Annotated in this window: 94 protein-coding genes; 59 read left to right on the top strand and 35 right to left on the bottom strand. The window is 67.1% G+C overall.

The features are described 5' to 3' along the window. Positions 1–206 precede the first annotated feature (206 nt). From Q0309_RS12870 to Q0309_RS12850, 5 genes are all read right to left on the bottom strand, one after another. A complete protein-coding gene (locus Q0309_RS12870; protein ID WP_299441611.1) occupies positions 207–1,340 on the bottom strand; it encodes an amino acid ABC transporter permease in 1,134 nt (377 codons plus the stop codon). Positions 1,341–1,343: 3 nt separating this feature from the next. Continuing rightward, entirely contained in the window at positions 1,344–2,531 is a 1,188-nt protein-coding gene (locus Q0309_RS12865) for an amino acid ABC transporter permease (RefSeq protein WP_299441608.1), read from the bottom strand. A gap of 96 nt (positions 2,532–2,627) precedes the next feature. Continuing rightward, positions 2,628–3,650, bottom strand: a complete 1,023-nt coding sequence (locus Q0309_RS12860) for an amino acid ABC transporter substrate-binding protein (protein WP_299441605.1) — start codon at positions 3,648–3,650, stop codon at positions 2,628–2,630. 76 nt (positions 3,651–3,726) lie between these two features. Further along, positions 3,727–4,749, bottom strand: coding sequence for an amino acid ABC transporter substrate-binding protein (locus Q0309_RS12855; protein WP_299441602.1), 1,023 nt, complete (start codon positions 4,747–4,749; stop codon positions 3,727–3,729). 429 nt (positions 4,750–5,178) lie between these two features. Then, a complete protein-coding gene (locus Q0309_RS12850; RefSeq protein ID WP_299441599.1) occupies positions 5,179–5,703 on the bottom strand; it encodes a YdcF family protein in 525 nt (174 codons plus the stop codon). Between the two features lie 150 nt (positions 5,704–5,853). Here Q0309_RS12850 and Q0309_RS12845 point away from each other — a divergent pair, with 150 nt between their 5' ends. Then, positions 5,854–6,705, top strand: a complete 852-nt coding sequence (locus Q0309_RS12845) for a hypothetical protein (RefSeq protein ID WP_299441596.1) — start codon at positions 5,854–5,856, stop codon at positions 6,703–6,705. Positions 6,706–6,709: 4 nt separating this feature from the next. Then, positions 6,710–7,450, top strand: a complete 741-nt coding sequence (locus Q0309_RS12840) for a class I SAM-dependent methyltransferase (RefSeq protein WP_299441593.1) — start codon at positions 6,710–6,712, stop codon at positions 7,448–7,450. Positions 7,451–7,531: 81 nt separating this feature from the next. On the opposite strand, the gene Q0309_RS12835 is transcribed toward Q0309_RS12840, so the two are convergent. Beyond that, complete coding sequence (locus tag Q0309_RS12835) at positions 7,532–8,797, bottom strand: CAP domain-containing protein (RefSeq protein ID WP_299441590.1); 1,266 nt, start codon at positions 8,795–8,797, stop codon at positions 7,532–7,534. 222 nt (positions 8,798–9,019) lie between these two features. Further along, complete coding sequence (locus tag Q0309_RS12830) at positions 9,020–11,053, bottom strand: elongation factor G (RefSeq protein ID WP_299441587.1); 2,034 nt, start codon at positions 11,051–11,053, stop codon at positions 9,020–9,022. A gap of 410 nt (positions 11,054–11,463) precedes the next feature. Between Q0309_RS12830 and Q0309_RS12825 the strand changes: the two genes are divergently transcribed. Beyond that, on the top strand, positions 11,464–12,291 hold the full coding sequence (locus Q0309_RS12825) for an alpha/beta hydrolase (RefSeq protein ID WP_299441584.1): 828 nt from the start codon (positions 11,464–11,466) through the stop codon (positions 12,289–12,291). A gap of 15 nt (positions 12,292–12,306) precedes the next feature. Here the strand turns inward: Q0309_RS12825 and Q0309_RS12820 are convergent, their stop codons facing one another. Continuing rightward, on the bottom strand, positions 12,307–13,050 hold the full coding sequence (locus Q0309_RS12820) for a helix-turn-helix transcriptional regulator (protein ID WP_299441580.1): 744 nt from the start codon (positions 13,048–13,050) through the stop codon (positions 12,307–12,309). A 450-nt stretch (positions 13,051–13,500) separates the two neighbouring features. Here Q0309_RS12820 and purH point away from each other — a divergent pair, with 450 nt between their 5' ends. Both purH and Q0309_RS12810 read left to right on the top strand, forming a co-directional pair. Then, positions 13,501–15,069: a bifunctional phosphoribosylaminoimidazolecarboxamide formyltransferase/IMP cyclohydrolase gene (gene purH / locus Q0309_RS12815; protein ID WP_299441618.1), complete on the top strand. Its 1,569-nt coding sequence runs from the start codon at positions 13,501–13,503 to the stop codon at positions 15,067–15,069. A gap of 190 nt (positions 15,070–15,259) precedes the next feature. After that, positions 15,260–15,796: an O-acetyl-ADP-ribose deacetylase gene (locus Q0309_RS12810; protein ID WP_299441577.1), complete on the top strand. Its 537-nt coding sequence runs from the start codon at positions 15,260–15,262 to the stop codon at positions 15,794–15,796. Between the two features lie 221 nt (positions 15,797–16,017). Here Q0309_RS12810 and Q0309_RS12805 read toward each other — a convergent pair whose 3' ends face one another. Next, complete coding sequence (locus tag Q0309_RS12805) at positions 16,018–16,398, bottom strand: hypothetical protein (protein WP_299441574.1); 381 nt, start codon at positions 16,396–16,398, stop codon at positions 16,018–16,020. 100 nt (positions 16,399–16,498) lie between these two features. Then, entirely contained in the window at positions 16,499–17,221 is a 723-nt protein-coding gene (locus Q0309_RS12800) for a hypothetical protein (protein ID WP_299441571.1), read from the bottom strand. Positions 17,222–17,804: 583 nt separating this feature from the next. Here Q0309_RS12800 and Q0309_RS12795 point away from each other — a divergent pair. Continuing rightward, the gene (locus tag Q0309_RS12795; protein ID WP_299441568.1) at positions 17,805–18,998 is read left to right on the top strand and encodes a GSCFA domain-containing protein; all 1,194 of its coding nucleotides are present in this window, start codon (positions 17,805–17,807) and stop codon (positions 18,996–18,998) included. An 89-nt stretch (positions 18,999–19,087) separates the two neighbouring features. Here the strand turns inward: Q0309_RS12795 and Q0309_RS12790 are convergent, their stop codons facing one another. Beyond that, positions 19,088–19,876 (bottom strand): methyltransferase domain-containing protein, encoded by a 789-nt coding sequence (locus Q0309_RS12790; protein ID WP_299441565.1) that lies wholly within the window; start codon positions 19,874–19,876, stop codon positions 19,088–19,090. Between the two features lie 138 nt (positions 19,877–20,014). On the opposite strand from Q0309_RS12790, the gene gloB reads away from it, so the two are divergent. From gloB to sseA, 3 genes are read left to right on the top strand one after another with little or no spacing between them, the layout of a single operon-like run. After that, entirely contained in the window at positions 20,015–20,785 is a 771-nt protein-coding gene (gene gloB / locus Q0309_RS12785) for a hydroxyacylglutathione hydrolase (RefSeq protein ID WP_299441561.1), read from the top strand. A gap of 41 nt (positions 20,786–20,826) precedes the next feature. Beyond that, positions 20,827–21,819 (top strand): cysteine synthase A, encoded by a 993-nt coding sequence (locus tag Q0309_RS12780; RefSeq protein WP_299441558.1) that lies wholly within the window; start codon positions 20,827–20,829, stop codon positions 21,817–21,819. Between the two features lie 38 nt (positions 21,820–21,857). Beyond that, positions 21,858–22,712, top strand: coding sequence for a 3-mercaptopyruvate sulfurtransferase (gene sseA / locus Q0309_RS12775; RefSeq protein WP_299441555.1), 855 nt, complete (start codon positions 21,858–21,860; stop codon positions 22,710–22,712). Positions 22,713–22,851: 139 nt separating this feature from the next. On the opposite strand, the gene Q0309_RS12770 is transcribed toward sseA, so the two are convergent. Further along, on the bottom strand, positions 22,852–23,136 hold the full coding sequence (locus Q0309_RS12770) for a hypothetical protein (protein ID WP_299441552.1): 285 nt from the start codon (positions 23,134–23,136) through the stop codon (positions 22,852–22,854). Between the two features lie 507 nt (positions 23,137–23,643). Here Q0309_RS12770 and metC point away from each other — a divergent pair. After that, positions 23,644–24,843, top strand: a complete 1,200-nt coding sequence (metC, locus tag Q0309_RS12765; protein ID WP_299441549.1) for a cystathionine beta-lyase — start codon at positions 23,644–23,646, stop codon at positions 24,841–24,843. Between the two features lie 427 nt (positions 24,844–25,270). Here metC and Q0309_RS12760 read toward each other — a convergent pair whose 3' ends face one another. Continuing rightward, on the bottom strand, positions 25,271–25,771 hold the full coding sequence (locus Q0309_RS12760) for a GNAT family N-acetyltransferase (RefSeq protein ID WP_299441546.1): 501 nt from the start codon (positions 25,769–25,771) through the stop codon (positions 25,271–25,273). Positions 25,772–25,945: 174 nt separating this feature from the next. On the opposite strand from Q0309_RS12760, the gene hisI reads away from it, so the two are divergent. From hisI to Q0309_RS12740, 4 genes are all read left to right on the top strand, one after another. Then, positions 25,946–26,386, top strand: coding sequence for a phosphoribosyl-AMP cyclohydrolase (gene hisI / locus Q0309_RS12755; RefSeq protein ID WP_299441543.1), 441 nt, complete (start codon positions 25,946–25,948; stop codon positions 26,384–26,386). Beyond that, positions 26,383–27,441, top strand: a complete 1,059-nt coding sequence (locus Q0309_RS12750) for a GTP-binding protein (protein ID WP_299441539.1) — start codon at positions 26,383–26,385, stop codon at positions 27,439–27,441. Before hisI ends, Q0309_RS12750 begins: the two co-directional genes overlap by 4 nt. A gap of 80 nt (positions 27,442–27,521) precedes the next feature. Then, complete coding sequence (locus Q0309_RS12745; RefSeq protein WP_299441535.1) at positions 27,522–28,982, top strand: TrkH family potassium uptake protein; 1,461 nt, start codon at positions 27,522–27,524, stop codon at positions 28,980–28,982. A 135-nt stretch (positions 28,983–29,117) separates the two neighbouring features. Then, complete coding sequence (locus tag Q0309_RS12740; protein ID WP_299441531.1) at positions 29,118–29,867, top strand: Bax inhibitor-1/YccA family protein; 750 nt, start codon at positions 29,118–29,120, stop codon at positions 29,865–29,867. A 95-nt stretch (positions 29,868–29,962) separates the two neighbouring features. Here the strand turns inward: Q0309_RS12740 and ptsN are convergent, their stop codons facing one another. After that, positions 29,963–30,427, bottom strand: a complete 465-nt coding sequence (ptsN, locus tag Q0309_RS12735; protein ID WP_299441527.1) for a PTS IIA-like nitrogen regulatory protein PtsN — start codon at positions 30,425–30,427, stop codon at positions 29,963–29,965. A 519-nt stretch (positions 30,428–30,946) separates the two neighbouring features. Further along, positions 30,947–31,594 (bottom strand): OmpA family protein, encoded by a 648-nt coding sequence (locus Q0309_RS12730; protein ID WP_299441524.1) that lies wholly within the window; start codon positions 31,592–31,594, stop codon positions 30,947–30,949. A gap of 186 nt (positions 31,595–31,780) precedes the next feature. Here Q0309_RS12730 and Q0309_RS12725 point away from each other — a divergent pair, with 186 nt between their 5' ends. Both Q0309_RS12725 and Q0309_RS12720 read left to right on the top strand, forming a co-directional pair. Then, positions 31,781–33,340 (top strand): alpha/beta fold hydrolase, encoded by a 1,560-nt coding sequence (locus Q0309_RS12725; RefSeq protein WP_299441520.1) that lies wholly within the window; start codon positions 31,781–31,783, stop codon positions 33,338–33,340. 50 nt (positions 33,341–33,390) lie between these two features. Beyond that, entirely contained in the window at positions 33,391–34,509 is a 1,119-nt protein-coding gene (locus tag Q0309_RS12720; protein WP_299441517.1) for a hypothetical protein, read from the top strand. 468 nt (positions 34,510–34,977) lie between these two features. Here the strand turns inward: Q0309_RS12720 and Q0309_RS12715 are convergent, their stop codons facing one another. The 3 genes from Q0309_RS12715 to Q0309_RS12705 all read right to left on the bottom strand — a co-directional run bounded on the left by Q0309_RS12715 (position 34,978) and on the right by Q0309_RS12705 (position 38,449). Further along, the gene (locus tag Q0309_RS12715) at positions 34,978–36,438 is read right to left on the bottom strand and encodes an NAD-dependent succinate-semialdehyde dehydrogenase (RefSeq protein WP_299441514.1); all 1,461 of its coding nucleotides are present in this window, start codon (positions 36,436–36,438) and stop codon (positions 34,978–34,980) included. A gap of 269 nt (positions 36,439–36,707) precedes the next feature. Next, the gene (locus tag Q0309_RS12710; protein WP_299441511.1) at positions 36,708–36,923 is read right to left on the bottom strand and encodes a hypothetical protein; all 216 of its coding nucleotides are present in this window, start codon (positions 36,921–36,923) and stop codon (positions 36,708–36,710) included. Between the two features lie 164 nt (positions 36,924–37,087). Then, positions 37,088–38,449, bottom strand: coding sequence for a YihY family inner membrane protein (locus tag Q0309_RS12705; protein WP_299441508.1), 1,362 nt, complete (start codon positions 38,447–38,449; stop codon positions 37,088–37,090). A gap of 193 nt (positions 38,450–38,642) precedes the next feature. Here Q0309_RS12705 and fabI point away from each other — a divergent pair, with 193 nt between their 5' ends. From fabI to Q0309_RS12690, 3 genes are read left to right on the top strand one after another with little or no spacing between them, the layout of a single operon-like run. Continuing rightward, on the top strand, positions 38,643–39,491 hold the full coding sequence (fabI, locus tag Q0309_RS12700) for an enoyl-ACP reductase FabI (protein WP_299441505.1): 849 nt from the start codon (positions 38,643–38,645) through the stop codon (positions 39,489–39,491). A 6-nt stretch (positions 39,492–39,497) separates the two neighbouring features. Next, positions 39,498–40,589, top strand: coding sequence for a chorismate synthase (gene aroC / locus Q0309_RS12695; RefSeq protein WP_299441502.1), 1,092 nt, complete (start codon positions 39,498–39,500; stop codon positions 40,587–40,589). Positions 40,590–40,623: 34 nt separating this feature from the next. After that, on the top strand, positions 40,624–40,866 hold the full coding sequence (locus tag Q0309_RS12690; RefSeq protein ID WP_299441499.1) for an Lrp/AsnC ligand binding domain-containing protein: 243 nt from the start codon (positions 40,624–40,626) through the stop codon (positions 40,864–40,866). Here the strand turns inward: Q0309_RS12690 and Q0309_RS12685 are convergent. Then, positions 40,859–41,713 carry a metallophosphoesterase gene (locus Q0309_RS12685; RefSeq protein ID WP_299441496.1) on the bottom strand — a complete coding sequence of 285 codons (855 nt, stop codon included), beginning with the start codon at positions 41,711–41,713 and terminating at the stop codon, positions 40,859–40,861. The genes Q0309_RS12690 and Q0309_RS12685 overlap by 8 nt on opposite strands. A gap of 62 nt (positions 41,714–41,775) precedes the next feature. After that, positions 41,776–43,218, bottom strand: coding sequence for a mannose-1-phosphate guanylyltransferase/mannose-6-phosphate isomerase (locus tag Q0309_RS12680; protein WP_299441493.1), 1,443 nt, complete (start codon positions 43,216–43,218; stop codon positions 41,776–41,778). Between the two features lie 120 nt (positions 43,219–43,338). Here Q0309_RS12680 and cobA point away from each other — a divergent pair, with 120 nt between their 5' ends. From cobA to mobA, 17 genes are all read left to right on the top strand, one after another. After that, positions 43,339–44,196, top strand: coding sequence for a uroporphyrinogen-III C-methyltransferase (cobA, locus tag Q0309_RS12675; RefSeq protein ID WP_299441490.1), 858 nt, complete (start codon positions 43,339–43,341; stop codon positions 44,194–44,196). 3 nt (positions 44,197–44,199) lie between these two features. Beyond that, positions 44,200–44,505, top strand: coding sequence for a BrnA antitoxin family protein (locus Q0309_RS12670; protein ID WP_299441487.1), 306 nt, complete (start codon positions 44,200–44,202; stop codon positions 44,503–44,505). A 112-nt stretch (positions 44,506–44,617) separates the two neighbouring features. After that, positions 44,618–44,866, top strand: a complete 249-nt coding sequence (locus tag Q0309_RS12665; protein ID WP_299441484.1) for a plasmid stabilization protein — start codon at positions 44,618–44,620, stop codon at positions 44,864–44,866. Next, on the top strand, positions 44,863–45,288 hold the full coding sequence (locus tag Q0309_RS12660; RefSeq protein ID WP_299441481.1) for a type II toxin-antitoxin system VapC family toxin: 426 nt from the start codon (positions 44,863–44,865) through the stop codon (positions 45,286–45,288). The genes Q0309_RS12665 and Q0309_RS12660 overlap by 4 nt, the downstream gene beginning before the upstream one ends. Positions 45,289–45,355: 67 nt before the next feature. Continuing rightward, positions 45,356–45,631: a BrnT family toxin gene (locus tag Q0309_RS12655; protein WP_299441478.1), complete on the top strand. Its 276-nt coding sequence runs from the start codon at positions 45,356–45,358 to the stop codon at positions 45,629–45,631. After that, the gene (locus tag Q0309_RS12650; RefSeq protein WP_299441475.1) at positions 45,585–45,878 is read left to right on the top strand and encodes a BrnA antitoxin family protein; all 294 of its coding nucleotides are present in this window, start codon (positions 45,585–45,587) and stop codon (positions 45,876–45,878) included. The genes Q0309_RS12655 and Q0309_RS12650 overlap by 47 nt, the downstream gene beginning before the upstream one ends. A 9-nt stretch (positions 45,879–45,887) precedes the next feature. Beyond that, positions 45,888–46,655 (top strand): sulfite exporter TauE/SafE family protein, encoded by a 768-nt coding sequence (locus tag Q0309_RS12645; protein WP_299441472.1) that lies wholly within the window; start codon positions 45,888–45,890, stop codon positions 46,653–46,655. A gap of 19 nt (positions 46,656–46,674) precedes the next feature. Next, positions 46,675–47,325, top strand: coding sequence for an SCO family protein (locus tag Q0309_RS12640; protein ID WP_299441469.1), 651 nt, complete (start codon positions 46,675–46,677; stop codon positions 47,323–47,325). Positions 47,326–47,416: 91 nt separating this feature from the next. Further along, on the top strand, positions 47,417–48,142 hold the full coding sequence (locus Q0309_RS12635; protein ID WP_299441466.1) for a heme ABC transporter permease: 726 nt from the start codon (positions 47,417–47,419) through the stop codon (positions 48,140–48,142). Between the two features lie 21 nt (positions 48,143–48,163). Further along, the gene (gene ccmD, locus Q0309_RS12630; protein ID WP_299441463.1) at positions 48,164–48,481 is read left to right on the top strand and encodes a heme exporter protein CcmD; all 318 of its coding nucleotides are present in this window, start codon (positions 48,164–48,166) and stop codon (positions 48,479–48,481) included. Further along, complete coding sequence (gene ccmE, locus Q0309_RS12625) at positions 48,471–48,959, top strand: cytochrome c maturation protein CcmE (RefSeq protein ID WP_299441460.1); 489 nt, start codon at positions 48,471–48,473, stop codon at positions 48,957–48,959. Before ccmD ends, ccmE begins: the two co-directional genes overlap by 11 nt. 24 nt (positions 48,960–48,983) lie before the next feature. Continuing rightward, positions 48,984–51,014 (top strand): heme lyase CcmF/NrfE family subunit, encoded by a 2,031-nt coding sequence (locus Q0309_RS12620; protein ID WP_299441457.1) that lies wholly within the window; start codon positions 48,984–48,986, stop codon positions 51,012–51,014. 33 nt (positions 51,015–51,047) lie between these two features. Next, positions 51,048–51,587 (top strand): DsbE family thiol:disulfide interchange protein, encoded by a 540-nt coding sequence (locus Q0309_RS12615; RefSeq protein WP_299441454.1) that lies wholly within the window; start codon positions 51,048–51,050, stop codon positions 51,585–51,587. Further along, the gene (locus tag Q0309_RS12610; protein WP_366940617.1) at positions 51,584–52,186 is read left to right on the top strand and encodes a cytochrome c-type biogenesis protein; all 603 of its coding nucleotides are present in this window, start codon (positions 51,584–51,586) and stop codon (positions 52,184–52,186) included. The genes Q0309_RS12615 and Q0309_RS12610 overlap by 4 nt, the downstream gene beginning before the upstream one ends. After that, positions 52,183–53,709 carry a c-type cytochrome biogenesis protein CcmI gene (gene ccmI / locus Q0309_RS12605; RefSeq protein ID WP_299441451.1) on the top strand — a complete coding sequence of 509 codons (1,527 nt, stop codon included), beginning with the start codon at positions 52,183–52,185 and terminating at the stop codon, positions 53,707–53,709. The genes Q0309_RS12610 and ccmI overlap by 4 nt, the downstream gene beginning before the upstream one ends. 30 nt (positions 53,710–53,739) lie before the next feature. After that, positions 53,740–54,543, top strand: coding sequence for a molybdopterin-synthase adenylyltransferase MoeB (gene moeB, locus Q0309_RS12600; protein WP_299441448.1), 804 nt, complete (start codon positions 53,740–53,742; stop codon positions 54,541–54,543). Further along, the gene (gene mobA, locus Q0309_RS12595) at positions 54,540–55,175 is read left to right on the top strand and encodes a molybdenum cofactor guanylyltransferase MobA (RefSeq protein ID WP_299441445.1); all 636 of its coding nucleotides are present in this window, start codon (positions 54,540–54,542) and stop codon (positions 55,173–55,175) included. Before moeB ends, mobA begins: the two co-directional genes overlap by 4 nt. Here the strand turns inward: mobA and Q0309_RS12590 are convergent. The 3 genes from Q0309_RS12590 to Q0309_RS12580 form a co-directional block, all read right to left on the bottom strand. Next, complete coding sequence (locus Q0309_RS12590; RefSeq protein ID WP_299441442.1) at positions 55,123–56,367, bottom strand: nitrate/nitrite transporter; 1,245 nt, start codon at positions 56,365–56,367, stop codon at positions 55,123–55,125. The two genes, mobA and Q0309_RS12590, sit on opposite strands and share 53 nt — an antisense overlap. A gap of 16 nt (positions 56,368–56,383) precedes the next feature. Further along, entirely contained in the window at positions 56,384–56,932 is a 549-nt protein-coding gene (locus Q0309_RS12585) for a NifU family protein (RefSeq protein WP_299441439.1), read from the bottom strand. 199 nt (positions 56,933–57,131) lie between these two features. Then, positions 57,132–57,605 carry a flagellar assembly protein FliX gene (locus tag Q0309_RS12580; RefSeq protein WP_299441436.1) on the bottom strand — a complete coding sequence of 158 codons (474 nt, stop codon included), beginning with the start codon at positions 57,603–57,605 and terminating at the stop codon, positions 57,132–57,134. Positions 57,606–58,201: 596 nt separating this feature from the next. Between Q0309_RS12580 and Q0309_RS12575 the strand changes: the two genes are divergently transcribed. From Q0309_RS12575 to Q0309_RS12555, 5 genes are all read left to right on the top strand, one after another. After that, positions 58,202–59,278 (top strand): flagellar basal body P-ring protein FlgI, encoded by a 1,077-nt coding sequence (locus tag Q0309_RS12575; protein WP_366940621.1) that lies wholly within the window; start codon positions 58,202–58,204, stop codon positions 59,276–59,278. A gap of 11 nt (positions 59,279–59,289) precedes the next feature. After that, complete coding sequence (locus Q0309_RS12570) at positions 59,290–59,634, top strand: rod-binding protein (RefSeq protein WP_299441433.1); 345 nt, start codon at positions 59,290–59,292, stop codon at positions 59,632–59,634. Positions 59,635–59,663: 29 nt separating this feature from the next. Continuing rightward, positions 59,664–60,506, top strand: a complete 843-nt coding sequence (locus Q0309_RS12565) for a hypothetical protein (RefSeq protein WP_299441430.1) — start codon at positions 59,664–59,666, stop codon at positions 60,504–60,506. Positions 60,507–60,548: 42 nt separating this feature from the next. After that, a complete protein-coding gene (gene flgK / locus Q0309_RS12560; RefSeq protein WP_299441427.1) occupies positions 60,549–62,729 on the top strand; it encodes a flagellar hook-associated protein FlgK in 2,181 nt (726 codons plus the stop codon). Between the two features lie 73 nt (positions 62,730–62,802). Next, positions 62,803–64,368, top strand: a complete 1,566-nt coding sequence (locus Q0309_RS12555) for a flagellin (protein ID WP_299441424.1) — start codon at positions 62,803–62,805, stop codon at positions 64,366–64,368. 253 nt (positions 64,369–64,621) lie between these two features. Here Q0309_RS12555 and guaA read toward each other — a convergent pair whose 3' ends face one another. Beyond that, positions 64,622–66,172, bottom strand: a complete 1,551-nt coding sequence (gene guaA, locus Q0309_RS12550) for a glutamine-hydrolyzing GMP synthase (protein ID WP_299441420.1) — start codon at positions 66,170–66,172, stop codon at positions 64,622–64,624. Positions 66,173–66,314: 142 nt separating this feature from the next. Here guaA and Q0309_RS12545 point away from each other — a divergent pair, with 142 nt between their 5' ends. Both Q0309_RS12545 and Q0309_RS12540 read left to right on the top strand, forming a co-directional pair. Next, on the top strand, positions 66,315–66,578 hold the full coding sequence (locus tag Q0309_RS12545) for a type II toxin-antitoxin system RelE/ParE family toxin (protein ID WP_299441417.1): 264 nt from the start codon (positions 66,315–66,317) through the stop codon (positions 66,576–66,578). Further along, positions 66,571–66,909: a helix-turn-helix transcriptional regulator gene (locus Q0309_RS12540; RefSeq protein WP_299441414.1), complete on the top strand. Its 339-nt coding sequence runs from the start codon at positions 66,571–66,573 to the stop codon at positions 66,907–66,909. The genes Q0309_RS12545 and Q0309_RS12540 overlap by 8 nt, the downstream gene beginning before the upstream one ends. A gap of 371 nt (positions 66,910–67,280) precedes the next feature. Here Q0309_RS12540 and Q0309_RS12535 read toward each other — a convergent pair whose 3' ends face one another. Genes Q0309_RS12535 through Q0309_RS12525 form a run of 3 tightly spaced genes read right to left on the bottom strand, consistent with a single transcriptional unit; the run spans position 67,281 to position 69,892 of the window. Next, on the bottom strand, positions 67,281–68,153 hold the full coding sequence (locus Q0309_RS12535; protein WP_299441411.1) for a 3-hydroxybutyryl-CoA dehydrogenase: 873 nt from the start codon (positions 68,151–68,153) through the stop codon (positions 67,281–67,283). A gap of 51 nt (positions 68,154–68,204) precedes the next feature. Then, entirely contained in the window at positions 68,205–69,140 is a 936-nt protein-coding gene (locus tag Q0309_RS12530) for an FAD-binding protein (protein WP_299441409.1), read from the bottom strand. 2 nt (positions 69,141–69,142) lie between these two features. Then, positions 69,143–69,892: an electron transfer flavoprotein subunit beta/FixA family protein gene (locus Q0309_RS12525; RefSeq protein ID WP_299441406.1), complete on the bottom strand. Its 750-nt coding sequence runs from the start codon at positions 69,890–69,892 to the stop codon at positions 69,143–69,145. A gap of 965 nt (positions 69,893–70,857) precedes the next feature. On the opposite strand from Q0309_RS12525, the gene Q0309_RS12520 reads away from it, so the two are divergent. Further along, positions 70,858–71,583, top strand: coding sequence for a tyrosine-type recombinase/integrase (locus Q0309_RS12520; RefSeq protein ID WP_299441403.1), 726 nt, complete (start codon positions 70,858–70,860; stop codon positions 71,581–71,583). A gap of 46 nt (positions 71,584–71,629) precedes the next feature. Here the strand turns inward: Q0309_RS12520 and Q0309_RS12515 are convergent, their stop codons facing one another. Next, entirely contained in the window at positions 71,630–72,373 is a 744-nt protein-coding gene (locus tag Q0309_RS12515; RefSeq protein ID WP_299441400.1) for a transporter substrate-binding domain-containing protein, read from the bottom strand. A gap of 359 nt (positions 72,374–72,732) precedes the next feature. Between Q0309_RS12515 and Q0309_RS12510 the strand changes: the two genes are divergently transcribed. The 4 genes from Q0309_RS12510 (at position 72,733) to Q0309_RS12495 (ending at position 85,267) form a co-directional block, all read left to right on the top strand. Continuing rightward, on the top strand, positions 72,733–74,565 hold the full coding sequence (locus Q0309_RS12510) for a methyl-accepting chemotaxis protein (protein ID WP_299441397.1): 1,833 nt from the start codon (positions 72,733–72,735) through the stop codon (positions 74,563–74,565). Between the two features lie 204 nt (positions 74,566–74,769). Further along, positions 74,770–75,840, top strand: coding sequence for a BMP family ABC transporter substrate-binding protein (locus Q0309_RS12505; RefSeq protein ID WP_299441394.1), 1,071 nt, complete (start codon positions 74,770–74,772; stop codon positions 75,838–75,840). After that, positions 75,837–78,680, top strand: a complete 2,844-nt coding sequence (locus Q0309_RS12500; protein ID WP_299441391.1) for a PAS domain S-box protein — start codon at positions 75,837–75,839, stop codon at positions 78,678–78,680. The genes Q0309_RS12505 and Q0309_RS12500 overlap by 4 nt, the downstream gene beginning before the upstream one ends. Positions 78,681–78,691: 11 nt before the next feature. After that, entirely contained in the window at positions 78,692–85,267 is a 6,576-nt protein-coding gene (locus Q0309_RS12495) for an EAL domain-containing protein (protein WP_299441388.1), read from the top strand. A 612-nt stretch (positions 85,268–85,879) separates the two neighbouring features. On the opposite strand, the gene Q0309_RS12490 is transcribed toward Q0309_RS12495, so the two are convergent. Genes Q0309_RS12490 through Q0309_RS12470 form a run of 5 tightly spaced genes read right to left on the bottom strand, consistent with a single transcriptional unit; the run spans position 85,880 to position 92,003 of the window. Then, the gene (locus Q0309_RS12490; protein WP_299441385.1) at positions 85,880–86,305 is read right to left on the bottom strand and encodes a hypothetical protein; all 426 of its coding nucleotides are present in this window, start codon (positions 86,303–86,305) and stop codon (positions 85,880–85,882) included. Positions 86,306–86,358: 53 nt separating this feature from the next. After that, on the bottom strand, positions 86,359–87,915 hold the full coding sequence (locus Q0309_RS12485; RefSeq protein WP_299441382.1) for a hypothetical protein: 1,557 nt from the start codon (positions 87,913–87,915) through the stop codon (positions 86,359–86,361). Next, entirely contained in the window at positions 87,912–89,261 is a 1,350-nt protein-coding gene (locus tag Q0309_RS12480) for an NADH:flavin oxidoreductase (protein WP_299441379.1), read from the bottom strand. The genes Q0309_RS12485 and Q0309_RS12480 overlap by 4 nt, the downstream gene beginning before the upstream one ends. Further along, positions 89,258–90,154 (bottom strand): hypothetical protein, encoded by an 897-nt coding sequence (locus Q0309_RS12475; RefSeq protein WP_299441376.1) that lies wholly within the window; start codon positions 90,152–90,154, stop codon positions 89,258–89,260. The genes Q0309_RS12480 and Q0309_RS12475 overlap by 4 nt, the downstream gene beginning before the upstream one ends. Positions 90,155–90,158: 4 nt before the next feature. Next, the gene (locus Q0309_RS12470) at positions 90,159–92,003 is read right to left on the bottom strand and encodes a peroxidase family protein (RefSeq protein ID WP_299441373.1); all 1,845 of its coding nucleotides are present in this window, start codon (positions 92,001–92,003) and stop codon (positions 90,159–90,161) included. A 373-nt stretch (positions 92,004–92,376) separates the two neighbouring features. Between Q0309_RS12470 and Q0309_RS12465 the strand changes: the two genes are divergently transcribed. Both Q0309_RS12465 and Q0309_RS12460 read left to right on the top strand, forming a co-directional pair. Next, positions 92,377–93,378, top strand: a complete 1,002-nt coding sequence (locus Q0309_RS12465) for a hypothetical protein (RefSeq protein ID WP_299441370.1) — start codon at positions 92,377–92,379, stop codon at positions 93,376–93,378. Positions 93,379–93,842: 464 nt separating this feature from the next. Beyond that, positions 93,843–95,471 (top strand): ATP-binding protein, encoded by a 1,629-nt coding sequence (locus tag Q0309_RS12460; RefSeq protein ID WP_299441367.1) that lies wholly within the window; start codon positions 93,843–93,845, stop codon positions 95,469–95,471. Between the two features lie 141 nt (positions 95,472–95,612). Here the strand turns inward: Q0309_RS12460 and Q0309_RS12455 are convergent, their stop codons facing one another. Next, complete coding sequence (locus Q0309_RS12455; protein WP_299441364.1) at positions 95,613–96,239, bottom strand: response regulator transcription factor; 627 nt, start codon at positions 96,237–96,239, stop codon at positions 95,613–95,615. 248 nt (positions 96,240–96,487) lie between these two features. On the opposite strand from Q0309_RS12455, the gene Q0309_RS12450 reads away from it, so the two are divergent. The 9 genes from Q0309_RS12450 (at position 96,488) to Q0309_RS12410 (ending at position 108,412) form a co-directional block, all read left to right on the top strand. Then, positions 96,488–97,408: an ABC transporter permease gene (locus Q0309_RS12450; protein ID WP_299441361.1), complete on the top strand. Its 921-nt coding sequence runs from the start codon at positions 96,488–96,490 to the stop codon at positions 97,406–97,408. 2 nt (positions 97,409–97,410) lie between these two features. Continuing rightward, the gene (locus Q0309_RS12445; RefSeq protein WP_299441358.1) at positions 97,411–98,343 is read left to right on the top strand and encodes an ABC transporter permease; all 933 of its coding nucleotides are present in this window, start codon (positions 97,411–97,413) and stop codon (positions 98,341–98,343) included. A 106-nt stretch (positions 98,344–98,449) separates the two neighbouring features. After that, positions 98,450–100,006, top strand: coding sequence for an ABC transporter substrate-binding protein (locus Q0309_RS12440; RefSeq protein WP_299441355.1), 1,557 nt, complete (start codon positions 98,450–98,452; stop codon positions 100,004–100,006). A 103-nt stretch (positions 100,007–100,109) separates the two neighbouring features. Next, the gene (locus Q0309_RS12435; RefSeq protein ID WP_299441352.1) at positions 100,110–101,792 is read left to right on the top strand and encodes an HAD-IIA family hydrolase; all 1,683 of its coding nucleotides are present in this window, start codon (positions 100,110–100,112) and stop codon (positions 101,790–101,792) included. Beyond that, positions 101,789–102,841, top strand: a complete 1,053-nt coding sequence (locus tag Q0309_RS12430) for an ABC transporter ATP-binding protein (protein ID WP_299441349.1) — start codon at positions 101,789–101,791, stop codon at positions 102,839–102,841. Before Q0309_RS12435 ends, Q0309_RS12430 begins: the two co-directional genes overlap by 4 nt. Next, positions 102,838–103,815: an oligopeptide/dipeptide ABC transporter ATP-binding protein gene (locus Q0309_RS12425; protein WP_299441346.1), complete on the top strand. Its 978-nt coding sequence runs from the start codon at positions 102,838–102,840 to the stop codon at positions 103,813–103,815. Before Q0309_RS12430 ends, Q0309_RS12425 begins: the two co-directional genes overlap by 4 nt. A 301-nt stretch (positions 103,816–104,116) precedes the next feature. Then, positions 104,117–107,305, top strand: a complete 3,189-nt coding sequence (locus tag Q0309_RS12420) for a DNA methyltransferase (protein ID WP_299441343.1) — start codon at positions 104,117–104,119, stop codon at positions 107,303–107,305. 1 nt (position 107,306) lies between these two features. After that, a complete protein-coding gene (locus Q0309_RS12415) occupies positions 107,307–107,591 on the top strand; it encodes a TOBE domain-containing protein (RefSeq protein WP_299441340.1) in 285 nt (94 codons plus the stop codon). Further along, on the top strand, positions 107,588–108,412 hold the full coding sequence (locus Q0309_RS12410; protein ID WP_299441337.1) for a phosphodiesterase: 825 nt from the start codon (positions 107,588–107,590) through the stop codon (positions 108,410–108,412). The genes Q0309_RS12415 and Q0309_RS12410 overlap by 4 nt, the downstream gene beginning before the upstream one ends. An 11-nt stretch (positions 108,413–108,423) precedes the next feature. On the opposite strand, the gene Q0309_RS12405 is transcribed toward Q0309_RS12410, so the two are convergent. Beyond that, entirely contained in the window at positions 108,424–108,789 is a 366-nt protein-coding gene (locus Q0309_RS12405; protein ID WP_366940620.1) for a hypothetical protein, read from the bottom strand. Positions 108,790–108,928 lie beyond the last annotated feature (139 nt).

Here is a 108,928-nt window from a genome sequence, read left to right as displayed (position 1 = left end):
GACGGTCAGGGTGATGTCGCGCAGCACGTGGAAGCTGCCGAACCACTTGTTCATGCCGGTCATCTGGATCATCGCCTCGGCACCGACCTGATGCTCGACGTGGTGGCCGTCCTCCAACCCGTTGGGGTCCTGCTGGGAGACGATGTCGGTCATGGGCGTCGGTCCTTGGCGAGCGGTCTTGGGAAAGGGAACAATCCGGTCGGCGGTCATCGTTGATGGCCCGTGTGCAGCTTGCGCTCCAGACCCTGGCTGTAGCGCGACATGCCGAAGCAGAAGATCCAGAAACAGAAGGCGGCGAAGACATAGCCCTCGACGGCCACCCGCCCCCAGGCCGGATCGACGATGGCGGCCTGCACCGTGCCGAGGATGTCGAACAGGCCGATGATCAAGACCAGTGTCGTGTCCTTGAACAGGGCGATGAAGGTGTTGACGATCCCCGGGATCACCATCTTCAGCGCCTGCGGCAGGATGATCAGCGCGGTGGAGCGCCAGTAGCCCAGCCCCAGCGCGGAGGCGGCCTCGTACTGGCCCTTGGGAATGCCCTGCAGGCCGCCGCGAATGACCTCGGCCATGTAGGCCGACTGGAACATGACGATGCCGATCAGCGCCCTGAGCAGCTTGTCGAAGTTCACCCCCTCGGGCAGGAACAGCGGCAGCATCACCGAGGCCATGAACAGCACCGAGATCAGCGGCACGCCACGCCACAGCTCGATGAACGTCACGCAGATGGTGCGGATCACCGGCATGGACGAGCGCCGCCCCAGTGCCAAAAGGGTGCCGATGGGCAGGGCGGCGACGATGCCCACATAGGACAGCACCAGGGTCAGCATCAGGCCGCCCCACTTGCCGGTCTCGATGAACGGCAGGCCGAACACGCCGCCCAGCAATAGTGCGCCGGCGATGACCGGAAACAGCGTCAGTCCGAAAATACCCAGCCATTTGCGGCCCTGGGCGGGAAAGCCGGGGATGAACTGGGGCACCAGGAACGCCGCCAGCATCACGAACATGATGTCGACGCGCCAGCGCTCGGCGTCCGGATAGAACCCGTAGATGAAGAAATCGAACCGCCGGCCGATGAACACCCAGCAGGCGCCGTCACTGGCGCAGTCGTCCGCCGACGTGCCGGTGAAGTCCGCCGACAGCAGAGCCCAGTCGATGAACGGCGGCACGATCAACCAGATCAGATAGACGCCGATCAGGGTCAGGATCACGTTCAGCGGCGACGAGAACAGGTTCTCGCGCATCCAGCGCAACGGGCCGACGGCGTTGCGCGGCGGCGGGCGCGGCGCGATGGGCTTGAAGGTCTCGCTGGGCGCGCCTTGGGTCGGGGTTTCCGCCATGGCCTAGCGCTCCTTCAGGGCCACGGCCCGGTTATAGAGGTTCATGAACAGCGAGATGGACAGGCTGATCGTCATGTACACGGCCATGGTCATGGCCACGATCTCCACCGCCTGGCCGGTCTGGTTCAGGGTGGTGCCCATGAACACGCTCACCAGGTCCGGATAGCCGATCGCCGTGGCCAGCGACGAGTTCTTGGTCAGGTTCAGGTACTGGCTGGTCAGGGGCGGGATGATGACGCGCAGCGCCTGCGGGATGACGATCAGCCGCAGCGTCTGCCCGCGCTTCAGGCCCAGCGCCTGCGACGCCTCGGTCTGACCGTGGCTGACGGCCTGGATGCCGGAACGCACGATCTCACCGATGAAGGCGGCGGTGTACAGCGTCAGGGCCAGCCACAGGGCGATGAACTCGGGGATCAGCCGCATCCCCCCCTTGAAGTTGAAGCCCTTCAGCTCCGGCATGTCCCACAGAACGGGCGCGCCGATGATCCAGAACAGGGCCAGCGGCAGGCCCACGACCATGGCCAGCGACACGGGCCAGGCGGGGAAGCGCTGACCGGTCGCATCCTGGCGCTTCTTCGCCCACCGCAGCAGGGCAACGGCCCCGGCGATGGCCGCGAAAAAGGTGAGCACCACCGCCCAGAACGACGGCTCGACCAGCGGCGCGGGCGCGTACAGGCCCCGGTTGTTCAAGAAACTGCCGAGCGGAAACTCCAGGCTCTGGCGCGGCCCCGGCAGCGTGCGCAGGACGGCGAAGTACCAGAAAAAGATCTGCAGCAGCAGCGGGATGTTGCGCGTGATCTCGATATAGACCAGCGCCATCTTGGCGATCAGCCAGTTGGGCGACAGACGCGCAACGCCCAGAATGAAGCCGATGATGGTGGCGAACAGGATGCCCAGGCCGGAGACCAGGAGGGTATTCAGCAGGCCGACGATGAAGGTCCGCCCATACGTGTTCGTCTCGTCATAGGGGATCAGCGAGAACAGAATGCCGAACCCGGCGGTGTTGTCGAGGAACCCGAAGCCGGTGGTGATGCCCCGGCTTTCCATGTTGGTCATGGTGTTGTCGAAGATGGTCCAGAAGAACCACAGCACCAGGACCAGGGCCACCACCTGAAAGGCGACGGCGCGCACACGCGGGTTTCTCCAGAACGCGGGGCCACGCGGCGGAACGAAAGCGGCCGGCTCGGCCATGGACGGACTCTCCGGAACACCAGGGGAACGAGGGGGAGCGGTGAAGCACCGGGAGACCGGCCACGCGCGGCGGGCCTGTCTCCCGGCACTCTTGGATCAGCGGATCGGCGGCGCGTACTGGATGCCGCCGTCGGTCCACAGCGCGTTCAGGCCGCGCGCGATCTCCAGCGGGCTGTCCTCGCCGACGTTGCGCTCGAACATCTCGCCGTAGTTGCCCACCTGGGCGATGATTTGCGCCGCCCAATCGGCCGACAGGCCCAGCTTCTCGCCCATGTCGCCCTCGGTGCCGACCAGACGCTTGATGGACGGATTGTCCGAGCCCTTCATCTCCTCGATGTTGTCGCTGGTGACGCCCAGTTCCTCGGCGTTGAGCTGGGCGAACAGCACCCACTTGACGATGTTGAACCATTCATCATCGCCCTGGCGCACCACGGGACCCAACGGCTCCTTGGAGATCACCTCGGGCAGAACGACGGCGCTGGACGGGTCCTCCAGCTTGCTGCGGATGGCGTAGAGCTGCGACTGGTCGGAGGTCAGCACGTCACAGCGGCCGGACTCGAACCCCTGCGCGGTCTCGCTGATGGCGGCGAAGACGACCGGGTTGTAGTCCATGCCCTGAATGCGGAAGTAGTCGGCCAGGTTCAGTTCCGTGGTGGTGCCGGCACCGACGCAGATCGAGGCGCCGTCCAGTTCCGTGGCGCTGGACACACCCAGGTCCTTGTTCACCATGAAGCCCTGGCCGTCATAGAACGTCGTGCCGACGAAATTGAGGCCCAGCGACGTATCGCGCGTGAAGGTCCAGGTCGTGACGCGGGACAGCACATCGATCTCGCCGGACTGCAGGGCGGTGAAACGCTCCTTGGCGGTCAGCGGCACGAAGCGGACTTTGCTCGCGTCCCCCAGCACGGCGGCGGCGACGGCGCGGCAGAAGTCCGCGTCCAGGCCCGACCACGCCCCCGACTGGTCCGGGATGGAGAACCCGGCCAGCCCGGTGGTGACACCGCACGACAGCTCACCGCGCTCCTTGACGGTGTCCAGGGTCTCGGCGGCCTGAGCACCGGCGGCGCCCACGGCGAGAGTGGCCAGGCCGGCCACCAAGGCGGAAACGAAACGCGTCATGAAAGACCTCAACACAACTTGAGGAAGGCGGAACGGGCCGCTCCCGGTGGGGCGGCCCGTTCACGACTCGGGGGACTTAGCGGATCGGCGGGGCGTACTGGATGCCGCCGTCGGTCCACAGGGCGTTCAGGCCCCGCGAGATCTGCAGCGGCGTGTCCTCGCCGACGTTGCGCTCGAACATCTCGCCGTAGTTGCCCACCTGGGCGATGATGTTGGCGGCCCAGTCGGCCGTCAGGCCCAGCTTTTCGCCCATGTCGCCCTCGGTGCCGACCAGGCGCTTGATGGACGGATTGTCCGAGCCCTTCATCTCCTCGATGTTGTCGCTGGTCACGCCCAGTTCCTCGGCGTTGATCTGCGCGAACAGCGACCACTTGACGATGTTGAACCACTGGTCATCGCCCTGGCGCACGACCGGGCCGAGCGGCTCCTTGGAGATGACCTCGGGCAGCACCATGGCGCTGTCGGGGTCGTCCAGCTTGGTGCGCAGGGCATACAGCTGCGACTGGTCGGAGGTCAGCACGTCACAGCGGCCGGAGGCGAAGCCCTGCACCGTCTGGTCGGAGGTGTCGAACACCACCGGGCTGTACTCCATGCCCTGGAAGCGGAAGTAGTCGGCCAGGTTCAGTTCCGTGGTGGTGCCGGACTGAATGCAGACCGAGGCGCCGTCCAGTTCGGTGGCGCTGGAGACACCCAGGTCCTTCTTCACCAGGAAGCCCTGGCCGTCGTAGTAGTTGGTGCCGGTGAAGTTCAGGCCCAGCGACGAGTCGCGAGTCAGGGTCCAGGTGGTGTTGCGCGACAGCACGTCGATTTCGCCGGACTGCAGGGCGGTGAACCGCTCCTTGGCGGTCAGCGGGATGAACTTGACGGCGTCGGCATCGCCCAGAACGGCGGCGGCCACGGCGCGGCAGACGTCGACGTCAATGCCGGTCCAGTTGCCGTCCTCGTCCGGATTTGAGAAGCCGGGCAGGCCGGTGGAAACGCCGCACACAAGCTCACCGCGCTCCTTGACGGCGTCGAGCGTCTCGTCGGCGACGGCGGCGGTCGCCGTCAAGCCGATCGTGGCCACACCCGCCACCAGGGCGGAAGCAATACGCTTCATGAGTGCCTCTCTTGGTTTTTTCGTCGATGATGGATCGGACGGTCCGCGTGCAGCATGGCCCGCCCCACGCCCACGGTCGCCTTTGTCGCAAGCCCTGGCGTGGGCCGGTTCCGTCACCGAAGCGCCTGGTGCCCGTAACGAGCCGCCCCCAGCGATATTCCGCAGCAACAGATGTGCCATGCATGTGACACGCAGCTTAACGGCCCGCCGACGCCTGGAAAAGCCATCATTTAGGGGTTTTTTGTCATCCTGTAACAATTATCGCCCTGGGCCTCCGGCTGCCCGCCAGTCAGGCACGCTGCCTACCCAATGGGCACGCAGCCGCCGCGCCGGGCGCGGGCCGAGGCCACAAGGCCCCTGCCGAGCGCCTGTTGCACGCCCCGCCCGACCGCTCCCACCTCCAGGGGGTTCACCGAGATCACAGGCGCGTCATGGGCGTCTCTCCACGCCACGGGAGTTCCCCGCGCGCCACAGCCGGGGCGCGTATACCACCAGCGCCAGCGCCTCTCGAACGCCGGCGGCCAGGGCGACACGGCGGTCCGGGATGGGCACGCCGGCCCCCTCAATCACAACGGCCAGGCCGCGCCGGCGCGCCGCCCAGCGGAAACACCACAGCGCGCGCGTCAGATGAGGACGGTCCGTAACCACGATCACCCGCGCCACCGCGTGGCCCTCCAGCAGCGCCAGCGAATGCCAGGCGTTGCCCAGCGTATCGGAGGACCGTTCCTCCATCAGGAGAGGTATGTCGGAAGGCACGCTCTCGCGCGCCACCAGCGCCGCCATGAGCCGGGCTTCCGACATCGCACCCGGCGGATGGCGCTTGCCGTACCCACCGGACAACACCAGAACGGCGGCGACGGTTTCATGCGCGAAGGCCACGGCGTGGCTCACCCGACGCCGCATCGCGACGCTGGCCGTGCCATCCGGACGCACCGCCGCACCGAGGACGATCACCGCCAGGCCGGCTCGATTCCCGGTTCCACCGGGTCCGGAGTCCCTTCCCAACACCGCCATGCTCCTGTACAGAAAGAGGGTTGAACCGCCCACGAATTCCCGGCGGACGCCTCGCACGACCCACCCGACGCAACGAAAAAGCCAGGTTCCATGGCCTCTGTTGGCCCCATCACACTCTACCGCGAAAAGTCCGTGATTCACCGGTTCGCCAACCAGGCGCTGCACGGCGCGGAAGCCCCCGCGTTCGTGCTGAGGAGCAACCGGCTGACCATGGAAATCTCGGCGCAGTCGCATTCCGACACCGTCGTCGTGCGGGGGCACACGATTGCCAGCACGATGCGCATGGCGGGCCTCGTCGCCGAGCGGTTCACACGCGATCCCGAGTTGTTTCGGCCTGACAATCCGTACCCGCCGGACTGGGATGCCCTGTGGACCCGGATGCTCTCCGCCTACGAACGCACGTTCAACAGCAACATCTGGGTCTCGGTGCACGTGGGCGGGGACACGGTCTTCACCACCAAGGACTCGCCGCCCATTCTGGCCATCGAGCGGATGGCGCAGGGCGCCGACCTGGACGAACGTACCGTCCGCGACGCCACCCGCGACCTGTTCGGCACCGCGACGGACACCGACATCGTCGCCCAGCACGACAGCCAGACCGCCGTGGTCGTGACGCCCTTCTCGAACTATCTGCGCGCGGCGATCCTGGAGCGCAAGGAAGGCCGGACCGGGTCCTTCTCCATTTCGGTCCACCACACACCGACCCGCAAGGTCACCCCGCACGAGGTGCTGTTTTTCGCCGCCGACCTGATTGAAAGCTACAACCTGCGCCAGTTCCTGGATCGTGTTCCGGGTAAAGAGACGACGTACGCAACGGCGCCCGAGCACCTGCAGGAGCACATCGCCGCGGCCGTCAGCCGGCGGAACGAACTGGTCCAGTTCATCGACGGGTTCGAGACCGCCAACAAGGTCCAGTACCGGCCCGAACGCCCGGTGCTATAGTCCCATGACGGGCCCAAGCCTGCCAGAGACCATGACCCATGGCCTGCCGGTGCGCGGCAGCCGCTCCATGCTGCTGGAGACGCTGGCGCCGCTGGCGGGCCTGCAGGTGGCCGATATCGGATGCGGCGACGGGACGTGGACGCGCTTGCTCAGCGAGGCGGGCGCGCGCGTGGTCGGCCTCGATCCCAATGACCGGCAGTTGGAGGCGGCGCGGTGCGCACCCCCGGTGGCCGGCGAAACCTATGTCAAGGCAGGGGCCGAAGCCCTGCCGCTGGCCGACGCCAGCCAGGACGTCGCCCTGTTCTTCAACGCTTTGCATCATGTACCGGCCGACCTGATGGCCGCCGCGTTGGCCGAGGCCGCGCGCGTCACGCGCGCCGGCGGCATGGTGGTGGCGTTCGAGCCGGTGGCGCGCGGGACCAACTTCGCCCTGAACCAGCCGGTCGACGACGAAACCGAAATCCGCACCCTGGCCCACCGGCGCCTGCACGAGGCGGCGGACGGCCACCTGCCGCTCGCCCTGGACCGCGAGTTCGAGTACGTAACGGTCTCGAAAAAGCGCGACTACGCCGCCTGGAAAGAGGGGCAGGTGCGCATCAGTCCATCCCGCGCCGCCCGCTTCGCCGCCGACGAGGCCGGCCTGCGCGCGCATTTCGACCGGATGCTGGCCGACCTTCCCCGCGACGACGGGGGCAACGCCCTGCTCGACCAGCCCATGCGGGCGACGGTGTTGCGGCGGACGTGATCCCGCGCCAGCGTCCGACGCGCCACGCACCGATCCACAGGCCGCATGGACGGCCGTCCGCGACTCAAAGCCCTCTTCCGCTCACACAATGTCCCAGGCGTGGAAACCGACACCCTCGTAGATGTACTGGGGCAGATTGGCGAGGACGTTGTCCCGTTCCTCCTCCGACTGCGTGAAGAAGTGCCCGCCCGCGTCCGTGTTGAAGAACCGATAGACCGGGCTGGTGTCGCCGCCGCCGTCGGGGTCGGCATAGAACCCCACACCCTCGTACCTGTACTGGGGCAGGTTGGCGAGGACGTTGTCCCGTTCCTCCTCCGACTGCGTGAAGAAGTGCCCGCCGGCGTCGTGGTTGAAGAACCGGTAGACCGGATCAACCTCACTGTCATCCGCATCGCGAACGGCGAAGTCCACGCTCTCGTAGGTGAACCCGTCCAGGGTCTGGATGACCGTGTCCCGCTCTTCCTGCAACGCGGTGAAGAAGTGGCCGCCAGCCTTTGTGTTGAAGAACCGGTACAGGGCGACCGTTCCATCGGGAACCACGGGATCGGCCGGGACGGCGTCAGAGCTGTCCAACACGTCGACCTTGACGTTACGGTCGCTCAGAGTGACCGTTTCGGTACGGTCCGCGTCCAGGCCGCCGCCCGAAAACGTGACGGTATAGGTCCCGGGTGACAACGCGACGCTATAGCCTCCCGCGCCCTGGCTTGTGGCCGTCACCGCCCCGTCGATGCTGATCGAAACGCTGCCCAGGCCCTCGCCGGGGTTGTAGAACGCGTTCTGGTTCTGATCGTCGTAAATCACACCGGTCAGAAACAAGGACTCGCCGGTGCGTCCGAAGTTCTGCGTCAACAGCGATGACGTGTAGTCGATGCCGTTGCTCGTAAAAATTCCCTCCTGCTGGCCGATTCCCACCTCGCGGAACCCGTCATACAGGATGTTCGTGCGATGCCCGCTGCTGAGGAACAGACCCTCGTGCTGTTCCACGATCGCGGCTTCCAGGTCGATCGTTCCGCCGGGATTTCCGATCCAGGCGATGTTTTCGCCCGCCGTCGCGTTGGGGCCGTTGAGGATGTAGCCGGCGTCGGCGATCCGATCCGCGAGTGTGCTGCCGCCCTGACCGGTGTGGGAAAACGTGTCGGCCGCGATCATCCAGGCGCTGTGGCCAAGCGCGGCGTCAGTGAGCAACGTGTTGGGGGCCAGTGGCGCCTTGGCGTCGGCGGTAATTGTGCCCGGCTGCAGATCCTGGTTCAGATCGATGCCAAACAGCGCCGCCTCGGCCGCCGGATTCTGGCGAGCCCGGTTCACCAACTCCAGCATGTACTGTTCGTTTGCGGTCAGTTCGGCCATGCCCCCCTCCTTGCGTCTCTATGGCTTAGACCGGCCCATCGGTGCGGGCTCGGTCACGACCCTGCACTGGGGGGGTCACGTGGTGAGACTGTCTCGCAAGTCAAGCGTCGACTCGGGTCCGCAGGGAGGGTCGAACTCGGTCGGGCGGCACGCCCTGATCGCAACGGCGGATGAGCGTGACTCATCCGCCGTGCCGCATTGGTCCGGGCCTGGTCCTGGGGATCACGCGTTTTCCAGCATCTCCCGGCGGCGTTCCACCACTTGGTCGGCCTCGCGGCCGCTGAGTTCCTGCAGGTGGTCGAAGGTCCACGAGAAGGTGCCGACACCCATGGTGGTCGAGCGGATCTCGACGATCAGGTCGTGCATCTCCGACTGCGGCAACATGCCGTGCACGACATCCCAGCCGTCCCAGCCGTCCTTGCGGTCGAAGCCCAGGATCTGGCCGCGCCGGGTGGACAGGGCCCGTTGCGCCTTGCTGGTGGCGTCGCTGGGCACGCTGATCTCGACCTTCAGGATCGGTTCCAGCAGCACCGGCGCGCAGGCCGAAATGCCCTCGCGCATGGCCAGTTGGGCGGCGGTCTTGAACGCCTGTTCCGAGCTGTCCACGGTGTGGAACGAGCCGTCATACAGCGTCACTTCGAAGTCCACCACCGGGAAGCCCAGCGGCCCCTGCCGCGACCATTCGCGCACGCCCTGCTCGACGGCGGGAATGTACTGACGCGGCACCACGCCACCGGTGATCTTGTCGTGGAAGGCAAAGCCGGCGCCGCGCGCCAGCGGGCCGATCTCCAGGTGGACATCGCCGAACTGACCATGACCGCCGGTCTGGCGCTTGAAGCGACCCTGCTTCTTGGTGCTCTTCTTGATGGTCTCCTGATAGGGCACCAGCGGCTTCTCGGAGTTCACCTCGACGTTGTACTGACGCGCCAGCCGAGCCATGGCGACCTGAAGGTGGATGTCTCCCTGGCCCCACAGCAGCAGTTCGTTGGTCTCGGCGCTCTGCTCGACCTTCAGGCCCCGATCCTCCTCGCACAGGCGAGCCAGCGCGCCGGACAGCTTGACGTCATCGCCGTGCTTGGCCGGACGCACCGACATCGCCGCCAGCGGCGGCAGCGGCACCGGCCAATCGGCCTCGCGCGTCCCTTTCGGGTCCAGCAGATCGCCGGTGTTCACGCCCTCCAACTTGCCCATGCCGACGACCGCTCCGGCGGTGGCCTCGCCGATCTTGGTCGGCTGCCCGGGGTTGGTGAAGGCGTACAGGCCGTTGATCTTCTCACCGCCGGCTTGGCTGCCGTCCTTGACCGGGCCGCGCCAGACCCGCACCAGCGACATCTTGCCGGTGTGCGCGGCGTGCACGGTCTTGAACACCTGCACCAGGGGCTCACCGTTACCGGTGTCGACCAGGCGCCGCTCCATGGTGTCGCCCACCGATGGCGTCTCGTGGCGCAGCGCCTTCAGCAGGCGCACCACGCCGTTGTCCTCCAGCGCGCCGCCGAAGAACACCGGCACCACGCGGTCCTCGGCGAGGTCCTTGGCCAGGGTCTCGTAGATCTCCTCCTTGGGCGGAACGATGTCCTCCAGGAGTTCCTCGAGCATGGTGTCGTTGGTGTCGGCCAGGCTTTCCAGCAGCTCCTGGCGGGCCTCCATCTCCCGGTCCCGGACCTGCTCCGGCATTTTGATCAGGTCGGACCGCTCACCCGGCTTGTAGCGGTAAGCCCGCTCGCTGACCAGATCGACGTAGCCGGTGACCTTGCCGTCCTCGCGGATCGGGATCTCACGCAGAACCAGCGGGCGGTCGGACACGCCCTGCATCGCGTCCATCAGGTCGCGCAGGGTGACCTGGGCGGTCTCGATCTTGTTGATGAAGATCATGTGCGGGATCGAGCGCTGGTCCAGGAACTTCAACAGCGGCATGGCCATGCGCACGCGCGCCGGGTCGGGGTCGCACACCACCACGGCGACGTCCGAGACCATCAGCGCGTTCAATGCGTCCATCTGGAATTCGACCGAGCCGGGGCAGTCGAGGAAAGTCCAGCGGTCGCCCAGGTACTCGGCCTCGACGACGTTGACCTCGGTCGACATGGCACGATCACGCGCCTCGGGGCTGGCATCGCCGACCGTGTTGTGGTCCTCCACGCGCCCCTTGCGATGGATTGCCCCGCTGGCCATCAACAGGCTTTCGAGCAGGCTGGTCTTGCCGGACAGATAGGGGCCGACAAGGGCGGCCACCCGCGGCGATGCGGCGCGTTCGGGCATGGGTTCAGGTCCTCTTTGATCTTGGTTCGGTGAGGGACGACGCGGACGGGACGCGGCCGCGCCCACCCGGCGGCGGATGGGCGCACGCCACGAGTTGGCGGCGCCCAACGACGCGCGAGAGCGGGCGGATCCAGCCGCGCATGGTCACCAGGGGGCAAAAGCGATTCAAGGGCAAAGCGACCCAGAACTGAAAAGAACCGCGTGGAGGACAGCGGTTAGCACAGGCGAACCGTGCGCCTCAAGCCTTCCGGACGGACGCCTGTCGGAATCCTGCAAAAGATAGGGTTTACCCGAACGGGGGGCGGAGGCGAGAAACGATGACGGATCCGGGTCGGATCTGATAAGGCCATGTGACAAGGGCTGAGATCGGCGTGTCATCAAGGGGCCGCCCCGAGTCGGGAGAAGAAGCCATGAACGCTCTGCGCCAGGCCGCGCCGGACCTCGAAATCCATCTGACGCCTCCAACCAACCCAGACCACGAGACCCGGGAACGCCCGCCCTTGGTGTTCGTGCACGGGGCGTTCGCCGGCGCGTGGTGCTGGCAGGAGTATTTCGTCCCCTACTTTTCGCATAAGGGCTACACGACCGTCGCCTTCAGCCTGCGCGGCCACGGCGCCAGTGGGGGCGGCGCGTGCCTGGATCTGGCCAGCCTGGCCGACTATGCCGACGACCTGCGGTTCGTGCTCGGCACGCTGGATCGGCCGGCGGTCCTGATCGGCCATTCGATGGGCGGGATGGTGGTGCAGAAGTACCTGGAGACCGGCACCGCCGCCGCCACCGTACTGATGGCCTCGGTCGGACCCTGGGGCCTTCTGGAAAGCTCCTGGCACATGATGCTGGCCAACCCCGGCCTGATGCAGGGCGTTTCGTTCATGCAGGCCGTGGGCAAGCCGTTCATCAACGCGGACGTCTTCCACGACGCCCTGTTCGCCAGCGACGTGCCGCCGGACCGCGCCGACCGGTACTATCGCCAGTTCCAGCGCGAATCCCAACGCGTGATCATGGACATGACGTTCTGGGACGTGCCCCGCCTGCCGCCCCGCGAGGAGCTGCCAACGCTGGTCATGGGCGCGGCCGAGGATGCGTTCATTCCGCGTTCGATGGTACGGCGCACGGCGCGGTATTTCGGCGCCGATCCGGTGATCGTTCCCGACATGGCGCACGCGATGATGCTGGAGGAAAACTGGCGCCACGCGGCCGAGCCCATCCTTCACTGGCTGGTCGAGAACGGGTTTTGAGGGGCGCCGGGCAGACTATACCCTGATCAGGCCGAGAGAAAGAGCCAGGCTGGTGGCGTGGGTGCGGTTGTTCGCCCCCAGCTTGCGGGATGCGTTGGCGATGTGGAAGTTGACGCCTGAGATGGAAATCCCCAGAGCGGCGCCCACATCGCGGGTGGTCAGGCCCCGGGCGCTCAGGGTCAGCACCTCGCGTTCACGGTTGGTCAACAGCGGCTGGCCCTGGTCATCGCGCTCCAGCAGTTGCCGGATGCGCAGGTACGCCTGAACGCCCGCATGGGCCAAATCGAGCCCGCGTTGCGTCGCGTGTTCGCGCAACCACGCGCCGTCACGGCGGGAGAACAGGATCACCCCCCCAGCGCACCGAAACGATCCGCACCGCGCCGGGATCAGCAGCAGGCCGCCGTACCCCGCCGTTTGCGCCGCGCTGGCGAGGGGCGAGGCGGCCAGGTCGGCCGCCGTCCCTTCGGTCAGCCGGAAGAACGGGCGGAACGCCTGTGCCATCTCTGTCATGATGGGATCGGCCAGATCGATCGCGTCATCGCCGAACGCGTGCAGGACCGACGACGCCACGGACCCCAGGACCCGGCGGGCCACCCGTCCGCCGTCCGCCAGGCGCGGGAAGCATGTCAAACAGACGACACCGTCAAATCCGGCACCGCTGAAGTGCTCGACCGTGGCGTCCCACGCTTCTTCACGAGAGCCAGCCTCCCCCAACCGAGCCAAAAAAAAATCCAGACTGGATTCCATTGTCATGAGCATGTTCTGGACAATCCTTTGGCCTGATCTTGGAAACCGTCAGACACGCCAGCGCTCCCTCTGAGACCATCAATAGACATTTTGATGCCGGAAACAACGCCGCTTGGTTCGAATTTTAGGTCAATGCCGCACACCGCCACAACTCGTCCGGAAGTCATACCCACACCACCTCCACCACTTTGATATGTCGATCGGCCATGTGCCTGTGTCCCCCGTCACGCCACGCGACACCGTCGGCGCGAAAAACAGAAAACAGTGACAATTTTTATGCGAGTTTTCCGCCTGGTCAAGGGGGCCATGACGCCAACCTGTCCGCCTCGCTCGCGGTTCCGCCGCGCGGGTCCCCATGCTATGAGGGCACCCAGCCTTGGCGATGCGACCGCGCCTCGCCGCCCACAGCCGGAGACTTCGCCCGTGACCGCGCCCGTTCCTATTCCGCCCCCCACCGATCTGATGCCGGTTCGCCGCGCCTTGATCTCGGTGTCCGACAAGAGCGGGCTTGAGCCCCTGGCGCGGGCCTTGCACAGCCACGGCGTGGCCATCCTCTCGACCGGCGGCACCGCCCGCGCCATTGAGTCCGCCGGCGTGCCGGTCACCGAGGTCTCGGAGCACACCGGCTTCCCGGAGATGCTGGACGGCCGCGTCAAGACCCTGCACCCGACCATCCACGGGGGCATCCTGGGCGTGCGCGGCCATCCGGCGCACGAGGCGGCCATGCGCGACCATGGCATCGCGCCCATCGATCTGGTTGTGGTCTCGCTCTATCCGTTCGAATCGACCGTGGCCAAGGGCGCCGACTACGCGACCTGCGTCGAAAACGTCGACATCGGCGGGCCGGCTTTGATCCGGGCGGCGGCCAAGAATCACGCCGCCGTGACCGTGATCACCGATCCCGAGGACTACACACCCCTGATCGCCGACCTGAAGACCCACGACGGGCATGTCACGCTGGGCTTGCGCCGCCACCTCGCCGGGCTGGCGTTCGCCCGCACCGCCGCCTATGACGCGGCCATCGCCCGCTGGTTCTCGGAACAGAGCGGTGAGACCTTCCCGCGCCACCTGACCGCCGCCGGGCGTCTAAAACAGACGCTGCGATACGGCGAGAACCCGCACCAGAAGGCGGCGTTCTATGTCCAGGGGCTGGCCCGTCCCGGGGTCGCCAGCGCCCGGCAGGTGCAGGGCAAGGAGCTGTCGTTCAACAACCTGAACGACACCGACGCGGCGTTCGAGCTGGTCAGTGAGTTTTCGCAGCCGGCGGTGGCCATCATCAAGCACGCCAACCCCTGCGGTGTCGCCGTGGGCGAGACGATCCACGGCGCCTACGAACGCGCGCTCGCCTGCGACCCGGTCAGCGCCTTTGGCGGCATCGTCGCCGTCAATCGGGCGCTCGACCGCGACAGCGCCGAGGCCATCACCCGCATCTTCACCGAGGTCGTCATCGCCCCCGACGCCGATGATCAGGCGCGCGCTGTGTTCACCGCCAAGAAGAACCTGCGCCTGCTCATCACCGGTGTGATGCCCGATCCGGAGGCGCCGGACCTGACCGTGCGCTCGGTCGCCGGTGGGCTGCTGGTGCAGACCCGCGACACCGCGCGCGTGTCGGCGCCCGACCTGAAGGTCGTGACCCAGCGGGTGCCGACCGACGCCGAGATCGCCGACATGCTGCTGGCCTTCCGGGTCTGCAAGCACGTCAAATCCAACGCCATCGTCTATGCCAAGGACGGGGCCACGGTGGGCATCGGCGCCGGCCAGATGAGCCGCGTCGACAGCGCCCGCATCGCCGCCCGCAAGGCGGCCGACGCCGCCGAGGCCGCAGGCCTGGACGCGCCCCTGACGCAAGGGTCGGTGGTCGCCTCTGACGCCTTCTTCCCCTTTTCCGACGGCCTGATGGTGGCGGTCGAAGCCGGCGCGACGGCCGTCATCCAGCCCGGCGGATCGGTGCGCGACGAGGAGGTCATCGCCGCTGCCGACGCCGCCGGCATCGCCATGGTGTTCACCGGCGTTCGCCATTTCCGGCACTGATCGCCGTCCCGCGCCTCCCTGCTGGCCGGCCCTGGACCGGCCACCCCGCGCCGCCGAGGCTCCAGCCCCCCTTGCGCCAAGAGCCATGGCCGTTATGGTTCGATGGCATCTTGCGGTCAGCCGTGTGACGCTGAGCGGCCGACACCAAATCAAATCCGGCGCGCGACCGGAGCAGGGAGGGCTCAAGAACATGGCGGTCTTCGATCGGATGGAAGTCGTCGAGGGCGACATCACGACCGAGACGGTGGACGCGATTGTCAACGCGGCCAACGAGACGTTGATGGGCGGCGGCGGCGTCGACGGCGCCATCCACCGCGCGGCCGGCCCCGGCTTGCGCGAGGAATGCGAGACGCTGGGCGGATGCCTGCCCGGGCAGGCCAAGGTGACCGGCGCTTATGACCTAGCGGCGCGCTGGGTGGTCCACACGGTCGGCCCCGTCTACGAGGGCCTGCCGCCGGACGACGCCGACAAGCTGCTCGGGGCCGCGTACGTCAATGCGCTGCGGGCCGCCGCCGAGGTCGGCGCCCGGTCGGTGGCGTTCCCGGCCATCTCGACCGGCGCCTACGGCTTTCCGACCGATCAGGCCGCGCGGGTCGCCATTCTTTCCGTCGCGCGCGCCCTGGAAACCGACGACCGGATCGAGACAGTGCGGTTCGTCTGCTTCTCGGAAGACCAAGCCCGCCTGCACCGCGCCGCCATCGCGGCGCTGCGCCAGTTGTCGGCGTAAGACCGCCCTGCTAACACCGTCGTCTCGTCGTGATGGTGAGTCGCCTGCCAACTCATGGCGGGCGAGCGCCGCTCCAAACGCGTGGCCATGGATGGCGCGCTCACGACCACCTGCACACCCTCTCGATCTCCCCCACAAACGGGGAACGCGCCCGGATGCGCCGTGAAAACCGCTACGAAATTGAAACCGACGGAGCACCTAAACACATCGCTCGGCCTGCCTTACGACTCACAGCGAAACGCTCCAAGCCAATCCTCGAGCTGGCTATCCGAAAGGCCGGCAGGCAAAGGTACTACACAAATACAGATCCCTTCCCCAATCAATCCCAGGCCTACTCTGTCTCCTTCCGAGATATCTGGGATCTCAAATCCCGGCATCCGAAGAGAGACCGACCTTCCGACATGGTCCCCCAGAACAACGACGCCCGTCAAGATGTGACCATCGGGCACGTTTTCGATGATGGAGGGCGACTTTTTCAGACCAAACAGCCCGCCTCCTTCCTTGCGGATCTGAGAGACCTCCACGAGAATTCGGGATGTCGGCGTCCGTTCGGCGGCCCATTCCCAGGTTAACGGCATCGACTTAATCGAGGAAATGGACATGGCGGATCCTCCGACGAACGAGAAGAACAAAACGGACAACGCAACAAAAAACCCAATGGGCCCTCGAGCCCAACACCGCCCTATCCTATCGTTCATGACATCAACTCGATGACGATTTTGAGTTGCGGTTTGGCGTGTTGACATCAGCCGTATGAGTATAGGGCTTATACTCGATATAGTATTTGGCTTTGCTGTCGCCAACGCTCGCCGCCTTCTTGAAGCCGACGTACCCGGTGTAGGATGTTGTCTGCGCTTTCGAATCCACAAGCTGCTCATAGAGGTTGTCCGGTGTATCCAGGCCGGGAATTTTCCGGGACAGAATACCGCTGTAGATAAACGAATCGGAGGCTCGCGTTGAGCAATTGCCTCCAAGTATATTGAACGTTGGCGGAGCCTTGTCCGTCATCATCCAGTATTTCTTAAACTTATCTGCCTGCTCTCTAGTCACATTTACGACCAAAACAGTGGTTATAGTGCCACTTTCAACAGCGGTTTCAATGTCGACGTAGTTTTTTCTCTTCGTTTTTAACTCCGCATAGTCATAAACTTGGCCGTCCAACCCCATTCCGGTGCTTCTGAAAAAGCTTGAAGCCGATCCGGAAGATTGTGACGATCCTGATGACTCTCCTGAGCCGATTGATGATCGTCCACGGCTCCCCGACGAATCGCCAGACCCTTCACCGAAGAATCCCATCGGTGTTCCATCCGGCAAAGCAACGTCCGCGTGCTGCTCCAGGACTCCGGGAGAATGGTCAGGGCCGAGCTTCCCGCGCACCAACAGGGCGACCGTTTTGCCGTCGAAAGAAATCCGCTTCTTGTTCATAAGCGCCACCTTCCATTAGAAACAGTTTAATAGCTCACCATTAGGATGCAAGCCAAGAAAAGCCAGCCGGCGGGGCGTTTTGATGGTGACTCGCCTGCCACCTCATGGCGGGCGACCGCCGCTCCAAACGCGTGGCCGTAGGAGGCGCATCCTTTTCCCGTTCCCGCGGCGTTCCGGTCCCGCCTTGTGAAAAGCGGGAGCGGTCCCGAGGCATTGATTGCGCCACCCTTCATTACTTACGTTTGCATTGTCCCTGGTCAAACCGCTCTAAGGTAGTATTGGTTTGCGGCAGTGGGGCGCTGATGGTACGATCAGATCGCTGTTTCGGGTTGTCCTGTCATTGCCCATAGGTCGGGCGACGGTTTCGTGTGCCTGGGGTGCGAAAACACGGGGCGACGAAGTGGCGCATTCGGCCATTCTTCGGTTGGTGTTGACGCCCCAAGCCCTGATCCCTTTGCGGAGCCGGCTTGTTCACTTGGCTCCGGCAAACCCAAGAATGTTCTCCCAGAGCACTGTCCCAGCCTACCAGACCGCGCCTCTCCCGAAGGCAAGTGAAAAAGCCTTTCTCTGCAAGGGGGTCATCATGCCCTATGTCGGCAAAACATTTATCTCCCAAATGCTGTCTGGGGACTGTTTTCCATTGAAGTTGGATTCATTGTCTGCTGAGCATGGCGAGAACCCTCTTTCAATTGAAACTCTGAATTCTGGTTTTATTAAGTCTGCCAAGGCCGGCGTCAGAGAGGCCTACAACAAAGATTTTCTTGTATTGAACCTCCTGATAAACAAGTATGATGAAAATAGCCTTGTGTATAATTGGGCGGTTGCGCACCTTCTGATCCTCCTCACGGATGTTTGTGACCCACGCCTGGGCTTAATGGAGGCCCTCGCCGAACATTGGTCTTATTGTCTGCGGGACGGGGAAGATGCCGGAACCTCTGGTGGCCGCCTTAAGTCGCAAATGGAAGGACTCGGATTGGGGGAAGAGGTTCTAAAGAACTACGATAAAAAGATCCGACTCCTAAAAAGAACAAAGAACAGTTGGTATCCCAGAGCCCGACAGCAACTCAACTCACGTGAGTACCTACGGACTCAACTCCACCTGAATGTCAACGCTGAGAATTTTCTTTCGCGGGACACACAGTTTGTCGTCATGGGCACGTGTTTTGCGCAGAATATTCATAACACTTTGAATGGCCTAGGGCTTCCAAGCGCGCATTTGAGTTTGGGCGAGGAAAACCCGGCTGACGTACAGTTTTCAATTTGGATGCAACGCAAAGAGTTCGCGAAATACATAAGTGAAAACAAGATTTGCTTCATACTGACACTCGGCTTCGCGGAAATAAAGATTCTAAAAAAGGAGATTGGGGAAAACAAAAAATCGGGGAAACTGTCCAACTTTGCGACACCCGATTCGATAGCAAATACCGTAGTTGATGGGGTTAGGAGAATGAAAGAAACAAACCCCGATACACGGATGTTTATCACTCTTTCTCCGGTGCCGCTCGAGGGAACGGCGTCAGAGTACACTGTTTTCGAGGCGAACGCCATATCCAAAGCTATTGTTCGGTATGCGATCGCCCTGGCTGCCGAAAAAAATCCAGATATTGAGTACTTTCCGAGCTATGAGATTGTGACACAGATTGCTGCTGCCATGGGAGAAGGCAGCTTTGCCAATGACGACGGCCATCCGCGCCATGTGAACAAGAGCGTCGTCGAACTTATTTGCTCTCTTTTTATCGAGTCTTACTGTCCGTGGGCTTTAGAGGGAATCGGGTAGTCCCGCTTGGTTTTTTGATCAACTCCGCAAAACTTGAAGACCGGTTCCGCGCACCGCTCACCGAAACGCGCCCAAAGCGGGACGATGTCTCACCGCACCGGGCGGCGGTGTTCGGTCAGGTCCACCACCCGCCGTTCCGCCGCCACAGCGCCGGGGCGCAGGCCGGGCAACGCCACCTCGGGCGCCCGCAGTCGGGCGCGGCGCGCCTCCCGCGTCAGCGGCAGGGCGTGGATCTGCTTGCTGGCCTCGACCAGCAGCACGCCCGAGACCCCCGCGAACCAACGCGTGCCCAGGCGTTCGATCATCGGCCCGGCGGACTTCAGCATGGCCGCCCGCGTCGGCGGAGTGAACAGGGCGGTGGTGCGCGCCCCCGGAGTAAACAGGTTGGCCCGCAACAGCGTGTCGAGCTGGCCGCTGGAATAGGGCCGGCCGTTGGCGAACGGGCTGCGTTCCATGCGCGCCCACAGCCCGCGCCGGTTGGGCACGACAATGAGCAGCCGGCCGGCCTCGGTCAGCACCCGCCAGAGCTCGCGCAGGGCGGCATTGGTCTGGTCCAGCCCCTCCAGGCCGTGCACCAGCAGGATGCGGTCAATGGATTGATCGGGCAGCGGCAGTTCGGTCTCGTCGGCGAGCACGGTCAGATTGCGCCCGCCGGACGGCCAGCGCAGAACCCCCTGCGACGGCGGCATGGCGGCGATCACCCGCTCCGCCTCGTCGAGGAACGGGTCAAGGTAGGGCACGGCATAGCCCAGCCCCAGCACCCGCTCGCCCCGGGTATCGGGCCAGATCTCGCGCACCCGCCGGCTGATCTGGAGACGGGCGGCCTCGCCCAGCGGGCTGTCGTAGAAATCGCGCAGGTCGATAACGTCGGCTCGCATGGCGCGGTTCCTCGCCGTGACGGGCGCGCCACCCGACGGGTGGCGACCGATGGCTTTGGAGTCTATATGGAAACGACATCCGTCGTCACCAGGGAACACCACACAACGCATTGCCCGACGCATTGGAGGACCCCGACCATGGCCGCCCTGATCATCGACCTGGTGCCCGTCCTGAACGACAACTACGTCCACCTGCTGCACGAGCCCGACAGCGGCGAGACGGCGGCGGTCGATCCGGCCGTGGCGGGACCGGTGCTGGACGCCGTCGAGCAGCGCGGCTGGCGCCTGACGCATGTGCTCGTTACCCACCACCACCACGACCACACCGGCGGCATTCCAGAGGTCAAGCGCGCCACCGGCTGCACCGTGATCGGCAATCGCAATGACGCCCGGCGCATTCCCGGCCTGGACGTGGGCGTCGTGGACGGCGATTCGGTGCGGTTGGGCGACCAGGAGGCGCGCGTGTTCGATACCCCGGGCCACACGGTCGGCCACATCGCCTATTGGTTTAAGGACTCCAAGGCATTGTTCTGCGGCGACACACTGTTCTCGATCGGCTGCGGGCGGCTGTTCGAGGGCTCGCCGGCACAGATGTGGCGCGCCCTGTCGACCCTGCGGGACCTGCCGGCGGATACGCGCGTCTATTGCGCGCACGAATACACCCAGTCCAACATCCGCTTCGCCCTGTCCGTGGACCCGGACAATGCCGCCTTGAAGGCCCGCGCCGAGGACGTCGAGGGTCTGCGGGCGACGAGACGGCCGAGCGTGCCGTCGGTGCTGGGCGACGAGATCGCCGCCAATCCCTTCCTGCGCGCCGACGACCCGGCCCTGGCGGATCGCCTGGGCCTGGCCGGCGCCGATCCGGTGACCGTGCTGGCCGACATCCGGGGCCGCAAGGACCGATTCTGACCGCCCTCCCCTCTCGCCCTCCATACACCGAGGCCCACGCCATGGACATCCGAGACGGCTTCCTGTCCGCCATCGGCAATACCCCCCTGATCCGCCTGTCCTGGCCCTCGGCGCAAACGGGCTGCACCATCCTCGGCAAGGCCGAGTTCCTCAACCCGGGCGGATCGGTCAAGGACCGCGCCGCCCTGGCTCTGGTGCGCGATGGCGAGGCCAAGGGGCTGCTCAAACCCGGCGGCACGATCGTCGAAGGCACGGCGGGCAACACGGGCATCGGCCTGACCCTGGTGGGCAACGCGCTTGGCTACCGCACGGTCATTGTCATGCCGGAGACGCAGAGCCAGGAGAAGAAGGACACCTTGCGCCTGTGCGGCGCCGACCTGCGGCTGGTGCCGGCGAAACCCTACAAGGACCCGGGGAACTACATCCATGTCTCGCGCCGGCTGGCGGAGGAGATCGGCGGCTTTTGGGCCAACCAGTTCGACAACCCCGCCAACCGCGAGGCGCACCGGCGCACCACCGGCCCCGAGATCCTGCGCCAGACCGGCGGCCGAATCGACGCCTTCACCTGCGCCGTCGGCACCGGCGGCACTTTGGCCGGCGTCGCCCTGGCGCTGAAGGCGCACGATCCGGCCATCCGCACGGTGCTGGCCGATCCGCACGGCTCCGGCCTGTTCGCCTGGATCACCGAAGGCACGCCGCGCGCCGAGGGCAGTTCCATCACCGAGGGCATCGGCCAGGGCCGGGTGACCGCCAATCTGGAGGGCGCCCCCCTCGACAACGCCGTGCGAATCTCTGACACCGAGGCCCTGGGCGCGCTGTTCGAGATGGTCCGCCACGACGGCCTGGTGCTGGGCGGCTCGTCCGGGATCAACGTCGCCGCCGCCATGCGGGTGGCCGAAACGCTCGGACCGGGCCACACCGTCGTCACCATCCTGTGCGACACGGGGGCCCGCTATCAGTCCAAGATCTACAATCCCGATTTCCTGCGCGAGAAGGGCCTGCCGACACCGCCGTGGCTGGAGCCGGCCGCCTGACACCGCGCCTCCCCCGCCCACCATTGAGAGACCTGCCCATGCCGTCACCCGCTTCCGGCGCCCTGGTCACCACCGATTGGCTGGCCGACCACCTGGACGCGCCCGACGTCCGCGTCGTCGACGCCCGCCACTTCATGCCCGGCGATCCGCGCGATCCGGCGGAGGAGTCCGCCCGCGCCCACATCCCCGGCGCGGTGTTCTTCGACATCGACCGCGTCGCCGATCCAGCCTCGTCGCTGCCGCACATGATGCCCCCGCCGGAGGTGTTCTCGTCGCGGGTGCGCGACCTGGGGCTCGGCGACGGGCACCGCATCGTCGTCTATGACCACGTCGGCGGCGCCTGTGCCGCCGCCCGGGTATGGTGGATGTTCCGGGTGTTCGGGCACGAGGACGTCTCGGTGCTGGACGGCGGGCTGCCCAAGTGGCAGGCCGAGGGCCGGCCGGTCGACGACCGTCCGCCGCACGTCACGCGCCGGCACTTCACGCCCCGGATCAACGCCGCCCTGATGGCCGACGCCGAGGCCGTGCGGGCCGCCCTGGAGACCGGCGCCGCGCAGGTGCTGGACGTGCGCTCGGCCGAGCGCTTTCGCGGCGCGGCGCCCGAGCCGCGCTCGGTTGCCCGGCTCGGCCACATGCCCGGGGCGTTGAACGCCCCCTTCGCCGATCTTCAGCACGGCCCGTTCAACGAAATGGCGCCGCCCGACGCCATCGCGGCCCATTTCCAGGCGGCCGGAGTCGATCCGGCACGGCCGGTCGTGACGTCGTGCGGGTCGGGCGTGACGGCGTGCTATTCCGCGCTGGCCCTGCACCTGATCGGCCATGACCGCGTCGCCGTCTACGACGGGTCGTGGGCCGAGTGGGGCGACCGCGCCGATCTGCCGGTCGAGCGGTAGGGCGTCAGGGCGTCCAAACGACATCCGCCCCGGCGTCGTCATGACTCCGGGGCGGGTGTTGTCTCGGCTCCAAGGCCCTAAGCCATGGAGGTTTTGTGCAAGGGAGGTCTTGTGCAAGCCAGTGGCCGGTGTGCGGGCCTTAGCCGGCGGCCAGGTGGCTCTCGTCCTCCAGTTCCATCTTCAGGCCGAAGCGGCCAGTGCGCACGCGCGAGCCGTCGGGCAGACGCCACACGGTGGGCGCGCTGCCCCCGGACGACGTGCTGGTGGGGGTCTCGGCGGCACCGCCAAAGCCGAGCGCGATCTCGTCGGCCATCACGGCGATGGTCTCCGGGGCGACAGCCTCCCGCCAACGGGCGCCATAGCGGCTCTCCATCGTCAGCGTGAACAGGTTGAACGCGTGATATGACGTCGGTGTGTGGTTCATCTTCAAGCTCCACCCTTGGGTTTCTACACCAAGGACGTTTCACCTCGTGGTCTCGGCCGTTTTAGCGGATGCCCCTTGGTCATATCCCCGACGCACGGCTCACTGGCTTATTGCATTGCAACATTATCCCGTGGGCTCACGCTTGTCCAGGACTATGTGATGTTACAGAGGGCATATACCAAATGGTGCGAAAACGACACGGTCGCACGAAAGTACAACCCCATGGTCTCAAGGCGATCCATCAGGACCACAACGGCACGAAGTTTCACCCTCGTTATGATTTTTCGCGATACGTTCTGTCGATAGGGTCGGACGCATCGCGAAAAGCCCTATATCGAAAGTAAACCCCACTAAAGGTCCGCCCCTTCCTTCTAAAGGAGGATGTCACCCCTCCTTTCGAGTGGTACATCCCGACGCGGCCCCGCCATCCGTCCTTGCCCTTGCGCGGGCACCGCCGATGCCGGATGGTGGTTCCATGGTCCCCCGCCCCGACGCAGAGTCCCGTCCATGAGCGAGCCGAAACCCCCGTCAGAAGACCGCGCCGACACGCGGATCGTCCATGTCGGCCACGATCCGCGCCAGCATCATGGCGCGGTCAATCCGCCCGTCTACCATGTCTCCACCGTCACCTTTCCGACCGTGGCGGACCTGAAGGCGAAGCAGGGCCGGCGGTTCGACGACGTCTATTACGGCCGCTATGGCACCCCCACCACCAAAGCACTCGACGCCGCCGTCGCGGACCTTGAGGGCGGGCGGTGGTGCGTGTCGGTCGGGTCGGGCATGGCGGCGGTCTCGTGCGCCCTGATGGCCCTGCTCAAGAGTGGGGACCACCTGCTCATGGTCGACTCCGTCTACTGGCCGACCCGCAGTTTCTGCGACACGATCCTTCGTAACATGGGAGTCCGAACAACCTATTACGACCCCCTCATCGGGAGCGGCATACGAGACATGATCGAACCGCAGACCCGGGTGATTTTCATGGAATCGCCAGGCTCGCTGACGTTCGAGATGCAGGACGTTCCGGCCATCGCCGCCGCCGCGCACGAGGCCGGCGCCGTCGCGGTGCTGGACAACACATGGGCCACGCCGCTGCTGTTCCGGCCGTTCGAGCACGGCGTGGACCTGTCGATCCAGGCGGCCACCAAGTACATTGTTGGCCACTCAGACGCCATGCTCGGCACCATCACCATGACCGACCGGGCGCTGTTCGAGCAGGTGAAGGCGACCGCCGGCCAGATCGGCCACGCGGTCGGGGCGGACGAGGCCTACCTGGGGCTGCGCGGGCTGCGGACCCTGGGCGTCCGGCTGCGCCAGCACGAGGCGAACGGGGTGGCGGTGGCCCGCTGGCTGCAAAGCTGGTCGGAGGTGGCCCGCGTGCTGCACCCGGCCCTGCCGGACGACCCCGGCCACACCCTGTGGCGGCGCGACTTCACCGGCGCCAGCGGCCTGTTCGGCGTGCTGTTGAAACGGGGACCGAGTCGCGAGGCCGTGGCCGCCATGCTCGATGGGATGCGGCTGTTCCGCATGGGGTTCAGCTGGGGCGGCTACGAAAGCCTGATCCTGGACACCACGACGGCGATCACCCGCACCGCCAGCCCCTGGACCCACGACGGACCGGTGCTGCGCCTGCACATCGGCCTGGAGGACCCGGTCGACCTGATCGCCGACCTGAAGGCCGGGTTCCAGCGGATGCTGGCGGCTGGGTAGAAGCCGGCGCTGACGGCACGGTTTTCCGCCCGAACCCCCTCCCAGCCTCCCCCATAAATGGAGGAGGAGTCCGGCAGGTGCCGTTGGGTGATACATGTATCCCAAAGCCGTAGGGTGCGTCTGGAGGCGGCGAAGCCGCCGACGACGCACCGAATGGTCGCGACGGCCGCGCGGCGGTGCGTCGCCCGCCGCAGTCGCGGCGGTCAGACGCACCCTACGAGCTTTCTCGTCATTGCGAGGAGCGAAGCCCAAAAACCCAAACTGGGGCAATCCAGGGCGGATATTTGCGTTTTACGCTCTGCTTTGCTTCACCCTCGTCTTGTGACGAGGGTTCGCAATGACGCGTCTCGTTTCCGCGGGGGCTGAGGTCCCCAGCTTGGCAGGGAAAGATGTGTGTATCCGATACCCCCGGACTCCCCTCGCCAATCTACAGCGTCAACTTCATCCCCACGTGGCTGGCCTCGAACCCGATGCGTTCGTAAAAGCGCCGGGCGTCCTCGCGCCGCCGGTCGCTGGTCAGCTGCAGGACCCCGCAGCCGGAGGCCCGCGCCAGCGCCGCCACGTGGGCCATCATGGCGCCACCAATGCCCTGGCCGCGCAGGTCGCTGCGCACGTGCACGCTTTCGACCTCCGCCCGGCGCGACCCGCGTCGGCTCAGGTAGGGCACGATGATGAGCTGGCAGAAGGCCACCACGGCGCTGTTGCGCTCGACGACGATCAGGCGGTTGTCGGGGGCGGCCATGATGGCGTCGAACGCCGCGTCATAGTCGGGGTGCAGCGGCAGGTCGGCGCTTTCACGCGTGCGGCCGAGCATGTCGTCGGCCAGCAGGGCGACCAGCGCCGGCAGGTCGGCGCGCCGCGCCTCGCGGAACAGCAGCGTGCTGCCGACGGGATCCCTGGCGGAGGAGGAGTGGGATGGCTGGTCCATGGGCGCCTCATGGGTCGGGGAAGCGCCACCAACCGGCCCCCGGGGGGCGATACCCTCGCCTCCCGTCCGGACGGTTTCCCCCACCGTGGCGCCCTCTTGACGGAGCGATCTTCCCATGCAGGGTACACCTGACCCGCCCACCGCTCAACGATCCCTGTCAAAGGCCCCACCGCCATGACCGCCCCAGCCACTGACCCAGCCACGGATAATGGCGCCGACAGCGCCGCCGTGTTCGACGCCATCCGCTTCACCACCGACGGCCTGGTGCCGGCCATCGCCCAGCAGCACGACACCGGCGAGGTGCTGATGATGGCCTGGATGAACAGCGAGACCATCGCCGAAACGCTGGAGACGGGCCGCGTGTGCTACTGGTCGCGCTCGCGCGGCAAGCCGTGGCGCAAGGGCGAGACGTCCGGCCAGGTGCAGACCTTGAAAGCGCTGCGCGTGGACTGCGACGGAGACACGCTCTTGCTGCTGGTCGATCAGGTCGGGGTCGCCTGCCACACCGGACGGCGGACCTGCTTCTACCGCGAGGCCCAGGCGGGCGGCGCGTTGGTGGAAATCATGGCGCCCGAGGCCGACCCCGAGGCCCTGTACGGACCCAAGGCACCATGAGCACCCTGCCCGTCACCGTCCTGACCGGCTTTCTCGGCGCCGGCAAGACGACGCTGCTCAACCACCTTCTGTCGCACCCGGACATGGCGCGCACGGCCGTGCTGGTCAACGAGTTCGGCGAGGTCGGCCTGGACCACCTGCTGGTGCGTCACGTGGACGAGGACATCGTGCTGCTGAACGCGGGGTGCCTGTGCTGCTCGGTGCGCGGCGACATGGTGACGGTGTTGCGCGATCTGTTCCTGAAGCGCGTGCGCCAGGAGATCGACGCGTTCGAACGCGTGCTGATCGAGACCACGGGGCTGGCCGACCCGGCGCCCATCCTGCACACGCTGATGAGCGATCCGTTGATCGGCGCCCACTACCGGCTCGACGGCGTGGTCACGGTGGTGGACGCCGTTCACGGCGCGGAGACGATGAACTGCCAGACCGAGGCGGTGAAACAGGCCGCCGTGGCCGACCGCCTGGTGCTCAGCAAGGCCGATCTGGCCACGGCGGAGGCCATCGCCGGTCTTGAGGCGCGCTTGGCGACGCTCAACCCGGGCGCGCCGCGCCTGCGGGCCGAGCACGGCCGGGTGGATCCAGCCGAGATCCTCGGATGCGGCCTGTTCGGCGTCACCGGCAAGCACCCGGACGTGGCCGCATGGTTGCGCGACGAAGCGCTCGCGACGCGAGAGCCCGCCGGCCACGACCATCACCACCACAATCACGACCTCAACCGTCACGACGACCGCATCACCGCGTTCTGCCTGACCTTTGACGACCCGTTGGACTGGAATGCCCTGATCACGGGGCTCGAACTGCTGGCGGCAAGCCGGGGCGCCGACCTCTTGCGCCTGAAGGGCATCGTCAACGCCCGCGACTGCGAGACCCCGCTGGCCCTGCACGGGGTGCAGCACATCTTCCACCCTCCGTCGCTGCTGCCGGCGTGGCCGGTCGACCCGGCGACCGGGGCAGAGGACCACCGCACCCGGCTGGTGTTCATCACCCGCGACCTAGGCCAAGAGGCGGTGCGGCGCGTGCTGGACGCGGTCCTGAGCGCCAAACCGGAGTCGTGACACGCTCGGCGCCGGTTGCGCCGACCGGCCACTTGGGGCCATGGTGACGCACCGTCCCGTTGGGGTGCAGGGGCTTTCGCGTGCTCGATCATCGTCCGATCCTGCTGTTCATCGGCTTTCTGGTGTCCGTGCTGGCGTGCGGGATGATGGTCCCGGCGCTGGTGGACTTCGCCTATGGCAACCCGGACTGGGTGGTGTTCCTGGTATCGTCGGCGTTGACCTTGTTCGTTGGCGTGCTGCTGGTCCTGTCCAATCGCACCGGCCAACTGCGCCTGAGCATCCGCCAGGCCTTTCTGATGACCACGGTGAGTTGGATCGTGCTACCCGGGTTCGCCGCCGTGCCGTTCGTGCTGGCCGACCCGGACATCAGCTACACCGACGCCTTTTTCGAGGCCATGTCGGGCATCACCACCACCGGCTCGACCGTCATGACCGGGCTGGACCTGATGCCGCCGGGGTTGCTGCTGTGGCGCGGCGTGCTGCAATGGCTGGGCGGGTTGGGGATCATCATCATGGCCCTGACCGTGATGCCCATGCTGCGCGTCGGCGGGATGCAGATGTTTCGGGTCGAGGCGTTCGAAACGCAGGAGAAGGTGCTGCCGCGCGCCGCCGGCCTGGCCACGGCGCTGGTCTCCATCTATCTGGCCCTGACCCTGGCCTGGGCGGTGATGCTGTACACCGTCGGCATGGCGCCACTGGAGGCGACGGTGCACGCCATGACCACCATCGCCACGGGCGGCTATTCCACCCGCGACGCCTCGGTCGGGCATTTCCGTTCGGCCGGGGTGGACTGGATCGTGACGGCCGGGATGCTGGTGGGGTCGATCCCGTTCCTGCTCTATTTCCAGGCCGTGCGGGGGCGGCCGCGCCTGCTGCTCCGCGACACCCAGGTTCAGTGGTTCCTCGGCACGGCGGCGATGGGGGTGCTGGTCGTCGCCTGGTGGCTGTGGCGCGATGCCGGCATGGACGCGCCCAACGCGCTGCGCTACGCGGCGTTCAACACCGTTTCAGTTATGACCGGCACCGGCTACGCCACGGCCGACTATTGGCAGTGGGGCGGCATGGCCGGTGGCGCGCCCGTGGCGGTGCTGTTCTGCCTGATGTTCGTGGGCGGCTGCGCCGGGTCCACCTCGTGCGGCATCAAGGTGTTCCGGTTCCAGATCCTGGCCTCCATGGCGACCATCCAGTTGCGCCGCCTGCTGCAGCCGAACGGCGTGTTCATCCCCACCTACAACAAAAAACCGATCCAGGCGGGCGTGCCCGAGGCGGTCATGGCGTTCTTTTTCATGTACGCGCTGTCTGTCGCCTTCCTGGCCATGCTGCTGGGCCTGACGGGGTTGGACTTCGTGACGGCCCTGTCGGGCGCGGCCACGGCGATCTCCAACGTCGGGCCGGGCATGGGGGACATCATCGGCCCGGCGGGCAACTTCTCGACCCTGCCCGACACCGCCAAGTGGCTGTTGTCGGCCGGAATGCTTCTGGGCCGATTGGAACTGTTCGCGGTTCTGGTGCTTTTCCTGCCCCGGTTCTGGAGAGATTAAAAACGGGGCGGACAGGGCCGCCGGAGGGACCCCGGAGCAAAGATGAAATCGACGTCACCTTGGACGGTTTCGCGTTGATTCCAGGCCCGGTTTCTCCATATTACGAGCATTCCGTTCTTCATCAGAGGTGCAAACATGGCTCTCAACACCGATCGTCGTTACGTGAGCATGGGCGGGAGCGCGGCCGACGCGGCCGAGGTCGACGCCGGCCTTCGCTCACACATGCTGCGGGTTTACAACCTGATGGCATCCGGCCTGGTGCTGTCTGGCATCGTCGCGCTGCTGATCGACACCGTGCCGGCAATTCAGTCCCTGTTCTATGTCACCGTCGACGGACAGGTCGCCGGCATGACCCTGCTGGGCATGATCGGCATGTGGTCGCCGCTGATCATCTTGTTCGGCGCGATGTTCATGATGCGCTCGGCCAGCGCCGCCGCCACGCAGGGCCTGTACTGGCTGTTCGTGACGCTGCAGGGCATCGGCCTGTCGATCCTGCTACAGGTCTACACCGACGCCAGCGTCGTCCGGGTGTTCTTCATCACCGCCGCCGCCTTCGCCGCGCTGAGCCTGTACGGCTACACGACCAAGCGGAGCCTGTCCGGCATGGGCAGCTTCCTGATCATGGGCGTGTTCGGTCTGGTCATCGCGATGATCGTCAACCTGTTCCTGCAAAGCACGATGCTGCAGTTCGTCATCAGCGGCATCGGCGTGCTGGTGTTCTCCGGCCTGATCGCCTATGACACCCAGCGCATCAAGGAAGAGTACAGCGCCTCGCTGGACGATCAGACGTTGTCGAAGTCGGCCACCTGGGCGGCCCTGTCGCTGTACATCAACTTCATCAACCTGCTGCAGTTCCTGCTGTTCTTCCTGGGGAACCGCGAATAGGCGATCGCCCGGCCCCTCGGGCCAGCCCCTGCGACGACGAACGCCCCGGACCGCAAAGTCCGGGGCGTTTTCGTTCCGAGAAGATGTCGCCTTGATCAGGCGGCTTGGCTGGCGCGGTTGGAGATCAGCAGGCCGTACAGCGCCTCCGGGGTGTCCGTGCCGCGCAGCTTTTCGCACATGGACCGGTCGCGCAGCAGGCGCGAGACCCGCGCGAGCGCCTTCAGGTGGTCCGCGCCGGCCGTGTCCGGCGCCAGCAGCAGGAAGATCAGATCCACCGGCTGCTCGTCGATGGACTCGAAGTTGATCGGCCGGGCCAGGCGGGCAAACACACCGTGCATGGTCTTCAGGCTGGCCAGCCGCCCGTGCGGAATGGCGATGCCGTTGCCGACACCGGTGGTGCCCAGGCGCTCACGCTCCAGCAGCACATCGAAGATGGCCCGTTCATCCAGGCCCGTGACGTGCGCCGCGCACCGCGCCATGGCCTGCAAGGCTTGCTTCTTGCTGGAGACCTTCAAGGGAACCATCACGCCGTCCGGCGTGACCAGATCGCTGATGTCCATCTCCGTCCTTCCGGAAAAGATGATGGGTCCGGTCCCCCCTCTCACCGGGGGATGCCCCTTCGGAAGCGAGGGCCCCGTCGCCAGCCCGCCCAGCCCCGAACGACCGGGTCAGCGGACCAAACGGCGCCCGTCGGCCAGTGCCGAACAGCGGGGCCACGACTGTCGCCGAGGACATTCGTCCCGGACAAGTGTTACAGATGCGCGTTCATGGTTGCCACGGCAAGACGTTTCGATGTCCCATCGGTGTCCCGACCCCACCCGCGGGCCGGCCCATCGGGCGTTCGGCGGACTCCGGCACCGAAGGCCGTCGCTGCCCCTGGCACCGCGCGGGATGCGTGCCCAAACATGAGCCGGCGTGGCGCCGATCGATCACGCTTGGTCCCCCCTTGCCACCTCGCCCACCGGCCCCGGATGGCCCCGGGCGGCCCCGGGCGGCCCCGGGCGGCCCCGGCGAGCGAGCCCGAACCCTGCGTCGGCATCGGCCCGAGTGCAAGTGAAAAACGCCGGTCGCCCGTCGCGTCAAGCCGTCAACGGAACGATTCGCAACTCGACCCGGCGGTTCATCTGCCGGCCCTGAGGCGTCGCATTGGTGGCGATGGGTTGGGTCTCGCCGTGGCCCTGCCAGTACAGGCGTTCGGGAATGATCCCCTGGGCCTTGAAGAACTCGACAACCGCGCGCGCCCGTTGTTCCGACAGGTCCTGGTTGTAGGCCGAGTCGCCGGTGGCATCCGTATGCCCATGAACCTGGATGGTGCTCTGCCGGTTTTGCCGCAGCGTTTGCGCGACATTGGCAAGCGATGACCGAAAACCGGGCGCGATCCGCGCCGAATCGACGGCGAACGTGACGTTGGCCGGCATCACCAGGACCACCTCGTTGCCCTGACGCTGCACGTCGACATTGGTCCCGGCCAGGTCCTGACGCAGGGCCTGCTCCTGGGAGTCCATATACGCCCCCGCCGCACCGCCGGCCAGGACACCGATACCGGCCCCGATCAGGGCGGCGTTGCCGACGTTGCCGCCCACGGCGGCGCCCACGGCGGCGCCCGCGGCGGCCCCACCCAAGGCCCCCAACCCGGCGCCCTGCGCGGTGTGGTAGCCGCCGCCCTGGGTCGCGCAGCCCGACAGCAACAGGCCGCTGGCGGCGGTGGCAAGGATCAATCGACGCATCTCGTGTGCCTCCCATTTTTTCGGTCGCGCGGTGACGCCTTGAGTCGACGCTCCAGCACCCCGGCGCATTGAGGATTGATGGTGCCCGGTTCGCCCGATTGACGCAACGTGCCAATCTGCCGATAGGGGGAACGCCGTATTCTCCCTGCCCCCCTGATCCCCTGCCCGTTCGGAGAACGCCCCCGCATGGCCCGCCGTTCCCTGATCAAGGCCCTGGTGGCCCTGGCCACCCTGGGCCTTATCGCCCTCGCCCTGTCGCGCCTGCTGGCGCCGATGGCGGATCTGCAAATCACCACCACCACGGTCGAGCGCACGCCGGTCACCGTCTACAGCCCCGCGGACGCCACGGACGCGCCGGTGGTGGTGGTGGCGCACGGCTTCGCCGGCTCGCGCCAGCTCATGCAGGCCCTGGCCGTCAGCCTGGCCCGCAATGGATACGCGGCCGTCACCTACGACGCCCTGGGCCACGGGCGTCAGCCGGACCCCCTGGGCGGCGAACTGACGGTGGAAACCGGCGCGACCGTTTTCCTGGTGAACCAGCTTGATGGCATCGTCGAGTACGCTCGCACCCTCACCCCGGGCGGCGACGATCCCGTGGCCCTGCTGGGGCATTCCATGGCCGCCGACATCATCGTCCGCCAGGCCGTGAGCGACCCCGACGCCTACGCCGCCACCGTGGCCATCTCCATGTACTCGCCGGCGGTCACGCCCACCGCACCCCGCAACATGCTGGTGATGGTCGGCGGGCTGGAACCGTGGGTGCACCACAACGAGGCCCAGCGGGTGGCCAGCCTACCCCTGGATGGCGCCACCGCCGAGCCGGGCGAGACCTACGGCGACTTCGCCGACGGATCGGCGCGGGCGTGGCGCATCTCGCCCGGGGTCGAGCACATCGGCGTGCTGTACAGCAAGGACACCATCCTTGCGGCCGTGGACTGGCTGAACCACGCCTTCGGCCGGGCCGACGCCCCGGTCGAGCCGCCGCAGGCACGGGGCTCGTGGATCCTGATCCTGCTGCTGGCGGTGGTGGTGCTGGCCTGGCCGGCCTCGGCGCTGCTGCCGCGCGTGGCCGAGGCGCCGGTCGGCGCCGCCCTGCCCTGGCGGCGGGTGCGGCCGCTGGTGATCTGGCCCGCCCTGATCACGCCGGTGCTCCTGGCGCCCTTGCCCACTGACTGGCTGCCGGTGCTGGTGGGGGATTACCTGCTGCTGCACTTCGCCCTGTACGGCCTGTTGACCGGCCTGGGGCTGTGGTGGATCCGCCGCCGCTGGCCCGAGGAGCCCCCGCCGACCCATCCGCCCACGCGCTGGGGCCGGCTCGCCCTGGCCACCGTGCTGCTGAGCGCGTTCGTCATGATCGGCCTGGGCACACCCATCGAGCTGTTCGTCTCGTCGTTCATCCCGACGCCAGAGCGCCTGCTGCTGGTGCCGGTGATGATGCTAGGGACGCTGCCCTTCTTCCTGGTCGATGAGTGGGTGACGCGCGGCCCCACCCGCCCCCGCTGGGGCTATGCTGCCACCTCGGTCGCCTTCATGCTGTCGCTGGTGCCGGCGATCATCCTGAAGCTGCACGATCTGTTCTTCCTGATCATCCTCTATCCGATCATCGCGCTGTTCTTCGTCATCTTCGGGCTGTTCAGCGCCTGGAGCTGGCGGCGGACGCATCACCCCTGGGTGGCGGCCATCACCAGCGCCTTCGTCTTCGCCTGGTGCGTGGCGGTGACCTTCCCCATCACCACCGGGGGGTAGGGTGATATAAGGGGGCAGGCGCCAAACCACGGAAATCAGGCTGCGCACCCATGAGCGAATACCAGTACTACGAGTTCCAGGCCATCGATCGCCCCCTGACGGCCTCGGATCAGGAGGCCTTGCGCGCCGTGTCGACCCGCGCCCAGATCACCGCCACCAGCTTCACCAATCACTACAACTTCGGTGGGTTCAAGGGCGACCCCAGACGGTTGATGGAGCGGTGGTTCGACCTGCACCTCTATCTCGCCAACTGGGGCACGCGCTGCCTGATGATGCGGGTGCCCCGGCGATACCTGGAGCCGCTGGACCTCCAACCCTTCCTGTCCGAGGTTGACTGGGTCGAGGCCTGGACGCACGGCGATGACACGATCATCGACCTGACACAGCATGACGAGGACGGTTGGGACGACGACTGGGACGAGGGTTCGGGTTGGCTGGCCGCGCTGGCGCCCCTGCGGGCCGACGTGATCTCGGGCGACCTGCGGCTGTTCTATCTCGCCTGGCTGACGGCGGTGGAAGACGACCTGCTGCCCGACGACGCCCTCGAACCCCTGCCCGGGATCGGTCCCCTGACAGGCGCCCTTGACGCCTTCGCGTCGTTCTTCCGCCTCGACCCGGACCTCGTGGCCGCCGCCGCCGAACGCTCCGCCGAGGCCGCGCTGTCGGCCGACGCCGTGCGACAGGGGATCGCGTCGATTCCCGAGGCGGACAAGACCGATCTGTTGGTCCGCGTGGTCGAGGGCGACCCGCATGTCGCGGCCGACCTCAAGGCCCGACTTCGCGAACAGTCCGGGGAGCCAACGGCGCCGCGCCGGATGGTGGCGGACCTGCGCGCCCGCGCGGACGCGATCCGGCACGAACGGGAGCAGGCCGAAGCCGCGCGACAGGCCGAGGCACAGCGACGCCGGGCCGAAGAGGCGGAAAAGGCCCGCCGCGCCCGGCTTGATGTCCTCCGGCGCCGGGGCACGGCCGTCTGGCGCGACATCGAGGGCGACATCGAACAGCGCAACGCCTCCGGCTACGACCGTGCCGCCCAAACCCTCGCGGACCTCAAGACGCTGGCGGACGAACAGGGCACGGCGGCGGACTTCGCCCGCCGGCTCGCCGATCTCCACGAACGCCACGCCCGCAAGCGGACGTTCCTCGACCGGCTGCGGGATCTGGGTTGAGCGAACCGGGATGACGGGCGGATTGCCTTGGCTCCCCCCTCCCGGCCGGCCCCTCCGGGGGCGATCGTATTGTCGAGTACGGGCGCCGGTCGCCCGGCGCCCTCCTCACGGATGCCGGCGTGCAGCTTCCCAGCACCGGGCTCCTCCATCGGGTGTCCCGATCACGCCGTCCGCTGGGGCACCACGACTATCTTGTTGTTCACGGCGGCCTGTGGCCGCGAGGCACGCACCGAGATCATTCTCGACTCCAGCCAGTCGCCAAATAAACTGGTCTGCTGGTCTTTCAAAAGAGGCGTGGGCCGCGACCACCCTTCCGATTGCCGCAAAGTGCGGGTGATCATAAGGCAGGCCGACATAGCCGGAACAGTTTCCTGGCCCTCCCATTTCCAGAATCCTCAAAGGTGAGGTGGGACAGCGCCGCCCGTCGCGTCACGACGGTCGAGCGCACTCGACACCTTGATTGCAGTCTTACTTGTCCACCCCGCCCATGCACAGGTACTTGATCTCGACGAAGTCATCGATGCCGTACTTGGAGCCCTCGCGGCCCAGGCCGGATTCCTTGACGCCGCCGAACGGCGCCACCTCGGTCGAGATGATCCCTTCGTTGATGCCGACGATGCCGTATTCCAACCCCTCGGACACGCGCCACACGCGGCCCATGTCGCGGGCATAGAAATAGGCGGCGAGGCCGTACTGGGTGTTGTTGGCCATCTCGATCGCCTCGGCCTCGGTCGAGAAGCGGTACAGCGGCGCCACGGGGCCGAAGATCTCCTCGTTGAACAGCCGCATGGAGTCGCTGACGTCGGCCAGGATGGTCGGTTCATAAAAGGTGCCGCCCAGCGCGTGCGGCTTGCCGCCCAGCACCACGCGAGCGCCCTTGTCCACCGCGTCGCCCACCAGCGCCTGCACCTTGTCGAGCGCGGCCGGTTCGATCAGCGGCCCCTGCTGCGTCTCGCCGGCCAACCCGTCACCCACCTTCAGCGCCTTGACGGCGGCGGCGAGTTTCTCGGCGAAGGCATCGTACACGCTGTCCTGGACGAGAATGCGGTTGGCGCACACGCACGTCTGGCCGGTGTTGCGGTACTTCGAGGCGATGGCCCCGGCCACGGCGGCGTCCAGGTCGGCGTCATCGAAGACGATGAACGGCGCGTTGCCCCCCAGTTCCAGCGAGATCTTGGTGACGTTGGTGGCGCACTGCTCCATGAGTGTCTTGCCGATCTCGGTCGAGCCGGTGAAGGACAACTTGCGCACCAGCGGGTTCGACGTCATCTCGGCGCCCACCGCCGACGAGCGCTTGGTGGTCAGGATGTTCAGCACGCCGGCCGGCATCCCCGCCTGCTCGGCCAGTTCGGCCAGGGCCAGCGCCGACAGCGGGGTCAGCGCCGCCGGCTTGATCACCACCGGGCAGCCGGCGGCCAGCGCGGGCGCGCACTTGCGGGTGATCATGGCGTTGGGGAAGTTCCACGGCGTGATGGCGGCCACCACGCCGATGGGCTGCTTGATCACCACGATGCGCTTGTCGGGGCCGTGCGACGGGATGACATCGCCGTAGATGCGCTTGCCCTCCTCGGCGAACCACTCGATGAAGCTGGCGCCGTAGGCCACCTCGCCCTTGGCCTCGGCCAGCGGCTTGCCCTGCTCGGCGGTCATCAGGACGGCCAGGTCCTCCTGGTGCGCCATGATGAGATTGAACCAGTCACGCAGGATGGTGGCGCGCTGCTTGGCCGTCTTGGAGCGCCACGCCGGCCAGGCGGCGTTGGCGGCCTCAATCGCCCGGCGGGTCTCGTCGGCGCCCATGTCGGGCACGCGCGCCAGATCGGCGCCGGTGGCCGGGTTCGTAACCGCGAAGGTGCCGCCGGCGTCGGCGTCGCACCACTGGCCATTGATGTAACATTGCTGGCGCAGCAGGCGGTGCTCGGTCAGTTTCATGGGACCATCCTCTTGGGCTGACGGGGGGCGGCTTCGAAACGATGTCCGCTGTGATGGCGATGCGGCTTAAACAAATCCGCCGGAAACAAGCAGGTAGAATATTGTCGCAGACAGAAAAACGGTCAAAAACCCCATGATCACGATGACTAAGATAAGAACCTCTTTGTATTTAAATTTTTTGGCCACAAATCCGATCTTGATGGTTTTTGTTTTGGGGTCGACCTCCACCCTTAATGCTTTGCTGCCGATCGGCCATTGCCGAAGCGCCTTCAGGTTTTTGCAAAAAAGTCCTCTTGCACCCGCTCAATGATAAGCGGGTTGATACGGTCTCTCACGAGCTGCACCAAGTCGTCAGACGCAACCGAGCCCTTCTTCATCACAAGCGCATCGGCGATCGCCTCGTCGGCCCGGTGCCGTTGTTTCGCGGCCTCCACCCGACTCCGGAAATCGTCCGGTGTTGGTGCGTTCTGTCGGTGCTGGGTCATTGCGTGTCCCTTCCCCGGCCACCAAGGCCTGCCATCAAGCACGGCGCTTCGCCGCACCGTGCCTAGAGGGTAGGTGGCCGCCGTCGCCGATGCAAGCGGACCTGAAGACCTGAAGAACGGCGGCCCGGTTGCCGGGACCCCTACACCCGCGCGGCGCCCCCTCGTCATCCGTCCCCCCGGTCCTCGCCGCCCAGCAGGGTGCGCAGCGGCACGGCCAGCGCGTCGCGTTCGGCCGCGCGCGCACGGCGCAGCCGGTGGCCCAGGGCGGCGCTCCACGGCAGTCCTGGCGGCGGCGCGGCCGGCAGGGCGGTGTCCGGCAGGCGCAAGTCCAGCAGGCCCAGCAGGTCGTCCAGCGTCACCGTCGCCAAGTCGCGCGCCAGCAGCCAGCGGCCACCCTCGGCCCGGGCCACCAGGCCGGCCGCGCCCAGGTCGGCGAGGATGCTGCGCAGGCGCTCTTCCGGCACGCCTGTGTCGCGCAGCAGCCCCCGCCGTCCGACGCCGCTGCGGTTCCGGCTCCCGGACGTGGGCACGGTGGCCGCCGCCGCCTGCAGGCTGGCCAGAACACGCAGCGCCGCCGTCAGATCCTGGTGGCGTGGATCATCACCCTCGACGCGGCGCATCCGCCAGACCGGCAAGACGGCGGTGATGACCGCGCCGGCCAGCACCACCAGCCACGACAGATACATCCAGACCAGGAACACCGGAATCACCGCCAGCGCCCCGTACAGCGTCTGATAGGCCTGGGCGTTGGTGGCGTAGACCAGAAACCCGAAGCGCAGCACGGCCACCAGGATGGCCGCCACGATGCCGCCCACGGCCGCGTCCCACGGCCGCACCGGCCGGTTCGGCACCACCGTGAACAGCAAGGTGAACGCCACGGCGGTCAGCACCCACGGCAGCGCCCGCGCCACCAGCCCGCCGATCCCCCGCAACGCCGCCGGCCCGGCGTCGGCCATGCCGCCCAGCGTGAACAGAAACCCGCTCAGCGACGCGCTGGCCCCCAGCAACAGCGGCCCCAGCGTCACCAGCGCCCAGTACACCAGCAGGCGCGGCGCCATCCCCCGCTGCGACTGCACGCCGAAGATGGCGTTCAGGGCTGTCTCGATGGTCACCAGCAGCATGACGGCGGTGATGGCGATACCCACCACGCCCAGGGCCGTCAGACCGCCGGCGGCCTGCACGAACTCGTCCACCTTCTCGCGCACGAGATCATCCGCGTAGGGAAAGAGGACGTTGAACAGGGACTCCATGAGACCGTCCCGCACCTCGGAGAACACCGGAAACGCGGTCAGCATGGCCAGGGCGATGGCCAGCACCGGCACCAGGGCCAGCAGGGACGTGTAGCTGAGCGCCGAGGCCATGCGCGCCACCTGGGTCGCGGCCGCATGGTCGCGCACCATGCGGGCCAGCAGCACCAGCGACCGCCGGAGTGACGGCGTTTCGGCACGGGTAGGCGGAAGGTCGTCGTCCTCCGCCTCGTCCGGCATCGACTCCTGGTGCGGTTCCTCGGCGGCACCGGCGTTCATTCCAAACCCTCCCTGTCACCCTCCCACGAAGCGATTTCCTCCGCCTGGGTTTTGTTCTACTGTGTGCGCCCCCGGAGAGGCGGCATTTTCCGTGCGGACGTTCCCTCGGGACGACCATCGCCCAGCGTTGTCGAGCGAACACCGCGCCCCGCCGATCCGCCAGCAGCACGCGCAGCAGACCGAGAGGACGAGCATGACGGCTTCCCCTCCCATCCTGGCCGGCAAACGCGGCCTTGTCATGGGTATCGCCAACGATAAGTCAATCGCCTGGGGCATTGCCAAGGCCTGTGCCGGGCATGGCGCCGACCTGGCGTTCACCTACCAGGGCGCCCCCCTGCTTAAACGGGTCAAGCCGCTGGCGGACAGCCTGGGCGTCACGATGCTGGTGGATTGCGACGTGACCGACGCGGCCAGCATGGACGCCGCGTTCGACCGGCTGCGGGACGAATGGGGCCGCCTGGACTTTGTCGTCCATGCCATCGCCTATTCCGACAAGGACGAGCTCAAGGGCCGATACGTCAATACGTCGGCCGAGAACTTCGCCCAGACGATGCATGTCTCCTGCTACTCGTTCACGGATGTTTGCCGGCGCGCGCGGCCGCTGATGGCGGAGGGGGGCAGCCTGCTGACGCTGACCTATTACGGGGCCGAGCAGGTCATGCCGCACTACAACGTCATGGGCGTGGCCAAGGCGGCCCTGGAGGCCAGCGTGCGCTATCTGGCCAACGACCTGGGGCCGGAGGGCATCCGCGTCAACGCCGTCTCGGCCGGACCGATTCGCACCCTGGCGGCCTCGGGCATCGGCGACTTCCGCTTCATCCTGAAGTGGAACGAGTACAACGCCCCGCTGCGCCGCAACGTCACCACCGACGAGGTGGGCAACGCCGCCGTCTATCTGCTTTCCGACCTGGGGTCGGGCGTGACCGGCGAGGTTCACCACGTGGACAGCGGCTACCACACCGTCGGCATGGTGGCCCCCGATTCGGCACCGCAGATCATCGAGTTGCTGGGCGGCTTCAAACCGAAGGCGGCGGCGGACTGACCCACAATGTCCCACAACAGCTTCGGCCACCTGTTCCGGATCACCACGTTCGGCGAGAGCCACGGGCCGGCCATCGGCTGCGTCGTCGACGGCACACCGCCGCGCCTGCCCCTGAGCGAGACCGACCTGCAACGCGATCTCGACCGCCGCCGCCCCGGCCAGTCGCGCCACACGACGCAGCGACAGGAGACCGACACGGCGCGCCTGCTGTCCGGGGTGTTCGAGGGCCAGACGACGGGCACCCCGATCGCCGTGCTGATCGAGAACACCGATCAGCGCAGCAAGGACTATGGCGACATCGCGGGCAAGTTCCGGCCGGGGCACGCGGACTATACCTATCAGGCCAAGTACGGCATCCGGGACTATCGCGGCGGCGGCCGGTCCTCGGCGCGCGAGACCGCCTGCCGGGTGGCCGCCGGCGCCATCGCCCGCAAGGTCCTGGGGCCGGATGTCATCGTGCGCGCTGCATTGATCCAGCTCGGCACCGACCGCCTGGAGGTGCCGACCGAGGCCTGGGACTGGGACGAGGTGGACCGTAACCCGCTGTTCTGCCCCGACGCCGCCACCGCCGAGCGCTGGGCCAGCCGGCTCGACACCGTGCGCAAGGCCGGCAATTCCATCGGCGCCATCGTCCACGTCGAGGCCCTGGGCGTACCGCCCGGCTGGGGCGCGCCGGTCTACGGCAAGCTGGACCAGGATCTCGCCGCCGCGCTGATGGGCATCAACGCCGTCAAGGGGGTGGAGATCGGTGCCGGCTTCGGCGCGGCCGGGTTGATCGGGTCCGAGAACGCCGACGAGATGGAACCGGGACCGGACGGACATCCCCGCTTTTTGAGCAACAACGCCGGCGGCATTCTGGGCGGCATCTCGACCGGCCAGCCGATCGTCGCCCGCTTCGCCGTCAAGCCGACGAGTTCGATCCTGGTGCCGCGCCGCACCGTGGACAGTGAAGGACAGGCCACCGAGATCATCACCAAGGGCCGCCATGACCCGTGCGTAGGAATCCGCGCCGTGCCGGTGGCCGAGGCCATGGTCGCCTGCGTGCTGGCCGATCATGCCTTGCGCCACCGTGGCCAGTGCGGCGGAGCCGGTGATTGACGGTTTCTCCCCCGAACGCCAAGAGGCACCCCCGATGCAGAAAATCTTCGTGTTCCTGAAATGCGACCTGGGCCACGCCTACGACGTGGCCGCCGCCCTCGTGGACGATCTGGAGGAGGTCTCGGAGGTGGACAGCGTCTCCGGCCAGTACGACCTGCTGGCCAAGTTCTACCTGCCGAAGGACCACGACATCGGCCGCTTCGTCACCGAGCAGGTACAGACCATCAAGGGGGTCAAGGACACCTTTACCCTTGTGGCCTTCAACGCCTTCAACTGACCACCGGCCCCCCACCCGGTCCGGGAAGGATCTCGCGCATCACGTCGCGCAATCGCGGACGGTCGAACCGGCCGTGCCATTCGCGCGGATAGCCCAGCGAGACCTCCTCGAACCGGGTGCCGTCGCGCCAGTCCGTGCGCGGCACGTGCTGGTGGCCCGAGACCACGACCATCGCGTTGTAGCGGCGGTGCCAGTCGTCGGTGGCCACCGTGCCGCACCACGGGGCGAGGCGCGGCACCTTTCTGATGAACAACAGGTCTTTCCGCAGTGGGAAGTGGTTGATCAGCACCGTGCGCGTGCCGGGGGGCAAAGCATTGAGCCGCGCCCGCGAGATCACCACCCGCTGGCGGCACCACGCGGCTCGGTTTGCGTGGGGCGCCGGGGACAAACGCAACTCGTCCGCGCACAGCGCGTGGCCCTCCGCCGCCCATTTGCGCAGGCCCTCCAGCGGGACGTCCGGCGGCCGGAAGCTGTAGTCGTACAGCACGAACAAGGGGCAGAGCACCACGGGCGTCCTCTCCGGCCCATCCGACCATGTCGGATAGGCGTCTTCCGGCGTCAGGACGTCGTACATCCGTGCCAGGTCGATCAACGCGGCGTACTTCTCGGCACCGCCCAAGCGCTCGCCGTTTTCGTCTGTGGTCCAGAGCTCATGGTTGCCGGGCACCCAGATCAGCCGGGCGAAGCGGGGCCGCAGGGCTTCGAACGCCAGTGCCATGTGCGTCAGCGACTCGCCGACGTCGCCGGCCAGGATGAGCCAGTCGTTCCGATGGTCGTCCAGGTCCGTCAGGATCGCCCGGTTGTCGGCGTGTCCCAGGTGCAGATCGCTAACGGCCAACAGCCGCACCGGCTTGTCCCTCTCATGCGACGTGGCGGGACCAAGGCGCCGGACCGGGCCGGCCCGTGTCCTCAGGTCCGGCCGTAGGTGTCCTCGAAGCGGACGATGTCGTCCTCGCCCAGGTAGGGGCCGGACTGCACCTCGATGATCCTGAGCGGCAGCTTGCCAGGATTCTCCAGCCGATGGGTGACGCCCAGGGGAATGTACGTCGATTCGTTTTCGTGCAGCAGGACGCTTTCGCCGTCCCGCGTGACGCGCGCGGTGCCCTCGACGACAACCCAGTGCTCGGCGCGGTGGTGGTGCATTTGCAGGCTCAGGCGCGCGCCCGGGCGCACCATGATCTGCTTGACCTGAAAGCGCTCGCCCCGGTCGATGCCCCGGAAACTGCCCCACGGCCGGTAAACCGTGGTGTGCAGGTGGCCTTCCGGACGCTGCTCGGCTTTCAGGCGCGAGACGATGTCGCGCACGGCCTCCGCCCGCTCGCGCGGCGCCACCAGCACGGCGTCGTCGGTGGCCACCACGACCGCGTCGGTCAACCCGACCGTCGCGACCAGGGGGCCTTCCGAGCGCACATAGCAGTCGCGGGTCTCGCTGACCAACACGTCGCCCTGCAGCACGTTGCCGGCCTCGTCGTGCTCGGCGATGTCCCACAACGCGTTCCAGGCACCGACGTCGTTCCAACCCATGGACACGGGCACGACGGCGGCCAGGTCGGTCCGCTCCATGACCGCCACGTCGATGGACTGCGCGAGGGTGCGGGCGAAGGGTTCCGCGTTCAGTCGTCGGAAATCCAGGTCTTCGCGGGCCTCAGACAGGGCGGCGCGGGCGCCGTCCACCGTCTCCGGGTGCAGGCGCTCCATCTCGCCCAGGAAGGCCCGGGCGGTGAAGGCGAACAGACCGCCATTCCAGAGATAGCCACCGTCGGCCAGATAGGTCTCGGCGGTGGCCCGGTCCGGCTTCTCGACGAAGCGGTCAACGCGGCGGGTGCCAACGAGCCCGTCCAGGGGCGCGCCCACCCGGATGTAGCCGTACCCGGTCTCCGGCCGCTCGGGCGTGATGCCGAACGTCACCAGATGCCCATGCCGCGCCGCCGCCGCCGCCGCCGTGATGGCGGCGTGGAACGCGTCGACGTCGGCGATGACATGGTCCGAGGGCATCAGCAGCACCACCCCGTCCGGATCGCGCTCGGCCACTGCCAGCGCCGCCACCGTGGCCGCCGGCGCGGTGTTGCGGCCCTCCGGCTCCAGCAGGATGCCGCCGGGCGCGATGCCGACCGCCCGCAACTGTTCGGCCAGCAGAAACCGGTGCTCCTCGTTGCAGATGGCCAGGGGCGGCGCGAACCCCGGGCCGACGACCCGCCGGGCGGTCGCCTGGACCATGGTGTCGGCCCCGGCCAGGGGCAGGAACTGCTTCGGGTAGAGCGCCCGCGACATGGGCCACAGCCGGCTGCCGGACCCGCCGGAGAGAATGACGGGATGGATCAGGTGGGACGGGTCCGGGGCGGCGGCGATCATGGTCGGGCATCTCGCTGTTCAACGGTAGGGAAAACCACCCTAGCATCGCGTCTCAGTCTTCGCCTAGGCCGCGCGCGGTGCCCCTGGCGCCCGACCCCGTTCAGAGGTAGAAGCGGACCCATGACGACGCAGTCTCTCTTCGACCGCAAACGGGGCGGCCCTTTCGCGCCGCTCTCGCTGCCGCCGTTCCCGCCCGGCGAGGTGTGGCTGGTGGGCGCCGGCCCCGGCGACCCCGGCCTGCTGACCCTGCACGCCGCCCATGCCCTGGAACAGGCGGACGTCGTGGTGCATGACGCCCTGGTGGACGAGGCCGTGCTGCGCCTGGCCCGCCCCGGCGCCGAGATCGTGTTCGCCGGCAAGCGCGGCGGCAAGCCCTCGGCCAGCCAGCCCGACATCACCCGGCGGCTGATCGATCTGGCTAAGGCGGGCAAGCGGGTGCTGCGGCTGAAGGGGGGCGACCCGTTCATTTTCGGGCGCGGCGCCGAGGAGGCCCGCGCCCTGGTGGCCGCCGGCGTGCCGTTTCGCGTCGTGCCGGGCATCACCGCCGGCATTGGCGGGCTGGCCTACGCCGGCATTCCGGCCACGGCGCGGGAGACCAACGCGGCCATCGCCTTCGTCACCGGCCATGCCGCCAGCGGCGAGGTGCCCGATAACGTGGACTGGACGGCGCTGGCCCGCAGTGCCTCGGTCCTGGTGATCTACATGGCGGTCAAGCATCTGGCGGCCATCGTCGACCGCCTGCTGGCCGGCGGTCGGTCGCCGGACGAGCCGCTGGCCTTCATCTGCGCGGCGACCACGGCGCGGCACCGAGTGGTGACCTCGACCCTGGGCCGGGCGGTGGCCGACCGCGACGCCCACGGCGTCGAGGCGCCGGCCATCGTCGTCGTGGGCGAGGTGGTGCGCCTGCGCGAGCAGCTCGGCGGCTGGTGGGATCCGTCGGTCCTGGACTCGTTCCAGACCGACTCGGCGGCGGAGTGAGGCATGACCATGACACAGACCGGAGACGACAAAGAGCCCTGGGTCGATCCCGATGACGCACCCGAACTGACGGACGAAGACTTCGCCCGCGGCGTGTGGTTCGAGGGTGGCGAGACGGTCGAAGAGGTCGTTTCACGCGTCCAGGCCAAGGCCAAGAGCGAGTCTCCAGACGCAGAGTCCCCCAAGGTCTCCACCACCATTCGCCTGGACGCCGACGTCGTCGCCCACTTCAAGGCCGGCGGCCCCGGCTGGCAGACGCGGATCAACGACACGCTGCGACACGCGGCTGGGCTGGACCGGGACCGGTGATGGTCCGAACTGACCGCGCGAAAAACGCCGGTGTGGTATGCTTGAGCGGGTCTCGTCGTCGTGTCGGCGAGACCGTTCATGCCGTCAGGCACGAAGGGACGGAGCCAGACTCATGACGAGCCTCACCATTCACGACCTTGACGAGTCTATCCAAGCGCGCCTGAAGGACCGGGCCGCCGTCAATGGCCGATCAGAGGAAGACGAGGCGCGGGCGATCCTCCACGCTGTGTTGGCCGCGCACGACGCCGAGCCTCAGGCCCTCGGAACCGCGATTCATGCGCTGTTCAAGCCTCTGGGCGGCTTCGAACTGCCCGACATCCCCCGCGACCCCATGCGCGAACCGCCGCGTTTCGAATCATGATCCTGCTCGATACAAATGTCGTTTCAGAGGTCATGAAACCCGAACCAGAGCCGACCGTTCTTGCATGGCTCGATTCCGTCCCGGCTACATCGCTGTCCATTTCCAGCGTGACCCAGGCGGAAATCCTATACGGCATCGCCCTGTTGCCTCAGGGGAAAAGGCGCCTCGCGTTGGCCGACGCCGCATGGACAGTTTTCCGGGTGTATTTCCCCGGACGCATCTTTCCCTTTGATTCCGAGGCTGCGGTAGCATTCGCCGACTTGGCGGTCGGACGCCGCCGGTCGGGACACTCCGTATCGCAGCCCGATGCCCAAATCGCCGCGATTGCCCTCTCGCGCAACGCCAGCCTTGCCACCCGCAACACTCGCGACTTCGTGAACTGCGGCGTTGAGCTGATCGACCCCTGGACACACCACGCGTAAGGTCGTCGCATGGACCCGCACGCCGAATTGATGGATCTCCTGGCCTTCTGTCGTAACGTAAAGCCTCATGAACACCTGGGATGAAGCCAAGCGCGTCAAAACCCTGGCGGAGCGCGGGCTTGATTTCGCGGACGCGGAACTGGTGTTCAAGGGGCCGAACGACACCCAGATCGATGATAGGGTCCCCTACGGCGAAGTGCGCTACATCACGGCGGGTTGGCTGCGTGGTCGGTTCGTGATCGTGGTCTGGACACCCCGCGACGGCGGCCGGCGCATCATTTCCATGAGGCACGGACATGACAAAGAACGGAGACGACACGAAGCCCTGGGTCGATCCCGATGACGCGCCTGAATTGACCGATGAGTGGTTCGCCAGGGCCGAACGTTTCGCCGGTGGCGAGACGGTCGAAGAGGTCGTTTCGCGCGTCCAGGCAAAGGCCAAGGGCGGGCCTCCAGAAGCGGAGTCCCCCAAGGTCTCCACCACCATCCGCCTGGACGCCGACGTCGTCGCCCACTTCAAGGCCGGCGGCCCCGGCTGGCAGACGCGGATCAACGACACGCTGCGACACGTCGCTGGGCTGGACCGGTAAGGCCGCCGCATGGACCCGCAGGCCGAATTGATGGATCTCCTGGCCTCGGGGCTGGCGCATTGCCATGTGGTCATCGGCGACGAGGGTGGGCTGCTGGCGAGTCTGGCGCTGGCCGGGCTGGCGGGCGGGTTCACGCATTGCGCCGGCATGTGCGGGCCGTTCGTGCTGGCGCAGGTGACGGCGCGCATGGAGGCCATCCCCGCCGCCAGGATGCACGAGATCCATCGCCTGACCGGGGCGGCGCTGGTGCCTTACCACCTGGGGCGGATGACCACCTATGCCGCGCTGGGCGCGGCGCTGGCCGGGCTGGCCGGGGTGATCAACCGCAGCGGCCTGCTGGACTGGATTTCGGCCGCGTTGCTGCTGCTGGCGGCGGTGCTGTTCGTAGGCTACGCGCTGCCGCGCCTGAAGGTCTCCGTCCCCGGCGGCGCCCGCGTCGAGGCCTGGTGGTCCCGGCACATGGGCCGGGCGGCGCGGCCCTTCATGAGGGATCCGAGCGGCTGGCGCGGCTATGGGTTGGGGGTCCTGCTGGGGTTCATTCCCTGCGGCCTTCTGTACGGCGCGCTGGCGGCGGCGGCCTCCAGCGGCGAGGTGCTGACGGGGGCGCTGGCCATGGCCATCTTCGGAGCGAGCACGGTACCGAGCCTGCTGGTCGTGGGTCTGGTCGGCGGAGTCGCCGCCACCCGGTTCCGCAACGCCATGGCCGTGGCGGTGCCGACGCTGATGCTGATCAATGCCGCCGTATTGACATATCTGGCCGTCAGATTGGTGGCGTGAGAGCAAGAGAGGGGTGGTCATGTCTCCCAAACTCGTATCGATCGTGGGTGGACTCGCGGTTGTCGCCCTGGTGGTCGCCATCGCCGTCCTGCCCCGCCTGGGGTTCCTGTCCTGGGGCGAGGCGCCGGCGACCCACGCCGGCGGGGAGTCGGTGACGGTCACCGGCGAGGCGGACATCGGTGGGCCGTTCACCCTGGTCAACGGAGCGGGCGAGACGGTCACCGAGGAGTCGTTCCCCGGCCAGTACCTGCTGGTTTATTTCGGCTATACCTTCTGCCCGGACGTCTGCCCGACGAGCCTGCAAACCCTGACGGACGCGCTGGAGAGGCTGGACCCGGCCGTGGTGGAGCGGATCCAGCCGCTGTTCATCACCGTCGATCCGCAGCGTGACCGCCCCGCCGACGTGGCGGAGTACGCCGGGTTCTTCCATCCCAAGCTGATAGGCCTGACCGGCACCGAGGCGCAGGTCGCGGCCGCCGCCGAAGCCTACAAAGTGTACTACGCCAAGGTGGAGCAGCCGGACAGCGCCGCGCCCTATCTGCTGGACCACAGCGCCATCACCTACCTGATGGCGCCGGACGGGTCGCTGGCCGCCTTCTTCCGCCACGGCCAGCCGGCCGAGGAGATGGCGGCGCGCCTGCGCGAGGTCGTCGGCGGCGCCGGGTCGTGACCGGCATACCGGTTCGACTGGAAATCGGCCGGCACAAGAGCTAAGGTCCCGTCACCAAACCGACATCCCCGCGCGCGGGCCGGACACGACCATGCATCGCTACGCCAACCCGACACGTTTTCTCCGCATCGCCAACGCGATCCTGCCCTGGAGCACCGGGGTCATGGTGATCGCCTTCGCGGTCGGCCTGTCCTATGCCCTGGTGTTCTCGCCGCCCGACTATCAGCAGAGCGAGACCGTGCGCATCATGTATGTGCACGTGCCCTCGGCCTGGATGGGCCTGTTCGTCTATACCGCCATGGCCATCGCCAGCGGGGTGGCGCTGATCTGGCGCCATCCGGTGGCCGATCTGTCGGCCCGCTGCTCGGCGCCGGTGGGCGCGGCCTTCACCTTCATCTGCCTGGTCACCGGGGCCCTGTGGGGCAAGCCCATGTGGGGCACCTGGTGGGTGTGGGACGCGCGCCTGACGTCCATGCTGATCCTGCTGTTCCTGTACCTGGGCTACATGGCGCTGGCCAACGCCTTCGACGACCGCCAGCGCGGCGCCAAGGCGGCGGCGGTGCTGGCCCTGGTGGGCTGGGTCAACATTCCCATCATCAAGTTTTCGGTGGACTGGTGGAACACGCTGCATCAGCCGGCCAGCGTCAATCCGGTGGGCGAAAGCGGCATCGCCATTGACGGGGCGATGTTGATCCCGCTGTTCGCCATGGCCATCGCCTTCAAGGCGTACTATGTCACCACGCTGCTGATGGGGATCCGCCGCGAGATCGCGGCCGCCAAGGTGCGATCGTTGCGCCTGGTGGATGTGCAGGGCTAGGCCGGGAGTGCGAGGACCATCGTGGACAGCCTGATCACCTATTTGAACATGGACGGCTATGCCGGGTTCGTCTGGCCGTCGTACGGCATCGCGGCCATGGTCATGGTCGGCCTGTTCGTGTACGTTTGGGTCGGCTTGCGCCGCGACGAGCGGACACTGAACCAGTTGCAGGCCGCCGGCGGCGGCCGGCGTCGGCGCGGGACGGGCGCTTCGGACCAGGGGGAATGGGACGGAGCCACACCACCATCCACGCCGGACAGGGATCACGACGGAACCGGGACGGGGACGCTTTCAACGCCACCACACTCCCCGCTGACGGAGACCGGGCGTGACACGTAAAAAGCAGCGACTCTATTTCATCGGCCTGGGGATGCTTGCCCTGGGCGGGGCGACGGCGCTTGTGCTGACCGCCATCGGCGACAACCTGCTGTACTTCTACAGCCCGACCGACCTGACCGAGCGCGAGGTCGCGCCCGGCCAGCGATTCCGCCTGGGCGGGCTGGTCGAGGAAGGCAGCGTGGACAAGGACGGCGAGACCATCCGCTTCGTCGTCACCGACATGGTGCACACGGTGCCGGTCACCTACACCGGCATCCTGCCCGATCTCTTCCGCGAGGGACAGGGCGTGGTGACCGAGGGCCAGCTCGACATGAACGGGCTGTTCACGGCGGCCAGCGTGCTGGCAAAGCACGACGAGAACTACATGCCGCCGGAGGTCGCCGACGCCCTGAAGAAGAGCGGCCACTGGGAAGAGGGCGTGGCCGGCGCCGAGGCCGCCGCCAAGGCGCCCGGCAACGCCGAGCCATCGTCCCACTGAGTTCCGGACCGCGAGGACCCGTCGATGATTCCTGAAATCGGCCATTACGCCCTGGCGCTGGGTCTGTGTGTCGCCCTGGTGCAGGCCATCGTGCCCATGGTCGGCGCGCATCGGAACAATCTGGCGCTCATGGAGCTGGCCCGCCCCGCCTCCGTGGCGTTGTTCCTGACCATCGGTGTCGCGTTCGCCGCGCTGACCCACAGCTTTATCGTGTCCGACTTTTCGGTCAGCAACGTGTTCCAGAACTCCCACACCGACAAGCCGCTGCTCTACAAGATCAGCGGCGTGTGGGGGAACCACGAGGGCTCGCTGCTGCTGTGGATCCTGATCCTGGCGGTGTTCAGCCTCGCCGTGGCGCTGTTCGGCCGCAACCTGCCGCCGCAATTGCGGGCGCGGGCGCTGGCCATGCAGGCCATGATCACGGTCGGCTTCCTGCTGTTCATCCTGTTCACGTCGAATCCGTTCGAGCGCATCGATCCGGCGCCGCTGAACGGGCGTGGCCTGAATCCGTTGCTGCAGGACCCGGGGCTGGCCTTCCATCCGCCCATGCTCTACCTGGGCTACGTCGGCTTCTCGATGGCCTTTTCGTTCGCCATCGCCGCCCTGATCGAGGGCCGGGTGGATGCCGCCTGGGCGCGCTGGGTGCGGCCGTGGACGCTGGTGGCGTGGGTGTTCCTGACCCTGGGCATCGCATTGGGAAGCTGGTGGGCCTATTATGAACTCGGCTGGGGCGGCTGGTGGTATTGGGACCCGGTCGAGAACGCCTCGTTCATTCCCTGGCTGTCGGGCACCGCGCTGCTGCACTCGGCCATCGTGGTCGAGAAGCGCGACACCCTGAAGAGCTGGACCATCCTGCTGGCCATCATCACGTTTTCGCTGTCGCTGCTGGGCACGTTCCTGGTGCGCTCCGGCGTGCTGACGAGCGTGCACGCCTTCGCCACCGACCCCACGCGCGGCGTGTTCATCCTGCTGCTGCTGGCGATCACGGTGGTCGGCTCGCTGAGCCTGTACGCGTGGCGAGCGCCGCAACTGAAGAGCGGTGGCGTGTTCTCCCCCATCTCGCGCGAGGGCTCGCTGTTGCTGAACAACGTGCTGCTCAGCACGGCCTCGGCCACGGTGCTGCTGGGCACGCTGTATCCGCTGTTCGCCGACGTGCTGAACCTGGGCAAGGTCTCGGTCGGCCCGCCGTTCTTCAACGCCGTGTTCGTGCCCCTGATGGTGCCGATGATCCTGGTGATGGCCGTCGGTCCGATGCTGGCCTGGAAGCGCGGCGATGCCTATGGCGCGGCGCGGCGCCTGTGGCTGGCGTTGGTCGCCGCCGCCGGCGTGTTCGTCGCCACGTACATCCTTGCCGGCGGGTCATGGATCGACGTGGGCGCGGCCTTCGGCATGGGCATCGGCGCCTGGCTGCTGCTCGGCACGCTGGTCGAGTGGGCCGAGCGCGTCCACCTGTTCCGCGCCAGCCCCACCACCACGATCAAACGCGCCGCAGGACTGCCGCGCGCCGCCTACGGCATGACGCTGGCGCACGCCGGCACCGCCATCCTGGTCATGGGCGTGGTCGGCAACACCGCGTGGAAGACCGAGTCCATCCAGGTCATGGCCCCGGGCGACGTGGTCGAGATCGGTGGCGTGTCGTACCTGTTCGAGGGCGCCGAGCGGGTGGAGGGTCCCAACTACCAGGCCATCCAGGGCCGCTTCCACCTGCGCGACGGCGACGGCGGCCTCATCGCCACCATGGAGCCCGAGAAGCGCCGCTATTCCGACCCCCCCATGGCCACCAGCGAGGCGGCCATCCAAACCGACGGCGTGACCGATTTCTACGCGGTCATCGGCGACCCGTCGCCCGAGGACGGCCCGGGGGCCTACGTCACCCGCTTTTACCACGAGCCGTTCGTGCCCTTCCTGTGGTACGGCACCCTGCTCATGGGCCTGGGCGGGATCGTCTCACTAACCGACCGGCGTCATCGCGTCGGCGCCCCCACCCGCTCGCGGTCCCGCGTCGCCGCGCCCGGCGCGCCGGCGGAAGCGGCGGCGACGCCCCACGCCCGTTGAGGACCTTTCCCGGATGGCCGGAGTTGAGCATCCATGATGCGCAGGATCATCTACTTCCTTCCGCTGCTGGTGGTCGCGGTGTTGCTGGTCTTCTTCATCGATGGCCTGCAGCGCGACCCGCGCAAGCTGCCCTCGGTGCTGCTGGACCGCCCGGTGCCCGCGTTCGCGCTGGAGGGGCTGCCGGGGCGCGACCCGGCCCTGACCGGCAAGGACGCCTTCACCGGGCAGGTGACGCTGCTCAACTTCTTCGGCTCCTGGTGCGTCGCCTGCCTGCAGGAACACGCCATGCTCTCGCGCATCCAGGCCGAGGGCCTGGTACCGCTGCACGGCATCGCCTTCAAGGACCAGCCGGAGGACACGCTGCGCTGGCTGGAACGGCACGGCGACCCCTACGACCGCGTCGGCTACGACACCACCAACCGCATCGCCATCGAGTTCGGCATCACCGGGGCGCCCGAGACCTTCGTCATCGATGCGGCCGGCGTCATCCAGTACAAGCACGTCGGCCCCATCACGGAACAGGTGTGGGCGCAGACGCTGCGGCCCCTGATCGAGGACCTGAGCACACCATGAGACGCGGCATCGAACCTGCGGCGGACCGCACCGCGCAAAGGGGCACCGCGCCCGCGCTGACCGGGGCGGCGCTGGGGCTGCTGGTGGCGCTTGCGGCGACACCGGCGGCGGCCGTCGAACCCGACGAGATGCTGGAGGATCCGGCCCTGGAGGAGCGCGCGCGCGTGATCAGCCGGGACCTGCGCTGCGTCGTCTGCCAGAACGAGAGCATCGACGAATCCAACGCCGACATGGCCCGCGACATGCGCATTCTGGTGCGCGACCGCCTGCTGGAAGGTGACAGCAACGCCGAGGTCAAGCAGTACCTGGTGGATCGCTACGGCGACTATGTGCTGTTGACGCCCCCCTTCAAGCCGACAACCTATGTGCTGTGGTTCGGCCCGGCGCTGATCCTGGTGGGTGCCGCCGTGGCGGCCGTCGCGTACTATCGGCACAAGGCCAAGGCTCCCGCCGCGCCGCCCCCGCTCACGGCGGAGGAACAGGCGCAATTGCGGAGCCTGCTGGCGATGCACGGCGACGACACCGGCACGTCATCAAAACCGGACCCCAAAACGCCAAAGGCACGGAGCAAGACGCCGCGCCGGGGAGGCTCGGCATGATCCTGCTGTGGTTGAACGTCGTCATCATCTCGGCCCTGGTCATGACGATGCTGATGTTCCCCCTGTTGCGCTCGGGCGACAAGGAGGAACCGGACCGCAACGCCTATGACCTGACCGTCTACCGCGACCAGCTCGCCGAGATCGACCGCGACCTCGCGCGCGGGCTGCTGACCGAGGACCAGGCCGCCGCCGCGCGCGTCGAGGTGCAGCGCCGGATGCTGGCGGTGGCCGAGGCGGCCAAGGCGGCGGGCGCTGGCGGCGCCGCCGTCGCGGACGGCCCGTCCCGCCGGGATCCGTCAAAGGTGCGTCTGCTCGACCTGATTCCCCGGGCCATCGAACAGGGCCCCTGGGGCATCGCCACCCTGGCCGGGGTGATCGGCGTCGTGCCCATGGGCGCGCTGGCGCTTTATCTGGTCATCGGCTCGCCGTGGCTGCCCGGACAACCGCACGCCCAGCGCGTCGCCCAGGTGGAGCAGGAACAACTCGCCAACCTGCCGGAGTCGGTGCGCACCGAGATCGAAACCCGGCGCGCGGCGGCGGAGCAGGCGCCCGACAATGCCGAGGCGTGGCTGGCCCTGGGCCGCGCCTATCGCGACGGCGAGCAGCACAGCCAGGCCGTCGAGGCCCTGGAGCGCGCCCGCGAACTGGGCCTGCCGGAGGACGAGACAGCGGCCGCGCTGGCCGAACTCGGCGAATCGATGGTCATCGCCGCGCAGGGCCGGATCACCGAGGCGGCGCGCGCCCGCTTCCTGGATGCCCTGCGCGCCGACGCCGGCGAGCCGCGTGCCCGCTTCTATCTGGGCATGGCCGAGGCGCAGGCCGGCGCGCCGGACCGGGCGCTGGCCATCTGGACCGACCTGGCCGCCGATTCGCCGGCGGACGCGGGGTACATGGCCATGGTCTCCCAGGGCATGGCCATGGTGGCGCAACAGAGCGGCATCCCCCTGGACACCGTCCGCCCCGTCCATCCGCTCGACCTGGAGGCTGGCGCCCCTGTCGACCGAGTCGATCCTTCGACGAACACCCTCGGCAGTGGCGCACCGACGTCGGCACCTGAGGGATCGTTCAGCGCCGAAGACCAAGCCATGATCCGCGACATGGTCGAGGGCCTGGCCGCGCGCCTGGAGGAGAACCCGGACGACGTGGACGGCTGGTTGCGGCTGGCCGATTCCCGAGGCGTGCTGGGCGAGTGGGACGCCGCCGTGGCGGCCGCCGAACGCGCGGTCGAGCAGGCGCCGGAGGACCCGGCGGTGCTCATTCACGCCGCCGACATCCTGCTGGGCGCGACCAACGCCGCCGGCAAGACCGAGCCGCCGGAGCGGGTGTACGAGCTTTACGAGGCGGTGCTGCAACAGGACCCGAACAACGCCAAGGCGCTGTATTTCGTCGGCCTGTCGGCGGCCCAGCACGGTGACGCCAGCCGCGCCCGCACCCTGTGGCAACGCCTGCTGACCCAGGTGCCCGAGGACCAGCCGGCGCACGCCGCCATCCAGAAGCAGCTCGACGCCCTGCCGACGGAATAGGGTCGGTTCGGCGGTCGTCGGAGCCCGGCCATGACCGACTTTTCCGAACAGCAGATCCGCCGGTACGCCCGCCACATCGTGCTGCGCGAGGTGGGCGGCGTCGGTCAGGCGCGGCTGCTGGACGCGCGCGTGCTGGTGATCGGCGCCGGCGGGCTGGGCTCGCCGCTGGTGCTCTACCTGGCCGCCGCCGGCGTCGGCACGATCGGCGTGGTGGACGACGACACGGTGGACCTCTCGAACCTGCAACGCCAGGTGCTGCACGGCGGCGACGACGTGGGCACACCCAAGGTGGAGAGCGCCCACCGGGCGGTGGCCCGGATCAATCCGGATGTCCGCCTTGTGCCGCACAAGACCCGCCTGACCGTGGACACGGTGGAGGCCCTGGTCGCCGGCTATGACATCGTCTGCGACGGCAGCGACAACATCCCGACGCGCTTCCTGCTCAACGACGCCTGCCACTTCGCCGGCAAGACGCTGGTCTCGGCCGCAGTGCTGCGATTCGATGGGCAGCTGTCGGTCTACAGGACCCATGCCGGCGGCCCGTGCTATCGGTGCGTCTTCCCCACCCCGCCGCCGCCGGACGCCGTGCCGTCGTGCGGCGAGGCCGGCGTCCTGGGCGCGGTGGCCGGGGTCATGGGATCCATGCAGGCGACCGAGGCGATCAAGGAAATCCTGGGCATCGGCACCAGCATGGCCGGGCGGCTTTTGATCTTTGATGCCCTGTCGGGCGACCTTCGTACGGTGACGCTGCGGCCGGACCCGGATTGCCCGCTGTGCGGCCGGGCGCCGACGATCACCGACCTGTCCGTTCATCGAAAGACCGTGGCCGAATGACCCCGCCCCAGCGGGTCGCCCTTGCCATCCTGGCCGGCGGGTCGGCGCGGCGGATGGGTGGCGCGGACAAGCCCTTGCTGCCGCTGGGCGACGAACGGCCGGTGCTGGCCCACATGCTGGACCGGCTCACGCCCTGGCCCGGTCCCCTGGTGCTGAGCGCCAACGGCGATCCCGCGCGCTTCGCCGCCTACGACGTGCCGGTGGTGGCCGATTCGGTGACCGAGGCCGATGGCGCCTCCGCCGGGCCGCTGGCCGGCCTGCTGGCGGCGCTGGAGTGGATGGCGGCGCGCCATGCCGACGTTGAGTGGCTGGTCAGTGTGCCCGGGGATCTGCCGTTCGTGCCTGCCGACCTGTTGGCCCGTCTGTGGAACGCCCGCGAACGTGAGGACGCGGAGATCGCCGCTGCGGCGTCGGGCGGGCGCACGCACCACCTCGCCGCGCTGTGGCCGGTGCGGCTGGCGCCGGCGTTGCGTCGCGCCATGCTGGACGAGGGCCTGCGCGCCGTGCGCGCCTGGACCGGACGGCACCACGTCGCGGTGGCCGACTGGCCCACGGACCCGATCGATCCGTTCCTGAATCTCAATGGGCCGGACGATCTCGCCGTCGCGCGGGCCTTGACCGCGCCAGCGTGAGCGCCGGCACGCCCAACAGGCCGATCGCCCCGACCACGCCGAAGGCCACGCCCCAGGCCGTTGCCGACTCGCGACCGCCGGCCAGGTCCAGCGTCACCCCGAACACCAGCGGCCCCAGGAACGCCGCCCCGAAGCCCAGCAGGGAGTGCACCGCCAGCGTCGCACCCCGCCGTCCCGCCGGGGCGGTCTCCACCGCGCCGGTGGTCAGGGCCGCCGAATCGAGCTGAATCAGCCCGGCGTACAGGATGGCCGCCAGCGCCAGCAGCGGATAGGGCAGTCCGGCCAGCCAGCCGAACACCAGCGCCATCAGGGCCGAGGCGGTCATGTATACCTGGGTCGTGCCCGCCCGCCCGCGCCGGGTCGCCACCCGCGCGCCGCCGATGCTGGCCGCCATGGCCACCAACGCCCCCAGCGTCGCCACGCCGCCGGGCGACAGGACTCCGCCCCACACCGCGCCCCCGGCGCTGGCCATCCCGACGCCCAGGAAGGCGACCACCCAGGCGCGGAAGGCGAACAGCTCCCACATGTGCGTCACATAGCCCAGCACGTAGCCCATGGTGGCGCGGCTGGCGAATACCGGACGAAAATCCAGCAGCGCCCCGCGCGGGCCGTCCGCCGGCGGCTCGGGTGTGTGCGGGCGCAGCACGACCACCGCCAGCGCCGCCAGGACCGCCGCCGCCCCGGACACGGCGAAGGCGCCGCGCCAGCCGGCGACCTCGGCCACCAGCGCCGGCACCATGTACGACACGGCGCTGCCCAGACTGAAGGAGGCGGTGTAGAGCGGCACCGCACCGGCCCGCCGATCGGCGGTGATGCGGTCGACCATCAGGCGCAGGCCAGGCATGTAGGTGCCCGCCAGCCCCACCCCGGCCAGACCGCGCAGGATCAGCGCGCTCCAGAACCCGTCCGCCACCAGGGCGAAGGCCAGATTGGCGCCGCCGGCCAGCAGGGCGCCGGCCATGAACACCCGGCGCGCGTCCACCCGGTCGGTCAGGGCCACCAGCACCGGCGCCGCCAGCGCATAGCCGCCGAAGACAACGCCGCCGATCCATCCGGCCTCGGTGTTGGTCAGGGACCAGTCGGCCATGAACACCGGCAAAAGTGCCGCGAACGCGAACACCCCGACCATGGTCAGCACCTCGGCGCCGCAGGCGGTCAGGATGATGAGGTTGGGTCGGGGAGGCGCGGTCACGACACGGGGCGCGGTCCTACATCACCGCTTCGACCGCCTCGACCTCGGGGACGTAGTAGCGCAGCAGGTTCTCGATGCCGTGCTTCAGGGTCGCCGTCGAGCTGGGGCAGCCGTGGCAGGCGCCGCGCATGTGCAGGTAGACGACCCCATTGCGGAAGTCGTGAAAGATGATGTCGCCGCCATCCTGGGCCACGGCCGGGCGCACCCGGGTATCCAGCAGCTCGCGGATTTGGCGGGTCACCGGGGAATCGGTCGCCGCCTCGTCGTTGTCGGCGCCGCCCGCCAGCATGATCGGCTCGCCGGCCGTGTAGTGGTCCATGATGGCGCCCAGGACCATCGGCTTCAGCACCTGCCAGTCGGCGGCGTCGGCCTTGCTGACCGAGATGAAGTCCGACCCCAGGAACACCGCCGCCACGCCGTCGATGCGGAACAGTCGCGACGCCAGCGGCGAGCGGGCCGCGTCGGCCTCGGTGCCGAACTGCGCCGTGCCGTCCCCCAGGACATCGCGGCCGGGCAGGAACTTCAGGCTGGCCGGGTTCGGGGTGGGCTCGGTCTGGATGAACATGGCGAGGGCTCTCCCTGACAGAACGATGGCGGCACGCGCTCTGACCCTGACTTAAGACCCTCGCCGGGCTTAATCAAGACTCAAATGGTCTGGTATTGCGCCGGCCGCGCCCCATGGCTCCCTTAGTCGCCCTCGATTGTGTCGACGGAGTGCGTCGGCCGTGGAGCACAGCGCTTGGCGCCCACACGGTCGTTTCTCATCAGGCGCCGGCGCGGGCCAGCTTGGCCAGTTCCACCTCGGCGCGCAGTTCGATCTCGTCGAGCAGGGCATCAAGCTGGCGGTCCGGCCCCTGCTCGCGCTTCTGGCGCACCATGCTGGCCAGTTCCATCAGGCGGTCCTTGGGGATGGCGCCGAGAAGCAGGCCCAGGCGCACCTCCTCCAGGCGTTCGAGCATATCCTCGCCGTGCTCGACCAGCCGCGCCTTGCGTTGGCGGCGTCCGGTGGCGTCATCGGCCGCGCCCGCTTCCTGCGCCGCCAGCAGGCCACCCAGCCCGCCCACGGCCTGGGCGTCACCGGCGGCGGCGGTGCTGTCGGTTTCCTCGGCCGCCTCGCTCAGGAACCCGCGCAGGGCGCGTTCAAAGTCCAGGCCGGCGGCACTGTCGACGGGGCGCTCCGACCGCCGGACTCGACCGGCCGGTGTGCCGCGTCCAGGTCCTTCGATCTTCGTCGTCATGGCATCCACCCGTCCAGTCCCGCCGCCGAACCGTCCCAGACCTGTCCGGAGGCCTGTCCGGATCCCTCGGTCCGACGCGGGCGCGGCGGCACTGGTCGCCCGCTTGATCCCGGCCGCGCTGCAACCGGTGCGCCAGTTCGGCGCGTGTGCGCCAGCGCTGGCACCCAAACAATAATACGCTTTCTGAGCGGATGTAAATAACATCTTAGGATTCATGGTTTTTTACGGAATTGCGGCAAGGGCACGCGGTTCCGCGCCGGGCACCCCCGCCGCCCAGCCCGCTGGGCAATTCCTGCCCACCGACCGGCCGAGACTGCCCACCTCCATGTCCCGTGAGACACCGTCCGGCGCCGCGATCCGCGCCCGCCCAGAGTGTTCCATGTGGCACGAGTTTCGCATGAGCCGGGACGGCGCAGTGTGTTCGCCGCACCGCGCCGTTCGAAGGACATGTTTTGCCGATATCCCTGGCACCTGCCCCCTGGACCGTCTGGACACACACGATGACGACCATGACTGCCAGTTCTCCGCTCCGCCCGCGACAACCGCGCCGCGCCCCTGCCCTGCCCGTCTTGGCGGCCGTGCTCGGCCTCGCGGTGATGCTCCTGGCGGCGGCGCCCGGGGCCTGGGCGGCCTCGCGCATCAAGGACATCGCCACCTTCGAGGGCGTGCGCGACAACATCCTGATCGGCTACGGACTGGTGGTGGGCCTGAACGGCACCGGCGACGACATGGACGACGACCCCTACACGCGCGAAAGCCTGATCGGCATGTTGGAGCGCATGGGCGTCAACACCCGCGACGACGACCTGTCGCCGGACAACGCGGCCGCCGTCATGGTGACCGCCACCCTGCCGCCCTTCGCCCGGCAGGGCAGCCGCATCGACGTGACCATCAGCGCCCTCGGCACCGCCAGCAACCTGCTCGGCGGCACCCTGTTGGTGACGCCGCTGTTGGGCGCCGACGGCGAGGTCTACGCCGTCGCCCAGGGCCAGGTGCAGGTGGGCGGCTTCGTTGCCGAGGGTGAGGCCGAGACCGTCACCAAGGGCGTGCCCACCAACGGCCGCATTCCCAACGCCGCCATCGTCGAGAAAGAGGTTCCGTTCGAACTGGGCGACATGGAATCGGTCAAGATCAGCCTGCGCAATCCCGACTTCACCACCGGCCGGCGGGTCAGTAACGCCATCAACACGTTTCTGGGCACCGAGTTGGCCAGCCAGCTTGACCCCGGCACCGTGTTGATGCGCGTGCCGCGCGACTATCCGGGCGGCGTGGTGGGTCTGCTGGCCGACGTCGAGCAACTGCGGGTCGAGCCCGACCAGCTCGCCCGGGTGGTCATCGACGAACAGACCGGCACCATCGTCATCGGTGAGAACGTGCGCATCGACACCGTGGCCATCGCCCAGGGCAACCTGACTATCCGCGTCACCGAGACGCCGCAGGTCTCGCAGCCGGCGCCGTTCTCCACCACAGGGCAGACCGAGGTCGTACCGCGCACCGAGATCGAGGTGGACGAGGAAGAGGACAACCAACTGACCGTCGTCAATCCCGGCGTGACGCTGCAGGACCTGGTCAACGGCCTCAATTCGCTGGGCGTGGGGCCGCGCGACATGATCTCGATCCTGCAAGCGATCAAGGCCGCCGGCGCCATGCAGGCGGAAATCCAGGTAATGTGAGGCCCGATGTGATGGACACCCTGATTCAGAGCCAGAGCGCCTTGGCCTCCGACGCCGTCGGCGCCGCCGCCGCCGGTGCCAGCGCGTCGGCGCTCGCGTCCGCCGCGCGCGCCGGCAACGTCGCCAAGGCCCGCGCGGCCGCCGAGGACTTCGAGGCCTTCTTCCTCGCGCAGATGATGCAGCCCATGTTCTCCGGCCTGTCCACCGAGCCGCCGTTCGGCGGCGGCCATGCCGAGACCGTGTGGCGCTCGCTGCTGGTCGACGAGTACGGCCGCATGATCGCCCGCCAGGGCGGCGTGGGGGTCGCCGACGGCGTCATGCGAACGATGTTGTCCACCCAGGACGTGACCGCCTGACTGATTGCCCGAGCTTGGGAGAGCCCGCCATGTCATCGGACAAGCCAACCCTGAAGCCGCCGCCCGCGCTGGGATCGCGTCCGCTGGCGTCCCAGCGGACCGCCCCTGACACCCCGGTCAAGGCGTCGCCGGCCTCCGCCGGCGCCCCGCGCCTGAGCATTGGCGTGGCCGGCGCCGCGCCGCAACAGGGCAGCGCCTCCGCGCCGGCGGGACCCACGCCGCCCAGCCTGAGCCTCGCGAAACCCGGCGGTGCCTCCCCCGCCGGCACGGCCGCGACCACGCCGGCCGCCGCGCCGCCACCGCCGGGACAACCGACGCAGGCCCGCCGGCCGCGCCGGCCGCGACGCGCCACCGATCCCCAGGCGAGCCGGCCGCGCAAACCGCTGGAGCCGGGCCGGAGCGTCCGCGACCTGCGCCCGCCCAAGGGCACGGTGCGGTCCAACGCGACGGTGGCCGAAGTGCTGCGCGCCGCCCAGGCCCTGACGGAGGTGCTGGTCGAGGAAAACACGGCGCTGCGCTCGCACAACGTCGAGGCGGTCAAGGCGCTGGCCGACCGCAAGAACGCCTGCACGCAACTATACCGCAAGCGGATGCTGGCCATCCACCGCGACCCCGGCCACATGACCAACCTGCCGGAGGACGAACGCGAGATCGTCCGCGCCATGGGCGTGTGGATGGACGCCCACCTGTCGGAGAACGTTCGCCTGCTCAAGAGCACGATGGAGGCCACGAATCGGCTGATGACCGTGATCGTGGACGCCATGCGTGATGTCAACGGCGAGGCGGCGGCCGCCTACAACGCCGGCGGCCGGATGGCCGAGTCGAGCCACAACCCAGCCCGCGTGACCCTGTCGTTCAACGAAAACCTGTAGCCGCCGGCAGAAGCCGGCCGCAGCGCGAAGGGACCTGGAACCATGAGCCTCACACAAGCCCTGAACACGGGACTCCTGGGGTTGCAGACCAGCCAGAAAGGCCTGGACCTGGTCTCGCGCAACATCGCCAACGTCAACACCGTCGGCTACACCAAGAAGGTCTTCCATCAGGAAAGCCTGGTCCTGAACGGCACCGGCGCCGGGGTGCAGGTGACGGAGGTCACGCGCCGGGTCGACATGGGGCTGATCCAACAACTCAACCGGGAAAACGCCACGCTCGAATCCCTTGAGGTCAAGGCCGAGTACTTCGAGCGGATGCAGGCCCTGTTCGGCAAGCCGGGCGCCAACAACACCATCTCGCACCTGATCGGGAGCCTTGCCGACGAGGTCGAGGCCCTGGCGCTGGACCCCGCCGAAACCGGACAGCACCTGTCGACCGTGCGAAGCGCCGAAGATGTCGCCATGAAGCTCAACGCCATGGCGGACACCCTGCAGAGCCTGCGCCTGGAGGCCGACCAGGAGATCGAGGACGCCGTCGGCGACGTCAATGACCTGCTGTACGAGATCAAGGGCCTGAACGAGGAGATCGGGTACGCCCTGGCCACGGAAAAGGACGGCACCGACCTAATCGACAAGCGCGACCAGGCGGTCAAGGAACTGAGCGCGCTGATGAACATCACGACGTTCCTGCGCGACACCGGCGAACTGACGGTCTACACCCAGGGCGGCAGCATCCTGGTGGACTACGAGGTCAAGGAACTGAGCCACAGCTCGGTGTCCAATATCATGGCCCTGCACAGCAAGGACGGCGGCGACATCGGTCCCATCTCCCTCATCGGCCAGGACATCACCGACGACATCACCAAGGGCCGGCTGTCGGCCCTGATCGAGATGCGCGATTCGACGCTGACCGACTATCAGGCCCAGCTCGACGAACTGTCGGGCTCGTTGCAGGATACCGTCAACCGCATCAACAACCAGGGGACAAGCTTCCCGAACCTGGCGAGCGAATACGTGGGGACGCGGACGTTCCTGGACTCGGCCAACCAGACCATCACCCTGGACGGGAACCACGACACGGTCGTCGCCCTGTTCGACAGCACCGGCGCCGAAGTGGGCCAGACCACGCTGAAGACCGTCATGGGCGGCGCCGGTCCGTTCACGGTGGACGCGGTGGCCGCGGGCTTGAATGGCTGGCTCGCGGCCAACGCCGATCCGGGCGCCACGGCCGCCGTCAACGCCGACGGCGTGTTGGAAATCAACCTCAACACCACCAGCCTCGGTCTTGCCTTCAAGGACGTCAACACCACCGCTGGCGCCGATCCGGCGACCTGGACGCACGAGGACGCCGAGATTGCCTTCGACATGGACGCCGACGGCACCGACGATACCACCGTCTCCGGCTTTTCGAACTTCTTCGGCCTGAACGACGTTTATACATCAGAGCGCAACGACTGGGCCTGGGAGTCCGACATCAAGTCCGCCGGCTGGACGCCCATGACGGCCGGCACGCTGAACTTCAGTGACAACGACCCGGCGAACGCGGGTCTGATTTGGGGCACCATCGCCGTCGCCGCCACCGACACCATTCAGGACATCGCCGACAAGATCAACGCCACCGGCAGCGGTCTGACCGGGTTCCTGGAAGCCGAGGTGGTGCCGGAAGGCGACGGCGTGCGGCTGCGGCTCAAGCAACTCAACGGGTACGACATGGCGGTCACCCAGGCCGGTGGCACCGCCCTGATCGACGCCCTCGGCCTTGAGGTCAGCGACACCGGCCTGTCCAACCAACTGGCCATCAAGACCGAGATCACGGAAAACCCCTCGCTGATCTCGCGCGGCGCGATGATCTACAATGCCGATACCAGCGAGTATACCCTTAGCCCCGGCGACAACAGCACGGCCAACGCCTTGGCTGAGGCCCTGCGTGCCACGCAGGCCTTCGAAAGCGCCGGGGACCTGCCGGCCACGACCAAGTCGCTGGCGGACTTCGCGGCCATGACGGTGTCATCGAACGCGAGCGAGGCCGCGAACAACGAGTCGAAACTCGAATACCAGGTCGGCCTGGTGGACACCCTGAGCCTGAAAAACGCCGAGATCAGCGGCGTCAACCTCGACGAGGAACTGGCCGAGTTGCTCATCTTCGAGCAAAGCTATTCGGCGTCGGCCCGGGTGATCTCAACCATTTCCGACATGTTTGACGTGCTGAACAGCATCGTCTAACAGGATCCAGGACGATGACGGACCGCGACCGGACCAGTGACCGCCGTCACCCAGGCAAGCAGGAGGCGATGCCATGATTTCCATGTCGGCCCGCGTGGGCACGTTTGCCCAGAGCACATCGCTGGTGCAGCAGATGACCACGCTGCAAAAGCGGATGTACGAGACGCAGACGCAGCTTGTGACCGAAAAGAAGTCGCAGGACTACGCCGGGATCTCGAAACAGAGCTTCCGCCTGGTCAGCATCGAGGCCGAGCTGTCCTCGGTCCAGCGCTTCACGCAGACTAACAACGTCGCGGAGGCACGGCTGAGTGCGATGAACACGGCCGTCACGGCGGTGGAAAAGCGCCTGCACGATCTGCGGACCGAGCTTGATCTGCTGGGCAGCAATTCGGCGACGGAGCCCCTGACCGACGAAGAACGGGAAAACCTGGATAACGTTCAGAAGTATGCCTTCGCCGCGCTTCAGGACATGACCTATTACCTGAACACCCAGGCCGATGGCGGCTACCTGTTCTCCGGCGGCCGCTCGGACCAGAGGTCGGTCAACCTGTCGTATACGTCGCTTCAGGACTTCCAGAACTTCTATGACGGCGGCACGATCACCTTCCCCGACACGCGCACGGCCAATGTGGCGAACATTTCGGTCGACAACGGCGAGCATGGCGGCTTGGCGTACGCCGGCGGCCCGCCCCCAGGAACGCCCTACACCATCACGGCCGGCACCGCCGCCGCCTTCGACGACATTCCGGTCGGCGCCACCATCCGCCTGACCGACAGCACCGGCCAGGAGGACGTGTACACGGTCCTCACCAACGCCGGGGCCGGTACCCTTGAGGTGAGCGACGGCCGCTACGGCACCAACCCAAACACCTTTGCTGCCGATGCGACCCTGGAAACCATCAGCTACTACGGCGGTGACGATCTGGTGACCGAACACCGCGTGAGCGAGCGCCGCACCGTCGACCTGGGCATCAACGCCAAGGACCCGGCATTCGAAAAGGCGATCCGCGCCATGGGTTTTCTCGCCCAGGGCAATCTCTACACCGACGTCAGCGCGGCGGATTCCACGAACCTAACGTTCACGGCGGCCGTCCCGGGGACGGACGGCGGCACCGTGACCGCGGGAACAGCGGGGGCCTTCAGCGACATCCCGGTGGGTGCCGAGGTCTCGTTCAACGGCACGGCCAACAATGGGGGGATCTTCCTGGTCACGGCCAACGACGGTGACACCCTGACCTTCGCCGATCCAACGGATCCGCAATACGCCGATTACAGCGCGGCGGCGCTGGAAGGCCCCGTTGCGGCCGACACTTCGTCCTTCAGCGCGTTTCGGATCGATGACGCGAGGACCCTGCTCAACGATGCCATCAGTCATGATCGCAACCTGACCTCCGAACAGAGCAGCGACGTCAAGGAGGTCCTGCAACGCCTCGGCTTTGTTCAGGTGACGGTGCACACGGCCCTGGAGGAGTCCCAATCTTACGAGGCGTACCTCAAGAACCGCGTCTCCGATATCGAGAACGTCGACACGACCGAGGCCGCCGTGCGCCTGCAGAAGGACGCCCAGGCGCTGGAGATCGCCTACCAGAGCTACGCCCGCATCAGCGAGCTGTCGCTGCAGAACTACCTGCGGCTCTGATCCCACCCCGCTGCGGGTGACGTCAGGTTATGAGTCGTCGGGACTTATGCCGGCAGGCATTTGGGTTGACTCGTTGACCGGACCCATTTCTTGCCTTTTCCCGAGATCCCTCCGCCCCTTCCGGGGCGGTCGGGATGACATTTCATGATATGAAACAACCACATCTCTCGTCCCGAGCGAGCGAAGCGAGCCGAGGGATGTCGTGCGGCGCCCGCTGACGCGGCCTTCAAGCGCACCCTACGGATCACACCCCCTACTCCCACTCAATCGTCCCCGGCGGCTTGCTGGTCACGTCATAGACCACCCGGTTCACCCCGCGCACCTCGTTGATGATGCGGCTGGCCACACGGGTGAGAAACGCGTGGTCGAAGGGGTAGCTGTCCGCCGTCATGCCGTCCGTCGCGGTCACGGCGCGCAGGGCGATCACGAACTCGTGCGAGCGGCCGTCGCCCATCACGCCGACGCTGCGCACCGGCAGCAGCACGGCGAAGGCCTGCCAGATGGCATCGTACAGGCCGGCGCGCGCGATCTCCTCCAGATAGATCACGTCGGCCTTGCGCAGGATGTTCAGCTTCTCCCGCGTCACCGGTTGGTCGGGCAGGCGGATGGCCAGCCCCGGCCCGGGGAAGGGGTGGCGGCCGACCATGGCCTCGGGCAGGCCGAGTTCGCGGCCCAGGGCGCGCACCTCGTCCTTGAACAGCTCGCGCAGGGGCTCGACCAGGGCCATGTTCATGCGCTCGGGCAGGCCGCCGACGTTGTGGTGCGACTTGATGGTCACCGACGGCCCGCCATGGAACGACACGCTCTCGATCACGTCGGGGTACAGCGTGCCCTGGGCGAGGAAATCGGCGCCGCCGATCTTTTTCGCCTCGTCCTCGAACACGTCGATGAACAGCTTGCCGATGGTCTTGCGCTTGACCTCGGGGTCGGACACACCCTCCAGTGCGGTCAGGAACACGTCGTCGGCGTGGCGCACCACGAGCCGGATGTTGAAACGGTCGCGGAACACCGCCTCGACCTGCTCGGACTCGCCCTGGCGCATCAGGCCGTGGTCGACGTAGACGCAGATCAGTTGCTCGCCCACCGCCTCGTGCACCAGGGCGGCGGTCACCGCGCTGTCCACCCCGCCCGACAGGCCGCACAGCACGCGGCCGCCGCCCACCTGCTCGCGGATGCGGGCGATCGCCTGGTCCTTGAACGCGGCCATGGTCCAGTCACCCGAGCAGCCGCACACCCCGTGCGTGAAGGCGCGCAGCAGGGCGGCGCCGTCGGGGGTGTGCACGACCTCCGGGTGGAACTGCACGCCGTAGAAGCGGCGCGACTCGTCGGCGATGGCGGCGCAGGGGGCGCCGGCGCTGGTGCCCACGACGGAGAACCCGGGTGGCAGGTGGTCGACGCGGTCGCCGTGGCTCATCCACACCTGATGGCGCTCGCCCGGACGCCAGACGCCCTCGAACAGGCGGCAGCCGGCGGTCACGTCCAGGAAGGCGCGGCCGAACTCGCGGTGGTCGGCGCCGCCAACGCGCCCGCCCAATTGTTCCACCATGGTCTGCTGGCCGTAACAGATGCCCAGCACCGGCAGGCCCATGGAGAACAGCTCTTGCGGCGCGCGCGGTGTGCCGAGGCCGGTCACCGAGGCCGGGCCGCCGGACAGGATCACACCCCTGGGATCGTATGCGCGGATGGTCGCGGCATCGACGCGGTTGAACGGTTGGATCTCGCAATAAACGCCGGACTCGCGCACCCGCCGGGCGATCAGTTGGGTGACCTGGGATCCGAAATCGACGATGAGGATGCGGTCCATGGGCGGCGGGGCTCCGGCTGGCACGGGGGAGGACGGCCGGACTTATAGCAGCCGGCCCCCACCAGAGGCACGGCGAAATGCTGCTCATCTTGACCCCGGGGTGCCCGACGCCCATTCTGAGACACAGGCTGGCGGGGACGGCATGGATATCCAGTTTAGCGAACGCGCCGTGAAAGAACTGTCAAGGCTTCGTCCGCCTTCGCTGCAAGACCGTGTCGTGGCCAAGATCAAACAGTACGCAGTTGATCCCGTATCACTGGGGCATCAGGTCAAAGCGTTGGCAGGCCGCGAAGGCTATCGACTGAGGGTGGGAGACATCCGCGTCATCTTCACGCTGACCGGCGAGGCCCCACACCGCGTCATGTCCATCTCCAACGTCCGGCACAGGAGAGACGCGTATGACTGACACCGTGACCATTCCGCGCGCCGAGTATGAGGCGATGCAGGCCCGGATGGCGGATTGGAACGACCGTTTGGACCTGGCCGTGATCGAAGAGCGGCGTGCCGAGCCGACCCTGCCGCTGGCGGACGTCGAACGCCTTCTGGCCGGCGAGCATCCGGTGCGGGTCTGGCGCCAGTCGCGCGGCCTGTCGACAGAGGCCTTGGCGGCGACGGCCGGTCTGACGCCGGCGGCCGTGGAGACCATCGAACAGGGCCACGCCTCCGCCACCGTCGCCGACGCGCAAGCCCTGGCGCGCGCCCTCGGCGTCACGCTGGACACGCTGTTCGGCGCCTGACTGAACGCCACCGTTCCCCGGCGTCAGGACAATGGCCGTCCCACGAACGAATGAGGCCGCGCCGGAATTGTGATCATCCAAGACGCGGCCTGCCATCCGGAGATGGTCTTGCAAGCCCGATAAACGGGGGACCGCCAAAGAGTATGATGCCGGCCCCGCGCGAGCAATGACGATGGCAAAAAGCAAAAGCCCCACCATCTTTTATGAAGGTAGGGCAGATTCGACCCGCGAAGCGGGGCAATCCGCCGCGTGGCGGCGATGCGGCGGGTTGCGCCTTCGGCGCTACGAAAGCTCTCTACGAAAGCTCGCCTATAGCAGCGGCCAACCCCAACGGCACGCCCGAAAACGCCAAGGACAGAGTCTTCTTGCCCCTACCGCGTCGGCACCGGCGCGTCGCCCGTGTAGTCGTAGAAGCCGCGCCCGGTCTTGCGGCCCAGCCAGCCGGCCTCGACGTACTTCACCAGCAGCGGGCAGGGCCGGTACTTGGAATCGGCCAGGCCCTCGTACAGCACCTGCATGATGGCCAGCACGGTATCCAGGCCCACGAAGTCTGCCAGTTCCAGCGGCCCCATGGGGTGGTTGGCGCCCAGGCGCATGGCTGAGTCGATGGCCTCGACGCCGCCGACGCCCTCATACAGGGTGTAGACGGCCTCGTTGATCATCGGCATCAGGATCCGGTTGACGATGAAGGCCGGGAAGTCCTCGGCCGGGACCGAGGTCTTGTCCAGTTTCTCGGCCACCACGCGGACGAGCTGATAGGTCTCCTCGGCGGTGGCGATGCCGCGGATCAGCTCCACCAGCTTCATCCGCGGCACCGGGTTCATGAAGTGCATCCCGATGAACCGGCCGGGGCGATCGGTGGCCGCCCCCAGGCGGGTGATGGAGATCGACGAGGTGTTGGAGGCCACCACGCACTCGGGCGGCAGGTGCGGGCACAGCGCGGTGAGGATCTGGCGCTTGACGGTCTCGTTCTCGGTCGCCGCCTCGATCACCAGGTCGCAGTCGGCGAACTGCTCCATGCCCAGGCCGGGGGCGATGCGCGCCAGCCCGGCGTCGCGATCCTCCTGTGTCAGCCAACCGCGCCCGATATGCCGGTCCATGATGTGGGCGATGGTCGCCATGCCCTTGTCGAGCGCCTCCTGGCTGACGTCGGTCAGACGGACGTCGAACCCGGCCACGGAACAGACGTGACTGATGCCGGTGCCCATCTGGCCGGCGCCGATGACGCCGATCTTCTTGATCATGATGCGGTCCTTGTGGTGAACGGGAGGCGGGCGCCCGGCAGGCGGAGCCGGCTACTTCGACAGCTCCGCTTCCAGTTCCGGCACCGCCTTGAACAGGTCGGCCACCAAGCCGTAGTCGGCGACCTGGAAGATCGGCGCCTCCTCGTCCTTGTTGATGGCGACGATGACCTTGGAGTCCTTCATGCCGGCCAGATGCTGGATGGCGCCGGAGATGCCGACGGCGACATACAGTTCGGGGGCGACGATCTTGCCGGTCTGGCCCACCTGGAAGTCGTTGGGCGCGTAGCCCGCGTCCACCGCCGCGCGGCTGGCGCCGACGGCGCCGCCCAGCTTGTCGGCCAGGCCCTCGATGTGGTGGAAGTCCTCCATCGAGCCGACGCCGCGCCCGCCGGAGACGACCACCCGGGCGCTGGTCAGTTCGGGCCGCTCGGAGCTGCTGAGTTCCTGGCTGACGTATTTGGACAGGCCGGGGTCCTCGCCGGCCGGCAGGTCCTCGATGGCGGCCGTGCCGTTTCCGTGCGGCGCCTTGTCGAACGACGTGCCGCGCACGGTGATGACCTTGGGCGCGTCGGCCGTCTGCACGGTGGCCAAGGCGTTGCCGGCGTAGATCGGGCGCACGAAGGTATCGGGCGAGACCACGGCGGCGATGTCCGAGACCTGGGCCACGTCCAGCAGGGCGGCGACGCGCGGCATGGTGTTCTTGCCCAGCGTGTCGGCGGGCGCCAGCACGTGGTCGTAGTCCTTGGCGATGCCGGCGATCAGCGCCGCGAAAGGCTCGGCCCGGTGGTGGCCGTACAGCGGCGAGTCGCAATGCAGCACCTTGGCGATGCCGTCGAGCTTGGCGGCGTCCTCGGCGGCGGCGCGGCAGCCCTCGCCGGCCACCAGCACGGTGATGTCGCCGCCGATCGCGTGGGCGGCGGTCAGGGTGGCCAGGGTGGCCTGCGCGACGGCGTTGTTGTCGTGGTCGGCAATGACGAGAATGGTCATGGTCAGATCACCTTCGCTTCGTTGCGCAGCTTGTCCACCAGCGTGGCGACGTCGGGCACCATGATGCCGGCCTGGCGTTCCGGCGGCTCCTCGACCTTCAGGGTCTTGAGGCGCGGCGCCACGTCGACGCCCAGGCTGCCGACCTCGATGGTCTCGATGGGCTTCTTCTTCGCCTTCATGATGTTCGGCAGCGAGGCATAGCGCGGTGTGTTCAGCCGCAGGTCGACGGTGGCCACGCAGGGCATCTTGACCTCAATGGTCTCCAGGCCGCCGTCGATCTCGCGCGTCATGGTGGCCGTGCCGTCGCCCAGCGCGACCTTGGACAGGAACGTCGCCTGCGGCCAGCCGAGCAGCCCGGCCAGCATCTGGCCGGTCTGGTTGCTGTCGTCGTCGATGGCCTGCTTGCCCATCAGCACCAGGTCGGGGGTTTCCTTCTCGACCAGGGCCTTGAACAGCTTGGCCACGGCCAGCGGCTGGAGTTCGTCGTCGCTCTTGACCAGGATGCCGCGATCGGCGCCCATGGCGAGCGCGGTGCGGATGGTTTCCTGGCACTGCTGCGGCCCCATGGAGACGGCGATCACCTCGGTGGCGGTGCCGGCCTCCTTCAGGCGCACGGCCTCCTCGACGGCGATCTCGTCGAAGGGGTTCATGGACATCTTGACGTTGGCCGTCTCGACTCCGGTCTTGTCCGCCTTGACGCGGATCTTGACGTTGTAGTCGACGACGCGCTTGACGGCGACAAGGACCTTCATGGCGTTTCCCTGTTCATTTCCTGGCGGCATTCGATGGACTCAGGGCGCGATCGCGAACCCGCGCCCCTTTCGCATTGCAGTGTATCTAAGGGGTCCCGCCCGGGGCTGTCAAATCCGTGGAGTGGGGCAGTTTGAAACCCGGCGTGTGATCCAGTGTTTGCGTCCGGGCCCCGGCATCACCACTGTATGGGTTAGGCTGCCTTGTCATCAGGTTGGCGCGACACCTGCAATGTCAATGTGGATTCACAGCCTGTCCAGTACGCGATACGATTTCGCCGTCAAGAGAACGTGAGGCACGCCATGTCGCGTGGTCCACATGGGCGGAAGTGCCCCACGGACATGAACCCGTCAGTGACTCGCCCAACTGGTGAGATCGAGGATCGCGAGCAGGATACCGGCTAAGACCGCGCCATGTCCGAGCTTGGGCGGTCAGGGGGAATCAAAGGCGGGAGGGCGCGGGCACAGAGCCTGACAGCCGAGCAACACGCGGAGGTTGCTCGGCGGGCTGCGGAAACGCGCTGACAAGAATGACTGCTGAAGTTGCTGTCGCAAATCGCTAGGCTGTGGCCCTGGCCGCTGATAGTGCCGTGACTATTGGGCGTGGCAGTGAGCGGAAAATGTTCCAGTCTGAAAACAAGTTTTTTGAGCCAAGCGAAACAACGTGAATTGAGATGCGAGTAGATTGATAATTGGGTCGATAAATTCAAGAGTCTTTTCAAATAATACTGCAAGCCGACAAAAGAGCAGCAGACGGATCTTCTGTCTTGAAATCGGCGCGGCGGTTGATTTCTGCATCGGCCCCCCTGACCTCTATCGCCGGCGAGGAACTCAATAAATGTCAATATGTTATGCGGAGTAACCCTCTGCCTATTGGAGGTCATTTTGCCGAGCCGGTTTACAGACAGCCTGACGCCGGGCGCCCGGGACGTCATCCATTGGAACGATGCCTTGCACGGGTTCGGCGTTTGGGTCTGGCCGACCGGGCGGGATACAAACGCGCGGTCGAGCTGGTCATCAACCCGGCGCTCGGACCACGCCGCATCACGGACATCGAACGCCGCGACATCGCCGACCTGCATTATTCCCTGCGGCACATTCCCTACCAGGCCAACCGGACGCTGGGCGTGCTGTCGAAGATGTTCAATCTGGCGGAGGTCTGGGGCCTGCGGCCGGACGGCAGCAATCCGTGCCGCCATGTGGGCAAGTACCCGGAGCGCAAGCGGGAGCGGTTCCTGTCGCCCGAAGAGTTCGCCGCCCTTGGCGAAGTTCTCCGCGATGCCGAACAGGATGGGTCGGAAACGCCCTCGGCCATCGCCGCCATCCGCCTGCTGGCCCTGACCGGGTGTCGGCTGAACGAGATCATGACCCTGCGCTGGGAGCATGTCGACCTCCGCAACCGGGCGCTGCGGCTGCCTGAGTCCAAGACGGGGGCCAAGGTGGTGCATTTCGGCGAGACGGTGGACGCCGTGCTGCGGGGCATTGAGCGCGTCGACGGGAACCCCTGGGTCATCACCGCACGGAAAGAGGGATCGCGGCTCACCGACCTGCAGCACCCCTGGCGGCGCATCCGCGCCGGCGCCGGCCTGGAGTCGGACCCCGCCCTGGCCGCGCGGGCACGGACGGCCGGGCTGACGATCCTGGAGCAGGATGTGCACGTCACCGCCCGCGTTCGCGCGAACCAATTGTATTGACAAGCAAATCGTCGTGGCGATCGGGTCCGGATCGCTCGAGGTTGCCCTAGTTCCCCGACATCAGGGCGGGGACATCGATCTGCCCCAGGCCGGCGTTGAAGGCCTCGCGCGCGGCATCGCCCGCCGGCGACTTCTGGAAGCAGACGAACAGCTCCTTGTCCGCCAGCAGCGTGCCGTTCATCTGCACCTGCCCCTCAAGGTCCGGATTCTGCTCGACGAGCCAGCGCAGGACGTTGGAATCGATCACGGCGATGTCGAGACGGCCGGCCGCGACCTTGCGGACGTTGGTCAGGTCGTCGTTGGCGGGCTGGACGCTGAGGCGCCCGTCGGCGGCGCGCGCGTCGAACTCCGGCGTGTTCACGTACCCGGACACGGTGCCGATCTCCAGCCCGGCCAGGTCATCCAGCGTGGTCCATTCGACGGGCGCGGAGGTCGATTCCACGAACCCCAGGGGACCCGATCCCATCTTGGCGGAAAAGGCGCACTTTTCCTCGGCGAGTTCCGGCGAGCAGTACTCGGGAAAGTAGCCGACATATCCCTCGCCGAGGCCGGTGGCCACGGCCCGCTGCCAGGGCAGGAACACCACCTCCATGCTGTGGCCGGCGGCCTCGAAGGCCGCGCGGGCGACCTTGACGCTCAGACCGCCCTCGTCCAGCGCCTCACCGGAGTATGGCGGCCAGTCCAGGCTGGTCAGCTTGAAGGTTTCGGCGTTGGCCGGGCCGGCGGCGCAAACAAAAAGAAGTCCACCAGCGACCAGATTCACCAAAGGGCGCGCAGCCTTGTTGTGCATAGCAATGCCTCCGCTCGTTAAAAGAGAAAACGTCACCGCTTTTCGTGTGCATGTATGGAGCGCGAAGTGCTCAAGTCCATTGAAACTTTTGTGTAACAACTAATGCGAAAGTGAGGAAATGGAAAACTCAGCCTAGGAAGATTCTCGAGATACGGGAGCCACTATACAGTTCGATATAGTCATCAGTCTCCTTTATAACCAATTTAAGAGATGAATTCGATTCTAGCACTCGGTTATTCGCAATCTTCTCGAATCTGTAACACGCATCGGGTCTTCCGTTGTCATACATGGCACCATAACCGGCTGTCGCGGCCTTTGCCGCCAACGGACCCAGGGGGCTGACCATGCGATTCAAATCCGTGACGCTTCCAATCGTGCTGGCGTCCACGCTGCTGGCCCTTGCGTTCAAGGGCCTCCTTCTTGCTGGCGTCCTGAGTGTCGTGACGGCGGACCAGGTGGACAGCCTGACGGCCAGGGCGCGCAACATGGCCACCCTGTCGGCCGAAATGATGTCGTCCCCTATGTGGAACCTGGACCAGGCGGAGCTGGAGCGCCTTCTCGGACTGTTGGAGGACGACGCCGACCTGTACGGCGCCGCCGTGCTGGAGAAAGGCAAGCGGCTCCACAGCATCGGACAGCCGATGGACGACGAGGCCGCGCCCGACGACCTGATCCGGCTCGAAGTGCCCATCAATCATGCCGATTCGCCCGAGCCCATCGGCAGCCTTCAGATCGCGTTCTCAAAGGCCAGCCTGGAAAAGCGGGTGGCCGAGACGGTGCGCCTGGCGGTGCTCATCATGGTCGGCCTGGCCGCCGTTCTGGCGTTGCTCGTCTATCTGGTCATGCGTCGTCTCGTCGGACCTCTGCGCGAGCTGACCGGTGTCATGGACGAGTTGTTCCGGGACAACCTGGACGTCAAGGTCCGGCACGATCAGCGCCGCGACGAGATCGGCGCCGTCGCCCGCACCCTGGTGGCCTTCCGCGAGAACGCCCAGGCGCGCCGGCAACTGGAGGCGCAACAGGCGTCGGAACAGCGGCGCAACGCCCGCCGGGTCAAGAGCGAGATGGTCGCCCTGACCAATGCGCTCGACGAGCAGGTGCGCAGCGTCATCACCGTCGTCGAGAGGCAGGCCGACGTGATGCACGACGCGGCGGTGGAGATGCGTCAGGCGATTGTCTCCACCCAGCAGCGCGCCGGCGCGGCCGCCGGTGCCTCGCACGACGCGGCCTCGAACGTCGACGCCGTGGCCGCCGCGTCGGAACAGATGTCGACGTCGATCCACGAAATCAGCCAGCAGGTGAACAACGCCACCTCCATCGCCCACCGCGCCGCCGAACAGGCCGAACAGACCAATGGCCGAATCGAGGGCCTGGCGCAGGCCGCCGAGAAGATCGGCGAGGTGGTCAACATGATCAGCGACATCGCCAAGCAGACGAACCTGCTGGCCCTGAACGCCACGATCGAGGCCGCGCGCGCCGGCGAGGCCGGCAAGGGCTTCGCCGTCGTGGCCAACGAGGTCAAGACGCTGGCCACCCAGACCGCGAAAGCCACCGAGGAGATCGCCGAGCAGATCGGCGGAATGCAGTCCGCCACGCGCGAGGCCGTGACCGCCATCGAGGGCATCGTCAAGGTGGTCGCCGAGATCAATGAAATCACGACCTCGGTCTCGGCGGCGGTCGAGGAGCAGACGGCGGCCACGCGCGAGATCAGCAACAGCGCGCAAAAGGCCAGCAGCAGCACCCAGGACGCGGCCGGCAACATCACCGAAGTCTCCAACAGCGCCGAGGTCACCAGCACGCACTCCAACGACGTGCAGGCCGCCGCCGAGGACGTGCGCGAGCGGGTCCGGCACATGCAGGACTCGCTGCAAAAGATCATGCGCGCCAGCAGCGAGCAGGACCGCATGTTCGCCGCCCTGCACACCGTCAATCTCGCGGTCACCGTCGACCTTGGCGCGGGCCGGACGGAAAGCTGCCTGTTGCAGGAATTGTCCATGGGCGGCGTCGGCACCCTGGATCGTGTCATCCCGCTGGATCGGGGCCAGTCGTTCCGGGTGGCCATGCCGGACGTGGGCTCCGTCGACGGGACCGTCGTCGCCCGCACCGACACGCTGACGCACATCCGCCTGGATCCCTCGGACGAGGAGATGAAAACCCTTGAGGCGTTCATACGCCGACGGGGAATCGCCTGAGCCGCCGGGAGTGACTGGGGCGTGCCATCGACGCAACGACGCGTTCGCGACGCCGTCAGTGTGACGCTTCGTGGATATTGCGTTTGGAGGGGTGTACCACCCCGTCCACTCATGGCTTTTTATGGACCAGTCCAGCAGGCTGTCCAGAAGCCGGGCGGGGCGTCGGGTCGGTCACCCACGGTCGCGCGGAAGGATCAACGGCCCATGCGTCTGCTGCCTCTGCTGGTTCTGGTCTGCGTGCTGAGCCTGTCCGGGCCGGTCCGGCCGGCGGCGGCGGCCGAGTCGGACTTCCGCCCGGCCATTCTGCTTGATGAAGACCGGTCTCGCCCTCACGACGCGGGCGGCGGGTTCGTGGACATGGCCCTGGCCGGCGCGCACGCGTTCACCACCCTGACCGGCCAGCCGGTGGCGGAATTCGCCCTCGCCTCGGCTGACGATTCGGCGCCGATGCCCCTGGCCCACCAGGCGCAACGCGCGCTGGAGCAGGGGTATACCGCGCTGATTGGCGTCGGCTTTTCCTACAAGCAGGCGTTCGCCGAACTGGCGCCCCGGTATCCGGATGTCCGGTTTGTTCTGATCGATGCGTCCGTGTTCGGGATGAACGTGCAGTCGCTGGTCTTCCGTGAGCATGAGGGCGCCTACCTGATGGGCGTCATCGCCGCCACAGCGTCGTCCCGGGATCACGTCGGGTTCGTCGGCGGCTGGGACTCGCCGCTCATCCGCCGCTTCGCGTGTGGGTTTGTCCAGGGCGCGCGGTCCGTGACGCCGGACGTGGCCATCGAGATGGCCATGGCGGGCGACGATGTCTCCGCCTTCCATGATCCGGAGGCAGGCTACCGCCTGGCCCGCCAACAGTTCGAGGCCGGCGCGGATGTCGTTTTCCATGCGGCCGGCCATACCGGGGCCGGGGTGATCCGCGCGGCGGCCGAGACCGAGGCACGCTTTGCCATCGGCGTCGACTACAACCAGAACGGCGAAGCCCCGGGGCATGTGCTGACCTCAATGCTGAAACGGGTCGACATTGCCGTCTTCCGCTCGCTCAAGTCCCTGGCGGGAGGAACCTGGACGCCGGGAACGCATGTTCTCGGCCTGCCCGTGGGGGGCATTGGCTGGGCGCTCGACGAGCATAACGTCCACCTGTTTTCCGACGAGACCTATCGCGCCATCGCGGAGGCCGAATTCGCCATCCTGGTCGGGGACATCGTGGTCAACGCCTACAGCACCGACAGCGGATGCCCTGGCCACGCGTTCGAGCCCGCTGGCACCACGCCATGACCGACACGACAGACACGGGGACGCGCGCCGACATGCGCATGACGGTCGCCACATCGCTGAAGATGACCATGGGGGGGATGCTGATCCTTATCCTGGTGTCGTCCGTCGTGTCCGTGCTGTCGTTCCATCAGATGACGGCCCGCATTACGCCCCTGACCGACCGGGTTTTGCCCACGTTTGCCCAGGCCGACGTCATCAAGGATCTGGCGCGGGAAATCGAACGCCTCGCCCACCAGATTCCCAACGCGACGGGATCGTTCGAGCTGGAAACGCTTCTGTTCGCGGTGCGCGACAACGCCGAGGCACTGCAGGCGGCCATCGACGAGCTGGACCCCGACCTGGTGGGGGGCGACGACAAGGCGGCGGCGCACCGCAACGTCGAGCTTGTCGAACAGGCCATCGTGCACCTGCACGGCCTGATGCTCCAGCGCGAGACCCTCGATGTCCGCGTGCGGGAGGCGGCGAGCTCGTTGGTCGATGCCCGCCGGATCGTCCGCGCCGTGGCGACGGACGACGGGAATGCTCCTGGCGCGGAGGGCGCGTCCGACCGCCCCACCAATGCGCCGCCGGAGCCGGAGATGGTGGCGCTCCTGCAGATCGTCGATCAGGCCGAGACCGCGATCCTGTCGACCCGCCCGGCGCAGGTGGCCGCCCATCGGGACCGGTTCGAGTCGCTGCTCAATCGGTTCCTGGCCGACCCGAGCGTGAACCGGCCGGTCAGCACCGCGCTTCTGAAAGTCCGGGCGCACCTGCGACCGGTGTTCGAGACCCGCCTGCAGGCCCTGCGGCTCGACCTGCAAATCCGGATCGCGGTCAAGCGTCTGGTCGCCTTGGACCGCCTGATCAACCACATCACGGCCCTCACCCATGGGATCGCGGATCGCACGCGCGTCGGCATCACCGACATCGAACAGACGGTGATGACCCGCACGCCCGTGCTGCTGGCGGCGTCGATCCTGTCGATCCTGCTGGCGGTCGCCGGCCTGATCTATATCAACACTCAGGTCCTGCGGCGGATGCGACGGGTTCGCGCGGTCATGCAGGACCATGTCCACGGTCACCGCCCGCCGCTCGACATCGGCGGCGGCGACGAAATCGCCGACATGGCGCACAGCTTCGAGCACTTCGTGCGGGCGGTGGACGAGAAGACCGGTCAGGTGCAGCGCCAGCGCGATCTCGTCACGGCCGTGCTGGACAGCATGACCGTCGGCGTCGCCGCGTTCGACAAGGACCTCAACCTGATCGCCTGGAACCGTCCCTTCCTTGAGATCCGCGACTATCCCGAAGCCCTGGCCCAACCCGGCACGAAGTACGCCGCGTTCGTGCAACACGACGTGGCCCGACAGGAATTTGGCGAGGGCGACCCGGAGGCGATCTTCGCGCGGCAGATGGAGGAGGCCGCCCGCTTCGAACCCTGCGAGATGCAACGCCGCCGGCCCGACGGCCGGTTCGTCGATGTCCGCCGCGGCCCCATCAAGGGCGGCGGGTTCGTGTCCATCTTCTCGGACATCACGGCCCGGATGAAGGCCGAGGAGGCGCTGACCAAGGCCCTGGAGGAAAACCGCCGCCAGTCCGACCGGTTCCAGAACCTGACGGCGAACCTCCCCGCCATGGTGGTGCAGTTCGAGATTTGTGCCGACGGACGCCCCCGTATCGAGTACGCCAGCCCGGACATGCAGGCCGTGTTCGGTTTTTCGGGGGACGGGCCGGATCCCGGCACGGACGCGGACGCGGACGCGGACGCCGCCCATCCACTCCTGGACCGGGTGCATCCGGCGGACCGGCCCGACCTTGAGGCCGAGTTCCGGCGCCTGTCAGCCGGCGACAGCGTCCTGCATCACACCTTCCGGGTGATCGACACCGACGGCGGAACGCGATGGATCGAACTCGCGGCGCGCGCCTACCCGCGCGGCGAGGAGCGTTGGGGATGGGACGGAATGCTCCTGGACGTCACCCAGCGCAAGCTCGCCGAGGACGCGTTGCGCCGCAACGAGGAAACCCTGCGCGCCATTCTGGAGTCCTCGCCCGTCGGGGCCGGCATGGTGCAGCGCGACGGGTCCCTGTCCTTCGCCAATGCCGCCATGGCGGCACTGCTGGACGTCGACAGGGACGATCTCAACGAGACCTCGATGGCCTCGTACTACGCCGACACCGGCGACGAGCAGCTGTTCCTGGAGCACCTGCGTGCCGGCGAACCCATCCGCGACCACGAGGTGACCCTGCACCGGCGCGACGGCCATGCCCTGACCGCCTTGGTGACGCTCATCCCGGCGGGAACGCAAGGCAGCCATTTCTGCTGGGTCTACGACATCACGGAACAGAAGGCCGCAGAGCAGGCCATCCACGAAAAGGAAAAGACCCTGCGCGCCATTCTGGAGACGTCGCCGGTCGGCACCACCATCGTCACGGCGGCCGGACACCTGTCCTTCGCCAATACGGCCGCCGCCTCGATGCTGGGCCTGACGCCAGAGGAGATGGTCGAGACCCATCCGCGCGATTTCTACGAGGACCCGGCCCAGCGCGACGCCGTCATGGCTCGGGCCGCCGCCGGCGAGACCGTCTTCAACGAAGAGATCGTGCTGCGGCGGGCGGACGGCAGCACGGTCGACGCCCTGCTGACCCTCGTCCCGACGCCGGATGGAGAGTCCTTTTTCGCCTGGGTGTTCGACATCACCAAACGGAAGCGGGCCGAGGACGAGGTCAGGGCGAAAATGCTGGAGCTTGAGCAGTTCAGCCGCATCGCCGTCGGCCGGGAACTGCGCATGATCACCCTCAAGCGGGAGATCAACGCCCTGACCGCGCGCCTGGGCGACAATCCCCCGTATCAGATCGCCGACTAGGGATGCCGCCCATGCCCCCCCGTGACACGCATGAGGCCCTGGGCGGCGTGCCGACCGGCACGGACCGATGGCGGCCGTCCCTGATCGGCCTGGCCTCGGCGGTGCTGCTGGGCGTCGCGCTCATCGGTATCATGCTGACCGGCGGAATGAAGATCCTCAACGAGTTGTCGGCCCGGGACCGCGAGGTCTCACTGGCGCAGGCCGCCTTTCTGGACCGCCAGCGCGAACAGGTGCGCGATGCCGTGCACGAGATCGTTCGTCGCATTGACTCGGCGCGCCAGGATACCGACCAGCGGGTCCGGGCCATGGTCCGCGCGCGCACGACGGAAGCGGTCGCCGTCGCGCGTCACCTCTACGAAACCTATAAGGACACGCACTCCCTCGATGAAATCAAGGGCATGGTGCGCGAGGCGCTGCGGCCTATCCGGTTCAACAACGGACGAGGGTACATTTTCGCCCTGGGGATCGACGGGATCGACCAACTGGCGCCAGCCAACCCGGAGTTGGAGGGAACCCTGGTCCGGGACAACAGCGGCTCGCCCGTCGATCGACTGACCGGCGGCATGATCGACCTCGCCCTTCGGCGCGAAGAGGGATTCTACCGATACGCTTGGCGCCATCCGAACAAGGCGACGGAGCGGCTGTTCAACAAGGTCGCCTACGTCAAGCTGTTCGCGCCGTTCGACTGGGTCATCGGCAGCGGCGAGTACGTGGCGGACGTCGAAAACGACATCCAGGAACGCGTCCTGAGCGACATCCGCGCCTTCGTGATGCCCGAGATCGACAGCATCCGGATCGTGCGGTGGGACGGCGAGGCGTTGCTGGGCCGCGCGCAGGGCACCAACATCCTCTACCTTGCCGACAGCACCGGGTTCAGCTTCGTCAGGGCCTCGATCCGCATCGCCAAGAAGGGCGGCGGGTTCCTGCAATACGACCTCGGGTCGGGTTCAGCCGCCGGCGAGGGACCACACCTGAGCTACGTCCAGGGCGTTCCGGCGTGGGACTGGGCGGTCAGCGCGACCGTTCGTCTCGACGCGGTTCAGAAAGAGTTGTCCGCCATTCGCGCTTCGGTTGCCCGGAACGTGCGGGTCGCCATCCTGCAGACCTTGCTGGTGATGCTGCTCATGGCGCTGGCCACCGCTGCCCTGGTCTGGCGCGGCCGCGCCCTGATGCTGCGCAACATGGACCTGTTCCTCAGCTTTTTCCGGGACGCGTCGCGCACCTACACGCCGATTGATCTGTCGCGCCTGTCGTTTTCCGAGTTCGCCGCGTTGGGCCGCTCGGCCAACGAGATGATCCGCGACCTGGGCACCACCCAGACAAACCTGCGCCAGAGCCAGGAGCGGTTCGCCCTGGCGGTCCAGGGCACCGGCGACGCGGTGTGGATCCGCGATTTCGAACGCGGCGAGGACTGGCTGTCGCCGCGCTGCCTGGAGATGCTCGGTTACGACCCCGAGACGGTCCCCAACACGTTCGAGACCCTGGTCGCCCTGCTCCACCCCGATGATAGGGAGAGGGTGCGGGCGGCGTTTCAGGCGCACCTGGACCGCGATGTTCCCTTCGACATCGAATGCCGTCTGGCCACGCAGGCCGGAGACTATATCTGGGTGCAGCAGCGCGCCGGTGCGGTGCGCGACGACCAGGGGCGGGCGACCCGCGTGGGCGGCTCCTTCACCGACATCACCAAACGGCGGGAAACGGAGGATCGTCTGCGCTTCACGCAAGCCGCGATGGACAATGCCATCGACGGGATCATGTGGGTGCGGGTCGACGATGGCCGCCTGGAGTACGTCAACAACGCCGTCTGCCAGCGGCTCGGCTACGCGCGCGCGGATTTGGTGGGCATGGAGGCCAGCGCGCTGGACGAGACTCTGGACCTGCCAAGCGTGCAAGCGTTCTTCGAAACCCTGGAGACGGCCCCGTCCATCAACCTGGAGGCCCGTCAGAAAACCCGCGCCGGCGTCTGGCTGGATCTGGAGGTCACCATCTCGCGCGCGCGGCGCGACGAGACGGACCTGCTGTTGATCTGGAGCCGCGACGTCAGCGCCCTGGCCGCCCAGACCCGCAACTTCGTCGCCCTGCTGGAGAACACCAGCGACTTCGTGCTCATCAAGGACACCGCGCACCGCTACCAGGCGGCAAGCCAGACCCTGGCCGCCTTTACCGGGCATCCCTCCTGGCGCGACCTGCTCGGACGGACCGACCAGGATCTGCTGCCGCCCGATCACGCCGACGTGACCCTGGCCGAGGAGCGCCTGTTGCTTGACGGCACGTTGACGTCCCTCGACGAGGTGCAGAAGTGGACCAGCGCAGGCGGCACGTCACACTGGATGGACGTGAAAAAGCAGCTTCTGCACGACAAGGCGGGGCGGGTCGTCGGCCTGTTCGGGATCTGCCGGGACATCACCCGGCGCAAGCAGGACGAACAGGCGCTGCATCGCAGTCGGCAGTTGCTCGAAGGGGTGTTGGAAAACAGCCCGGCGCTGATCTACGCCAAGGATCGGGACGGCCGGTACATCTTCGTCAACCGGCAATGGGAAACCAGCTTCGGCCGGCCGCGCCAGCAGGTGATCGGGCGCACCGACCTGGATCTGTTCCCCGAGGACCTCGCCCGTCAGTACCGGGACAACGATCAGACCGTGATGGCGACGAACCGCCCGCTGGAAAACGAGGAACCGTGCCCAACCGGGGCCGGCGATGGGGGCGCGGAAACCGTCCTGTTGTCCCGGCGGGTGCCGCTGCCTGACTCGACGGGCGTGGCCGAGGGCATCTGCGGCATTTCCACCGACATTTCCGACCGCAAACGGATGGAGCGCGAACTGTCCACCCGGGTCGACGAACTCGGGCAGGCCCGCCGCGCCGCGCTCAACATGATGTTCGACCTGGCCGAGGAGCGCAAACGCGCCGACATGCTGCGCGACCGGGCCGAGGCCGCCAACCGCGCCAAGTCGAACTTCCTGGCCGCCATGAGCCATGAAATCCGCACGCCCATGAACGGCGTCGTCGGCATGATCGATCTGCTGCTGGAAACCACCCTGAGCATGGACCAGCGCACGATGATGAACACCGTGCGCGAGTCCGCCTTCGCGCTGCTGCAAATCATCAACGACATTCTCGATCACTCGAAGATCGAGGCGGGACGCTTGCACCTGGAATCCGTCCCCATCTCGGTGCGTGATACCGTTGAAGGCGTGATCGAAACCCTGCTGGCCAACGCCGCCAAGAAGGCGGTCACGCTGTCCCTGTTCGTCGATCCCGCGATTCCGCCCCGGGTGCTGGGCGACCAGGTGCGGCTGCGCCAGATCCTGTTCAACCTGGCCGGCAACGCGATCAAGTTCACCCAGACGACGGACGATCACCAGGGCCGCGTCCGCGTCAGGGTGGACCTCAAGGCGATCGAGCCCGACGCCGGCGAGGGTCAGGGCGCGCGCGCCCTCATCGTCATCGCCATCACCGACAACGGCATCGGCATGTCGGCAGAGACGATCGCCAAGCTGTTCCAGCCCTTCACCCAGGCCGACCAGTCCACCACCCGCCGCTTCGGCGGCACCGGGCTGGGCCTGTCGGTGTGCCGCACGCTGACCACCATGATGGGCGGCGCCATCGACGTCCAGAGCACGCTGGACGAGGGCTCGACGTTCACGGTGACGCTGCCCCTGCCGGTGTTGGCGGATGCCGATGACGAGGACCCGGACCTCACCGGCGTGCGCCTTGGGTGCCTGGTGAGCGACCCTGACGACGCGGACACCATCGAACGCTACGGCACGGCGCGCGGGGCGACCGTCGTCCGCCTGGCCTCGCTCGCCGACCTCGAAGCGGCCGCCGCGCCACCCGACGCCGTGGTGGTGTCGGATACGCTGGGCGGGGCGACGGCCGATGCCGTGCTGGCCGCGATCCAGGAACAGGCTCCCACCCGCTTCGTCTACCTCACCCCGGATCGGCTGGCGACCGGGCGCGTCGCGCCGACCGGGAACGTGGTCGCGGTGCAGTCCGCGCCCATCCTGCGCTCGACAGTCCTGCGGGCGATCGCCGTGGCGACCGGACGGATGAGCCCGGACATCGAACACCAGCAAGACAATGCGGCCAATGCCCGTCGCCGCCGCAAGGCGCCCACGGTCGACCAGGCGCGCGCCGCCGGTCAACTCATCCTGGTGGCCGAGGACAACGTGACCAGTCAGGACGTCATCCGTCGCCAGTTGGACCAACTCGGGTTCGCCTGCCAGGTGACCGGCGACGGGCAGGAAGCGCTGGAGGCGTTGGAAAACGGCAGTCATGCCCTGTTGCTCACGGACTGCCACATGCCGCGCATGGACGGGTTCGCCCTGACGGCCGCCATCCGTGAGCGCGGACTGTCCAACGCCGACGGCGCCCCCCTGCCGATCGTCGCCATCACCGCCAGCGCCCTGCAGGGCGAGGCCGACCGCTGCCTGGCCGTGGGCATGGACGACTATCTCACCAAGCCCCTGGAGATGCGCAAGCTGAAGGCTCTGCTCGCCAAGTGGATGCCCGCCAGCGCGTTGGCGGCCCCCGACGCCGGGGACGACGAGGGTGCCGCCGATCCGCCGGAGGACCCGCCGGCGGGCGCCGAAGCCGGCGCGGGCGGGGTCTCGCCCCTTGACCCGGCCGTCCTGCGCGATGTGTTCGGCGACGACGCGGAGGCCATCCGCGAGGTGATGAACGAGTTCGTGGACCCGGCCCGCGCCATCATCGAAGAGATCATGGCGGCCGTGGCCGCCAATCAGGCGCAGGTCTCGGGCGATGCCGCCCACAAGCTGAAATCAGCCGCGCGGGCCATCGGCGCCACCGCTTTGGCCGATCTCTGCCAGGAGGTGGAACTGGCCGGCAAGGGGGGAGACCTGCCCCGGGTCAAGGCCATCGCGCCGGCCATCGCGCCCGCCTTCGCCACGGTCGAAGCCTTTATCAGCGGGACGTCGCGACCGGCGGAACAGGAGGCCCCAGACCTTGGCGCGGACGATGACCGGATCGTCGACAGCGCGGCGCTTCTGGCGGTCTTCGGCCGCGATGCCGAGGCGGTCGACCTGATCCTGACGGAGTTCATTGCCCCGGCGCGCGACCTGCTCGCCGACATCGACGCGGCCATCGCCGACCAGGCCGCCAGCGACATCATCCGCGCCGCCTACAAGCTCAAATCGTCGGCACGCGCGATCGGCGCCGAGGCCCTCGCACACACGGCGAAGGCGATGATCAAGGCCTGCGAAGCAAGGGACTGGGCCGCTGTCGCCACCCTGCAGACCCGCCTGGGGGAGGTGTTCGCCCGGATCGAGGAGCACGTGCGGCACCTGGCCGACGCGCTCGCCGACGGACCCGATGGGTCGGACCCCGCCAACGGCCATAGTCCTGGAGAGACGTCCATGCCACTGACCCCTCAGTCGCTGTCGTCGCTGGCGTTCCTGGTCGTCGACGACGAAGTGTTCATGCGCAAGCTCATCAGCCGCGTGCTCAAGGGGCTGGGCGCGACCTCGGTCACACTGTGCGAGGACGGGCACGCGGCCCTGGATCGCGTCAAGTCCGAGGGAACCGACGTGATCCTGTGCGATCTCAACATGCCGGGGATGGACGGGGTCGAGTTCCTGCGCCACCTGACGCAGACGGGCTTCGCCGGCGCCATCGTGCTCATCAGCGGCGAGGATCAGCGCGTTCTGAGCACCGCCAAGAACCTGGCCAACGCCCACGGCCTGCATGTGCTGGGGGCGCTGTCGAAGCCCATCACGCCGGCCAAGCTGGCCGCCGTACTGGAAAGCCTGGACCACGCGCCGGCGCTGCCCCGTCACGCCGGGCAGGCCGTCGACCGCATCGGCGAGGACGATCTGCGCCGCGGCATCGACGGCGACGAACTGCTGGTCTACTTCCAGCCCAAGGTTCGCATCCGCGACCGGAAGGTGGTGGGCGTGGAAAGCCTGGTCCGCTGGCGGCACCGCGACCGGGGTCTGATCCCGCCGATGGCCTTCGTGCCGGTGGCCGAGGATACCGGCCTGATCGCCGCCCTGACCGACGCCGTGTTCGCCAAGGCCACCGAGCAGGGCGGCCGCTGGCTGGCCGAGGGGCGGGACATCAAGGTGGCGGTCAACATCTCGGTGGACTCGCTGACGCGCTTCGACCTGCCGCAGATGATCGTGGAGACGGCGGCCAGCAATGGCCTGGACCCGTCGCACATTGTTCTGGAGGTGACGGAAACCGGCCTGATGCGCGACCTGCGCAGTTCGCTGGAGATCCTGGCCCGGTTGCGGCTGAAAGGCGTGTCCCTGTCCATCGACGACTTCGGCACGGGGCATTCGTCGCTGGAGCAGCTCAAGCGCATTCCCTTCAACGAACTGAAGATCGATCGCGCGTTCGTCTTCGGCGCGGCGCGCGACCCGGCGGCGCGGGCCATCCTGGAGTCCAGTGTGGGCCTGGCCAGGAGCCTGGGCATGAGCACCGTGGCCGAGGGCGCCGAAACCCAGGAGGACTGGGACCTCGTGGCGTCGCTGGGCGTGGACATGGTACAGGGCTATGTGGTCGCCAAGCCCATGCCGGCGGAGGAGTTCGACGCCTGGCTGGCGGCGTGGGAGCAGGCGCACGCGGGCTAAAACCGCCCGACGATTGGATTGACTCGTCCGGCTGGTCGCTTCTGGGCGCCGGTGATGCCGAGTCTTTGTTTTTTTCGCCGCAGCGCCCCATGGGGGCGCGCGGCTCCGCAGCCCCGGCCACCCAAAGGGCGGCCAAACTTTGTCGGCGCCGCGAAGCGGCGCCGTGGGCGCCGGCCCCATTTTGGTTGAAGCTGGCATCCCGAAGCGATGCCAGGGGCGCGCCGGCCGGCCGACGAATCAAGTCAGTTCATTCGTCGGACGGTATCAGTTGCCACCGATTGGAAATCGGCGCGGCGGCTGACCCCTGGATCGGCGCCCCGTTGACCCCTATCTATGGGGAAGAATTCATTATACTAATTTTTTCGTGGAATGACGCCCAGCCTATTGGGGGTCATTTTGCCAGGCCAATTTACACGTTCGGGGGCGCGGCTCCGGGGCTTCGGCCCGCCGGCGCCATTTTGGTGAAGCTGGCGTCGCGAAGTGACGCCAGAGGCGCGTTGGCCGCCCGACGAAAACGCCAACCTTTTCGTCGGGCGGTATGGAACCAGTGTCCAGACGCACTGAAGCCGTCGGAAGGGGGCTCCATCCCACCCAAGAGACGTCGCTCTGCCCTCATGGCCGGGTCTGCAACTCGGCGATCACCAAGCGGCGGTAGGTCACGTACAGCGCCACGGCGAACCCGCCGTCGAACAGCGCCATCCACACGAACCCACCCCCCAGGATCAGGAACAAGATGGCCAGGGCTGCGCGGGCGAGGACGCCGATCACGTGGGGCAGGCGGTTGTAGACGGGGTTGAGCCAGCCGGGGATCTGGAAGGCGCTGACGATCAGGACCATCATCGCCCAGACGCGCGCCCAGGCCTCGACCTCGGCCGTCACCGTCAAGCCAAGAATGCCGAGCAGCCAGGCCGGCGTGATCAGCACGCTCACGGCGGCCACACTTTGCAGCACGAGGTTGACCGCGAGAAGGCGGCGGTGAGTCTTGTAGGCGTTGTCGGCCTGGGCGCGGGTCCAGCCGATCGAAAGCGAGTCCGTCATGTCCGCGGCCTCCCCGTCCCAAAGGTCGTCGACTTGACCATTGAAGTGACTCCTTAGAATCTCAGCAGGTACGCGAGCAGGGCGGACCGCTCCGCCTCGCTCAGGGTTGTTCCATAGACGTGGCCCTGGCTGCCGTTGCCGGGCAGCCGGGTATCGAAGCAGAACCCCTCGGCCGGGGCGGTGCCGTCCGGATCGCAGGGCGGCGCGACAAACCCGCCACGGTCCTGATCCACGACGTCGAAGCCGCGCACGAAGGCAACCGGCCGCTCGTGGGGCGGCAGGAGCAGGTCGGCCAGCGTCGGCACCGATCCGTTGTGCAGGTAGGGCGCACGCAGCCATAGCCCATCCAGGGGATGGTTGGCGTAGCCGTCGGTCTTGACGAAGTGCCGGAAGTGATAGGGCGTGCCGGCGAACAGGTCGCTCAGCTGCCGCTCGCGGAAGGCCGGCGTGTACGAGTCCAGGCGGCCCGGGTCGGTGCCGATGCGGTCGATCGGCTCCACCTGCCCCAGGTGTTCGCCTTCGAACCGGTACGTGCCGTCCTCGGCCAGGTACCCATGGCAGGCCGCGCAGTGGTCCATGTAGAGCGCGCGTCCCTCGACCGCCAGTGCGTCGTCGGTCTCGATCGGGCTGGGCGGCGGCGGCAGGGTCAACAGCCAGTCCGCCACCCGCTCAATGGCCGCGTGGTCGACGGTTTCCGGCGTCACGCCCGCCCCCAGGGCAGCGGACAGGTTGCGCTCGGCCAGCGACGGGTTGTTGCCGTCCCAGTGCAGGGACATGCCGGCACGCGGCCCCTGCAGGAAGATGGACGGGAAATCGGCCGCGCCGACCGCCTCGTCCTCGGTCAGCGGCCTGATCGGCGGCACCAGCGAGACGACCTTGTACGGGTTGAACGTGTCCACGCGCCCCGGTCCCCAGGCCGGTTGTTCCGCCAGAAGCGGCCCCAGACGGACCTGACGGAACAGCAGGCCCTCGCGCACCTGCGGCAGCACCACATTGGTCCAGAACACCCGTTCGAGCAGACCCAGCGACTGCCCGCTCGCCTCGATCGCTGTCAGCACGGGCTCGGTGGCGAGGCGCGGGTCGTCGGCGATGTCCAGCAGGAAGGCGACGAATCCGTACAGATCCAGGTTGTTGGAGGGCATCCCGGGGACGATCACCGGCTCCGCCTCGGCGTCCAGGCGATAGGTGCCGGTGTGGCAGACCGCGCAGTTGAACCACACCACCTCGACTCCAAACGCGCGGCGGCGGGAAATGCCGATCGGCAGGTCGCCTTGGTCGGGGTCGTCGGTGTCGTACAGGAACCCGAACGCGGTGTAGTCCGGGCGGCCCTCGAACGCTTCCGGGAACAGGTCGGGCAGGACCGCCCACAGCTTGTAGGGCAGGCCGCTGGCCGGCTCGGCGCCGATGGAACCGTGCATGAAGTGCTCCACCGGATCGTCGAACCGGGGCGTCGACTCGTCGGTCAGGCGCAGCGCCGCCCCGGCCACCACCCACAGCACCACCAGGGCGACGAGCACGACCAGGACCACGGCCGCGACGATCCACCGCCGCCACCGCCGGCGCCGCGCCAGTTCCACCTCGACGGCGGTGATGGGCGCGCCCGGGGTCATGCGGCGGCTCCGTCAACCGGCGGGATCGCCAACGCGCCCCGCGTGCGATAGATGGACATCACCTCGTCGAGCATTTGCTCGCGGCTGTCGTAGCGGCTCTCCTCGTAGCAGCCCATCGGGTTCTTCGGCGCGTTCAGCAGGCACTTGTTGCAGTAGGTGCAGGGGCGTGGCGGCTGCTCCAGACCGGCGCGCCAGTGCTCCACCAGGTCGTTGTTGGCCACCAGCGAACGGGCGATGGCCACGGCGTCGATGTCGCCGCGTTCCAGCGCGCCGCGCACCACCGAGGCCGATTGGTAACCGCCGGTGCTGATCACGGGGATCGAGACCGCCTGCTTGATCACCCGGGCTTCGTTCAGACTGATGGCCTCGTTGTCGCGGTCGCCCTTGAGCCGGAACCACAGCCAGCGGAAGATCGGCCGCAGCGCCGGATAGCGGAACAGCAGGAAATTCCGGAACCCATGAATGCCGGACGAGATCATGGCGTCATAGGTGACCGCCAGCACCTCCAGCGGCAGGTCCCCCGGCGGGTTCAGCGGATGCGGGAACAGCGACCCGGTCGAGACGTGCAGGGCGTCCGCCCCCGCCGCCTCACACCAGCGCGCCACCTGCACCGTGTCGGCCAGGGTGTTGCCCTTGCCTTCCCACGGGATGATGTTGTTGTGGTCGACGGCGCTGAGCTTGACCTGCAGGTGGAAGTCGCGCCCGACCGTCTCGCGGATGGCGGCGATGACATCGAGCAGGAAGCGCGCCCGGTTGCGCAGCGACCCGCCGTACAGGTCCTTGCGGTCGTTGATGCCGGAACTGAGGAACTGGGTGAACAGGTAGCCGTTGGCCGCGTGCAACTCGACTCCGTCCAGCCCGGCCTCGCGCGCCCGCCAGGCGGCGCGGGCGAACGCCTGCACCAACTGGCGGATCTCGCCCGCGCCCATGGCCCGGCACAGGAATCCGTGCAGCGTTTCCGGCTGGCTGGTCGAACTGGGCGTCGGCTGGTGCTGGTTGTGCACGCCGGGCAGGTCCATCTGCCGGCCCGAGTGGCTGAGCTGAACGATGTACTTGGCCCCGTGCGCGTGCACGGCCTCGCCCAGGCTCCGCCACAACGGAATGAAGTCGTCGCGGTGGATGGTGGCGTAGCCGGCGATGATGCGCCCTTCCATCAGCACCGGCACGTAGGACGAGATGATGCCACCGACGCCACCGGCGGCGAACTTGGTCTCCCAATTGATCCGGGTCTGGGTCAGCGAACCGTCCTCGTTGTCGAAGCGGCCGGAGATGTTGGAGCGCAGCACCCGGTTCTTGAGCGTCAGCGAGCGGAAGGCCAGGGGCGAGAAGATCATGTCGTCGCTCATGCGCCCGCCCTCCCCTGCCCGGCGACGGCGCGGGTCCACACCGCCGCGATCATGGCCGGCACCAGCGCGTGGGCCGGGCACGCGCTCCAGGAGTCGCGCATGAAGACCACGCGCGGATCCAGGCTCTTGGTGCCCGCCTCGCGGCTGGAGAAGGTGACCAGCGTGCCGGGGCGCAGCGATCCGGCCAGACAATCCGCGTGCCGCGTCGCCTGCCGCAGGGTGGTCGGCGGCGCCAGCAGCGCGCGGGCGATCACCTCGTCCGTACTGGTGGTCGTTCGCAGGTATTCGTCGCGGTACAGGGCCGCCAGCCGCTCGATGCTGTCGACAAGGTTGTGAACGGCGATGCCCGTGGCGTGGACGCCGGCCGCGTCGCCGGACACGGCGTCCGACAGCACCTTTTGCGCCCGGGTGATGCGCCCGGTCAGCAGCCACAGCCAGTAGCGGACGACATTGTTGCTCTGCGCGGTGGTCTGAACCACCCACGCGGCGTCCCAGGTCTCGGCCGTGGCGGTATAGTCCGCCCGGAACAGGCGCCCGATCAGTTGCTGCGCCAGCGGGCCGGCCTCCCCGCCCGCGCCGCGCACGCGGGCGGCCAGTTTGTCCAGGGTTTCGTCGTCGAGCAGGTCGGCGGGATCGCCCTCCAGGCGGGCCGTCAGGGCGGCCTGTGCCTCTTGCCGAACCGTGTCGTCGCGGCGGCGCAGCGACGGCAGCGGCCCGTCCGGCGCCTGCAACGCGCCGCGCACGCGGCGGAAGACGTGCCGGTTGACCAGCGGCCCGAGCGGCGGCTCAAACCCGCGGTCCAGCGCCACCTCGTCCGCCACCGCGCGGATGGTCGCCGCGTCGTTGACCCGGATGAGGTCGATCAGGAACGGGATGCGGATCCGCCGTGTCATGGCCTCACCTCTGCGCCTTGGCCCAGGGGAAGAACGGGTTGCGCGCGTCGGCGAACCGGTCGGCCAGTTCCGGACAGTGGCGCCGGATCACCGTCGACAGGGTGTTGTCGCGCACCCAGCGGAAGCCGGCCTCGGTGTAGATCTCGGGGCGGAAGTCGTCGGTGTAGAAGCGGTCGCTCTTCAGGCGGCGCGAGGCCATGACGATGAAGACGCGGAAGGCCGTGTCGGAGAACCCGAACCGGTACGGCGTGCCCCGCGCCGAGCGCGCCTCGGCCAGCGTGCCCACCAGCAGGTCGACCTTGTCGACGGTACCGTAGACTTCCTTCAGGGCCTTTTGCCAATCCGCGTCGTCGGTGATGTCGGCAAAGGTCTCCGGCGGCTTCATGCCGATCAGGCGCCGGAACTCCTTGAACCGCGGCACGCCGCGTTCGCGGTCGCGCAGGATGTCGACGGCCGCAAGGTCGACGACGATCGACTCGTCGGCCTTCTTTTCCAGCCGGCGCAGGCTGTTGGGGAAGTTGTTCAGCACCAGCGCGCCAGGGTGACTCGTGGCCAGCGAATACAGCACGTCGGGGAACGATGCGCTGTCGTAGATCTCGCGGGTCTTGCCGAACGCGAGGTCAAGCAGACTCTTCTCGACGATTGCGCTGTCGTCGGTGTGGCGGCGGACCTTGACCCCATCCGGCAGCAACGAGTGCAACCGGTAGACCGCCGTGAACTCCTCGGTCATGGCGTAGGGCACGCCGTGGTGGTCCTGCGGCGAGCCGGGAATGCCAGCGATCACCTCGCTGTCGGACGGCCGGCCGAAGGCGTTGACGATGTGCTCGCCCGTCAGGCCCCAGAAGTTGCCGCGCATGGCCATGCGGCCGACCGGCGAGTCCATCAGCGCCGGCGTCCATTCCACGGTGTGGATCTTGGCCATCAGGGCGGCGTTGACCAACCGCGCCTTCTGGAACAGCCACTCGCCGCTGGCCTGGGGGTGGTCGATGCGCAGGCGGTCGACGATGGCGTTGTGCTCACGGGTGAACAGGGTGTGCAGCACCGACAGCCCGACCCACCAGTTGCCATTCACGCCGCTCAGTTCGAGGTTGGGCTCCTTGGTGGTCGGATCCACCAGCAGATGGCCCTTGTCGTCGATCGCCAGCTTGCCGTCCGGCAGAACGTCGGACGGCTGCCCGTTGGCATCGACACCGCCGCGCACCTGGCGCAGGCGCTCGGCGCCGGAGCCATAGATCTGCGATCCATCCCACCAATGGGTCTCGACGTTGCGGAAGGTGCTCGGACGCCCCTCGTCCTGCGGGTTGGTGTCGGGATCCGGCCGGGTGCGCAGCACGGTCATCGGCCGCATGGGGAAGTCGTCGTGCTCCTCCAGGGGGATCTCGTGCTTGACGGTCTTGTCGTTCTTGCCGTGACCCAGCCAGTCGTGGACCATGAACTGGATCCAGGCGGCGGCCAGAAGGTTCAGGTGCGGCACCGGCGCGAACTCGCCGCGCGCCAGCAGCCGCCGCGACACCAGGCGCGGACTGGGGTCCATCAGCGTCTCGCCGGTCTCGGCGTAGGTCGCCGACAGTGGCAGATTGCGGCCGAAGCGGGTGTGGGCGCTGCCCATCCAGGGCGTGCCGAGATCGTTGAACGTGCCGTCGGCCGTGCGCGCACCCTGGATGTCGAAATCCTCGGGCGGTGGCACCGGCTTCGGTGCTGTTTCGGTGTCCGTCAGGTTTTCGTGACGCAGGTTGACGCGGTGGCCGACGACAATGGCCAAGCCCAGCAGAAAGGGCCAATGGTGCCAGACCCGGATGCGTTCCGTGCGCCGTGCCAGAAACCCCAGAAATCGCTCGAACAGGTCCATTTCACGCCCCCGCCTGCCATTTTGTGCTGTTGGGTCTTGTCTTAACCTTGTTTGTTTCTGGGCCTGTATAAGACCCTATGACGCTAGCCGACGGGCTCGGTTTTTGCGGATGCTTTTTGGCGCATACCGTGACCGCGCATTCAATGTTGCATGGACACCAAGAAATCTGTCTATTATTTTCAAGAAATGACCGGGCCGTCAATGGGAACAAGAGGTGACCACCGGCAACGCCAGAGGACAGCGTTCGGCCTTTCGGCAGAGGTGAGCACCGCCCTCTGTGCGCTTTGACGAGGCTGGGCGGACACCGGACGTTCGTTGCGCTCAAGATGCGACCGAGACCCCGCACAGCGGGTCACACTTCAGGGAGCAACACATGAACCGGTTTGCGATCACACCCTCGGAACTGCTGACGGCGGCCGCCGTGTTCGCTGTCGTGCTGATCGGGTTTGTCGTTCTCAGCCAGCAGGTCGGCTGGCCGAACGAGACGAGCGGCTGGCCCCTGGCCCTGATCGCAGCGGCGGGTCTCGCGGCGGCCTCGCCGGCCATGCGAGTGCTGGGGGAGCTCCAGGCCAGCCGGGCCAGCGTGACGCTGCCCGGGGGGATCGCCTTCGATTTCTCCGCCGCGGTGGTGGAGACCCGGACGGACGTGATGCCGCCCAACATCGTCGATCCCGGACTGCTGCTGCAGGATACGACCCAGGAGGCGCTCGACCACGCCGCCGCCAGGCTCGCCCAGGAGACGTTCGTCGTCGCAGACCTTGAGGACGGGCGCGCCTGGTACCGCTCGCGCCTGTTCGCGTTAGCCGGTACGGCCACAATGCTGGACACGCCGCGCGCCATCGTTGTGCTCGGGACCGTCGGGGGCACGCCGCGCCAACCTGGCGGGTGGATCTCGCCAGAGGATGTGATCACCGCCATGACGCGGGATGATCCGCGTTACGAGGCGGTTTGGAACCACGCGCGGTCCTATCTGACGCAATTGCAGGCGGGGCAGCCTAACGCGAATGGGTCCTACCCACGCTACCCGGAATATCAAAACTACTTCACGCAAATCGGCAATCACGTGATGACACGGATTCTCGTCAATCAGATGCAGAACCCCGATCCGGGCGTCCCAGACCTCCTGATGATCGAAGATCCTTTTGAGCCGGACTGGATCGATCTGCGCCAGGCCGAGACCCTTTTTGCCTCGTGGCTGGTGAGCAAACGCGTCGATCTGGAGGTCGACAAGACTGCGCAGGCCCATGTCCTCGCCGACACCCAGCAGCCGTTTGTTCTCGCGATGAAGGACGGCCGTTACGCCGGCATGGTCGACGCGCGCAAGGCACAGCAGCGAATGCTCAAGGAGGTCCTCCGCTCAGCCGCGACGCCGTGAACGCCACCGAGGGGCGGGATCGCAGGCGAGCACCTGCGCCGGGGCTCGCGCCGATCCACAGCCATGCCGTTCTGCCACCGCCACACCGTTCTCATTGTGCCGTAGAAGCGGTCAACGCCGGAGAGGCCGCCGGGCGCCATCCAGGCGTTGGCCGTTCCGTCGCGGTCGAGCCAGCGGAACAACCTGATCCGGATTGCCGCGACATCGCGTGCGGAAAGTTGGCAATTCCATTCTGATCGCCGTTCTGGAGAGGCGGCACGGCCCCCGAGGCAGCCTCAGCCTTGTGCCAGAAGACCGGAAACTATCCGAGTCCGATCCGCGCCGCCCCTGTTTCCGGTTTCCGGTCCCCATGGTCGCCGCTTGTCATGGATCCGTGACTGACTTGGGGTCTGGACCCGTGTTTTGGTGGAACGAAAGGCCCCGCGCCGAGCCCAGTCGGGGCGCCCCTTGTTCGGACCCACCGCATGTCCGCTCCCACTGGCCCAACGCGCCCAACCACCTCCGGCGACCCGATCCAGGCCCTCGATTACGACGTGTCGGCCGCTCTCCTGATCGACGCCATCGAGAACATGGCCGAAGCCTTCGTGCTGTGGGATGCCCAGGACCGCCTTGTCCTGTGCAACGAACGCTACGCCCGGCGGTTCGCCGAACCGGCGCGGGTTCGGCCCGGCATCCGCTTTCGCGACCTGGTGGACATGAACATCCGGGCTGGCTCGGTCAAACAGCTTGACGGCATCGCCGACGCCGACCGACACCCCGACCTGTACCGCCAGCACCGGATGCGGCTGCACCGGGACGGCTACGCCACCGGCGAGGTTCTGAGCCATGACGGACGCTGGTACCAGTTCCGGGAACGCCGGACGCGGTCCGGTGGCGTGGTCGGCCTGTACGCGGACATCACTGACCGCAAGCGCGCCGAGGCGCGCGCCCGCGAGGCCCAGCAGGCCGCCGAGCAGGCCAATCTGGCGAAGTCGCGGTTCCTGGCGGCCGCCAGTCACGACCTGCGTCAACCTCTCCATGCCATGGGCATCTTCCTGTCGGTGCTGGAACACCGTCTGTCGGAACCGGCCGCGCTTGAGGTTCTGACGGATCTCCAGGAATGCGCCCTGGCCTTGGGTGGTCTGTTCGATTCCCTGCTCGACATCTCCAAGCTGGACGCCGGCGTGCTGCAGCCCGATCCCCGCCCGGTGGAGCTGGGGCCACTCTTGGCCGCCGTGCGGCGCGAATACGGTCCGTTGGCCGAGCGGCGCGGACTGCGGTTCAGGGTCGTACCCAGCCGCTTGCGGGTTCAGACGGATCCGGCGATGCTCGGGCGCATCCTGCGCAACTTCTGTTCCAATGCCGTCAAGTACACGCGGGACGGCGGGGTCGTGGTCGGCGCGCGACGCCAAGGGGCCGACATTCGGATCGATGTGGCCGACACTGGCATCGGCTTCCCGCCCGAACGGATCGACGATGTGTTCCAGGAGTTCCACCGTCTTCCGGACCCGGATCCGGACCAGGGCCAACAGGGTTTGGGACTGGGCCTGGCCATCGCCTCCCGCCTGGCGACCCTGCTGGGGCACCGCTTGTCCGTGGACACCGTGCCCGGCAAGGGCGCGCGGTTCGGTGTCACCGTCCCCGTGGCGCCGGCCACCCCTTCGACGGCGGAGCCGACATCCGTCCCGGGCACGGTAGCCCCGGTCGTGGCGCCTGAGCCGCTGAAGGACCGGCGCATCCTGGTGCTGGACGACGACCCGGTCATTGCCCGGGGCATGGCGCGCCTGTTGGAAACCTGGGGCGCCTCGGTCATCACCGCCGCCAATCTGGGCATGGTCCAGGTCGCCTGGGGAGAGGCGAGCACCGCGCCGCCGGACCTGTTGATCGTTGACTTTCATCTCGACGACGCGGTCCGCGGCGACGAGGCGATCGCCCGCCTGCGACGGACATGGACGCGGAGCGTGCCCGCCATTCTGCTCACCGGGGATACCTCTCCGGACAAGCTGAGGCTGCTGCAAGGCATCGACGCGCCTGTTCTCCACAAGCCCGTGCGTCCCCTGCGACTTCGACAACTTGTCACGCGGCTGTTGCCGTCTTATGCCACCGGCGGATGAGTAAAACTCATCCGCCGGGCTGCACCAGCCCGCTCCCCCACCCGACCACCCACGACAGTATGCTTGGGGTGGTCGGGTGGGGGAGCGGGCCGGCCACGGACTTCAACGGTCATTCTCAATGACCGTTGGTATTAGAGCAGATCAGGGCTGCCGTCGCATCCGGGCGAGCGCGACCGCCTCGGTCCGATTGGCGGCACCGAGATGACGCAGTAGGACGGTGACGTTGTTCTTGACCGTCTGTTCGGCCAGCCCGAGCCGGCTGGCGATGCGTTTGTTGCTGGCCCCGGTGGACAGCAGATCCAGAATGGCCCGCTGGCGGTCGGTCAGGCCCGCCGGAGTGGGCTCCGACCCGGCAGAGGACAACGGCCTGGCGCCGTCCAGAACCTGAGGCGGCAGATAGGTCCCCCCGGCCAGAACGAGCCTGATGGCCCCGGCCAGCACCGCGTCGCCGGTGGACTTCGGCACGTATCCGACCGCGCCCAGCGCCAGCGCGTCCCGAATGTCTGTCGGATCCTCGCTCATCGAGACGATCAGGACGGCCACGTCCGGATACTGCTCACGCACCAGACGCAATCCGTCCAGCCCGTTCGTGCCCGGCAGCACCAAGTCCAGGAGCACCAAACTGATGTCGTCGTTCCGGACCATATGCTCCAGCACTTCCGGAAACGAGTCGGCCTCCAGCACCTCCAGGCCCGGATCGATGGTCTGGAGCAGGGTCTTCAGACCCCGGCGCACCAGGGCATGATCGTCGGCGATCAGCAGTTTCATGGATGACGGCTCCGGCCGGTCCACGGTGCCCGAACGGGACGGGTCGGGACCAAAGTACCCGGTGTCCGGCCCGGACATCAAGCGGCGCCGCCGCGGATCGTGATGCCTCTACCGAACCGTCCCGAACGGGCCGGCCGGCCGGTACTTCTTGTCAGAAAAGCATCACCCCTGGTCAGGAGCGCGACCCCTATACGGACGGGAGACGCGGACGCACGCGCCCCCCTCGATCCTGGCCGGGAACGACCGTCATGGCCCGCTACATCGGTTTCCGAACGCTGCGTGCCTTGCTGACGATCTGGATCATCCTGACCGCCGTGTTCGTGGCGACCCGGATGACCGGTAATACCATCGACTTCCTGATTCCGGAAGGCACCGATCCGGAGTCCCGCGACGCGATGATCGAATACCTGGGCCTGAATCTGTCCCTGCTCGATCAGTACGCGATCTACGTCAAGAGCGTGTTTTCCGGTGATTTCGGCCTGAGTTTTTATGAGCGCCGGCCCGTCACCGACATGTACGCCGAGCGGCTGGGTCCCACGCTGGCGCTGTATGTCGCCGCCGTGCTGTTGGCGGCGGGGCTGGGTGTACCGCTGGGCATCGCCGCCGCGCTGAAGCGACGTTCGCCGCTGGGGCGGCTCATCGTCGCTGTCGCCTTCCTGGGCTACGCGGTCCCGAACTTCGTGCTCGCCATTCTGATGCTGTTGATCTTCAGCTATCTGTTGCATCTGCTGCCCAGCGCCGGCACCGGATCGCCCTGGCATCTGGTCATGCCCACGCTGGCGGTGTCCGCCGCGTTGCTGGCGGCGGTGGTGCGCTTCACGCGGAGCGCCATGCTGGACGTGCTGTCCGCCGACTACATGCGCACCGCGCGGGCCAAGGGTCTGGACGAGCGCGTGGTCGTGTTCAAGCACGGATTGCGCAACGCGCTGATTCCCGTGATCACCGTGCTGGGGCTTCAGGTCACCAACGTGATGGGGGCCGCCGTCATCATCGAGGCGGTGTTCGCCTGGCCGGGCATCGGCGAGTTGATCGTGCTGTCCACCATCGGGCGCGACTATCCGGCGTTGCAGTTCGGCGTGCTGATGTTCGCCGCCGTCGTTGTCCTGGTGAACCTGGCGGTGGACGTGCTGTACGCCCTTGCCGACCCCCGTATCCGGGTGGAGGCGTGACCATGGCCCGCCGCGTGGTCCCGACGCCCTCCGCCGCCACCGCCGCGCGCCTGCCCGACATCGGCGCCGACATGGACTATTCACTGGCTGGGCGACTGCGGTTGCTGTTGCGCCGGATGCCGCCGTCCATCCGGCTCTGTGCCGGGCTGGGCGTATTGCTGGTTCTGCTGGCGGTGTTCGCGGATGTGGTCGCGCCGTACGACCCGAACGCCCAATCCCTGTTGAAACGGCTGAAACCACCCCTGGGACTGGAGGGGGCCGCCGACAGCTTCGTTCTCGGCACCGACCAGTTGGGCCGCGACATGCTGTCGCGCTGCATCCACGGCCTGCAGGTCACGCTCGGACTGGCGTCCCTGGGCGCGATCATGAGCCTGACCGTGGGCGTGACCCTGGGCCTGACAGCCGGGCTCGCGCGGGGGGTCACGGAGTCCCTCATCATGGGTCTGGTGGACCTTCAGATCGCCGTCCCCTTCACGCTGGTGGCGCTGTTCATCATCGCGGTGGCGGGCACCGACCTGACGGTGCTGATCGCCGTTCTGGGCATCGCCTACTGGGAGCAGTACGGCCGCATCGTGCGCGGCCAGGTGCTGGCGGTACGGGAACTTCCGTTCATCGAAGCCTGCCGGGCCATGGGGGCCTCGCCCTGGCGGGTGGCCTGGCGGCACGTGCTGCCCAACATCGCGTCGCCGATCATCGTGCAGGTGACGCTGATCTTTTCCCAATTGGTGCTGCTGGAAAGCTCCCTGTCGTTCCTGGGACTGGGAGTCCAGCCGCCCACGGCCTCGCTCGGCGCCATGGTCGGGCAGGGCCGGGACTACATGGCCTCGGCGTGGTGGGTGGTGGCCTCGCCGGCGGCCCTGATCGTCCTGGTCGCCTTGATTGTCCTGCTTCTGGGCGACTGGCTGCGCGACACCCTGGACGTGAGGCTGAACTGACGCGGCCCAACCCGAAGACGTCGGCGCAACCGACCGCATCGGCACACCTGTTCCCCGATTCCCGTGAGACCCCGTGTTCGCGATCCACCATCCGGAGACTCTGACCATGCTGAAGACGTTTTGCCGTGCCACCGTGGCCGTTGCCGCCTTGATGAGCGGAGCCGCACAGGCCGATGCGCAGGAGTTGCGCGTGGCCGCCGCGAACCTCCGCGAGTACTTCGACCCCGGCAAGGATCACTCCAACGTCGGATCGATGCAGTACTACAACACCTTCGATACGCTGATCGAAAAGAACCACAACACGGTCGAGCCCGAGTACCTCCCCGGCCTGGCCGTCAGTTGGGAGATGATCGCGCCGACCTGCATGGAACTGAAACTGCGCGACGACGTGCTGTTCCAGAACGGCGATCCGATGACCGCCGACGATGTAGTCTTTTCGCTCAACCGCCTGTTTCATCCCAAGTTTCCGCCGTACATCACGCGCTCGAAGGAATACTTCGAGAACATGGACCGGGCCGAAAAAGTCGACGATTACACCGTGCGCATCTTCACCAAGCGTCCGGACCCGATCCTTGAGACCCTGTTGAATGTGCAGCAGGCCATGATCGTGCCGAAAGCCTACCTGATGGGCCTGACCGGCCACCCCGAGGTGGATGAGATCTCGGACTTCGAGGCGTTCGGTCTGGCCCCGGTCGGCACCGGCCCCTACGCGGTGGCCGAGATGGTCCCGGGCGAAAAGGTTGTGTGGGAGCGCTTTGACGACTTCTGGGGAGAGGCGCCCGACTTCGAGCGCATCGAACTGGTGCGCGTGCCGGAACTGTCGGCCCGCATCACCGCGCTGAAGAACGGTGAGGTGGACATCATCACCAACGTGCCGCCGGACCAGCTTGCGGTCATCGACAGCGATCCGAATACCAAGACCGTGGGGATGCTCACCCCGCTGTTCCATGTGGTTTTCTATAACGCCAACCACCCGAAAATGACCAAGCCGATCCGTCAGGCGCTCAATCTGGCCATTGATCGCGCGTTGCTCAGCGAAGCCCTTTGGAATGGCAAGGCGCACGTGCCCAACAGCCATACATATCCGCAGTACGGAGAATTGCACGATCCCGAGTTCACCATCTGGGACTACGACCCCGACAAGGCCCGCGCCCTGCTGGAGGAAGCCGGCTATGACGGCTTCGAGATCCGCTACGACACCCATCCGACCTACTACACAAACGGTCTGCTGGCCGCCCAGGCGATCCAGGAAATGTGGGCCGAGGTCGGCGTCACCATGAAACTGAACGTCGATGAGCGCTGGACCGGGTCCGATGAAGACATGATGGCCCGCAACTGGTCCAATCCGATGTACTTCCCGGATCCGGCGGGGTCCTACGGCACCATGTGGAGCCCGACCGGCGCCCGCATCGTCGCCGGCACGTGGTCGCCGAACGAGGAGTACAAGGAGATGTGGAACCGCTTCCGCTACTCCCTGGATCCGGCCGAGCGCCTGGACGCCTACAAGGACATCCAGGAATACGCCGCCGAGGAGGCGCCGTTCATCGTCATCTACCAGCCTTACGAGTCCTATGGCCTGCGCAAGGATGTCACTTGGGAGCCGCTGCCGGGGCATATTCCGTACGTGCTGGATTTCCGTCACGGCAACGTGAGCAAGGACTGACCCTCACCCGGAACCGGGCCGGCCTCCGCACGGGCTGGCCCGGCGCCGTCTCCGCCTCGCCCGCCGTGTTGCAATCAACCGTCCGGCCCAGGACCGTTCCGCCATGCCCGAACCCCTCAGACTGACTGTGGTCACCGACATTCACCACGGGGCCGACACGGGCGTGAAGATCGGCTCGCGCGCCCTGCCGTTTCTGGAACAGGTGATCCGGGAGGCCAACCGCGCAAGACCGGATCTGGTCTTGGATCTCGGCGACCGCATCTCCGACGTCGATCACGCCACTGACCGCCGGCTGATGGCCGGTGTGGCGGACGTGTTCGACGGTCTGGAGGTGCCGCGCGCCCACATCGTCGGCAATCATGACGTCGCGACCCTGAGCGTCGACGAAAACGCCCGCATCCTGGGACAGGACATGGGCCACCGGGTCATCGAGGCGAATGGCTGGCGCCTCGTGCTGTGGCAGGCGGACACCTTTATTCCCTACCCAGACCCGTTCCGTCCGCGTCCCTCCGACCTGACATGGCTGGCCGAGACTCTGGCCGCCGCAGAGACCCCGGCAATCGTGCTGACCCATGTTCCCCTGGGTGGAGGCTCGATGGCCGGCAACTACTATTTTGACTCCAACCCGCACATGGCGACCTACCCCGAGCACGCGGAGATCCGCCGGGTGATTGAGGACAGCCGCCACGTCGCCCTTTGCCTTGCCGGCCATGTCCACTGGAACAGCGTTCAGACCGTCGACGCCGTTCCCTACCTGACCGTGCAATCCCTGACCGAGAGCTTCACCACCCCGGGCCGGGCCTGCGGGGCCTGGGCCGACCTGGACATCCGCGCCGACCGTGTGCGCCTGCGCGTGGCCGGTCTGGATTCCCTGGACATGACGATCCCGCTCAGGGCGCCCGCGACCCGCTGGACGCCCCGGATGTCCGCCATGCCCCGGGCCCGGGACCGACGTGGCCGAACCGATGCGCCCCTGGACCTGAGGGATGTGTCGGGGCTGATCCTCGACCTGGACGGCGTGCTGTATCGCGGCGCGGAGGCAATCCCCAACGCCCCGGCCTTTCTGGACGCCCTGACCGCGCGCGGCCTGCCTTACGTGTTGCTGACCAACAACGCGCGCGCCACGGCGATCACCGCCGCGGCCAAACTCAAGGGCCTTGGAATGCCGGTGCCCGCCGAGAGAATCGTCACGGCCGGCTGGGCCACCTGTCGCGGCCTGGACGCGCGCGGACGGCATCGGGTGCGGGTTTTCGGACCCGCGACCCTGCACGCGGAAGCTCGGGCCGCCGGCCTGGATATTGATCCTGGTGCGCAAACCCCCGACGCGGTGTTGGTGGGCTACGACCCAGCATTGCGGGTGGGCGATCTGGCCGAGGCGGCCCGTCTGGTTCGCGCCGGAGCGGCGCTGGTGGCCACTAATCCGGACCCCACCATCCCGGGCGCGGACGGGTTGGACCCGGAGTGCGGCGCGCTGGTCGCATTCCTGGAGACCGCCACCGGCCGGCGCGCGGAAATCGGCGGCAAACCGTCGCGCGATATCGTCCACCACGCCCTGGAACGGCTTGGCCTGCCGGCGCACGGCGTGTTGATGGTCGGCGACACCCTTGAAACCGACATCGCCGGCGCTGCAGCGGCGGGACTCCGCTCGGTTCTGGTCGCAACGGGCAACACCGCCACGCTTGACGACATCGACGGCGCTTCCGTGCCCGCGCCAACAGCCTGCGTGGCTTCGCTGACCGACCTGCTGGATCGGCTCGGCCCGCCAACGGAAAGGATCGCGGGATGACCCAGGCCCTGCTCGACATTCACGATCTCTGGGTCGGCTTTTCGTCCGAGGCCGGCACGATCCATGGCACCCGGGGCGTGTCCCTGTCGGTGGACACGGGCGAAACCCTGGCCCTGGTGGGGGAGAGCGGTTCCGGCAAGTCGGTCACGGCGCTGGCCATCCTGGGGCTGGTCGAGCACGGCGGCGGGCGCATTGAGCGCGGCACACTGATGTTCCGGCGCCGCGACGGTGCCACGGTGGATCTGGCGACGGCGGCGGCGCGCACCCGCCGCGCCATTCGGGGCAACGAGATCGCCATGGTCTTCCAGGAACCCATGACCTCGCTGAACCCGGTGCTTCAGATCGGCGAGCAGATCGCCGAGGCCGTCCGCCTGCACCAGGGACTCGGACACCGCGCCGCTCGGGGCGTTGCCGAGGAGACCCTGGCGCGGGTCGGCATCCCGGAGCCCCGAAAGCGCCTGACCTCGTATCCGCACCTACTCTCCGGCGGTATGCGCCAGCGGGTGATGATTGCGATGGCGCTGTCGTGCCAGCCCTCGCTGCTGATCATGGACGAGCCCACGACCGCGCTGGATGTCACGATTCAGGCGCAAATCCTCGACTTGGTGCGCGATCTTCAGTCAGAGATCGGCATGGCGGTTCTGTTCATCACCCATGACCTGAGCGTGGTGGCAGAGGTGGCCGACGGTGTAGTGGTCATGTATGCCGGACAGGCGGTCGAGGAAGCCACCGTGGAGGACTTGTACGCAAACCCGCGGCACCCGTATACGGCAGCCCTGTTGCGCTCCATCCCCCGGCTGGATCGGCGGGCGGACGCGACACGCGCCCCTCTGTCGGCCATCCCAGGCGTGGTGCCCCATCCCCTGGCCATGCCGCCCGGCTGCGCCTTTGCGCCGCGCTGCGACGGTGCGGTTCCCGATCCTTGCGAACGCACCCGACCGAGCGCTGAGCCCGTCAATAGCTCGACCGGCCACACGGTTCGCTGTTTTCGGTGGTGCGATGGTGTGGCGGGAACCACTGCGCAAGCCCAACTGGGGGCGGCGGAATGACGGCGACGGCCCCATTTCTGGACGCACAGGGCCTGCGCACTTGGTTCCCCGTGCGCGGAACCCTGCGCCCGCGTGGCCTCGTCAAAGCCGTGGACGACGTCAGCCTGACCATCGCCCGGGGTGAGGTGCTGGGGTTGGTCGGGGAGAGCGGTTCGGGCAAGAGTACGCTCGGACGCTCGCTGATGCGTCTCGTGCAGCCGACCGCCGGCCGCGTGCTGGTCGAGGGCACCGACTTGCTGCGCCTGCCCCGCCATCGGCTGCGCCGCTGGCGCCGCCGTATGCAGGTCGTGTTCCAGGACCCCGATGCCTCCTTAAACCCTCGCATGACGGTCCATGACATCATCTCCGAACCGCTGGACGTCCATCGCCTGGGCAGCCGCGCCGAGCGTACGGAACGGGTCCTGGCCCTGATGGAGCGAGTCGGGTTGCGCCCGGAGCAGGCGCGACGCTACCCCCACGCCTTCTCCGGTGGGCAACGCCAACGCATCGGCATCGCCCGGTCGCTGGCCGTGGACCCCGACTTCATCTTCGCCGACGAGCCGGTGTCGGCCCTGGACGTTTCGGTTCAGGCCCAGGTCATCAACCTGCTGGTTGACCTTCAGCGCGACCTGAACCTGACCATGCTGTTCGTCTCGCACGACCTGTCGGTGGTGGAATACATCAGCGACCGTGTGGCGGTCATGTACCTGGGCCGCATCGTGGAAGTGGCTCCGGCGGCGGAACTGTACCGCTCGCCCCGCCACCCATACACCCAGGCGCTACTCTCCGCCGCCCCGGTTCCGGTCCCGCGCGCGCATCGGACATCGGCGAGCCGACGTCTTCGCCTAGTCGGGGAAATGCCCAGCCCCCTGGCACCACCATCGGGCTGTGTCTTCCGCACCCGGTGCCCCGTCGCACGCGCGGACTGCGCGGACGCGATCCCGTCCATGCGGACCATTGGCGCGGATCATGGTGTGGCTTGCCATGTGGCATGATCCTGACCGTCGGCCTGGGTGTGTTCGGCGCGCCGGAATCGGGTGTCGACTGGTCGGCTGCCTGACAGTGGTCGCCAAATAGGACCCCGTCGGCTCCTCGTAACACTCGCCGCCGCGCCGAGCGGGGTTTTCCTTGGCGCGCATCTGGCGTACGATTCCGGTCATGAGGGAGCCACCGAGGACCGACACGCATGGCGGTGTTGTGGCGTTCACGGCGGGGCAGGCGGCGCGCAGGACTGTGGCGAAGGCGAGATGCTCTCAAACGGTATTCTAAGTTGCGACATCATTTAGGTTTTACTCAATGCACCTGTTCAACCGAAAAACCATTAACCGCCAACTCAAGCCAGAAAATATTCCCAGCGAACACCTAGCTATACTAGAGTCCTGGTCAGATATGATACGTTCTGGCCGAATATATTCACACAACGAAACCGCCTTGCACGGCGAGTTTGCCAGCAAGATCGTTGAAGGCGTTCTTGGCTACCGTGGCCCCACGGCCGGGGCAAGCTACACGGTTTCGACGGAACAGGCGATCTTGCGGGGCAGCGTCGACCTCGCCCTTGGCCGGTTTGGTGGCAAGACGCCTGATATCGTGGCGCCATTTGAACTGAAAGGGGCGGACACGCGCGACCTTGATGCGATCATGCCAGGCCGGAGCAAGAGTCCGGTCCAACAGGCATGGGAATACGCCATAAAGGCGCGTGGCGTGAAATGGGTCCTGGTCTCCAACATGGTGGAGCTCCGGCTGTATGGTTTTGGCGAAGGAACCTCTGCCTACGAAACCTTCCGCCTGGAGCAGCTCACGGACCCCGAGCAGTACGCGCGGTTCATGCTTCTCTTGTCAGCGGAAAATCTGCTGTCGGATCGCACGCTGGACCTGCTGAGAGAAAGCCGACAAGAAGACAAGGACATCACAGACAGCCTTTACCAGGACTATAAGGCGCTACGCGGGCGGCTGATTGGGGCCATACAAGATGGGGACAAATCTATTGATCAATTAGATGCCATCGCCGTTGCGCAGAAAATTCTTGATAGAATACTGTTTATCGCTTTTGCCGAAGATACAGGTCTGTTGCCGAGCAATACGCTAAGCGATGCATTTTCTAACCGTGACCCCTACAACCCAAGGCCTGTTTGGGACAATTTCAAAGGGCTCTTTCGTGCGATTGACCTTGGTAGCGCCGGGTTGAACATTCCGCGCTACAATGGTGGTTTGTTCTATGCCGACGGCCAAATCGACTCGCTTTGTTTGCCTGATGAAATCTGCGAGGACTTTAAGAAAATCGGGTCCTATGATTTTGCCTCCGAGATTTCTGTCACGGTTCTCGGGCATATCTTCGAACAATCGATCACGGACGTTGAGCGCCTGCAGGCCGCCGCGCGCGGCGAAGAGGAAGAGACGGAAAGGGCCAGTGGTACAACCGGACGGCGCAGGCGGGACGGGGTCGTCTACACACCCGACTATATCGCGCGCTTCATCGTCGCCGAAACCCTGGGCAAATACCTGGAAGAGATCTTCCACGGCATCGTGCAAGACCATGCCAGGAGAGGCGCCGACCTTTCTAACTACGCCAATATCCCGTGGCGGAGAAAAACGGCCGAATTGGAAGCATGGCAAGCCTATCGCGAGCGCCTGAAAACGCTTCGGATTGTCGATCCCGCCTGCGGGTCCGGGGTCTTCCTTGTCATGGCGTTCGACTTCATGAAGGCCGAGTTGACCCGCGTGAATGACAAAATCAAGGACCTCTTGCCCAAGGCCGAGCATGTCGGCGATCTCCTCAACTACATACCCGACAGCGAGATCCTGGCGAACAACTTGTTTGGTGTCGACGTCAACAATGAGAGTGTCGAGATCACAAAACTTTCACTGTGGATCAAGACGGCGCGACGCGGAAAGGTGCTGGATAGTCTTTCGGGCAGTATAAATGTGGGCGACAGCTTAATTGAAGACAGCAATTTTGCGTACCTGAATCACCCGTTTACATGGGATTCGGCGTTTCCCGAGGTTTTCGCCGAAGGTGGGTTTGATGTCGTTCTGGGCAATCCGCCTTATGTACGAATGGAACATCTGAAGGCTCTAAAGCCGTATCTGGAAAAGCGATATGAAGTCGTTTCCGACCGAGCGGATCTGTACTGTTATTTCTACGAGCGTGGCCTGCGGCTGCTGAAAGACGGTGGGCGTTTGGGCTTCATTTCTTCAAGCACGTTCTTCAAGACGGGGTCGGGCAGGCCCTTGCGGGAATACCTGCTCCGCAAGGCCACCATCCAGGCGGTGGTGGATTTTGGTGACCTGCAGGTCTTTGAAGGTGTCACCACGTACCCGGCGATCCTGACCCTGAAACGTGGCGCGGCCCCGAAAGGGCATCATCTGCGGTTCTGGAAGGTGGACTCCCTGCCGGAGCACAATTTCCTCTCAACGTGGGAGGCCGCCGCCGGGCCGTATCCGCAAAGCGCGCTCGGGGGCGGGTCATGGGAACTTGAGAACCCGGACTTGCGCGTGCTTCGCGACAAGATCAGGACGGGGCGCAAGACCCTGAAGGACGTCTACGGGTCACCGCTACGCGGTGTTGTGACGGGGCTGAACGAGGCGTTCGTGATCGACACGCCGACCAAGGACCGCCTGTGCGCCGAAGACCCCAAGTCCGCCGACCTTCTGAAGCCCTTCCTGGAAGGAAAGGACCTGAAACGCTGGCGGGCCGAGCCGCGCGGGCTCTGGCTGATCTACACCCCGAAAAACCGGATCAGGATCGATGACTATCCCGCCATCCGGGATTGGCTGTTGCCGTTCAAGGAGAAGCTGGAGAAGCGAGCCACGAAACAGGAATGGTTCGAACTGCAACAGGCACAAGAGGCATACCGCCCGCATTTTGAGGGCACAAAAGTTCTTTATCCCGAATTCTGCGATGTACCGCAATTTCAGTTGGAAAATGGAAACTTCGCAAACAATAAATGTTACTTTGTTGGCTCTTCAGATGCATGGCTAGCTTCGTTTCTGAATTCGACAGTGGCATGGTTCACCATTACCGGCAACAGTGTTCCTGTTCGGGGAGGGTTCCATCAGATGCACTCCCAATTCGTGGAGCAAGCCGTACTACCCGATCTCAGCGAAGGAGAGATGACGAGGCTGGCCGAGCTGACTGATGCTTGCCAACGGGCAGCCAAGAAACGCCTTGAGCTTCAAACAGCACTCGCACGCCGCATCCCGGACCTCTGCCCACCCGATCGTGACCCGAAGCTGACGACCAAGCTCAAGGAATGGTGGACCCTGCCCGACTTCGCCGCCTTCCGGGCCGAGGTCAAGAAGGCGTTCAAGGCCGACATCCCTCTGGCCGAGCGCTCGGATTGGGAAGACTGGATCACCCGGGATCGAGCGGAGATCGCGCGGCTGACCGCCGACATTGCCCAGGCGGAAGCTCACATCAACAGCATTGTCTATGACCTGTTTGACCTGACGGAAGACGAAATCGCTCTACTGGAGGCCGCTGTTTGACGTGACCGCCCGCCCGATTGAGAAACGCGACCCCGACTTGGTCTTCCGGCCCGAGGACGCCGACATCGTCGCCCCGGATGAGGCCGATTTCTCGGGCACGGTGACGGCCGCCTTCTTCCTGGGCGACCGCACGCGCCTGATCCTGGCCGGACCGGGCGAGGCGCCGGTGGTGCTGGACACGCGCGAGCGCACCGCCTTCGATCATGGCCAGTCGGTGGCCGTCCGGGTGCGCCCTGACGCCCGCATGGATCCCGCTTCGATGGCCGAGGCGGGCACCGCCCCATGATCCTCGCCCAGTTGACCGATTTGCACATCAAGGCCGGCCGGCATCTCGCCTATGGCCGCGTGGACACGGCGGACTTTCTGGCCCGCGCCATCGACCACCTGAACGCCCTGCGACCGGCCGTGGACGCCGTCCTTCTGAGCGGCGACCTGACCGACGGAGGCACGCCGGAAGACAGCTCCGCCCTGCGGGACCTGCTCGGCGCCTTGCGCGCGCCGTGGCTTGCGGTTCCCGGAAACCATGACGACCGCGCCTCGTTGCGCGCGACCTTCCCCGAGGGCATCGACCGCCGGGCGGCCCCCGGCCCGTTCCTCCTGGTCGTCGAGGACCGCTTTCCGCTGCGTCTGATCGGCCTGGACACCACGGTGCCGGGGCAGCCGCACGGCCATCTCTGTGCCGAGCGTCTGGCGTGGCTGGACGCGCGCCTTGCCGAGGCCCCGGCCAAGCCGACCCTCATCTTCCAGCACCACCCCCCGTTCGAAACGGGATTGTGCCACATGGACGTCCAGAACCTGCGCACCGCCGACGCGCTGTTCGAGGTCCTGGCGCGTCATCCCCAGGTGCGGCATGTCGCCTGCGGCCACGTCCACCGCGCCGTCGAGACCACCATACGCGGCATCGGGGTCAGCATCGCGCCAAGCCCGGCCCACGCGGTGACGCTCGATTTCCACCCAGACGCCGCGCCGTCGTTCACCATGGACCCGCCCATGATCCGCCTGTTCCGGCTCGATCCGGCCGGCCTGCTGACATCGCACCTCAGCGCCGTGGGGCGGTTCGACGGCCCGCACCCTTTTTTTGCCCCTGACGGCGGGTTGATCGGGTGAGTAGCACCGCATCACCATTTGCCCCAGTGTCCGAACTGGACCGGCACATGACCGCATTGGGCCTTGGTCCGTCGAAGAGAGTGCGTTCCATACTCTTCGGGTCGGAGGCCAATGGCCGAAACCCACTCATCAACAAGGCGGGCATACTGCCGCGTACTGATGTGGTTCGCATGATCAACCCGGCTGGGGAAGGCAAAGTCGTCCACAGTTCCACCGCGCCGCCCGAGCCATGCAAGCAGACTCGCTCGGGCGTCAGCCATCAGCTCGAACTGCACCGGCGTCCCCGTTTTCTGTTGTATCACCATGCCCCGCGTTCGGATTTCCGGTCCGGCAACGAGCGTCCCGATCTTGATCTTCACGAGATCGCATCCCCGCAATTTGCTGTCGATGGCGAGGTCGAACAAAGCGCGATCCCGAAGGCGACCCTCCCGATCAAGAAAAAACCGGATTGCCCTTATTCCTACTGCGTCACAAACGCATCCTGATCATACTCAAGGGCTGGCATGGCGCGCTGAC

Origin of the sequence: uncultured Rhodospira sp. (assembly GCF_937138205.1) — a bacterium.
In the GTDB taxonomy this organism is placed as follows: Bacteria; Pseudomonadota; Alphaproteobacteria; order Rhodospirillales; family Rhodospirillaceae; genus Rhodospira.
The sequence above is the reverse complement of the archived record's forward strand: the minus strand, read 5'-3'. Positions and strand labels throughout refer to the sequence as shown.

What these genes read in the sequence shown, in the direction of transcription:
- Q0309_RS12515 (WP_299441400.1), bottom strand. Translation starts at nt 72,373, where the DNA reads ATGCACAACAAGGCTGCGCGCCCTTTGGTGAATCTGGTCGCTGGTGGA.
- Q0309_RS12690 (WP_299441499.1), top strand. Translation starts at nt 40,624, where the DNA reads ATGCAGAAAATCTTCGTGTTCCTGAAATGCGACCTGGGCCACGCCTAC.
- Q0309_RS12545 (WP_299441417.1), top strand. Translation starts at nt 66,315, where the DNA reads ATGGATATCCAGTTTAGCGAACGCGCCGTGAAAGAACTGTCAAGGCTT.
- Q0309_RS12740 (WP_299441531.1), top strand. Translation starts at nt 29,118, where the DNA reads ATGGCTCTCAACACCGATCGTCGTTACGTGAGCATGGGCGGGAGCGCG.
- Q0309_RS12455 (WP_299441364.1), bottom strand. Translation starts at nt 96,239, where the DNA reads ATGAAACTGCTGATCGCCGACGATCATGCCCTGGTGCGCCGGGGTCTG.
- purH (WP_299441618.1), top strand. Translation starts at nt 13,501, where the DNA reads ATGCCGGTTCGCCGCGCCTTGATCTCGGTGTCCGACAAGAGCGGGCTT.
- Q0309_RS12665 (WP_299441484.1), top strand. Translation starts at nt 44,618, where the DNA reads ATGACGAGCCTCACCATTCACGACCTTGACGAGTCTATCCAAGCGCGC.
- Q0309_RS12425 (WP_299441346.1), top strand. Translation starts at nt 102,838, where the DNA reads ATGACGGCGACGGCCCCATTTCTGGACGCACAGGGCCTGCGCACTTGG.
- Q0309_RS12655 (WP_299441478.1), top strand. Translation starts at nt 45,356, where the DNA reads ATGAACACCTGGGATGAAGCCAAGCGCGTCAAAACCCTGGCGGAGCGC.
- Q0309_RS12780 (WP_299441558.1), top strand. Translation starts at nt 20,827, where the DNA reads ATGGACATCCGAGACGGCTTCCTGTCCGCCATCGGCAATACCCCCCTG.
- Q0309_RS12845 (WP_299441596.1), top strand. Translation starts at nt 5,854, where the DNA reads ATGGCCTCTGTTGGCCCCATCACACTCTACCGCGAAAAGTCCGTGATT.
- Q0309_RS12645 (WP_299441472.1), top strand. Translation starts at nt 45,888, where the DNA reads ATGGACCCGCAGGCCGAATTGATGGATCTCCTGGCCTCGGGGCTGGCG.
- Q0309_RS12720 (WP_299441517.1), top strand. Translation starts at nt 33,391, where the DNA reads ATGAGCGAATACCAGTACTACGAGTTCCAGGCCATCGATCGCCCCCTG.
- Q0309_RS12565 (WP_299441430.1), top strand. Translation starts at nt 59,664, where the DNA reads ATGTCATCGGACAAGCCAACCCTGAAGCCGCCGCCCGCGCTGGGATCG.
- fabI (WP_299441505.1), top strand. Translation starts at nt 38,643, where the DNA reads ATGACGGCTTCCCCTCCCATCCTGGCCGGCAAACGCGGCCTTGTCATG.
- Q0309_RS12705 (WP_299441508.1), bottom strand. Translation starts at nt 38,449, where the DNA reads ATGAACGCCGGTGCCGCCGAGGAACCGCACCAGGAGTCGATGCCGGAC.
- Q0309_RS12750 (WP_299441539.1), top strand. Translation starts at nt 26,383, where the DNA reads ATGAGCACCCTGCCCGTCACCGTCCTGACCGGCTTTCTCGGCGCCGGC.
- Q0309_RS12670 (WP_299441487.1), top strand. Translation starts at nt 44,200, where the DNA reads ATGACCATGACACAGACCGGAGACGACAAAGAGCCCTGGGTCGATCCC.
- Q0309_RS12525 (WP_299441406.1), bottom strand. Translation starts at nt 69,892, where the DNA reads ATGAAGGTCCTTGTCGCCGTCAAGCGCGTCGTCGACTACAACGTCAAG.
- Q0309_RS12800 (WP_299441571.1), bottom strand. Translation starts at nt 17,221, where the DNA reads ATGAACAAGAAGCGGATTTCTTTCGACGGCAAAACGGTCGCCCTGTTG.
- Q0309_RS12575 (WP_366940621.1), top strand. Translation starts at nt 58,202, where the DNA reads ATGCTCCTGGCGGCGGCGCCCGGGGCCTGGGCGGCCTCGCGCATCAAG.
- Q0309_RS12635 (WP_299441466.1), top strand. Translation starts at nt 47,417, where the DNA reads ATGCATCGCTACGCCAACCCGACACGTTTTCTCCGCATCGCCAACGCG.
- Q0309_RS12825 (WP_299441584.1), top strand. Translation starts at nt 11,464, where the DNA reads ATGAACGCTCTGCGCCAGGCCGCGCCGGACCTCGAAATCCATCTGACG.
- Q0309_RS12730 (WP_299441524.1), bottom strand. Translation starts at nt 31,594, where the DNA reads ATGCGTCGATTGATCCTTGCCACCGCCGCCAGCGGCCTGTTGCTGTCG.
- guaA (WP_299441420.1), bottom strand. Translation starts at nt 66,172, where the DNA reads ATGGACCGCATCCTCATCGTCGATTTCGGATCCCAGGTCACCCAACTG.
- Q0309_RS12710 (WP_299441511.1), bottom strand. Translation starts at nt 36,923, where the DNA reads ATGACCCAGCACCGACAGAACGCACCAACACCGGACGATTTCCGGAGT.
- Q0309_RS12580 (WP_299441436.1), bottom strand. Translation starts at nt 57,605, where the DNA reads ATGACGACGAAGATCGAAGGACCTGGACGCGGCACACCGGCCGGTCGA.
- Q0309_RS12870 (WP_299441611.1), bottom strand. Translation starts at nt 1,340, where the DNA reads ATGGCGGAAACCCCGACCCAAGGCGCGCCCAGCGAGACCTTCAAGCCC.
- Q0309_RS12460 (WP_299441367.1), top strand. Translation starts at nt 93,843, where the DNA reads ATGTCCGCTCCCACTGGCCCAACGCGCCCAACCACCTCCGGCGACCCG.
- Q0309_RS12805 (WP_299441574.1), bottom strand. Translation starts at nt 16,398, where the DNA reads ATGTCCATTTCCTCGATTAAGTCGATGCCGTTAACCTGGGAATGGGCC.
- Q0309_RS12570 (WP_299441433.1), top strand. Translation starts at nt 59,290, where the DNA reads ATGGACACCCTGATTCAGAGCCAGAGCGCCTTGGCCTCCGACGCCGTC.
- Q0309_RS12410 (WP_299441337.1), top strand. Translation starts at nt 107,588, where the DNA reads ATGATCCTCGCCCAGTTGACCGATTTGCACATCAAGGCCGGCCGGCAT.
- Q0309_RS12535 (WP_299441411.1), bottom strand. Translation starts at nt 68,153, where the DNA reads ATGATCAAGAAGATCGGCGTCATCGGCGCCGGCCAGATGGGCACCGGC.
- Q0309_RS12860 (WP_299441605.1), bottom strand. Translation starts at nt 3,650, where the DNA reads ATGACGCGTTTCGTTTCCGCCTTGGTGGCCGGCCTGGCCACTCTCGCC.
- Q0309_RS12865 (WP_299441608.1), bottom strand. Translation starts at nt 2,531, where the DNA reads ATGGCCGAGCCGGCCGCTTTCGTTCCGCCGCGTGGCCCCGCGTTCTGG.
- Q0309_RS12475 (WP_299441376.1), bottom strand. Translation starts at nt 90,154, where the DNA reads ATGACACGGCGGATCCGCATCCCGTTCCTGATCGACCTCATCCGGGTC.
- Q0309_RS12500 (WP_299441391.1), top strand. Translation starts at nt 75,837, where the DNA reads ATGACCGACACGACAGACACGGGGACGCGCGCCGACATGCGCATGACG.
- ccmI (WP_299441451.1), top strand. Translation starts at nt 52,183, where the DNA reads ATGATCCTGCTGTGGTTGAACGTCGTCATCATCTCGGCCCTGGTCATG.
- Q0309_RS12610 (WP_366940617.1), top strand. Translation starts at nt 51,584, where the DNA reads ATGAGACGCGGCATCGAACCTGCGGCGGACCGCACCGCGCAAAGGGGC.
- ptsN (WP_299441527.1), bottom strand. Translation starts at nt 30,427, where the DNA reads ATGGACATCAGCGATCTGGTCACGCCGGACGGCGTGATGGTTCCCTTG.
- Q0309_RS12830 (WP_299441587.1), bottom strand. Translation starts at nt 11,053, where the DNA reads ATGCCCGAACGCGCCGCATCGCCGCGGGTGGCCGCCCTTGTCGGCCCC.
- sseA (WP_299441555.1), top strand. Translation starts at nt 21,858, where the DNA reads ATGCCGTCACCCGCTTCCGGCGCCCTGGTCACCACCGATTGGCTGGCC.
- Q0309_RS12540 (WP_299441414.1), top strand. Translation starts at nt 66,571, where the DNA reads ATGACTGACACCGTGACCATTCCGCGCGCCGAGTATGAGGCGATGCAG.
- moeB (WP_299441448.1), top strand. Translation starts at nt 53,740, where the DNA reads ATGACCGACTTTTCCGAACAGCAGATCCGCCGGTACGCCCGCCACATC.
- Q0309_RS12650 (WP_299441475.1), top strand. Translation starts at nt 45,585, where the DNA reads ATGACAAAGAACGGAGACGACACGAAGCCCTGGGTCGATCCCGATGAC.
- Q0309_RS12495 (WP_299441388.1), top strand. Translation starts at nt 78,692, where the DNA reads ATGCCCCCCCGTGACACGCATGAGGCCCTGGGCGGCGTGCCGACCGGC.
- metC (WP_299441549.1), top strand. Translation starts at nt 23,644, where the DNA reads ATGAGCGAGCCGAAACCCCCGTCAGAAGACCGCGCCGACACGCGGATC.
- Q0309_RS12660 (WP_299441481.1), top strand. Translation starts at nt 44,863, where the DNA reads ATGATCCTGCTCGATACAAATGTCGTTTCAGAGGTCATGAAACCCGAA.
- Q0309_RS12840 (WP_299441593.1), top strand. Translation starts at nt 6,710, where the DNA reads ATGACGGGCCCAAGCCTGCCAGAGACCATGACCCATGGCCTGCCGGTG.
- Q0309_RS12505 (WP_299441394.1), top strand. Translation starts at nt 74,770, where the DNA reads ATGCGTCTGCTGCCTCTGCTGGTTCTGGTCTGCGTGCTGAGCCTGTCC.
- Q0309_RS12810 (WP_299441577.1), top strand. Translation starts at nt 15,260, where the DNA reads ATGGCGGTCTTCGATCGGATGGAAGTCGTCGAGGGCGACATCACGACC.
- gloB (WP_299441561.1), top strand. Translation starts at nt 20,015, where the DNA reads ATGGCCGCCCTGATCATCGACCTGGTGCCCGTCCTGAACGACAACTAC.
- Q0309_RS12725 (WP_299441520.1), top strand. Translation starts at nt 31,781, where the DNA reads ATGGCCCGCCGTTCCCTGATCAAGGCCCTGGTGGCCCTGGCCACCCTG.
- hisI (WP_299441543.1), top strand. Translation starts at nt 25,946, where the DNA reads ATGACCGCCCCAGCCACTGACCCAGCCACGGATAATGGCGCCGACAGC.
- Q0309_RS12620 (WP_299441457.1), top strand. Translation starts at nt 48,984, where the DNA reads ATGATTCCTGAAATCGGCCATTACGCCCTGGCGCTGGGTCTGTGTGTC.
- flgK (WP_299441427.1), top strand. Translation starts at nt 60,549, where the DNA reads ATGAGCCTCACACAAGCCCTGAACACGGGACTCCTGGGGTTGCAGACC.
- Q0309_RS12680 (WP_299441493.1), bottom strand. Translation starts at nt 43,218, where the DNA reads ATGATCGCCGCCGCCCCGGACCCGTCCCACCTGATCCATCCCGTCATT.
- Q0309_RS12440 (WP_299441355.1), top strand. Translation starts at nt 98,450, where the DNA reads ATGCTGAAGACGTTTTGCCGTGCCACCGTGGCCGTTGCCGCCTTGATG.
- Q0309_RS12715 (WP_299441514.1), bottom strand. Translation starts at nt 36,438, where the DNA reads ATGAAACTGACCGAGCACCGCCTGCTGCGCCAGCAATGTTACATCAAT.
- Q0309_RS12760 (WP_299441546.1), bottom strand. Translation starts at nt 25,771, where the DNA reads ATGGACCAGCCATCCCACTCCTCCTCCGCCAGGGATCCCGTCGGCAGC.
- Q0309_RS12820 (WP_299441580.1), bottom strand. Translation starts at nt 13,050, where the DNA reads ATGCTCATGACAATGGAATCCAGTCTGGATTTTTTTTTGGCTCGGTTG.
- Q0309_RS12430 (WP_299441349.1), top strand. Translation starts at nt 101,789, where the DNA reads ATGACCCAGGCCCTGCTCGACATTCACGATCTCTGGGTCGGCTTTTCG.
- Q0309_RS12490 (WP_299441385.1), bottom strand. Translation starts at nt 86,305, where the DNA reads ATGACGGACTCGCTTTCGATCGGCTGGACCCGCGCCCAGGCCGACAAC.
- aroC (WP_299441502.1), top strand. Translation starts at nt 39,498, where the DNA reads ATGTCCCACAACAGCTTCGGCCACCTGTTCCGGATCACCACGTTCGGC.
- cobA (WP_299441490.1), top strand. Translation starts at nt 43,339, where the DNA reads ATGACGACGCAGTCTCTCTTCGACCGCAAACGGGGCGGCCCTTTCGCG.
- Q0309_RS12470 (WP_299441373.1), bottom strand. Translation starts at nt 92,003, where the DNA reads ATGGACCTGTTCGAGCGATTTCTGGGGTTTCTGGCACGGCGCACGGAA.
- Q0309_RS12450 (WP_299441361.1), top strand. Translation starts at nt 96,488, where the DNA reads ATGGCCCGCTACATCGGTTTCCGAACGCTGCGTGCCTTGCTGACGATC.
- Q0309_RS12530 (WP_299441409.1), bottom strand. Translation starts at nt 69,140, where the DNA reads ATGACCATTCTCGTCATTGCCGACCACGACAACAACGCCGTCGCGCAG.
- Q0309_RS12445 (WP_299441358.1), top strand. Translation starts at nt 97,411, where the DNA reads ATGGCCCGCCGCGTGGTCCCGACGCCCTCCGCCGCCACCGCCGCGCGC.
- Q0309_RS12435 (WP_299441352.1), top strand. Translation starts at nt 100,110, where the DNA reads ATGCCCGAACCCCTCAGACTGACTGTGGTCACCGACATTCACCACGGG.
- Q0309_RS12555 (WP_299441424.1), top strand. Translation starts at nt 62,803, where the DNA reads ATGATTTCCATGTCGGCCCGCGTGGGCACGTTTGCCCAGAGCACATCG.
- Q0309_RS12585 (WP_299441439.1), bottom strand. Translation starts at nt 56,932, where the DNA reads ATGTTCATCCAGACCGAGCCCACCCCGAACCCGGCCAGCCTGAAGTTC.
- Q0309_RS12795 (WP_299441568.1), top strand. Translation starts at nt 17,805, where the DNA reads ATGCCCTATGTCGGCAAAACATTTATCTCCCAAATGCTGTCTGGGGAC.
- Q0309_RS12855 (WP_299441602.1), bottom strand. Translation starts at nt 4,749, where the DNA reads ATGAAGCGTATTGCTTCCGCCCTGGTGGCGGGTGTGGCCACGATCGGC.
- Q0309_RS12465 (WP_299441370.1), top strand. Translation starts at nt 92,377, where the DNA reads ATGAACCGGTTTGCGATCACACCCTCGGAACTGCTGACGGCGGCCGCC.
- Q0309_RS12480 (WP_299441379.1), bottom strand. Translation starts at nt 89,261, where the DNA reads ATGAGCGACGACATGATCTTCTCGCCCCTGGCCTTCCGCTCGCTGACG.
- Q0309_RS12790 (WP_299441565.1), bottom strand. Translation starts at nt 19,876, where the DNA reads ATGCGAGCCGACGTTATCGACCTGCGCGATTTCTACGACAGCCCGCTG.
- Q0309_RS12640 (WP_299441469.1), top strand. Translation starts at nt 46,675, where the DNA reads ATGTCTCCCAAACTCGTATCGATCGTGGGTGGACTCGCGGTTGTCGCC.
- Q0309_RS12485 (WP_299441382.1), bottom strand. Translation starts at nt 87,915, where the DNA reads ATGACCCCGGGCGCGCCCATCACCGCCGTCGAGGTGGAACTGGCGCGG.
- Q0309_RS12420 (WP_299441343.1), top strand. Translation starts at nt 104,117, where the DNA reads ATGCACCTGTTCAACCGAAAAACCATTAACCGCCAACTCAAGCCAGAA.
- Q0309_RS12615 (WP_299441454.1), top strand. Translation starts at nt 51,048, where the DNA reads ATGATGCGCAGGATCATCTACTTCCTTCCGCTGCTGGTGGTCGCGGTG.
- mobA (WP_299441445.1), top strand. Translation starts at nt 54,540, where the DNA reads ATGACCCCGCCCCAGCGGGTCGCCCTTGCCATCCTGGCCGGCGGGTCG.
- Q0309_RS12835 (WP_299441590.1), bottom strand. Translation starts at nt 8,797, where the DNA reads ATGGCCGAACTGACCGCAAACGAACAGTACATGCTGGAGTTGGTGAAC.
- Q0309_RS12770 (WP_299441552.1), bottom strand. Translation starts at nt 23,136, where the DNA reads ATGAACCACACACCGACGTCATATCACGCGTTCAACCTGTTCACGCTG.